This is a genomic window from Mycobacterium gordonae (genome assembly GCF_017086405.1).
Taxonomy (GTDB): domain Bacteria; phylum Actinomycetota; class Actinomycetes; order Mycobacteriales; family Mycobacteriaceae; genus Mycobacterium; species Mycobacterium gordonae_D.
Genome location: NZ_CP070973.1, coordinates 2,706,563 through 2,821,905, shown reverse-complemented (window position 1 = coordinate 2,821,905; position 115,343 = coordinate 2,706,563). Strand labels below are relative to the sequence as shown.

The 115,343-nt window shown below is 67.9% G+C and carries 98 protein-coding genes, 4 tRNA genes and 5 pseudogenes (2 of these 107 running past the window's edge); 52 read left to right on the top strand and 55 right to left on the bottom strand.

The annotated features are described in order from the left end of the window. The 5 genes in view from JX552_RS12155 to JX552_RS12135 are tightly spaced (at most 22 nt apart) and all read left to right on the top strand, a layout consistent with a single transcriptional unit that may run on beyond the window. A protein-coding gene (locus JX552_RS12155; protein ID WP_205877644.1) for a DUF4178 domain-containing protein crosses the window boundary here: on the top strand, positions 1-75 show its final stretch. It extends 531 nt beyond the left edge of the window; 75 of the gene's 606 nt are visible here — the last part of the coding sequence; its start codon lies off the left edge, out of view; its stop codon occupies positions 73-75. A 5-nt stretch (positions 76-80) separates the two neighbouring features. After that, on the top strand, positions 81-575 hold the full coding sequence (locus JX552_RS12150; protein ID WP_205877643.1) for a DUF2617 family protein: 495 nt from the start codon (positions 81-83) through the stop codon (positions 573-575). Beyond that, positions 572-1,003, top strand: coding sequence for a DUF4247 domain-containing protein (locus JX552_RS12145; protein WP_205877642.1), 432 nt, complete (start codon positions 572-574; stop codon positions 1,001-1,003). Before JX552_RS12150 ends, JX552_RS12145 begins: the two co-directional genes overlap by 4 nt. Positions 1,004-1,025: 22 nt before the next feature. After that, positions 1,026-1,484 carry a DUF350 domain-containing protein gene (locus tag JX552_RS12140; protein WP_205877641.1) on the top strand — a complete coding sequence of 153 codons (459 nt, stop codon included), beginning with the start codon at positions 1,026-1,028 and terminating at the stop codon, positions 1,482-1,484. Next, positions 1,481-3,061 (top strand): polyamine aminopropyltransferase, encoded by a 1,581-nt coding sequence (locus tag JX552_RS12135; protein ID WP_205877640.1) that lies wholly within the window; start codon positions 1,481-1,483, stop codon positions 3,059-3,061. Before JX552_RS12140 ends, JX552_RS12135 begins: the two co-directional genes overlap by 4 nt. 37 nt (positions 3,062-3,098) lie before the next feature. Here the strand turns inward: JX552_RS12135 and JX552_RS12130 are convergent, their stop codons facing one another. From JX552_RS12130 to pdxS, 6 genes are all read right to left on the bottom strand, one after another. Further along, complete coding sequence (locus JX552_RS12130; RefSeq protein WP_205877639.1) at positions 3,099-5,624, bottom strand: polynucleotide kinase-phosphatase; 2,526 nt, start codon at positions 5,622-5,624, stop codon at positions 3,099-3,101. Further along, positions 5,617-7,029 (bottom strand): 3' terminal RNA ribose 2'-O-methyltransferase Hen1, encoded by a 1,413-nt coding sequence (locus tag JX552_RS12125; RefSeq protein ID WP_205877638.1) that lies wholly within the window; start codon positions 7,027-7,029, stop codon positions 5,617-5,619. Before JX552_RS12125 ends, JX552_RS12130 begins: the two co-directional genes overlap by 8 nt. A 291-nt stretch (positions 7,030-7,320) precedes the next feature. Continuing rightward, positions 7,321-8,076 carry a YebC/PmpR family DNA-binding transcriptional regulator gene (locus JX552_RS12120; protein ID WP_205877637.1) on the bottom strand — a complete coding sequence of 252 codons (756 nt, stop codon included), beginning with the start codon at positions 8,074-8,076 and terminating at the stop codon, positions 7,321-7,323. A 129-nt stretch (positions 8,077-8,205) separates the two neighbouring features. Next, entirely contained in the window at positions 8,206-8,799 is a 594-nt protein-coding gene (gene pdxT / locus JX552_RS12115; RefSeq protein ID WP_205877636.1) for a pyridoxal 5'-phosphate synthase glutaminase subunit PdxT, read from the bottom strand. After that, complete coding sequence (tesB, locus tag JX552_RS12110) at positions 8,796-9,641, bottom strand: acyl-CoA thioesterase II (protein WP_205877635.1); 846 nt, start codon at positions 9,639-9,641, stop codon at positions 8,796-8,798. Before tesB ends, pdxT begins: the two co-directional genes overlap by 4 nt. Positions 9,642-9,678: 37 nt before the next feature. Further along, on the bottom strand, positions 9,679-10,617 hold the full coding sequence (gene pdxS / locus JX552_RS12105; RefSeq protein WP_205877634.1) for a pyridoxal 5'-phosphate synthase lyase subunit PdxS: 939 nt from the start codon (positions 10,615-10,617) through the stop codon (positions 9,679-9,681). Between the two features lie 123 nt (positions 10,618-10,740). Between pdxS and JX552_RS12100 the strand changes: the two genes are divergently transcribed. Continuing rightward, positions 10,741-12,498 carry a PE-PPE domain-containing protein gene (locus JX552_RS12100; protein WP_205877633.1) on the top strand — a complete coding sequence of 586 codons (1,758 nt, stop codon included), beginning with the start codon at positions 10,741-10,743 and terminating at the stop codon, positions 12,496-12,498. Positions 12,499-12,524: 26 nt separating this feature from the next. Further along, positions 12,525-14,231, top strand: a complete 1,707-nt coding sequence (locus JX552_RS12095; RefSeq protein WP_205877632.1) for a PE-PPE domain-containing protein — start codon at positions 12,525-12,527, stop codon at positions 14,229-14,231. Positions 14,232-14,629: 398 nt separating this feature from the next. Here the strand turns inward: JX552_RS12095 and JX552_RS12090 are convergent, their stop codons facing one another. The 12 genes from JX552_RS12090 to JX552_RS12035 all read right to left on the bottom strand — a co-directional run bounded on the left by JX552_RS12090 (position 14,630) and on the right by JX552_RS12035 (position 28,388). After that, complete coding sequence (locus JX552_RS12090) at positions 14,630-15,652, bottom strand: NUDIX hydrolase (RefSeq protein WP_205877631.1); 1,023 nt, start codon at positions 15,650-15,652, stop codon at positions 14,630-14,632. Continuing rightward, positions 15,652-16,788 carry a glycosyltransferase family 4 protein gene (locus JX552_RS12085; protein ID WP_205877630.1) on the bottom strand — a complete coding sequence of 379 codons (1,137 nt, stop codon included), beginning with the start codon at positions 16,786-16,788 and terminating at the stop codon, positions 15,652-15,654. The genes JX552_RS12090 and JX552_RS12085 overlap by 1 nt, the downstream gene beginning before the upstream one ends. Continuing rightward, complete coding sequence (locus JX552_RS12080) at positions 16,788-17,738, bottom strand: phosphatidylinositol mannoside acyltransferase (protein WP_205877629.1); 951 nt, start codon at positions 17,736-17,738, stop codon at positions 16,788-16,790. Before JX552_RS12080 ends, JX552_RS12085 begins: the two co-directional genes overlap by 1 nt. Beyond that, positions 17,735-18,388, bottom strand: coding sequence for a phosphatidylinositol phosphate synthase (gene pgsA / locus JX552_RS12075; RefSeq protein WP_205877628.1), 654 nt, complete (start codon positions 18,386-18,388; stop codon positions 17,735-17,737). Before pgsA ends, JX552_RS12080 begins: the two co-directional genes overlap by 4 nt. A gap of 7 nt (positions 18,389-18,395) precedes the next feature. Then, a complete protein-coding gene (locus JX552_RS12070) occupies positions 18,396-18,947 on the bottom strand; it encodes an ATP adenylyltransferase (RefSeq protein ID WP_205877627.1) in 552 nt (183 codons plus the stop codon). 12 nt (positions 18,948-18,959) lie between these two features. Next, on the bottom strand, positions 18,960-21,029 hold the full coding sequence (gene thrS, locus JX552_RS12065) for a threonine--tRNA ligase (protein WP_205877626.1): 2,070 nt from the start codon (positions 21,027-21,029) through the stop codon (positions 18,960-18,962). Between the two features lie 146 nt (positions 21,030-21,175). Further along, the gene (locus JX552_RS12060) at positions 21,176-22,159 is read right to left on the bottom strand and encodes a glycosyltransferase family 2 protein (protein WP_205877625.1); all 984 of its coding nucleotides are present in this window, start codon (positions 22,157-22,159) and stop codon (positions 21,176-21,178) included. Between the two features lie 198 nt (positions 22,160-22,357). Further along, positions 22,358-22,981: a PaaI family thioesterase gene (locus JX552_RS12055; RefSeq protein WP_205877624.1), complete on the bottom strand. Its 624-nt coding sequence runs from the start codon at positions 22,979-22,981 to the stop codon at positions 22,358-22,360. Between the two features lie 35 nt (positions 22,982-23,016). Next, positions 23,017-24,858: a PE family protein gene (locus tag JX552_RS12050; protein WP_241011014.1), complete on the bottom strand. Its 1,842-nt coding sequence runs from the start codon at positions 24,856-24,858 to the stop codon at positions 23,017-23,019. Between the two features lie 154 nt (positions 24,859-25,012). Beyond that, entirely contained in the window at positions 25,013-26,821 is a 1,809-nt protein-coding gene (locus tag JX552_RS12045; RefSeq protein ID WP_205877623.1) for a PE family protein, read from the bottom strand. A gap of 122 nt (positions 26,822-26,943) precedes the next feature. Then, positions 26,944-27,807, bottom strand: coding sequence for an aldo/keto reductase (locus JX552_RS12040; RefSeq protein WP_205877622.1), 864 nt, complete (start codon positions 27,805-27,807; stop codon positions 26,944-26,946). Between the two features lie 38 nt (positions 27,808-27,845). Then, a complete protein-coding gene (locus JX552_RS12035) occupies positions 27,846-28,388 on the bottom strand; it encodes a TetR/AcrR family transcriptional regulator (protein WP_205877621.1) in 543 nt (180 codons plus the stop codon). A gap of 609 nt (positions 28,389-28,997) precedes the next feature. Between JX552_RS12035 and JX552_RS12030 the strand changes: the two genes are divergently transcribed. Beyond that, a complete protein-coding gene (locus tag JX552_RS12030; RefSeq protein ID WP_205877620.1) occupies positions 28,998-34,871 on the top strand; it encodes a PE family protein in 5,874 nt (1,957 codons plus the stop codon). Between the two features lie 26 nt (positions 34,872-34,897). Next, the gene (locus tag JX552_RS12025) at positions 34,898-35,401 is read left to right on the top strand and encodes a DUF1990 domain-containing protein (RefSeq protein ID WP_205877619.1); all 504 of its coding nucleotides are present in this window, start codon (positions 34,898-34,900) and stop codon (positions 35,399-35,401) included. A gap of 6 nt (positions 35,402-35,407) precedes the next feature. On the opposite strand, the gene JX552_RS12020 is transcribed toward JX552_RS12025, so the two are convergent. The 4 genes from JX552_RS12020 to JX552_RS12005 are packed head-to-tail and all read right to left on the bottom strand — an operon-like array spanning position 35,408 to position 37,769. Next, positions 35,408-36,322 (bottom strand): NAD(P)H-dependent flavin oxidoreductase, encoded by a 915-nt coding sequence (locus JX552_RS12020; RefSeq protein ID WP_205877618.1) that lies wholly within the window; start codon positions 36,320-36,322, stop codon positions 35,408-35,410. Positions 36,323-36,324: 2 nt separating this feature from the next. Further along, positions 36,325-36,672, bottom strand: coding sequence for a cupin domain-containing protein (locus tag JX552_RS12015; RefSeq protein WP_205877617.1), 348 nt, complete (start codon positions 36,670-36,672; stop codon positions 36,325-36,327). 12 nt (positions 36,673-36,684) lie between these two features. Beyond that, entirely contained in the window at positions 36,685-37,110 is a 426-nt protein-coding gene (locus JX552_RS12010) for a hypothetical protein (protein WP_205877616.1), read from the bottom strand. After that, complete coding sequence (locus JX552_RS12005; protein WP_205877615.1) at positions 37,107-37,769, bottom strand: helix-turn-helix transcriptional regulator; 663 nt, start codon at positions 37,767-37,769, stop codon at positions 37,107-37,109. Before JX552_RS12005 ends, JX552_RS12010 begins: the two co-directional genes overlap by 4 nt. A gap of 136 nt (positions 37,770-37,905) precedes the next feature. On the opposite strand from JX552_RS12005, the gene JX552_RS12000 reads away from it, so the two are divergent. Further along, positions 37,906-38,706, top strand: a complete 801-nt coding sequence (locus JX552_RS12000; RefSeq protein ID WP_205877614.1) for a class I SAM-dependent methyltransferase — start codon at positions 37,906-37,908, stop codon at positions 38,704-38,706. On the opposite strand, the gene JX552_RS11995 is transcribed toward JX552_RS12000, so the two are convergent. Genes JX552_RS11995 through pcaH form a run of 3 tightly spaced genes read right to left on the bottom strand, consistent with a single transcriptional unit; the run spans position 38,703 to position 41,228 of the window. After that, a complete protein-coding gene (locus tag JX552_RS11995) occupies positions 38,703-39,920 on the bottom strand; it encodes a lyase family protein (protein ID WP_205877613.1) in 1,218 nt (405 codons plus the stop codon). The genes JX552_RS12000 and JX552_RS11995 overlap by 4 nt on opposite strands. Continuing rightward, complete coding sequence (pcaG, locus tag JX552_RS11990; protein ID WP_205877612.1) at positions 39,917-40,486, bottom strand: protocatechuate 3,4-dioxygenase subunit alpha; 570 nt, start codon at positions 40,484-40,486, stop codon at positions 39,917-39,919. The genes JX552_RS11995 and pcaG overlap by 4 nt, the downstream gene beginning before the upstream one ends. Before the next feature lie 4 nt (positions 40,487-40,490). Further along, entirely contained in the window at positions 40,491-41,228 is a 738-nt protein-coding gene (pcaH, locus tag JX552_RS11985) for a protocatechuate 3,4-dioxygenase subunit beta (protein WP_241011013.1), read from the bottom strand. 309 nt (positions 41,229-41,537) lie between these two features. On the opposite strand from pcaH, the gene JX552_RS11980 reads away from it, so the two are divergent. The 13 genes and pseudogenes from JX552_RS11980 (at position 41,538) to phtC (ending at position 58,106) form a co-directional block, all read left to right on the top strand. Continuing rightward, complete coding sequence (locus JX552_RS11980; protein ID WP_205877611.1) at positions 41,538-43,220, top strand: PE family protein; 1,683 nt, start codon at positions 41,538-41,540, stop codon at positions 43,218-43,220. A gap of 35 nt (positions 43,221-43,255) precedes the next feature. Next, a complete protein-coding gene (locus JX552_RS11975) occupies positions 43,256-44,035 on the top strand; it encodes a class I SAM-dependent methyltransferase (protein WP_205877610.1) in 780 nt (259 codons plus the stop codon). A 344-nt stretch (positions 44,036-44,379) separates the two neighbouring features. Continuing rightward, positions 44,380-45,852, top strand: a complete 1,473-nt coding sequence (locus JX552_RS11970; protein WP_205877609.1) for a condensation domain-containing protein — start codon at positions 44,380-44,382, stop codon at positions 45,850-45,852. A gap of 5 nt (positions 45,853-45,857) precedes the next feature. Then, positions 45,858-47,212 (top strand): annotated as a pseudogene (locus JX552_RS11965) (hypothetical protein). Beyond that, a complete protein-coding gene (locus JX552_RS11960) occupies positions 47,209-48,552 on the top strand; it encodes a WS/DGAT/MGAT family O-acyltransferase (protein ID WP_205877608.1) in 1,344 nt (447 codons plus the stop codon). Before JX552_RS11965 ends, JX552_RS11960 begins: the two are co-directional and overlap by 4 nt. After that, positions 48,549-49,889: a non-ribosomal peptide synthetase gene (locus tag JX552_RS11955; protein ID WP_205877607.1), complete on the top strand. Its 1,341-nt coding sequence runs from the start codon at positions 48,549-48,551 to the stop codon at positions 49,887-49,889. Before JX552_RS11960 ends, JX552_RS11955 begins: the two co-directional genes overlap by 4 nt. After that, positions 49,886-51,253, top strand: coding sequence for a hypothetical protein (locus JX552_RS11950; protein ID WP_205877606.1), 1,368 nt, complete (start codon positions 49,886-49,888; stop codon positions 51,251-51,253). Before JX552_RS11955 ends, JX552_RS11950 begins: the two co-directional genes overlap by 4 nt. Positions 51,254-51,382: 129 nt before the next feature. Next, entirely contained in the window at positions 51,383-54,382 is a 3,000-nt protein-coding gene (locus JX552_RS11945) for an MMPL/RND family transporter (RefSeq protein WP_205877605.1), read from the top strand. A 174-nt stretch (positions 54,383-54,556) separates the two neighbouring features. Further along, positions 54,557-55,840: a Rieske 2Fe-2S domain-containing protein gene (locus tag JX552_RS11940; protein WP_205878385.1), complete on the top strand. Its 1,284-nt coding sequence runs from the start codon at positions 54,557-54,559 to the stop codon at positions 55,838-55,840. After that, positions 55,837-56,358, top strand: a complete 522-nt coding sequence (locus tag JX552_RS11935; RefSeq protein WP_205877604.1) for a 3-phenylpropionate/cinnamic acid dioxygenase subunit beta — start codon at positions 55,837-55,839, stop codon at positions 56,356-56,358. Before JX552_RS11940 ends, JX552_RS11935 begins: the two co-directional genes overlap by 4 nt. Beyond that, on the top strand, positions 56,355-56,606 hold the full coding sequence (locus tag JX552_RS11930) for a dihydrodiol dehydrogenase (RefSeq protein ID WP_205877603.1): 252 nt from the start codon (positions 56,355-56,357) through the stop codon (positions 56,604-56,606). Before JX552_RS11935 ends, JX552_RS11930 begins: the two co-directional genes overlap by 4 nt. Then, the gene (gene hcaB, locus JX552_RS11925) at positions 56,590-57,384 is read left to right on the top strand and encodes a 3-(cis-5,6-dihydroxycyclohexa-1,3-dien-1-yl)propanoate dehydrogenase (RefSeq protein WP_205877602.1); all 795 of its coding nucleotides are present in this window, start codon (positions 56,590-56,592) and stop codon (positions 57,382-57,384) included. The genes JX552_RS11930 and hcaB overlap by 17 nt, the downstream gene beginning before the upstream one ends. After that, the gene (gene phtC, locus JX552_RS11920; protein WP_205877601.1) at positions 57,381-58,106 is read left to right on the top strand and encodes a 3,4-dihydroxyphthalate decarboxylase; all 726 of its coding nucleotides are present in this window, start codon (positions 57,381-57,383) and stop codon (positions 58,104-58,106) included. The genes hcaB and phtC overlap by 4 nt, the downstream gene beginning before the upstream one ends. Here phtC and JX552_RS11915 read toward each other — a convergent pair. Further along, entirely contained in the window at positions 58,094-58,858 is a 765-nt protein-coding gene (locus tag JX552_RS11915; RefSeq protein WP_205877600.1) for an IclR family transcriptional regulator, read from the bottom strand. The two genes, phtC and JX552_RS11915, sit on opposite strands and share 13 nt — an antisense overlap. Before the next feature lie 9 nt (positions 58,859-58,867). Next, complete coding sequence (locus JX552_RS11910) at positions 58,868-61,258, bottom strand: PE family protein (RefSeq protein WP_205877599.1); 2,391 nt, start codon at positions 61,256-61,258, stop codon at positions 58,868-58,870. A 207-nt stretch (positions 61,259-61,465) separates the two neighbouring features. Here JX552_RS11910 and JX552_RS11905 point away from each other — a divergent pair, with 207 nt between their 5' ends. Beyond that, complete coding sequence (locus JX552_RS11905) at positions 61,466-62,131, top strand: phosphotransferase-like protein (RefSeq protein WP_205878384.1); 666 nt, start codon at positions 61,466-61,468, stop codon at positions 62,129-62,131. A gap of 99 nt (positions 62,132-62,230) precedes the next feature. On the opposite strand, the gene JX552_RS11900 is transcribed toward JX552_RS11905, so the two are convergent. Both JX552_RS11900 and JX552_RS11895 read right to left on the bottom strand, forming a co-directional pair. After that, on the bottom strand, positions 62,231-62,665 hold the full coding sequence (locus JX552_RS11900; RefSeq protein WP_205877598.1) for a hypothetical protein: 435 nt from the start codon (positions 62,663-62,665) through the stop codon (positions 62,231-62,233). Between the two features lie 118 nt (positions 62,666-62,783). Continuing rightward, positions 62,784-64,421: an acyl-CoA synthetase gene (locus JX552_RS11895; RefSeq protein WP_205877597.1), complete on the bottom strand. Its 1,638-nt coding sequence runs from the start codon at positions 64,419-64,421 to the stop codon at positions 62,784-62,786. A gap of 111 nt (positions 64,422-64,532) precedes the next feature. Here JX552_RS11895 and JX552_RS11890 point away from each other — a divergent pair, with 111 nt between their 5' ends. Continuing rightward, positions 64,533-65,201 (top strand): DedA family protein, encoded by a 669-nt coding sequence (locus JX552_RS11890; RefSeq protein ID WP_205877596.1) that lies wholly within the window; start codon positions 64,533-64,535, stop codon positions 65,199-65,201. Position 65,202: 1 nt separating this feature from the next. Here JX552_RS11890 and JX552_RS11885 read toward each other — a convergent pair whose 3' ends face one another. Next, positions 65,203-65,844 carry a TetR/AcrR family transcriptional regulator gene (locus JX552_RS11885; RefSeq protein ID WP_205877595.1) on the bottom strand — a complete coding sequence of 214 codons (642 nt, stop codon included), beginning with the start codon at positions 65,842-65,844 and terminating at the stop codon, positions 65,203-65,205. A 157-nt stretch (positions 65,845-66,001) separates the two neighbouring features. On the opposite strand from JX552_RS11885, the gene JX552_RS11880 reads away from it, so the two are divergent. Continuing rightward, entirely contained in the window at positions 66,002-66,427 is a 426-nt protein-coding gene (locus JX552_RS11880; RefSeq protein WP_205877594.1) for an anti-sigma factor antagonist, read from the top strand. A 7-nt stretch (positions 66,428-66,434) separates the two neighbouring features. Here the strand turns inward: JX552_RS11880 and JX552_RS11875 are convergent, their stop codons facing one another. Continuing rightward, complete coding sequence (locus JX552_RS11875) at positions 66,435-67,094, bottom strand: TetR/AcrR family transcriptional regulator (protein WP_205877593.1); 660 nt, start codon at positions 67,092-67,094, stop codon at positions 66,435-66,437. A gap of 207 nt (positions 67,095-67,301) precedes the next feature. Between JX552_RS11875 and JX552_RS11870 the strand changes: the two genes are divergently transcribed. Beyond that, positions 67,302-68,408 carry a carboxylate-amine ligase gene (locus JX552_RS11870; protein WP_205877592.1) on the top strand — a complete coding sequence of 369 codons (1,107 nt, stop codon included), beginning with the start codon at positions 67,302-67,304 and terminating at the stop codon, positions 68,406-68,408. A 12-nt stretch (positions 68,409-68,420) separates the two neighbouring features. On the opposite strand, the gene JX552_RS11865 is transcribed toward JX552_RS11870, so the two are convergent. The 8 genes from JX552_RS11865 to JX552_RS11830 form a co-directional block, all read right to left on the bottom strand. Then, positions 68,421-68,882 (bottom strand): hypothetical protein, encoded by a 462-nt coding sequence (locus JX552_RS11865; protein ID WP_241011011.1) that lies wholly within the window; start codon positions 68,880-68,882, stop codon positions 68,421-68,423. A gap of 492 nt (positions 68,883-69,374) precedes the next feature. Next, positions 69,375-70,157: a sulfite exporter TauE/SafE family protein gene (locus JX552_RS11860; protein ID WP_205877590.1), complete on the bottom strand. Its 783-nt coding sequence runs from the start codon at positions 70,155-70,157 to the stop codon at positions 69,375-69,377. A gap of 204 nt (positions 70,158-70,361) precedes the next feature. Beyond that, positions 70,362-71,237, bottom strand: a complete 876-nt coding sequence (locus JX552_RS11855) for a hypothetical protein (protein WP_205877589.1) — start codon at positions 71,235-71,237, stop codon at positions 70,362-70,364. A 250-nt stretch (positions 71,238-71,487) separates the two neighbouring features. Beyond that, positions 71,488-71,778 (bottom strand): hypothetical protein, encoded by a 291-nt coding sequence (locus JX552_RS11850; RefSeq protein WP_205877588.1) that lies wholly within the window; start codon positions 71,776-71,778, stop codon positions 71,488-71,490. A gap of 39 nt (positions 71,779-71,817) precedes the next feature. Then, positions 71,818-72,111 carry a putative quinol monooxygenase gene (locus JX552_RS11845; RefSeq protein WP_205877587.1) on the bottom strand — a complete coding sequence of 98 codons (294 nt, stop codon included), beginning with the start codon at positions 72,109-72,111 and terminating at the stop codon, positions 71,818-71,820. Positions 72,112-72,235: 124 nt separating this feature from the next. Further along, complete coding sequence (locus JX552_RS11840) at positions 72,236-72,622, bottom strand: SpoIIAA family protein (RefSeq protein ID WP_205877586.1); 387 nt, start codon at positions 72,620-72,622, stop codon at positions 72,236-72,238. 84 nt (positions 72,623-72,706) lie between these two features. Then, a complete protein-coding gene (locus JX552_RS11835; RefSeq protein ID WP_205878383.1) occupies positions 72,707-73,513 on the bottom strand; it encodes a polysaccharide deacetylase family protein in 807 nt (268 codons plus the stop codon). Positions 73,514-73,728: 215 nt separating this feature from the next. Beyond that, positions 73,729-73,803 (bottom strand) — tRNA-Val (locus tag JX552_RS11830). Between the two features lie 178 nt (positions 73,804-73,981). On the opposite strand from JX552_RS11830, the gene JX552_RS11825 reads away from it, so the two are divergent. The 8 genes and pseudogenes from JX552_RS11825 to JX552_RS11790 all read left to right on the top strand — a co-directional run. Further along, positions 73,982-74,054, top strand: a tRNA-Gly gene (locus JX552_RS11825). 30 nt (positions 74,055-74,084) lie between these two features. Continuing rightward, positions 74,085-74,155: transfer RNA gene (locus JX552_RS11820), tRNA-Cys, on the top strand. Positions 74,156-74,172: 17 nt separating this feature from the next. After that, positions 74,173-74,247 (top strand) — tRNA-Val (locus JX552_RS11815). Between the two features lie 140 nt (positions 74,248-74,387). After that, entirely contained in the window at positions 74,388-74,840 is a 453-nt protein-coding gene (locus tag JX552_RS11810) for a hypothetical protein (RefSeq protein WP_205877585.1), read from the top strand. A 949-nt stretch (positions 74,841-75,789) separates the two neighbouring features. Next, positions 75,790-75,999: a hypothetical protein gene (locus JX552_RS11805; RefSeq protein ID WP_205877584.1), complete on the top strand. Its 210-nt coding sequence runs from the start codon at positions 75,790-75,792 to the stop codon at positions 75,997-75,999. A 227-nt stretch (positions 76,000-76,226) separates the two neighbouring features. Next, positions 76,227-77,468 carry an IS21 family transposase gene (istA, locus tag JX552_RS11800; RefSeq protein ID WP_205873161.1) on the top strand — a complete coding sequence of 414 codons (1,242 nt, stop codon included), beginning with the start codon at positions 76,227-76,229 and terminating at the stop codon, positions 77,466-77,468. Between the two features lie 2 nt (positions 77,469-77,470). Continuing rightward, positions 77,471-78,253 (top strand): IS21-like element helper ATPase IstB, encoded by a 783-nt coding sequence (gene istB, locus JX552_RS11795; RefSeq protein ID WP_205873160.1) that lies wholly within the window; start codon positions 77,471-77,473, stop codon positions 78,251-78,253. A 765-nt stretch (positions 78,254-79,018) separates the two neighbouring features. Next, positions 79,019-79,890, top strand: a pseudogene (locus tag JX552_RS11790) (IS3 family transposase); the annotation flags it as partial. A gap of 1 nt (position 79,891) precedes the next feature. On the opposite strand, the pseudogene JX552_RS11785 reads toward JX552_RS11790, so the two are convergent. From JX552_RS11785 to JX552_RS11765, 5 genes and pseudogenes are all read right to left on the bottom strand, one after another. Further along, positions 79,892-80,880, bottom strand: a pseudogene (locus JX552_RS11785) (IS3 family transposase); the annotation flags it as partial. Positions 80,881-80,928: 48 nt separating this feature from the next. Continuing rightward, the gene (locus JX552_RS11780) at positions 80,929-81,495 is read right to left on the bottom strand and encodes a hypothetical protein (RefSeq protein WP_205877583.1); all 567 of its coding nucleotides are present in this window, start codon (positions 81,493-81,495) and stop codon (positions 80,929-80,931) included. Between the two features lie 39 nt (positions 81,496-81,534). Next, positions 81,535-81,966: an antitoxin YezG family protein gene (locus JX552_RS11775; protein ID WP_205877582.1), complete on the bottom strand. Its 432-nt coding sequence runs from the start codon at positions 81,964-81,966 to the stop codon at positions 81,535-81,537. 12 nt (positions 81,967-81,978) lie between these two features. Continuing rightward, positions 81,979-83,982, bottom strand: coding sequence for a DNA/RNA non-specific endonuclease (locus tag JX552_RS11770; protein WP_241011009.1), 2,004 nt, complete (start codon positions 83,980-83,982; stop codon positions 81,979-81,981). A gap of 16 nt (positions 83,983-83,998) precedes the next feature. Beyond that, positions 83,999-84,328: a hypothetical protein gene (locus JX552_RS11765; RefSeq protein ID WP_205877581.1), complete on the bottom strand. Its 330-nt coding sequence runs from the start codon at positions 84,326-84,328 to the stop codon at positions 83,999-84,001. A 117-nt stretch (positions 84,329-84,445) separates the two neighbouring features. Between JX552_RS11765 and JX552_RS34095 the strand changes: the two genes are divergently transcribed. Then, positions 84,446-85,072, top strand: coding sequence for a hypothetical protein (locus tag JX552_RS34095; RefSeq protein ID WP_205877580.1), 627 nt, complete (start codon positions 84,446-84,448; stop codon positions 85,070-85,072). Between the two features lie 494 nt (positions 85,073-85,566). Next, complete coding sequence (locus JX552_RS11755; protein WP_205877579.1) at positions 85,567-86,253, top strand: hypothetical protein; 687 nt, start codon at positions 85,567-85,569, stop codon at positions 86,251-86,253. A gap of 127 nt (positions 86,254-86,380) precedes the next feature. Here JX552_RS11755 and JX552_RS11750 read toward each other — a convergent pair. Then, positions 86,381-87,570: pseudogene (locus JX552_RS11750) on the bottom strand (tyrosine-type recombinase/integrase). Positions 87,571-88,087: 517 nt separating this feature from the next. Between JX552_RS11750 and JX552_RS11745 the strand changes: the two are divergent. Then, positions 88,088-88,360, top strand: a complete 273-nt coding sequence (locus tag JX552_RS11745; protein ID WP_205877578.1) for a hypothetical protein — start codon at positions 88,088-88,090, stop codon at positions 88,358-88,360. Between the two features lie 121 nt (positions 88,361-88,481). Here the strand turns inward: JX552_RS11745 and JX552_RS11740 are convergent, their stop codons facing one another. Continuing rightward, positions 88,482-89,318, bottom strand: a complete 837-nt coding sequence (locus tag JX552_RS11740; protein ID WP_277396064.1) for a serine hydrolase — start codon at positions 89,316-89,318, stop codon at positions 88,482-88,484. 262 nt (positions 89,319-89,580) lie between these two features. Next, positions 89,581-89,772 (bottom strand): hypothetical protein, encoded by a 192-nt coding sequence (locus JX552_RS11735; RefSeq protein WP_205878787.1) that lies wholly within the window; start codon positions 89,770-89,772, stop codon positions 89,581-89,583. 188 nt (positions 89,773-89,960) lie between these two features. On the opposite strand from JX552_RS11735, the gene JX552_RS11730 reads away from it, so the two are divergent. Next, complete coding sequence (locus JX552_RS11730) at positions 89,961-90,185, top strand: DUF2510 domain-containing protein (protein ID WP_205877576.1); 225 nt, start codon at positions 89,961-89,963, stop codon at positions 90,183-90,185. A gap of 68 nt (positions 90,186-90,253) precedes the next feature. Here the strand turns inward: JX552_RS11730 and JX552_RS11725 are convergent, their stop codons facing one another. Continuing rightward, positions 90,254-91,207, bottom strand: coding sequence for an alpha/beta fold hydrolase (locus tag JX552_RS11725; RefSeq protein ID WP_205877575.1), 954 nt, complete (start codon positions 91,205-91,207; stop codon positions 90,254-90,256). A 678-nt stretch (positions 91,208-91,885) separates the two neighbouring features. On the opposite strand from JX552_RS11725, the gene JX552_RS11720 reads away from it, so the two are divergent. Then, a complete protein-coding gene (locus JX552_RS11720; RefSeq protein ID WP_205875203.1) occupies positions 91,886-93,100 on the top strand; it encodes an IS110 family RNA-guided transposase in 1,215 nt (404 codons plus the stop codon). 21 nt (positions 93,101-93,121) lie between these two features. On the opposite strand, the gene JX552_RS33305 is transcribed toward JX552_RS11720, so the two are convergent. Both JX552_RS33305 and JX552_RS11710 read right to left on the bottom strand, forming a co-directional pair. Next, entirely contained in the window at positions 93,122-96,115 is a 2,994-nt protein-coding gene (locus tag JX552_RS33305; RefSeq protein ID WP_431195981.1) for a PE family protein, read from the bottom strand. Positions 96,116-97,012: 897 nt separating this feature from the next. Then, positions 97,013-97,339, bottom strand: coding sequence for a DUF732 domain-containing protein (locus tag JX552_RS11710; RefSeq protein WP_205877573.1), 327 nt, complete (start codon positions 97,337-97,339; stop codon positions 97,013-97,015). A 154-nt stretch (positions 97,340-97,493) separates the two neighbouring features. On the opposite strand from JX552_RS11710, the pseudogene JX552_RS11705 reads away from it, so the two are divergent. The 3 genes and pseudogenes from JX552_RS11705 to JX552_RS11695 all read left to right on the top strand — a co-directional run bounded on the left by JX552_RS11705 (position 97,494) and on the right by JX552_RS11695 (position 99,327). Then, positions 97,494-98,224 (top strand): annotated as a pseudogene (locus JX552_RS11705) (Clp protease N-terminal domain-containing protein). A 79-nt stretch (positions 98,225-98,303) separates the two neighbouring features. Further along, positions 98,304-98,828, top strand: coding sequence for a hypothetical protein (locus JX552_RS11700; protein ID WP_205877572.1), 525 nt, complete (start codon positions 98,304-98,306; stop codon positions 98,826-98,828). Continuing rightward, on the top strand, positions 98,800-99,327 hold the full coding sequence (locus tag JX552_RS11695; RefSeq protein WP_431195945.1) for a GNAT family N-acetyltransferase: 528 nt from the start codon (positions 98,800-98,802) through the stop codon (positions 99,325-99,327). The genes JX552_RS11700 and JX552_RS11695 overlap by 29 nt, the downstream gene beginning before the upstream one ends. Here JX552_RS11695 and zapE read toward each other — a convergent pair. Next, the gene (gene zapE, locus JX552_RS11690; protein WP_205877571.1) at positions 99,305-100,399 is read right to left on the bottom strand and encodes a cell division protein ZapE; all 1,095 of its coding nucleotides are present in this window, start codon (positions 100,397-100,399) and stop codon (positions 99,305-99,307) included. The genes JX552_RS11695 and zapE overlap by 23 nt on opposite strands. On the opposite strand from zapE, the gene JX552_RS11685 reads away from it, so the two are divergent. The 5 genes from JX552_RS11685 to JX552_RS11665 all read left to right on the top strand — a co-directional run bounded on the left by JX552_RS11685 (position 100,398) and on the right by JX552_RS11665 (position 106,959). Continuing rightward, complete coding sequence (locus tag JX552_RS11685) at positions 100,398-101,189, top strand: pyrimidine reductase family protein (protein ID WP_205877570.1); 792 nt, start codon at positions 100,398-100,400, stop codon at positions 101,187-101,189. The two genes, zapE and JX552_RS11685, sit on opposite strands and share 2 nt — an antisense overlap. An 86-nt stretch (positions 101,190-101,275) precedes the next feature. Further along, complete coding sequence (locus tag JX552_RS11680) at positions 101,276-102,835, top strand: alpha/beta hydrolase (protein WP_205877569.1); 1,560 nt, start codon at positions 101,276-101,278, stop codon at positions 102,833-102,835. Positions 102,836-102,873: 38 nt separating this feature from the next. Further along, positions 102,874-104,196, top strand: coding sequence for an arabinofuranan 3-O-arabinosyltransferase (gene aftC / locus JX552_RS11675; protein ID WP_205877568.1), 1,323 nt, complete (start codon positions 102,874-102,876; stop codon positions 104,194-104,196). Between the two features lie 2 nt (positions 104,197-104,198). Further along, positions 104,199-104,618 carry a peptide-methionine (R)-S-oxide reductase MsrB gene (msrB, locus tag JX552_RS11670; RefSeq protein ID WP_205877567.1) on the top strand — a complete coding sequence of 140 codons (420 nt, stop codon included), beginning with the start codon at positions 104,199-104,201 and terminating at the stop codon, positions 104,616-104,618. A gap of 148 nt (positions 104,619-104,766) precedes the next feature. Continuing rightward, positions 104,767-106,959 carry a PE family protein gene (locus JX552_RS11665; protein ID WP_205877566.1) on the top strand — a complete coding sequence of 731 codons (2,193 nt, stop codon included), beginning with the start codon at positions 104,767-104,769 and terminating at the stop codon, positions 106,957-106,959. A 47-nt stretch (positions 106,960-107,006) separates the two neighbouring features. On the opposite strand, the gene hemQ is transcribed toward JX552_RS11665, so the two are convergent. Genes hemQ through hemE form a run of 3 tightly spaced genes read right to left on the bottom strand, consistent with a single transcriptional unit; the run spans position 107,007 to position 110,103 of the window. Beyond that, on the bottom strand, positions 107,007-107,702 hold the full coding sequence (hemQ, locus tag JX552_RS11660) for a hydrogen peroxide-dependent heme synthase (protein WP_205877565.1): 696 nt from the start codon (positions 107,700-107,702) through the stop codon (positions 107,007-107,009). A gap of 5 nt (positions 107,703-107,707) precedes the next feature. After that, complete coding sequence (locus JX552_RS11655; protein WP_205877564.1) at positions 107,708-109,042, bottom strand: protoporphyrinogen oxidase; 1,335 nt, start codon at positions 109,040-109,042, stop codon at positions 107,708-107,710. Beyond that, positions 109,039-110,103 carry a uroporphyrinogen decarboxylase gene (gene hemE, locus JX552_RS11650; RefSeq protein ID WP_205877563.1) on the bottom strand — a complete coding sequence of 355 codons (1,065 nt, stop codon included), beginning with the start codon at positions 110,101-110,103 and terminating at the stop codon, positions 109,039-109,041. The genes JX552_RS11655 and hemE overlap by 4 nt, the downstream gene beginning before the upstream one ends. Before the next feature lie 58 nt (positions 110,104-110,161). Between hemE and JX552_RS11645 the strand changes: the two genes are divergently transcribed. The 4 genes from JX552_RS11645 to JX552_RS11630 all read left to right on the top strand — a co-directional run bounded on the left by JX552_RS11645 (position 110,162) and on the right by JX552_RS11630 (position 114,501). Next, the gene (locus JX552_RS11645) at positions 110,162-110,968 is read left to right on the top strand and encodes an enoyl-CoA hydratase/isomerase family protein (protein ID WP_205877562.1); all 807 of its coding nucleotides are present in this window, start codon (positions 110,162-110,164) and stop codon (positions 110,966-110,968) included. 58 nt (positions 110,969-111,026) lie between these two features. Continuing rightward, positions 111,027-111,611, top strand: a complete 585-nt coding sequence (locus JX552_RS11640) for a DUF3000 domain-containing protein (RefSeq protein WP_205877561.1) — start codon at positions 111,027-111,029, stop codon at positions 111,609-111,611. Position 111,612: 1 nt separating this feature from the next. After that, positions 111,613-112,920 carry an HRDC domain-containing protein gene (locus JX552_RS11635; protein WP_205877560.1) on the top strand — a complete coding sequence of 436 codons (1,308 nt, stop codon included), beginning with the start codon at positions 111,613-111,615 and terminating at the stop codon, positions 112,918-112,920. Between the two features lie 297 nt (positions 112,921-113,217). Next, complete coding sequence (locus JX552_RS11630; RefSeq protein WP_205877559.1) at positions 113,218-114,501, top strand: cytochrome P450; 1,284 nt, start codon at positions 113,218-113,220, stop codon at positions 114,499-114,501. Here JX552_RS11630 and dxs read toward each other — a convergent pair. Beyond that, a protein-coding gene (gene dxs, locus JX552_RS11625) for a 1-deoxy-D-xylulose-5-phosphate synthase (RefSeq protein WP_205877558.1) crosses the window boundary here: on the bottom strand, positions 114,498-115,343 show its end. Its footprint extends 1,071 nt past the window's final position; the window shows 846 of its 1,917 coding nt (coding positions 1,072-1,917); the start codon falls outside the window, past its right edge; it ends in the stop codon at positions 114,498-114,500. The two genes, JX552_RS11630 and dxs, sit on opposite strands and share 4 nt — an antisense overlap.

Here is a 115,343-nt window from a genome sequence, read left to right as displayed (position 1 = left end):
ATGCCGTGGGAGATATCCACGGGCAGGACCGTCCTCACCGGTGAGATCACCGTCTATCCCGCACCCGCGGGCTAATCGCGGTGCCGCTCCACCACCTAGCGGTAGCTCCTGCCGACGTGTCCGGGGCACGATTGGCTTTGGCGCTCAATGCGGCGGCGCCCCCTCCCCTGGCCAGCTATCGACTGGAACACCCCGGCGGTGGTGTCCTGCTGCTCGGCGTCCTGGGCGCCTCCCATGTCGTCACCGTGCAACACGGCGCCGGCCAGTTCTCCGAGCAGGTCTCCTGCGCCACCGGCGGTGAGCTGCCCGCGCGTTCGGATGCGCCCGGCTACCGACTTCAATCGCACAGCGCGACGCACGATGAAGCCGCCTTCCGCACCCTGGCCAAAGACTTACGTGACCGGTGCGCCCGCGTACCCGGCTGGCTGGGCGGGGTATTCCCGGGCGATGACGCCGCGCTGACCGCGCTGACCGCCGAGCCCGACGGCGACGGCTGGCGCTGGCAGACCTGGCACCTCTACCCCACCGGGCCGGGCGGCACGGTGGTCCACACGGCGAGCCGGTGGCAGCCGTGAGCCGCAACCGTCTGCTGGTGATCGCCGGCGGGCTGGCGCTGGCCGCCACGGTCTCGTTGGTCTCCGGGATCGTGTTGCTCAGCCGGGATATCGGCGAGTACATCGCCGGTCACTATCAGGAGTACGCGCACGACGCCAGCACGAAGCGCTATGTCTGTGCGGGATCGCCCAAGCAGGTCGCCGACACACTGGCTCACTACAAGACGCCCGCGGCGCGCGCGTCGAATGGCGGCAGTGAGTACCTGCGTTACAGCAGGAATGTCGTGATCGTCGGGCCCGAGGGCACCCGTGCGTGCAGCATCCGGGTCGAAGACCTGGGCGCGGGATACGGTCACGGCTCCTATGTCTTCCTCGGCCCCGGGTTCACGCCCGGATCCCCATCGGGCGGCTCGGGTGGCAGTCCGGGCGGCCCGGGCGGTGTCAAGTAGGTATTCGCGAAGGAGGACGTTCATGAATTACAGCGCGGTGGAGTTCGGCAGCGTCAGTCTCGATCCCATCTTGCGCGGAGCCGTCGCCACCGTCCTGTACTTCGCGGTGGGCATCGCCGTGCTGATCGCCGGCTTCCTGATGGTCGACGTGCTCACTCCGGGCAATCTGCGTCGGCTGGTGTTCTTGGAACGACGGCCCAACGCCGCCATCCTGGCCACCGCGATGTATGCCGCACTGGCCATCGTGATCATCGCGGCCATTACCACCAGCTCCAATCAGCTGGGTGAGGGCCTGCTGGGAGTGGCGATCTACGGCGGAATCGGTGTGATCTTGCAGGGACTGGCCCTGTTCATTCTGAGAATCGCGGTGCCGGGAAACTTCCACGAACACGTCGAGGAACCGACCCTGCATCCGGCGGCCTTTGCCACCGCGGCCATGCTGCTGGCCGTCGGTGGAGTCACAGCGGCCGCATTGTTATGACGACGACCGCTGCCGCCGAACCGGTCTCACCGTCGCTGGGACGGTGGCGCGCCGTCCTGCTGGCCGCGGTGGCGGCCTGCGCGGCGTGCGGGATCGTCTACGAACTGGCGATGCTGACATTGTCGACCAACCTGAACGGCGGCGGCATCGTGGCGACATCGCTGATCGTCGCGGGCTACATCGCCGCGTTGGGGCTGGGCGCGCTGCTGATCAAACCGCTGCTGGCGCGTGCCGCGATCACCTTCATCGCTGTGGAGGTGCTCCTAGGCATCGTCGGCGGACTGTCCGCCGCGGCCCTGTATGTCGCGTTCGCTTTCGTCAACGGTTCGACGCTGGTGCTGGCGGTGAGCACCGGGCTGATCGGTTGCCTGGTCGGCGCCGAGGTGCCGCTGTTGATGACGCTGCTGCAGCGCGGCCGGGTGCAGGGGCCCTGGGACCCGCGCAGTGATTTGGCCACCGATACCGGACGTACGCTGGCCAACTTGACCGCGGCCGACTACCTGGGCGCCCTGGTCGGCGGGCTGGCCTGGCCGTTCCTGCTGCTGCCTCAGCTGGGCATGATCCGCGGGGCCGCGGCCACCGGCATTGTCAACCTGGTGGCCGCGGCGATCGTAGCGGTGTTTCTGCTGCGGCGGCTGGTGTCGGCGCGCCAGCTGGCGGCGGCGCTGGGCGCACTGACGACGGCGTTGACGCTGCTGGTGATCCTGCTGGTAAACGCCCGGGAGATCGAGCTCTCCAGCCGCCAGCGGCTCTACGCCGACCCGATCATCGCCCACCGGCACTCTGCCTATCAGGACATCGTAATCACCCGTCGCGACCGCGACATGCGCCTCTACCTGGACGGGGATCTGCAATTCTCCACCCGGGACGAATACCGCTATACCGAAAGCCTGGTCTATCCGGCCCTCGGAGGTGGCGCCCAGTCGGCTCTGGTGCTCGGCGGCGGCGACGGGCTGGCGGCGCGCGAACTGCTGCGCCAGCCCGGCTTGCGCCGGATCACTGAGGTCGAGCTGGACCCGGCGGTTGTCGAACTGGCACGCACCACGATGCGCGACGCCAACGGGGGCTCGTTGGACAACCCACGCGTGCAGCTGGTGATCGACGACGCCATGACCTGGCTGCGCGGCCCGCGGACCGACCGGTTCGACGCGGTGATCGTCGATCTGCCCGATCCGGACACGCCCGTGCTGGGCCGCCTGTATTCGACAGAGTTTTATGCGCTGGTCGACCGGGTGTTGTCACCGGGCGGCCTGATGGTGGTGCAAGCCGGTAGCCCGTTCTCGACGCGGAAGGCGTTCTGGCGCACCGTCTCGACCATCCGGTCCGGCGGTTTTGCGGTCACCCCGTATCACGTGCACGTGCCCACCTTCGGTGACTGGGGTTTCGTCCTGGCCCGCCGCGGCGACGCCGCGCCGGCGGCGGCGCTGCCGCGCGATGCTCCCTCCTTGCGCTACCTGGACCAGCGCGTGCTGGACGCCGCGACGGTGTTCTCCGAGGACGTGCGGCCACGTCCGATGGAGCCGTCCACGCTGGACAACCCGCGAGTCGTGGCGGACATGCGGCGGGGTTACGACTGATGCCTGTGGTTGGTGCGGTGGTCCATGTGACTCAACGTCACAACCGTGGGTCGACCGGCTCGGACTCCAACGCGAGGACCGCGAAGACCGCCTGGTGCACCGTCCAGAGCGGCTTGTGGTCGACGAAGGCGGTCAGAGCTTCGATGCCCAGACCATGCTCGCGGAGCGCAAGCTGACGCTTCTTGCCGAGGTGGCGCTCGCGGAGCACGTCCAGCGAGTCGGTGTAGTCAGGGCCGTAGATGATTCGCAGGTACTCCCGGCCACGCACCTTGATGGCGGGCTGAACACGCCCTTCGGTCGGGTAAGCGGGCTTGACGACCATGCCTTCGCCACCAGCGGCCGTCAGGTCGAGCCACCACTGCGTGGCCCGGTCCCGCTCGTCCTGAGAGGCGAGGTCGACGAAGTGGTGGCGGGTCGGCGTGATGAGATCGCCTTGGAGTTTGGCGAGTTCGGCGAGGTGCCACTCGTGGGACTCGGTAAGCGCGAGCGAGCGGCCCTCCGAGGCGAGGATCTGAAAGGGCGCAAGGGTCACGCCGTCGAGCCCTTCGGTGGGCCGGACGTACACCGCGTAGGCATCGCGGAATGCCACGGCGTTCTCGAGCCGGCGCCGCGACCTCTCAGCGAGATCACCGACGTCGAGACCGCGTGCCGCGGCCTGCTCGAGCACACCGAGCGCCTCGGGCAGAACACTCCGGGCGGCCGCGCCCACCGAGGCGTACTGCGCCTTGATGAGGTCGATGGCCTTGGCCGACCAGGGCAGGAACTCGCAGTCGAGGGCGAGCCAGTCGGTGTCCAAGGATTCGAACAGCGGCTCGGCCGCGAGCCGGAGCCGGTCGACGAGTTCGGTGGCGTCCGCGAGGAACGGACGCCCGGTACGCGTGTAGACGACACCTGTGGTGCCATCGCCGATACCGAAGCGTCGCTCGGCGGCGTCGGTGTCCTTGGTGACGACGGCGATGGCGCGCGAGCCCATGTGCTTCTCCTGGCACACCACGCGGGTGACGCCGCAGCCCGCGTACTCCTCGAATGCCTGCTCGGGGTACTCCAGGAAGCCCTCGACCTGCGAAGTCGCGACAGGCGACATGGTAGGCGGGAGATAGATCAGCCAGCGCGGGTCGACCGCGAACCGACTCATGATCTCCAGCGCGGCCGCGGCGTTCTCCTCGGGGACCTTGACCTTGCCGGCGTGGGTGGTCTCCAGCCAACGGGTGCCGGCGACGTCGCCGATCTTGAGAACCGACGCCTCGCGTCGGCTGGGGTGGGGACGCGGGGCGCGGACCGGCTCGTACCACTCCTGTTGCGCTGGGACAGCGGCGATCTCGCGCTCGGGGTAGCGCAGGGCGGTCAGTTCGCCACCGAAGACGACACCGGTGTCCAGGCAGATCGTGTTGTTGATCCACTCCGCCTTCGGGACCGGGGTGTGGCCGTAGACGACCATCGCCTGGCCGCGGTACTCCTGGGCCCAGGGGTAGCGAACCGGCAGGCCGTATTCGTCGGTCTCTCCTGTGGTGTCGCCGTAGAGCGCGAAGGACCGCACGCGGCCGGAGGAACGTCCGTGGTAGCTCTCCTTGAGTCCGGCGTGGGCGACGACGAGCTTGCCGTCGTCGAGGACGTAGTGGCTGATGAGCCCCTCCATGAAGGCGAGTGCCTGCTTGCCGAAGTCCTCGGGCTCGGCCTGCATCTGTGCAAGCGATTCCGCAAGTCCGTGGGAGACGGTCACCTTCGAGCCTCTGAGTGCGCGCACGAGCTTGGCCTCGTGGTTGCCAGAGACGCACAGCGCGTTTCCGGAGGCGACCATGCCCATGACCAGACGCAGCACTCCGGGGTTGTCCGGGCCGCGGTCGACGAGGTCACCGACGAAGACTGCCTGGCGTCCGTCGGGGTGCGTGGCGTCGATCGCGGTCGTACCGTCGTACCGGATCTGCCAGCCGAGCTGGGTGAGCAGGGTGCGTAACTCGGAGGCGCATCCGTGGATGTCGCCGACGATGTCGAACGGGCCGTGGATGTCTCTGCGGTCGTTCCACGCAGGTTCGCGGACGATGTCGACCGCGTCGATCTGGTCGGTACCGCGCAGGACATGGACGCGGCGGAAACCCTCCTTGCCGAGCCGCCGAAACGATCGCTTGAGGTCGCGGTGCTGGCGCGAGACTACCTGGCTGCCGAAGTCACGGTCCGGCCGCTGGTTGTTGCGTTCAATTGCGACCTCCTCCGAGACATCGAGGATGACCGCGTCGACCAGGACGTCGTGGCCCTTGGCCAGTTTGATCAGCGAGGCACGGTCCGACTGCTGGACGTTGGTGGCGTCGACCACGGTGAGCAGTCCCCGCCGAAGTCGGGTACCGACGATGTAGTGGAGGACGTCGAAGGCGTCAGGCGTGGCGGACTGGTCGTTTTCGTCGTCGGCCACGAGCCCGCGGCAGAAGTCGCTGGAGACGACTTCGGTGGGCTTGAAATGGGTGCGGGCGAAGGTGGACTTGCCGCTTCCGGAGACGCCGACGAGGACGATCAGGCCCATGGCGGGAACGGTGATCTGCTGCTGCTGCTGGGTTGCCGGATCAGTCATCGTTTCCCTCCTCACGGGTGAAGATCGCCATCTGAGTCGGGTTGCCGAGCGTGTCGTCGCGATCGCCGACTCCCCGTCGCACAACCCCGTAGCCGTAGGTCGCGGCAACCCGATCGGACCACTCGGCGAACTCTGCACGACTCCACTCGAACCGGTGGTCGGGGTGTCGCATGCCGACCAGTCCTTGGTAAAGCACGTTGTACTCGCAGTTGGGGGTCGTCACGATGACGGCGGTAGGCTTCGCAGCGCCGAACACGACCCGTTCGAGGGTCTCGAGGCGTGGTCGGTCGACGTGCTCGACGACTTCCATGAGTACGGCGGCGTCAAAGCCGGCGAACCGCTCGTCCTCGTAGGTGAGGGCGCTCTGGAACAGCTCGACGCGCGCGGCCTGCCGCTCACTCATCCGCTCGACGCGCAGGCGCCGTGCGGCGTGCTGGAGTGAACGGGTGGAGACGTCGCTGCCGGCGATCCGGGAGAACGCCGGGGTCTTGACCAGCCGGTCGAGGAACTGGCCAGGACCGCACCCGAGGTCGATGACCGAACGTGCCCCGAGATCGAGCAGAGCCTGGTAGACGGCGTCGTGTCGCTGGGTGTTGAGCGGCACTCGCTGCGCCTCGGGCTGCAGGACCTCCTCGTCTTCGGCCGGCTCGATGGCCTCTTCGAGCTCGTCGCCGAGCTCGGCGAGCCTGGCCAGCGCCGTGCGGGTGAGCCCGCCGTGGCGACCGAGATAGCGACGGGTGATGAGGTTGGCGTCCGGGTGGCCGGCGAGCCAGCCCTCCCCGGAGCGGAGGAGCTTGTCGACCTCGTCCGGTCCCTGCCAATAGTGCTTGGACTCATCGAGCACCGGGAGCAGGACGTGGACCTGGTTGAGGGCGTCGGCCAGCTTGACCGTGCCGGTCAGCTTGAGACGGAGATAACGGGAATCACCCCACTCGGCAAAGGCGTCGTCGAGTGGGATCGGCTCGGCTTCGACCGTCCAGCCGAGGGGCTCGAAGAACCGGTGGGCGATGTCAGGGCCGCCTCTGCACGGCAGCACCGGGATAACGATCTCAAGCGGGATCGCGGAGTCGGCGAGCTCTTGCCTGGAGTTGCAGCGTCCGCTGCGCGCGGTGCTGAATACGTCGGCCATCGCCACGCCCAGCAGCGACGATGCTGCGTAGGAGCGGTCATTCACGTACTGCGCCAGGCTGAAGTCCGGGGTGTTCCTAGCCCGGGACCGCGCCAACCGGACCGGATCGATGTTCAGCATCAGCGCGACGGTGCACCGCTCGGCGGTGGCTTCGGGGTAGAAGACGGTGACGGTGCCGAAGGACTGCTTGAACTCCTGCACACGGTCCGGATGCTTGTGCAGGAGGTAGCCGAGATCGGTCGCCGGCTGGTGGGTGGTCGTGACAGTCAGAAGCACTCGGCAAGTCTGCCGTAGCGGTTTGCCAGAGTCGACGGAGTTTCCGATGGCGGGCCCTCGCGCCAGTCATTCGATATTCGTTTCGACAGGCACCACCCGGGCACGAACCAGCCGGGTCACCCAGACCATCTAGCCGTGTCTCTGTCGGTGCGGGTTCAGTGGGAACGCAGGTGGTCGAGTGATAGCTGACTGGTAGGGGAAGGATTGCCGAGCAATCAGCGGACCTGGCGGGACCTGGGCTGGCGCAGCCCAATTCCACGTCCTGGAACGTCGGCTAACGGGCCAGCCCGCTCACTCCTCGTCGAGCGCGGCCAGCACCTCGTCGGACAGATCGACGTTGGTCCACACGTTCTGCACGTCGTCGCTGTCCTCCAGGGCGTCGACGAGCTTGAACACCTTGCGGGCGCCCTCGACGTCCACCGGGACACTCACCGAGGGCTGGAAGCTGGCCTCGGCCGACTCGTAATCGATGCCGGCCTCCTGCAGGGCGGTCCGCACTGCCACCAGGTCGGTGGGCTCCGAGACCACCTCGAAGCTTTCCCCGAGGTCGTTGACGTCTTCGGCGCCGGCATCCAGCACGGCAGTCAAGACGTCGTCCTCGGTGAGACCGTTCTTTTCCAGGGTCACCATGCCCTTGCGGGAGAACAGGTAGGCGACCGAGCCGGGGTCGGCCATGGTGCCGCCGTTGCGGGTCATCGCCACCCGCACTTCGCTGGCCGCGCGGTTGCGGTTGTCGGTGAGGCATTCGACGAGCACCGCGACGCCGTTGGGTCCGTAGCCCTCGTACATGATGGTCTGGTAGTCCGCGCCGCCGGCTTCCTCACCCGCGCCACGCTTGCGCGCCCGCTCGATGTTGTCGTTGGGCACCGAGGTCTTCTTGGCCTTCTGGATGGCGTCATACAGGGTCGGATTACCCGCTGGATCGCCACCACCGGTGCGGGCGGCCACTTCGATGTTCTTGATCAGCCGGGCGAATTCCTTGCCGCGGCGGGCGTCTTTGACGGCCTTCTGGTGCTTGGTGGTGGCCCACTTGGAATGGCCGCTCATCGGCTCCTCTTACCTCTTTCGCTGGAAAAGTTCGCCTAGCAAGTCTACGTGGGCGCTATAGCGCATCGAGCGTCACGGCAGCGCAACGTTCGAGCGCCGAGCGTCACGCTTGGCGCGTCGGTCGGTGAGCTAACGTCCGGTCACGATGTCGACGAACATCTTGTGCACCCGCCGGTCGCCGGTCACCTCCGGGTGGAACGCCGTCGCCAACACCGCGCCCTGCCGCACCGCGACGACCTGCCCCGCGGCCCGGGCCAGCACCTGCACACCCGCGCCGACCCGCTCGACCCAGGGCGCCCGGATGAACACCGCGCGCACCGTGCCGTCCAGACCCTCAAACGGGATGTCGCCCTCGAATGAATCGACTTGACGCCCGAAAGCGTTGCGCCGCACGGTCATATCGATCCCATCCAGCGGCAGGGCCTGGCGTCCCGCCGCGCCCGCGTCCAGGATTTCGCGGGCCAGCAGGATCATGCCGGCGCACGCGCCGTATGCGGGCAGTCCGTCGGCCAGGCGGGCCCGCAGCGGCTCCAGCAGGTCGAAGTCGCGCAGCAGGTGACTCATCGCGGTTGACTCGCCACCGGGGATGACCAGCCCGTCCACCGCGTCCAGTTCGGCGCGGCGGCGCACCGTGATCGCCTCGGCACCGGCTTCGCGCAGTGCGGCGAGGTGCTCGCGGGTGTCGCCCTGCAACGCCAGCACGCCGACCAGCCGCGCACTCACCGGGTGGCCGGCTGGTAGCCGCGCCTGAAGCGGGTCAGCCCTTCCTGCATCACCGCGGCCACCATCTCACCGCTCTGGTTGAAGATCTTGCCTTGGCACAGCGAACGACCGCCGCCGGCCGACGGCGAGGACTGGTCGTAGAGCAACCATTCGTCGGCCCGAAAGGACCGCATGAACCACATCGCGTGGTCCAGCGAGGACACCTGCAGATGCTCCCGCTCGGCCATGTGGGTGACCTGCGCCGAGCCCAGCAGCGTCAGGTCGCTCATGTATGCCAGCGCGCAGATGTGCAACACCGGGTCATCTGGCAGCGGATCGCGGTGGCGGAACCACACTTGTTGCTGGGACGCCTTGCCGGGCAACAGTTTCAACCGGTCGCGCGGCACGATGCAGACGTCCCACTCCTCGAACTGCTTGAATCCGGCGTCGTCGAACACCTTCACCGAGGACAGCCCGGGCAGTCCCACCGGCGGCGGCGCCGCCGGCATGGCGTCCTGGTGGTCGATGCCTTCCTGGTCGGTCTGGAACGACGCGCCCATGCTGAAGATGATCTCGCCGTGCTGGATGGCGTTGACGCGCCTGGTGGCGAACGATCCGCCGTCACGGGTGCGCTCCACGATGAACACCGTGGGCTCCTTGGCGTCCCCGGGCCGCAGGAAATAGCCGTGCAGCGAATGCACCCGATAGCGCGGGTCGACGGTACGCACCGCCGACACCAGCGACTGCCCGGCGACATGCCCGCCGAACGTGCGTTGCAGGAAGCCCGACTCGGGGCTGAACACGCTGCCGCGGTAGATGTTGACCTCGAGTTGCTCGAGATCGAGGATCTCTTCGATCGCCACGGAATGTTCTTACCAGCCGCTGGTCACCAGCCGCCGGTCACCAGCCTCGTTGCGCCAGGCGATGAGGCTCGGCGATCTCCTCCACGTTGATGCCGACCATCGCCTCACCCAGCCCGCGCGACACCTTGGCCAACACGTCCGGGTCGTCGAAGAAGGTGGTGGCCTTGACGATCGCCGCGGCTCGCTGCGCCGGGTCACCGGACTTGAAGATGCCCGACCCGACGAACACACCCTCGGCCCCGAGTTGCATCATCATCGCGGCATCGGCCGGGGTGGCGATACCGCCGGCGGTGAACAGCGTCACCGGCAGCTTGCCGGCCCGGGCGACCTCCACGACGAGGTCGTACGGTGCCTGCAATTCCTTTGCGGCTACGAATAATTCGTCTTCGGACAACGACGTGAGCCGCCGGATCTCGCCACCGATCGCGCGCATGTGGGTGGTCGCGTTGGAGACGTCGCCGGTGCCGGCCTCACCCTTGGAACGGATCATGGCCGCGCCCTCGGCAATCCGGCGCAGCGCCTCGCCGAGGTTGGTGGCCCCGCACACGAACGGCACGGTGAAACTCCACTTGTCGATGTGGTGGGTGTAGTCGGCCGGGGTGAGCACCTCGGACTCGTCGATGTAGTCCACTCCGAGGCTCTGCAGAATCTGCGCCTCGACGAAGTGACCGATGCGCGCCTTGGCCATCACCGGGATGGTGACCGCGTCGATGATGCCCTCGATCATGTCGGGGTCACTCATCCGCGACACCCCGCCCTGGGCGCGGATATCGGCGGGCACCCGTTCTAGCGCCATGACCGCGACGGCACCCGCACCTTCGGCGATGCGGGCCTGCTCAGGGGTGACGACGTCCATGATGACGCCGCCCTTGAGCATTTCGGCCATACCGCGCTTGACGCGCGCAGTTCCGGTTCGGGGTCCGGTTTCTTTCGCGGCCGGCCGGCCCCCGTTCTGCTCGGTGGCGCTACTGTCCACGACTCTCCTTGGCTGGATCGGATGCGAGCACCAGTCTAAGGGTGATCGACAAACCAGTTTTCCAGCCGTGGCGGCGCCGGGCGGTTACCATCGTAAACTCATCTGCCGAGAGAGCGAGCAGCGATGAGTTTTGCCGTGTTACCGCCGGAATTGAATTCGACTCGCATGTGCACAGGTGTCGGCCGTGCACCGATGCTGGCCGCTGCCGCCGCCTGGGATGGTCTGGCGCAGGAGCTGGAGGCTGCGGCGGGCTCCGTCGCATCGGCGACCTTCGGGCTGGCAGGCGAGGCCTGGCAGGGCGATGCCCTGCAGGCGATGACACGCGCAGCCGGGCCGTATGTGGGTTGGTTGAGCGTGGCGGCGAGCCAGGCTGAGCAAACGGCCGCCCAGGCACGACTGGCCGCTGACGCCTTCGATGCCGCCCGCGCGGCCATCGTGCATCCGGCGGTGATCGCGGCCAACCGGAGCCAGCTGGTCTCACTCGTAAGATCCAATCTCCTGGGCCTGAATACCCCGACCATCGCCGCCGTCGAAGCCGACTACGAACAGATATGGGCCCAAGACGTCGCTGCGATGGCCTGTTACCACGCCAACGCGTCAGCGGCCACGCAGCTGCCGCAGTGGCAGCAGCTGGCGCAGAATCTGCGCGAGCAGGTGGCCAGCGCGTACGCCGCCGCTGGGCTTCCAGTGATCAGCGTGAATATGGAAAACGGCACGTTCAACGTCGGCAGCGCAAACACCGGAATCAACAACATCGGCTTCGGGAACAACGGCAATGGAAACATCGGCGTCGCAAACACCGGCAATGAAAACATCGGCTTCCATAATCTTGGAAGCAGGAACTTCGGCTTGGGGAATCAAGGCAATGGGAACATCGGCATCGGCTTGACCGGAAACGGACAAATCGGTTTCGGGATTCCCGACGACGACTACCCGCACGCCCTGGTGGTCGGGGACGGCGGGCCGGGAGTAACAGCATTGGTGATAGGCGGAACCAAGAGCCCGCTACCTCTGCCGAGACCCGCGATACTGGAGTACGCGGCGCACTTCATCACTCCCTTCCATCTTGGGTATACCGCCGAGTACTTGAAGACGCCGTCTGAATTTTTCCCCCTCACCGGGCCGGGCAGCTTGACCTTCGACGCCTCGGTGGCGCAGGGCGTCGTGAATCTGCATGCCGAGATTACCGAGCAACTTGCGGCGGGAAACCACGTCATCGTGTTCGGTGGCTCCCAGGGTGCGGCGATAGCGCTGATGGAAATCCGCTATCTGCATTCCCTGTCCGAAAACCTACGACCGGGGCTAGACGAATTGTCCTTTGTGCTGACCGGTAATCCCTTCCGGCCCGACGGCGGTCTGTTTGCCCGCGGTCTCGCCATACCTCAATTGGGTATCTCTTTCTCCGGCGCGACGCCCTCCGTCTACCCACTCGTCGACTATGCGGTCCAATACGATGGCGTCGCCGACTTCCCCCGATACCCGCTGAATCTCATTTCGACCGCCAACGCCGTTGCGGGCATCGTTTTCCTGCACTCCGGATTGATGACGGTGCCGCACGATCTGGCGGCAGGTATCGTTCAGCCGGTGTCGTCGCCGGACGTACACGCCACCTACATCCTGCTTCCCACCGAAGATCTGCCGCTGCTGTACCCGTTGCGCGCCATTCCCCTCGTGGGAAACCCACTCGCCGATTTGGTCCAGCCCGATTTGCGAGTGCTCGTTGAGTTGGGATACGACCGCACCGCCTACCAGGACGTGTTGGCACCGTTCGGGTTGTTCCCACACGTCGATCCGGCGCTGCTCGCCGCTCAGTTGCATCAGGGTGCTGTGCAGGGTGTGCACGATGCGTTGGCTTCGTTGGGTGTGCCACCGAAACTGTGAGTGGTTGTAACCTGACGAGCCTCGCGATGAATTTCGCCGTTCTACCGCCGGAACTCACCTCCGCGCGCATCTTCGCCGGTGCGGGGCCGCGCAGCTGGCTGTCGGTGGCGGCATCCTGGGACGGGCTGGCCGTCGAACTGGATGCCGCGGCGCGTTCGTTCACCGCGGTCACCTCGGGCCTGGCCGACGGGTGGCGGGGCCCGGCGATGCTGGCGATGACGCGGGCCGCGGCGCCCTATGCCACGTGGTTGACGTCGGCGGCGACGCAGGCCGAACGGACGGCCGCACAGGCGCGAGTGGCGGCGGGCGCATTCGAGACCGCGCAGGCTGCGGTCGTGCACCCGGGGCTGGTTGCCGCCAACCGGTCGGGGCTGGTGTCGCTGGTGACGACCAACCTGTTCGGGCAGAACGCCCCCGCCATCGCGGCCGCCGAAGCCGCCTACGAACAGATGTGGGCCCAAGACGTCGCGGCCATGGCCGGATACCACGCGCAGGTGTCGGCAGTGGCGCAGCAACTGTCCGCCACGCATGCCGCCACCGGCCTGCCCGGGCTCAGCATCGACTGGGCCGACGGCACCTTCAACCTGGGCTCGGGCAACCAGGGCGCCAACAACATCGGATTCGGCAATGTCGGCAACGGCAACATCGGCGTCGGAAACCGTGGTGAGGGCAACATCGGCGTCAACAACAAGGGCAACTGCAACGTCGGGCTCATCAACATCGGCAACCACCTCGTCGGTTACGGACTTCCCGGCGACGGCAACGTCGGCGTGAACCTTATCGAGCTGACCCCGGCCGGGGGCGGCAGTTCGACCACGACGGCGCTGCTGATGGGTGGAACCGGACCCAACCCTCTGCCCTGGTCGGGCTTCGAGGTGCTGCCGAGCAGCTTCATCACTCCTACCCATCCGTCCTATGACGCACAGTTTCTGGTGACACCGCAGAAGATGTTTCCCATCACCGGACCCACCAGCCTGACCTTCGACGCCTCGATCGCCGAGGGGATGCATCGGCTCAACACCGCCACCATGAACCTGCATGCCGCGGGCAAAGACATAGTCGTATTCGGCGTGTCCCAGAGCGCCACGGTGGCGACGCTGGAAATGCGCTACCTGCAGTCCCTGCCGCCGGCGTTGCGGCCCGCGGCCGACGAACTGTCTTTTGTGCTGATCGCCAACCCCAACCGGCCTGACGGCGGCCTGCTGTCACGCTTCACGGGCCTGTCCATCCCGTTCCTGGGCTTCACTTTCAACGGCGCGACGCCCGCCAACGTCTATCCCACTGTGGATTACGCCATCCAGTACGACGGCGCCGCCGACTTCCCCCGTTACCCGCTCAACCTGCTGGCAACGGCCAACGCGCTGGCCGGCTTCGCCTATATCCACCCGTCATACTCGTTGTCAGCCGCCCAGTTCGCGTCCGGCATCGTCCAGCCGGTGTCCCCGGGCAGTCTGACCACCTACATCCTGATCCCCACCCACGACCTGCCGCTGCTCAACCCGGTGCGCGCCATCCCGCTGGTGGGGAATCCGCTGGCCGACCTGGTCCAGCCGGACCTGCGGGTGCTCGTCGAGCTGGGCTACGACCGGACCGCCTACCAGGACGTGCCGACGCCTTTCGGATTGTTCCCCCAGGTCGATCCGGCCGTCCTCGCCGCGCAGCTACAGCAGGGTGCGGTGCAGGGAATTCATGATGCGCTGGGCGGATTGGGATTCCCGGGGCGGCTACCGTAACCGTGTACTGGCGAAGGAGCGATGAATGACTTGGCTGAAAATGCTTGTCGTGGCTGCGCTTATCGGACTGACGGCGAGTATGCCGACACCCGCGTGGGCGACGCCCGCTCCGCTCGACGATCCTGGGTCCGGCGCCCCCGACGGCCCCGACGACCCACGGTGTATTTCGATGCCGTTCGAACCTCAGTGCCAGGGCGGACCCTATGCCCAACCCACCTCCCCAGGTGACCCCAGCTGCGTCACCGTGCCTACCAACCCAATTTGCGCGGGCGGTCCCTACGCGATTCCGTCAGCACCGCCACCGCCACCGGCACCGCCCCCGGCCGCGCCGGCGATTCCGCTAGCACCCACCATTCCGGCGCCGCCGATGGCCGGCGGCATGCCCGGGCATATCTGACTCAGCTGATCGACTGCGGGACAACGGCATCACGCGGGGCCGAGTCGATCAGCCGGTTGGCGGTCGGCAGCAGCTCCCCCAGCTGCCGCGGGTAGACCACCTCACCGGCGGCGACCAGTTCGGCGATGTCGGCCGGGCCGCACCACCGGGCACCGTGAATGTAGCTGCGTTCCAGGGCCGTCCGCCCGTCCAGCGTCGGCTCGAACCGCCGGGTGCGGTACACGAGGTAGAACTCCTCGCTGTCGATCATCGAACCGTTGAACTCGAAGACCTCGTCACGTCGCCACACCGGTCCCACCAGGTCCGTCGACGCGACCTGCAAACCGGTCTCCTCGGCCAATTCCCGGGCGGCGGCTTCGGCCAACCGCTCCCCCGGCCTGACTTCGCCTCCGACGGTGAACCACCAGCACGGCGCATGGGCGATAGCCGGATCGGAGCCGCACAGCAGCAGCACCGAACCGCCCTCGTCGAGCAGGACCACCCGCGCCGAAGTGCGGTGGTTGAGCCGGTCGCCCGTGTGCCGCTGCGCGTGCGGCCGCTCGGCGATCTCGAAATACGTTGGCAGCGGCGCCCTTCCGCCGAGATGAAACAGCCGAACCATGCGCCGCTCGGCCAGCACCAAGGTGTCGCGCACCGCATCGTTGTGGAATCGGCGGGCCAACAGCACCCGCGCCTCGGCATCGGCCAGCTCGGCCACCAGGGCCGCCGGCACCGACGCGGGATCGACCAGCGCCAACGCGGCCGACAGCTCGTTTTCCGCGGTCTCGCGCATGGTGCGGGGCGCGCGCTCGGCGGCATCGGCCAGGGCCGCCAGCCGCTCGCCCTCCGGCGAGCCGCCGTAGGCATCGATGGCGACCGCACGCGCCACGACCGCGCGCCGCGCCAGCGCGCTGTCCAGCGCCTGCCAGGACAGGTCGTAGCGGACGTTGAGCCGGTCCAGGCGATTGGCCCGCTGATAGCCCCAGGCGCCGAGAATGACCAACAGCACGAACAGCAGAACGGCCAGGGCGACGAGCCACACCATCAGCTGGCCACCTGGACCTTGACGCCGGAGCCGGCCACCGTCTCGTAGACCCGCATGATCTGGCTGGCCACCACAGACCAGTCGTAGCGGTGGACGGCCTCGCTTCCGGCGGCGACGTATCGGGCGCGCAGCGCGTCGTCGTCCAGCACCGCGATCAACGCCTCAGCCAGCGCTTCTCCGTCTTCGAGGCCGTCTTCGATCGGAACCAGTCGGCCGAGTTCGCCGTCCTGCAGCACCCGCCGGAACGCGTCCAGATCGCTGGCCACCACGGCGGTACCGGCGGCCATCGCCTCGACCAGGACGATGCCGAAACTCTCGCCGCCGGTGTTGGGCGCGCAATACACGTCAGCGCTGCGCATCGCCGACGCCTTACCGGCGTCGTCGACCTGCCCTAGAAACCTGAGATGATCGGCGAATTGGCTTGCTTGACTGCGCAATTCGTCTTCGTCACCGCGACCGACGATCAGCAGCTGCACGTCGGGGAACCGCTGCACCACGGCGGGCATGGCCGACAGCAGCGTTGCCATGCCCTTGCGCGACTCGTCGAAGCGCCCCAGGAACAGCACGGTCTTGCCTGGCCGCGGGTATCCGTCCAACAGCGGCGCCGAAGCGAACGAATCGACGTCGACACCGTTGGGGATCTCCACCGCATCCGATCCCACCGACTCCATCTGCCAGCGCCGGGCCAGGTCGGACACCGCAATCCGGCCGACGATCTTCTCGAACCTGGGCCGCAGCATGCCGCCCAATACCGACATCGCCACCGACTTGGTGGTCGACGTGTGAAAAGTCGCCACAATCGGACCTTCGGCGATGTCGAGGGCGAGCAGCGACAGGCTCGGGGCGCCCGGTTCGTGCAGGTGCAGCACGTCGAAATCGCCTTCGGCGAGCCATCTCTTCACCTTGCGGTAGGTGACCGGGCCGAACCGCAGCCGAGCCACCGATCCGTTGTAGGGAATGGGAACGGCTTTGCCGGCGGAGACGACGTAGTCGGGCAGGGCGGCCTGCGAGGACATCGGCGCCAGGACGCTGACCTCGTGTCCGCGCTCGGTCATCACCTCGGCCAGCTGCAACACGTGCGACTGCACCCCGCCGGGCACGTCGAACGAGTAGGGGCAGACCATTCCGATCCGCATCAGCCGTCCTTCAACCAGGCCTGCCGGTCGTCCGACAGATCCGCCAGCCACTGCGGTTGCAGCATGTGCCAGTCTGCGGGATGGGCAGCGATATTGCGCGCGAACTCGTCGGCCAGCGCCTGGGTGATGGCGCCGACGTCGCCGTTGCTGCAATCCAACGGGGTCTGCATCTTGCATTCCCAGCCGTCGCCGCTGAACCAGCAGTGCGACGGCAGCAACGCCGCGCCCGTCGCGATCGCCAGCTTGGCCGGCCCGGCGGGCATCCGGGTGGGTTCGCCGAAGAAGTCGACCTCGACACCGGTGCGGGTGAGGTCGCGCTCGGCCATCAGGGCCACGATCTGATTGTCGCGCAGCCGGTCACACAGGACCTCGAACGGCGGTCGCCGGCCGCCGGAGTGCGGGATCACTTCGAAGCCGAGCGTCTCGCGGTAGTCGATGAAGCGCCGGTAGAGCGACTCCGGCTTGAGTCGCTCGGCGACGGTGGCGAAAGTGCCGTAGGTCTGTGCCAGCCAGACACCGTTCATGTCCCAGTTGCCACTGTGCGGCAATGCCAGCACCACGCCGCGGCCGGCCGCCAGTCCGGCGTTGAGATTGTCCTGGCCGTGGGTTCCGCTGTCGAGCCGGCGCGTCAGCGCGCGCAGATCCATCGTCGGCAACCGGAACGCTTCCCGCCAGTACCGGGCATAGGACGCCAACGAGGCGCGCATCAGTGCGTCGGGCACCGCGGCGGGCCGGACCCCGAGGACGCGCGCCAGATTCTTGCGCAACTGCTCGGGACCACCGTTGCGGGCGGCGTAACGGGCGCCGGCGTCGAATGCATTGCGCGCGGCGAACTCCGGCAGCACCCGCACGGCCCGCCAGCCGGTGGCATAGGCCCAGTCGGTGGCCCTACCGGTCAACAGATCGCGGGGCCGGCCGGGCAGTTTCAGGCCTACTGATGGCGGTATCACTGCTCGTTCTTTCCTGGGATGGGGATGCGGTCGACGGCCCCCGGCGAGGTTCGCACCGCATACATGCGTTGCCCGCAGGTGATCACGCTGAGCACGGCCAACAGCCACATGCCGATCGGCAGCGCAGGTGGCCAGGCCACAAACGGGAAGTCGGACACCCCGGCCCCGACCAGCACGATGATCAGCCGCTCCGGGCGCTCGATGAAACCGCCGTCGCCGCGCAGTCCGCTGGCTTCGGCCCGCGCCTTGATGTAGGAGATCACCTGCGAGGTGACCAGGCAGATCAGCGTCGCCGCGGTCAACCATTTGTCATGCATGCGAAAGGCGATCCACCAGGCCAGTCCGCAGAACACCGCACCATCGCTGACGCGGTCGCAGGTGGCATCGAGCACCGCGCCGAAGCGGGTGCCGCCGCCGCGCGCGCGGGCCATCGCCCCGTCGGCCATGTCGAAGAGCGTGAAGAACCACACCACACAGCCACCGAAGAACAGCTTGCCCAGCGGAAACAGCGTCAACGCCCCCGCCATCGAGCCGACTGTGCCGATGACGGTGACGATGTCGGGCGTCAGACCGATCTTCAAGGCGGCCCGGGCCACCGGGTCGGTGAGGCGGGCGAAGAACGCCCGGGACAGAAACGGCAGCTTGCTCACGAGCGCCTCATGATTGCTTCGCCCACTCGTCGGCCAGCAGCCGCCGGGTCTCGCGCAGCAGCTGCGGTATCACCTTGGACCCGCCGACAATGGTGATGAAGTTCGCGTCGCCGCCCCACCGGGGAACGACGTGCACGTGCAGATGCTCCGCCAGCGAGCCGCCCGCCGAGGTGCCAAGGTTCATGCCGACGTTGAATCCGTGCGGGCGCGACACCTTCTTGATCACGCGGATCGCCTTCTGGGTGAAGGCCATCACCTCGACGCTCTCGGCCTCGGTGAGGTCCTCGAGCTCCGACACCCGCCGGTAGGGCACCACCATCAGGTGGCCGGGGTTGTACGGATAGAGGTTCAGTACGGCGTAGACCAGCTCGCCGCGAGCGACCACGAGGCCCTCTTCGTCGGACATCTGCGGGATGTCGGTGAACGGCTCGCCACGGCTCGCTCTGTCCCTGCTTTCGGGCGCTTCGGCCAGGTAGTTCATCCGATACGGGGTCCACAGCCGCTGCAGATGGTCCCGCTGGCCGACGCCGCGGTCGTGGATCGTGTCGTCATCACTCATGGCCGGCCCCGGTCAATCCCTATCGCTCTGCGCGATTTTCACCAGTTCTGCTGTCGGCGCGGCATTTTCGCGGCGGGCGATCCAGTCGACGATGGCAGCGACCGCGCTGTCCCGGTGCACCCCGTTGATCTGGGTGCGGTCGCCGAACCGGAAACTCACCGCCCCGGCCTGCACGTCCCGGTCACCGGCCAGCAGCATGAACGGCACCTTCTGGTTGGTGTGGTTGACGATCTTCTTGGCCATCCGGTCGTCACTGGCATCGATCTCCACCCGAACCCCATGCGATTTCAGTTGCAGCGCAACGTCTTCCAGATAAGGAACGTGCTCGTCGGCCACCGGGATGCCGACCACCTGAACCGGGGCCAGCCACGCCGGGAACGCCCCTGCGTAGTGCTCGGTGAGGATGCCGAAGAACCGCTCGATGGAGCCGAACAACGCCCGGTGGATCAGCACCGGGCGTTTCCTGGACCCGTCGCTGGCGGTGTACTCCAGCTCGAAGCGGTCGGGCATGGTGAAGTCGACCTGCAGTGTCGACATCTGCCAACTGCGGCCCAGCGCGTCCTTGACCTGCACCGAGATCTTGGGTCCGTAGAACGCCGCGCCACCCGGGTCGGGCACCAGCTCCAGACCGGAGGCCTCGCCGACCTCGCGCAGGAGCGCGGTCGCCTCGTCCCACACCTCGTCGGAGCCGACGTACTTATCGGGGTCCTTGGTGGAGAGCTCCAAGTAGTAGTCGTCCAGGCCGTAGTCGGCCAGCAGGTCGAGCACGAACCGCAGCACCGAGGTCAACTCGTCGCGCATCTGGTCGAGGGTGCAGTAGATGTGGGAATCGTCCTGGGTCATCCCGCGCACCCGGGTCAGTCCGTGGATGACACCGGATTTCTCGTACCGGTAGACGCTGCCGAACTCGAAGAGCCGCAACGGAAGTTCGCGATACGACCGGCCGCGTGCCCGGTAGATCAGGTGGTGCATCGGGCAGTTCATCGGCTTGAGGTAGTAGTCCTGGCCGGGTTTGCGCACGGTGCCGTCGGGGTTGAACTCGGCATCGAGATGCATCGGCGGGTACATGCCGTCGGCGTACCACTCCAGATGGCCCGAGGTGATGTAGAGCTGTTCTTTGGTGATGTGCGGGGTGTTGACGAACTCGTAGCCGGCCTGCTCGTGCTTGCGCCGGGAGTACTCCTCGAGTTCCCGACGGATGATGCCGCCTTTCGGATGGAAAACCGCGAGGCCGGAACCGATTTCGTCCGGGAAGCTGAACAGGTCGAGTTCGACGCCCAGTTTGCGGTGATCACGGCGTTGAGCCTCGGCGATCAGCTCCAGGTGTGTGTCGAGTGCCTCCTGCGATTCCCACGCCGTGCCGTAGATGCGTTGCAGGCTGGCGTTGTTCTGATCACCCCGCCAGTACGCGGCCGAACTGCGGGTCAGCTTGAACGCGGGGATGTGTTTGGTGGTGGGGATGTGCGGGCCGCGGCACAGGTCGCCCCACACTCGTTCGCGGGTGCGCGGATTGAGGTTGTCGTAGGCGGTCAGCTCGTCGCCACCGACCTCCATGACATCCGGATCCCCGGACTTGTCATCGACGAGCTCGAGCTTGAACGGCTCGTTCGCCAGTTCCTCGCGGGCTTCGTCTTTGGACTCGAAGACCCGCCGGTCGAACAGCTGTCCCTCCTTGACGATCTGGCGCATCCGCTTTTCCAGCTTGTCCAGATCCTCGGGCGTGAACGGTTCGGCGACGTCGAAGTCGTAGTAGAAACCGTCGGCGATGGGCGGGCCGATGCCGAGCTTGGCATGCGGGAACAGGTCTTGGACGGCCTGGGCCAGCACATGGGCGGCCGAATGCCGGATCACGCTGCGGCCGTCGTCGGTGTTGGCTGCCACCGGGATCACCTCGACGTCGGCGTCCGGCACCCAGCTGAGGTCACGCAGTTTGCCGTCGGGGTCGCGCACCACCACGATCGCGTCGGGCGCACCCCTCCTCGGCAACCCGGCCTCGCCGACGGCAGCCGCCGCGGTGGTCCCGGCAGAAACCCGGATCGGGGCTTCGCGGGCTCCTGAGACGGGCTGTGCGGGGACGCTCATTGCGTGGTTCTCCATGGCTTGGGCAGGTGCGGGGGCATGGCGTAATCGATCGCGACCATGCTATCGGTGTCCACCGAGGCGAGCCCAAGCCGATGGCCCGGAGTGGTATCGAAGCGAGCGCGGGAGCTCCGCGGGCGAACGTCGCGTCAGGCCGCCGGCGGCCATTGCGGATCGGCGGCGCCCAGGGCCCCGGTGCGCGCGGGCACCAGCTGCCTGACCACCGGTGCCCGCCCGCGCTCGCCGCGCATCTTGTCGCGCAGTTTCGCCAACGTGAACCGATTCTTTTCGCCGTCATAGAACAAGCGCAAAGTGCGGACCGGGAAGTAACCCAACAACAGAATCGCGATCGTGCCCAGCGCCCCGCCGCTCTTGACGTGGTGCGCCCTGGTTGTCCGCAAATAGCGCATGGCGTACCGATAGAAATTGCGTGGCGAGTCCTCGATGCGCCGGCCGGATACACCGGCAACAAGCGTGGCGTCGTATTCGATCTCGAATTTGTTCTTGAACAATGCCAGGGCGAGGTCGATATCTTCATGCAGGCGGTCTTCGGGATCGAGCTGGGTGAGGTGACGGACAGCGCGCCACGCCGACGTGCGGATCGCCATATTCGAACCGAACAGAAAACGTTGGTCTGTTGCGGTCCTGTACAACCGGTCCCGAACGGCGCGATCAAGCCGAAAGACGGGCTGCTGGAATGGCATGTCGTAGTACCACACCGGGCCCGTCACGGCGCTGACGACGGGATTGCGGAACCGACGGCGGATCGTCTCGACCCAGTTGTCGGCGATGCTGGAATCGGCGTCGATGCGGCCGATCACGGTGCTGCGGACGTTATCGAAGCCATGGTTGCGAGTGGGCACGATGCCTTGACAGGCGTCCTGGTCCAGCAACCGAATGTCGACGAGAGGGTTTCGGGCTTGGAACCGGCGCACAATTTTTCTGGTGTCGTCGGTCGACCTGTTGTTGACGACGATTATTTCGTCGGGTGGAGAAGTCTGCCGAAGGCAGGATTCGAGGCACCTGCCGATGAAACGTTCCTCGTTATAGGCGGGAATGACGAGGGCGACGGAGACCGGTGATTCACCGGCGGGACGATTCGTAGGCCTTGCCGCATTGAAGATTTCGGTCATTGTCGCGATCCGCTATCCCTCGTGCCGTCTATTGCCGAGACACACCCCGGCACGATGCGGTGGGATGCCCAGTTCGATCAGCGATCGGCCACCGATCGAGCCTGATCAATATTCGACACCTATGCAATCATTTGTCAAGGAGATTGTTTTTGAAGGATATTCAATTGAAGATGCGGATTGTCCCGTTGTTTTTTGACGTCAGGGCTGCCCCGGTTTAAGGCGCACGAACAGCGCGTCGGCTTCGGTCAGCAGTGTGTCGCCGTCCCGCAGGCGGCCGGACACAAAGATCTTGCGTCCGTCCTCGCTGTCGACTCCGGCGTCGAACTGCAACTCCTTTTCGATCGGAACGATGTTGCGGTAGTTGATCTTGAGGTAGGCCGTGCGCTGGCGGCGACTACCGGTGAGCACCGACGCCGTCAGCCCGAGCACCGTGTCGAAGAGCATGCCGAGCGACCCGCCGTGCACGGCGCCGTTGCGCCCGAGGTGGAACCGGGCGAACCGCGCCCAGCCCTCGATCCGGCCGTCATCCGTCTGGCGCGCGTTCATGGGTATGGTCAGGACATTCCCGCGCATCGGCAGGTCCATCCGGCGACCGGACGGCGATTGCCACTCGTCGGCGTCGAACGGCGCCAGCAGCGCCGAGAGTTCTTCGAGCCGGTCAGCGGCTTCGGTGATCACCGCATCGGGGGCGTCGACGGCGCGGGCATGATCCTGCAGCTTGCGCACCGCCTCAATGAAGCGGTGGTAGTCCGGGCCACCCTTGTCGGTCGGTTCGGGCGGGTTGAAACCCCCGCCGGAGTGCGGGGCCCGGTCTTGTGTCACCAGGACACCGTATTCGACCCCGACCCGGCTGCCGGCTAGCCGGGTTGGCCAGAGGCGCCCTGCCCACCAGCCTTTCCAGCGGCGCCGTCAACGCCGACACCGGATAACCCGAATCCACCCTTGCCTCCGGCGGCGAGCGCACCCCCAGCGCCACCCTGCCCACCTGCGCCACCGCCACTGGCCGCACCGTTGGTACCCGTGTGACCGAACAACATGCCCGCCGAACCACCGATGCCCCCACCCCCGCTGCCACCACCGTCGCCTCCGGTGCCTCCGGTACCGCCGTCTCCACCCGCGCCGCCCGGGCCGCCCTCACCATTGAAGATGCCCGAACCACTGCCCCCAGCGCCGCCCGCCCCACCCGAACCGCCGACGCCGCCAGTGCCGCCCAACCCACCAACACCGGCATTGCCGCCAACACCGCCGTCGCCGATCAGCAGTCCGCCACGCCCGCCGTTGCCGCCGTCACCGCCGATTCCGCCGAGCCCGCCGGTGCCGCCGACGCCTCCCCCGCCGCCGGCACCACCCGTACCTCCGATGCCGTTACCTGCGCCGGCACCGCCGGATCCGCCGTCGCCGCCCACACCGGCGGATCCTCCGACTGCTCCTGTTCCACCGACGCCGCCCGCACCACCCTGACCGCCGGCGCCGCCGTTGCCGATCAGCAAACCGCCGGCACCACCGTTACCACCCGTGCCGCCGACTCCACCCGTGCCGCCTGATGCCCCGGTGCCACCGCCGCCACCCTGGCCTCCGCCACCGCCTAATGCTTGGGACGAACCAGAGTTGCTGATCGAAGCACCCCCGGCACCACCGGCACCGCCGGCACCACCGGGCGCACTGCCGATGTTCCCGTTGCCGCCCGCACCCCCTTGAGCGGTACCAGCACCGGCAATTGCAACCCCACCGAAGCCGCCGGTTCCGCCATTTCCACCGCTGCCTCCTATGCCGCCATTACCGGCAGAAGCGTTCCCCAGTGCGTCACCGAAAATTCCGGCGAAACCGCCGTCGCCGCCGGTGCCGCCGGTGGACCCCAGCCCGGTGTCTCCGCCGTCCCCGCCAGGACCGCCGGTCAGATTGCCATTGACTCCTTGCGAGATGGCGACGGTCCCGGTGGTGCCGGTGGCGCCGGTCCCGCTGATCGTCGGGTTGGTGCCGGTCGCCCCGGTAAGGCCGGTGCCGCCCTGACCGCCCACGCCCCCGTCGCCGAACAAGAAGGCGTTGCCACCGCTGCCGCCGTGGCCGGCAAGACCGCCCTTGACACCCGCCGTCGCGGCCCCGCCGGTTCCGCCCGCACCGCCGTTACCGAACAGCAGTCCACCGGTGCCACCCGAACCACCCGCCGCACCGGCGCCACCAGTGCCGCCCGCGCCACCGTTGCCTAGCAGGCCCGCGGGTCCCCCATTGCCACCCACCTGACCTGGCAGGCCGTCGCCGCCACGGCCGCCGTTACCGAACAGCAAACCGCCTGCGCCGCCATTCTGCCCCGGTCCGCCGTTAGTTCCGTCGCCGATCAGCGGTCGCCCGAGCAATGCCTGGGTCGGCGCGTTGACCACTCCGAGTATCTGCTGCTCCACGACCTGTAACGGCGAAGCGTTGGCGGCCTCGGCACCCGCGTAGGTGCCGGCCCCGACGGTCAGTGCCTGCACAAAGTGCGCATGAAAAGTCGCCGCCTGCGTGCTGACGGATTGATACGCCCGCGCGTACCCACCAAACAGGTCTGCGATAGCTGCCGATACCTCGTCGGCACCGGCAGCCAGTACCGAGGTGGTCGGGCCTACCGCAGCCGCGCCGGCACCGGCCAGAGCATGACCGATTCGGTCCACATCCGATGCCGCCGCAGACAACAACTCCGGCATTGCAACTACATAGGACACGAGAACCTCCCGCAAATGTGAGTAGGGGTTGGATAAACACGAACGGTCGACATCCGATCGGTCAGCGCGGGTGTCAACGCGGATAGGGAACAAGGCCCCTTACACGGCACGGCACTCCGAGGCCCTGCAGGCCCCATTCGAAGCCACACACCAGCTAGCCGTGTTGGCCGGGTGCTCCGTCGTCACCGACGTCGCCGTTCGCGCCGATGGCGCCATTCGACGACGAACCGAACCCCTTAGACCCACCCTTCCCTGACGCACCGCCAACACCACCGCCGCCCCCAAGACCACCCTGACCAGCACTACCGTTCACGCCCGCTTCGCCGAACAGCACACCGCCCGCACCGCCGAGGCCCCCGAGGCTGCTGCCGCCTCCGGTGCCCCCGGTACCGCCGGTTCCCCCATCACCACCGCCACCTCCGGAACCGCCGGCGCCGGAGACGACGGTCCCGGTGGCGCCACCGCCGCTACCACCGAACCCGCCCGCCCCACCGCCGCCACCGACGCCGCCGACGCCACCGACGCCCGCGGTTCCGCCCGCACCGCCGTTGCCCACCAGGAATCCACCGGCACCGCCGTTGCCGCCTCGACCGCCGGATCCGCCGGTGCCTCCCATGCCGCCGGTGCCGCCGTCGCCGCCGTTACCGCCATTGGCTCCGTTCGCGCCGGTACTGCCACCGACGGCCGTCGCCTTCCCGCCGGCGCCCGCGTCGCCACCGTCACCGCCCGCCGCGCCGGCTCCCCCGCTGCCGCCCTGGCCGCCGGTGCCCCCGCGGCCGCCCTGACCAACGAACATCCCGCCGTGGCCACCGTCGCCGCCGGCACCACCAGCGCCGCCGGCACCACCTGCGCTGCCGGCGCCACCGGCACCCCCGCTACCGCCGGCTCCGGCAAAACCACCGGCTCCGACGCTGTCGGCATTACCGCCGTTGCCACCGGCACCCCCGAACCCGCCGAGCGCTTGGGCGCTGGCTCCATCTCCACCGAGGCCGCCGATGGCACTACCGTTGCCGCCGAAGGCTGTTCCGCCGTCACCGCCGGCGCCGCCGTTACCACCCGCGCCACCAGTGCCGCCGTTGCCGGCAAGCGCGAAATTCGTGAGGGAGTGCGCACTGCCACCTTTTCCTCCGACGCCGCCGGTGGAGCTGAGGCCGCCGTCACCGCCGGTGGCGCCGGAGGTGCCACGAGCGCTGCCGCTCACAGAATCGCTTAAGCCCGGCACCCCCGTAGCGGTTGCACCGCCGACTAGCGGATTCACCCCGGTGGCCCCCGCCAGCCCGGTACCACCCTGCCCGCCTGCACCGCCGTCGCCGAACAACAGGGCATTGCCACCGTGACCGCCCTGGCCGGGATTGCCGCCATTGATGCCGGCGAGAGCGGCGCCTCCCTGCCCGCCGGCGCCGCCGTTGCCGAACAGCCATCCGCCGCTGCCGCCGTTGCCGCCTACCGCACCGGCTCCGCCCTGGCCGCCGGCACCGCCAGTTCCGATCAGGCCCGCCGCACCGCCGTTGCCGCCCACCTGGCCGGGCAGTCCGGCACCTCCACGTCCGCCGTTGCCGTATAGCAATCCTCCGGCGCCGCCGTTACGGCCCGGTGCGCCATCAGCCCCGTCGCCGATCAACGGTCGCCCCAGTAGTGCCTGGGTTGGTGCGTTCACCGCGCCGAGGACGAGTTGGTCGATGCTGGCGGCCTCGGCACTTGCGTAGGCCAGGGCGCCGGCATTGAGAGCCTGCACGAACTGAGCATGAAATGCGGCCCCTTGCGCACTAATGGCTTGATAGGCGTGCGCATGCACGCCGAACACGGCCGCAATTGCCGTCGAGACCTCGTCGGCCCCGGCCGCCAACACCTCGGCGGTCGGGGTGAAAGCTATCGCGTTGGCGGCACTCAGCGCCGAACGGATGCGTGCGAGATCCGTTGCGGCGGTATCCAACACCTGCGGAGCGGCAATGAGAAACGACACGGCAGCCTCCAATCACGCCCTGTTCCCGAATTCGGGCAGAGGTATTGTGCGCTGCGCCACATGGATCTGTTCACGTTTCGGAGTGAAAACGAATCAAGCACATCGAGTCGATGCAATTAAATTCAATTGCTTTGTGCGGCACCCGCCGCCGACAATGCGTCGAATTCCTCATCGCTGAGCGTGATCTCGGCGGCGGCGACGTTCTCTTCCAGATGCGCCACCCGCGAAGTGCCCGGGATCGGCAGCATCACCGGCGCCCGCTTGAGCAACCACGCCAGGGCCAGCTGCGAGGGCGTCGCCCCGTGCGCGGCGGCGATCTTCTGCAACGGCCCGTCCGGCGCCGCCAGCGGGCCCGACGCCAACGGGAACCACGGAATGAAGCCGATGCCCTGGGCGGTCGCCGCGTCCAGCAGGGGATCGGCCTTGCGCGACGTCAGGTTGTACATGTTCTGCACCGACACGATCGGCGCAATCTCGCGCGCGGCATTGAGTTGATCCACGTCGATCTCGGACAGACCGATGTGGCGGATCTTGCCTTCGCCCTGCAACCTGACCAACTCCCCGAGTTGGTCGGCCAGCGCAAAGTTCGGGTCGATGCGGTGCAACTGGTAGAGGTCGATGGTCTCGACGCCGAGACGCCGCAGGCTCATCTCGCATTCCTGGCGCAGATAGCTCGGATTGCCAAGGGGGATCCACACATTCGGACCGGTGCGCAATAAGCCGGCCTTGGTGGCGATCACCAGCCCGCTGTACGGGTGCAGCGCTTCGTGGATGATCTCCTCGGAAACGTAGGGGCCGTACGAATCCGCGGTGTCGATGAAATTCACACCCAGCTCAACTGCGCGCCGCAGCACCCGCACGCACTCGTCGCGGTCGGCGGGCGGGCCCCACACGCCCGCACCCGTCAGGCGCATCGCGCCGAAGCCGAGTCGATTAACCGTCAGGTCACTGCCGAGTGTGAAACTTTCGGATACGTGAGCAGCCACCCTTGCGACCGTACCCGCGTTCCCTGCGCGAGATCCGGTCAGCCGAACACCGGAGCGACGAACCGGCGCACGATCGCCTCTTCCCCACCCTCGATCTCGGTGACCGGCCAGTACAACAGACCGAGCACCACTCTCACCATCCACAGCGCTGCCAGGGGGTCATCACCAGGAAGCCCGGCGATGGTGGCGGCCGCCGCCGGGATGCGCGGCGACCCGATCAGCGTCTGCTCGATGAGGCGGGCCGTCGCCGTGGCCGCACCCACCGCCGCGAACAGCGGATGCGCACGAAGTACCTTGAGCGACATCAGGATCGCGGCGACCATTCGCTCTTCTGCCGGAATGGATTCGACCGATTCCGCGACCATTTCCGCGACCTGCGTCGTCGCCCGGATCAGAAGTGCGTCCCGGATGGCCTCGATGCCACCGGTGTGCCGATACACCGTGGCCCGCGAACACCCGACATTGCGCGCAATGAGGTCGATGCTGAGCCGGTCGAAGCCCCGCGACTCGACCAGAGCGCCCGCGGCGTCATAGATTCGCTCTCGCGCGTTGTGATGCCGATCTCCGGCCAGCCAATCCACGCGACCGATAGTAACGACTCGAACCCCCGCGGCGGCGCCATTTGTGATCAAATATCACGACCCCGCTCGAATGCCAGTCAGGGCAGTTGTATAGCGTCGCGGTCGTGTCGCCGGCACCAATCCCGGGCCCTTGAAGCCTGTCGATCAATATGTCTCGCAATGAGACGTCGTCGAGCCCACCTGCCCGCAAAATCACTGGTCGCAGAGTCGCCGTGAGACGGCGAGACGGCATCGAATTCACCACCGGTTATTGATATCCCTAACCGCCTTGACACCTACAATTCCAACACCGAATGATGTTGTCATGCAAACCAATTCAGCTGCTTCGCGATCCCTTGGCGAGGCGCTGGATGTCCGTTGCCCACGCGCCGAGCGGTCAGGATCAGCGTTCAACCGCAGGGGCTTTCGGGGTAGCCGTACGCCGGCTCACGAATAGCGAATCCGCAAAGGTTTCGAGACACGGGTGATCCGGACTACGGCACCTTAATCGGCGCCATCGCGCCGCCCCCCGCGCCCGGCAACTCCGGTGACGGACTTACCTCGGGCGCTACGCAAACCAGCGCACGACTATTTGGCGCCGAGCCGAACCCACCGGAGTGGAGGATTGTCATGTCTTTGTTGATCGCTGCGCCACAATTCATGGCGGCGACTGCGGCAGATCTCACCCGTGTCGGCTGGGCGGTCAGTGAGGCGAACGCGGCGGCGGCGATGTCGACCACCGCGTTGGCCGCCGCCGCACAGGATGAGGTGTCCACCGCGATTGCGGCGCTGTTCGGCCAGCTCGGTCAGGAGTATCAGGCGGTCGGAGCCCGGGTAGCCGCTGTCCACGAGCGGTTCGTGGCGGCCTTGACCGGTGCCGCGCACTCGTATGCGAGCGCCGAAGTCGCCGCCGCCGAACAGCTGTTCTCCCAGCTGGTCAACGCGCCCGCGCAGGGCTTACTGGGGCGCCCGCTGTTCGGCAACGGCGCCGACGGCATGGTGCCCGGACAGGCCGGCGGCGCCGGAGGACTGCTGTGGGGCAACGGCGGTAACGGAGCTGCCGGTGTCGCCGACGGCGTGGCCGGCGGCGCGGGCGGTGCTGCGGGCCTGATCGGCCGCGGCGGAACCGGCGGGCCGGGCGGGGCCGGTGCCACTGGCGGTGCCGGCGGTCGCGGCGGGTTGCTCTTCGGTTCCGGCGGCACTGGTGGCGCCGGCGGCGTCGCGCTGACGGCCGGGGCCGTGGGAGGAACCGGGGGCGCCGGGGGCGCCGGCGGCATGCTGTGGGGCAACGGCGGGGGCGGGGGTGCGGGCGGAACAGCCGCCACCCTGGACGCACTCGCCGGTGCTGGCGGCCAGGGTGGTCGGGCCGTCATGTTGGGCAACGGAGGGGCGGGCGGGACCGGCGGCGCCGGCGCGGCCGGGACCGCCGGTCTTGCCGCCGGTGCGGGTACCGGCGGGGCCGGAACGGCCGGGGGCAATGGCGGCAATGGCGGCGCGGGCGGCGACGGCGGATCCGGTGGTTGGCTGGCCGGCAACGGCGGCTTCGGCGGTGCCGGTGGTGCCGGTGGCCAAGGGGGCGCCGGCGGGGCGGGCGGCAGCGGCGCTGACGCGCTGCTGGCCGGCGCGACCGGCCATGCCGGCGGAAACGGTGCCGACGGCGGGGCCGGCGGGGCAGGCGGCGAAGGGGGCAGGGGCGGCAGCGGCGGCCTGTTCGGCGTCGACCGTGGACACGCCATCGGTGGCATCGGTGGGGCCGGCGGCAGCGGAGGTGTGGCCGGCAACGGCGGCGCCGGCGGCGACGGCACGGCGGGCAACGTCACCGGCGGCGCCGGCGGTCAAGGGGGCAACCCGGGCAGCGGCGGGGCGGGCGGGGCCGGCGGCACCGGCGCTTCGGCGGGTGCGCACGGACTCACACCCACCAGCGGCGGTGACGGCGGTGACGGCGGACGCGGCGCCGACGCCCTCACCCCGGGAGCCACCGGCGCGGCCGGCGGTCGAGGTGGCGACGGCGGTCTGGTCGGTAACGGCGGCACTGGCGGGCGCGGCGGCAACGGTGCGGCCGGCACCCCCGGCGTCAATGCCGCCGCACCCGGCCACACCGGCCACACCGGCCACACCGGCGGCGCCGGCGGTACCGGAGGTGACGGCGGGCGCGGCGGCGCCCTGGCCGGCGATGGCGGGGCCGGCGGCGCGGGCGGAACTGGCGGTACCGGAGGTGACGGCGGAGCCGGCAGCAAAGGCGCCGACGCCACCGGAGCCGGTTCGGCCGGCATGAGCGGCGGTGACGGCGGCAGCGGTGGATCCGGCGGGGTTGGTGGGGCAGGCGGCCGGGGCGGCGCGGCCCAGTCCGCCACGGGCCACAGCGGCACGCGGGGAGCCGGCGGCGCAGGCGGCACCGGTGGCACCGGCGGGAGCGCCGGAGACGGCGGCACCGGCGGCACCGGCGTCACGTCGGTCAACGGCGGGATCGGCGGCGCCGGCGGTAACGGCGGCGACCCAGGCGCAGGTGGCAGCGGCGGCGCAGGTGGCAGCGGTTCCACCACCGGCGCACAAGGCGCCACCGGCAACTCCGCCACGACCGGCGGCAACGGCGGCACCGGCGGACGCGGCGCCGATGCCACCACGGCGGGAGCCACCGGGGCGTCCGGCGGCAACGGAGGTGACGGCGGCCTGGTCGGCAACGGCGGAAACGGCGGACGCGGCGGAAACGGCGCGGCCGGCATCACCGGTGGCGACGCCGCCACGCCCGGCGGCACCGGCAGCACCGGCCACACCGGCGGCGCCGGCGGCACCGGCGGCACCGGCGGTCGCGGCGGCACCCAGGCCGGCGACGGCGGAGCGGGCGGTGCGGGCGGAACCGGCGGCGACGGCGGAACCGGCGGCACCGGCGGGAAGGGCGCCGACGCCACCCAACCCGGCACCGCCGGCAAGACCGGCGGCAACGGCGGCACCGGCGGCACCGGCGGCACCGGCGGCGACGGCGGCCAAGGCGGTGTCGCCCAATCGGCCACCGGCCACAGCGGTAACCGGGGAGCCGGTGGCGTCGGCGGCAACGGCGGCACCGGCGGCATCGCCGGAGACGGCGGCACCGGCGCCAACGGCGTCACGTCGGTCAACGGCGGGATCGGCGGCGCCGGCGGTAACGGCGGCGACCCAGGCGCAGGTGGCAGCGGCGGCGCAGGTGGCAGCGGTTCCACCACCGGCGCACAAGGCGCCACCGGCAACTCCGCCACCACCGGCGGCAACGGCGGCACCGGCGGGCGCGGCGCCGACGCGGCCACAACGGGCGGCACCGGGGCGGCCGGCGGCAGAGGTGGCAACGGCGGGCTGGTCGGCAACGGCGGCACCGGCGGCTCCGGCGGCACCGGCGGAACAGGAGGCGCCGGCAGCGCTGCGGTCGCCTTCGGCGATTCGGGCAACCCCGGTAAGACCGGCGGGACCGGAGGAGCCGGCGGCGTCGGTGGCAACGGCGGCACTCTGGCAGGTAACGGCGGTGCGGGCGGAACCGGCGGGACCGGCGGGGTGGGTGGCGCCGGTGGTGACGGGCAATTGGGTCTCTCTGGCTGGTTCATGCCAGATGGCCAGAACGGCGGCAGCGGCGGAGCCGGCGGAACCGGTGGGACAGGCGGCGCGGGTGGCGTCGGCGGCCTCGCACTGTCGGCCACCGGAAAGAACGGCGTCCAGGGCATGGGTGGGACCGGTGGCAGCGGCGGGGCCGGCGGAGCACCCGGCGATGGCGGTGACGGCGGTAGTGGCGACTGGACCATCAACAACGGCGTCGGCGGGAAAGGCGGCAACGGTGGAAACCCGGGCGCCGGCGGAGCGGGCGGGGCCGGCGGGGCGGGCTCGGTCACCGGCAAGCAAGGCGCCACCGGCAGCACTCTTACCAGTGGCGGCCACGGCGGCAACGGCGGCGCCGGCGCCGACGCCGTCACGCCGGGCGGCAACGGCGCCGCCGGGGGCCGGGGAGGCAACGGCGGCCTGGTCGGCGACGGCGGGACGGGCGGCACCGGCGGGACGGGCGGCACCGGCAGCACGGGCGCTGCCACCAGCGCAGGCGGAACCGGAAACATCGGCGGTGTGGGTGGCACCGGCGGGGCAGGTGGCCAGGGCGGAAATGGCGGGACGCTGGCGGGCAACGGTGGAGCCGGCGGGACCGGCGGCACCGGCGGCACCGGCGGCACCGGCGGCACCGGCGGGCGCGGCACGGACGGCGCCACGTTCGGCGCGGCCGGCGGTGACGGCGGCGATGGCGGTAAGGGTGGTTTCGGTGGGGTCGGCGGTGCCGGTGGGGCCGGCGGGATCGCTCAGTCCGCAGTAGGCAAGGCCGGCAGCCAGGGCGCCGGCGGCGCCGGCGGCAGCGGCGGTAACGGCGGCGCTGCCGGCGACGGCGGCAATGGCGCGACGAACACCAATGCCGGTGTCGGCGGTGCGGGCGGCGACGGCGGTGACCCGGGCGCCGGTGGCACCGGCGGAGCCGGCGGAGCCGGCTCCAGCACCGGCAAACAGGGTGCCACCGGCAAGGCCGCCACAACCGGCGGCAACGGGGGCACGGGCGGCAACGGCGGGTTTGCCGGCACCCCAGGTGGCACCGGTGGCGCCGGCGGCAAAGGCGGCAACGGCGGCCTGGTCGGCAACGGCGGCGCCGGCGGCAACGGCGGCGCAGGTGGACAGGGCCTTTCGGGCACCACGGCCACCACCCCTGGCGCATCGGGAGGCGCCGCAGACCCCGGCGGGACCGGCGGCGTCGGAGGCGCGGGTGGCCTGGGCGGTTCGCAGGCAGGCAATGGCGGCGCTGGCGGAACCGGCGGTGTGGGCGGAGTCGGGGGCACCGGGGGGACGGGTGCCCACGGGTTCGACGCCACCGCCGCGGGTTCTGCGGGCGGAAAGGGCGGCGGCGGCGGCGCCGGAGGTGCCGGCGGTAAAGGTGGCGCCGGCGGAGCCGGCGGTCAAGCACTGGCCGCTTTAGGCAACGGCGGCAGCCAAGGCGCTGGTGGAGCCGGCGGGACCGGTGGCACCGCGGGAACCGCCGGTAACGGCGGGCGCGGCGCCGACGGTGACCTGAACATCAACGGCGGTATCGGCGGACGCGGTGGCGACGGCGGCGATCCCGGCGCCGGCGGAGCCGGCGGGGCCGGCGGGACCGGGTCGACGACCGGCAAGCAAGGCGCCACCGGCAGCATTCCCACCACCGGCGGCAACGGAGGAACCGGCGGCAACGGCGCCGACGCGACCACACCGGGCGGAAACGGCGCGGCCGGCGGCAGCGGCGGCGACGGCGGGCGGGTCGGCAACGGCGGAACCGGCGGAAAGGGTGGCGCCGGGGCGCACGGCGCGGACGGCAAGAATGGCCACGCCCCCGGCTTCCGGGGTACCGACGCCGGTCACGGCGGGATCGGCGGGGCGGGCGGAACGGGCGGCAAGGGCGGCTCGTCAGCCGGCAACGGCGGGACAGGCGGCGCCGGCGGAATCGGCGGCAACGGCGGCGTCGGCGGAGACGGCGTCGATGGTTCGCCTGGCCTCAATCCCGGCGAATCAGGTCAGAGCGGCGGCTCCGGTGGGCGTGGCGGCGACGGCGGCGGCGGCGGTGCCGGCGGTGCCGGCGGCGCGGCCCAAGCCGCGACCGGGAAAGCCGGGATTCTGGGTGCCGGCGGAGACGGCGGCACCGGCGGCAACGGCGGCACCCCCGGTGACGGCGGCGCCGGCGCCGACGGCAAAGCCGGTGGTGACGGCGGCGGCTACGGCGGTGACGGCGGGTATGCGAGCAAGGGCGGCGCCGGCGGCATTGGCGGTGCCGGCTCCACCGCGGGCAAGACGGGTGCGGCGGGCGTGCAACAAACCGGCGGTAACGGGGCTCGCGGGGGTGACGGCGGCGGGGCCGGCGTGTCTGGCTTCGGCGGCATGGGCGGCTACGGCGGACAGGGCGGCGACGGCGCAACGGGCGGCCGCGGCGGCGACGCCGGCAATGGTGGGGTCGGAGGCCTGTTCGGCGCCGGGGGCGATGGCGGCCGGGGCGGCATGGGCGGCTACGGCCAAGCCGGCGACGGTGGTGACGCCGGCGACGGCGGCAATGGCGGCAAGGGATCGCGCGGAGAAGGCAACGGTGGCGCCGGCGGCGACGGCGGAACCGGGACGACGGGCGGCCGCGGGGGCAACGGCGGCAAGGGCGCCGACGGACTCGGCGGAGAAGGCAACGGTACGGGTGGCACTGGTGGCGACGGCGGCGCCGGCGGCCACGGCTTGACCGGAGCAGGCGGCCGAGGCGGCGACGGCGGTGCCGGCGGTATGGGCGGCAGCGGCCCGCTGCCGCCCTTCGGCCAGGGAGGCTCAGCGGGTGGCAAGGGAGGCGATGGCGGAAACGGCGGCGACGGCAACATCCTCGGCAACCTCATACCCGGCAGCGTCGGCGGAACAGGCCGGGAAGGCCTTCCCCCCAACGACTTCAGCGGTGCGGGCGGCAGCGGGGGGGCCGGCGGCACCGGCGGATCCGGCGGCGGCGCCTGAGCGGACTAAGTGGCAAGCTGGGCTGGGTGGACCTGCGCACGCTCGCCCAGCAACAGCTGACCTATCAGGAAGTGGGCGCGACAGCCGCCGATGAACTTCCGCCGGGATATGACCACATGAGTGTGTCGGCGCAGATCGGCACCGGTCGAGACCGCTTCGAACAGGCGGCCAAGGCATTGATGCACTGGGGCATGCAACGGGGCGCCGGGCTGCGGGTGACGGCCAGCACCGACACCGTCGCCGTCTCGTCGGTGGTAATCGTCAGGATGCTGGGTGTGCTGCGGGCCCCCTGCCGGGTGGTGTATGTGATCGAAGAGCCCGATGTCCGCGGCTTCGCCTACGGCACGCTGCCGGGCCATCCGGAATCCGGTGAGGAACGCTTCGCCGTCCGCTACGAACCAGCCTCGTCGGCAGTGTATGCCGAGGTGTCGGCGTTCTCGCGGCCCGCGACATGGCTGAGCAAACTGGGCGGACCCTTCGTCACGGTGGCACAACGGGTGATCGCCAAGCGTTATCTGCGCGGGGTCTGAGGCTCGTCAGCCCCAGCCCGACAGCAATCTCGCCGCCCCCGAACACATCGCTTCGATGACCTCCCCCACTGGAGCGTCGTTGTGGATCATCCCCACTCCCTGACCCGCGTCGACCGGTTCCGGCTGCCCGGCGCACGCCTCCGGGTCAGCGGCAAGTGCCTCCTCGCGACCAGTCCACCGCGCGACGAACTCGTCGGCCAGCACTCGCGACGGAAATCTCTTCGGCCACGGCAGACCGGCGGCGACGTCAAAGGCCCGGGTGACCCGCGTATCGGTCGCGGCCGCCGCGATCAGGGCTTGACGGCCATCGGCGCCGGTCAGCGATTCCGGGCAGGCGGCGAACCGGGTGCCCACCCACGCCCCGCCGGCCCCGGCCGCCAGTACCGCGGCCAGACTTCGGGGTGAGGCGATCCCCCCGCCGGCCAACACCGGAACGTGCACCGCGTCGAGCACCTCGTCCAGCAACGGCAGCGTCGCCAGCCGGACCTCGCCGTGTCCGCCGCCTTCTGCTCCCCTCGCGACCAGGATGTCGACGCCCGCACCCGCAGCGCGGCGGGCCCCTTCGGCGTCGTAAACCTGTGTGGCGGTGGCGATTCCGGCGTCTTGCGCGGCGGCGACCCACGACCAGTCAGCACCGAAGCTGATGGACACCAGTGCCGGGCGCGCGGCGAGCGCGTCCTCGAGTAGCCCGCTATCGGCCCGCATCACCCAATCCACCAGTCCGATTCCGAATCGCCCGCGCACGTGGCGCAATTCGGCGGCCAGCGCGGAGCGGGTCGCGGTGCTACCCATGCCGACCATCCCCAGCCCGCCCGCCGCGGTCACCGCTGTCGCCAGCCGCCCTCCCGCGACCCCGCCCATCGGTGCGTTGACGATCGGTACCCGCAAACCGAAGTCGCGCGACCAGGGCGTGGCGAGCACGGTCAGTGCGCAGCGCCGGGCTGGGACTTCAGCACGGTCAGCAGCACCACCGAGTCCTGCACCGCAAGCAAAGCGTGGCGCACCCGCGGGATGGCCACGTAGTCGCCGGTCTTCCCCTCCCATGCGTCGTCGCCGGCGGTGAGACGGACGTGACCCTCCAGCACCTGCAAAGTCGCCTCGCCGGGGCTGTCGTGTTCAGACAGCTCGTGTTCGGCGAGCAGGGCAAGCACGGTCTGGCGCAGTTCGTGGGTGTGGCCGCCGTGGATCGTGTGGGCCGCACGGCCGCTATGTGTATCTCGCGCCTCGACCAGCTTCTGCGACGCCAACTCGGTCAGCGAAATGGATTCCATGACCCTCACCTTTCAGTTGCTCAGTAGCAGTATCCCCGCCACGAGCAACGCCACCACCTTGACCACCTCTAGACCGACGTAGGCGTAGTGGGCCCGGGAGCGCGGTGCATCCAATCCCGCAAGCACCTGGTCAGAACGCCGGGTCAAGCGCGGCCGCACCGCGATCAGTTGACAGGCCAGGGCCGATGCGACGACCGAAAAAGCAACCGTGATCCGCAGCGGCGTCGGACCGGCGACCACGAGCGCTCCGATCACCAACGCGAAAGCGACTTCCACGGTGTTCAGCGCGCGGAAGACCAGGCGGCCGATGCCCAGACCGATCTGCAGCGTCACGTTCGGCGCCCGAAACTTCAGCGGCGCTTCCAGAAACGAGATGGCCAGCACCATGCCGAGCCACACAAAAGTCACGGCGACCTCCGTCGCGCGACCCGTGTTCATCGCCCCGCTCCCGCGGGTGCGAGATGGGCCAGACACAAGTCCGGTTCGGCGAACGCTTCCAGGCGATCGACGGTCACCGGCGCCGCCCAGGTTTCCAGTGCGCCCCGCATCAATCCCAGGTGGACGGGGCAGATCACGCTGGACTGCCGCTCGGCGAGTTCAAGGAACGGGCAGTGCCGCAGTCCGAGCTGCTGTTGGCCGCCGGTGCCGCGCAGTTCGGGTTCGAAACCCAGGTCGTCGAGCACGCCGATCAGATGATCGATCGACTCTTCGGCGCCCGGGTCCGGTCCGGGCGATCCGAGCCGCTCACCCCACGCCCGGCCGGCTGCCACCGCCCGGGCCCCCGAATCAGGTTCGGCAGCAAGGCCGATGGCGAGGATCTCCGCCAGCAACCGGTATTGCCGCATGCCCTCGCGGTCCATCTGCGCCACGGCGCGGAACATCAGCGGCGGCCGACCGGGGCCGCGGCGTGCCGACTGCACGTGCTCCACCCGGCCCTCACCGACGAGGGTGTCCAGGTGGAAGCGCACTGTATTGGGATGCACATCCAGCTTTCCGGCGATCTCCACGATGCTCAGCGGCACGCGGGAGGAGCGCAGAATTCGTAGCACAGCGCGACGGCGGCCGGTCCCCTCCGGTCCTGAATCAGGATCTGCCATGGCGAGTCACCCACCCTTTCGCAGCGCATGCGGCGTGGACTGGCGAGTTTACACAAGAAAAATTGGACAAACCCGGGCAACGGCTGGGTTCGGCGCACCGGATGCGCTACTTTACAGTGCACCAACAGACACCACTATGGCTTCCGACAGAGACCCCCTTCCAATGTCCGGCCGGGACGACGAGCACGTTCCCGGGCACTGGCTGCTGGCCAGGCTGGGCAAGCGGGTGTTGCGCCCCGGGGGCGTCGAGCTCACCCGGACCCTGCTGGTCCGCGCCGAGGTGAACAACGCCGATGTGCTCGAGCTGGCTCCGGGGCTGGGTCGGACCGCGGCGGAGATCATCGCGCGGGGGCCCCGGTCCTATCTCGGAGCGGAAGCAGACCCGGACGCGGCCAACCGGGTGCGCGGCGTGGTGGCGGGCCACGGCGAGGTCAAGGTCACCGATGCGGCCGACACCGGACTGCCCGATGCCTGTGCCGACGTGGTGATCGGCGAGGCGATGCTGACCATGCAGAGCGATGCAGCCAAGCACGCCATCGTGGCCGAGGCCGCGCGGCTGCTGCGGCCGGCGGGCCGCTACGCGATCCACGAGCTGGCCCTGACCCCCGACGACGTACCCGACGAGGTCGCCGTTGACGTCCGGCAGTCGCTGGCCCGGGCGATCAAGGTGAATGCGCGTCCGTTGACGGTCGCGGAGTGGTCGGAGCTGCTGGGCGGTCACGGGCTGGTGGTGCAGCATGTCGCGACGGCGCCGATGGCGCTGTTGGCGCCGCGACGAGTGATTTCCGACGAAGGACTCTGGGGAGCAATCAAATTCGCCAAGAATGTGCTCACTCAACCCGACGCCCGCAAGCGGGTGCTGGGAATGCGAGCCACGTTCCGCAAACATCGGGAGCGGCTGGCCGCGGTGGCCATCGTGGCGCAGAAGCCCGGTTAACCGGCGACCGTTTCGCGGGCCCGCCGCAGGCTCTCGTCGATCAACCTGTCGACAGCGCCGAAGTAGGTCGGCGACGGCTCGGTTCCGGTGAGTTCGGCGATGGCGCGCTGCTCGCCGAGAACATCTGCAGCAGAGAGGTTTTCAGCCATGCGGTTGACGTCCACCCGCAACCCGGACAGCAGCTCACCGCACTGCGAACCCGCTATGAGCGTCCGTCGGGCCAAGGTGCGCAAGGTGTCCCATTCGACATGCCAGGACCCGTCGGGGCGCTCGTCATTGGCCAGCGCGCCCGCCTGATGCAACGTCGCGGCCAACGGCGGCGCCGCTAATCCGGCGCGCCGGATTAGGATGGACAGCACCGGATTCCGCTTGTGCGGCATCGACGATGAGCCTCCGCGGCCCGCGCCGGCGGGTTCGCTCAGCTCACCGACCTCCGGGCGCGCCAGGGTGGCGATGTCCGAGGCGATGCGGCTCCAGCTGTCGGTGCAGGCGACCAACGCATCGGCCGCGGCCGTGAACGGTCCGCGTGCGGTGTGCCAGGGCGCGCGATAGTCGAGGCCCAAAGTCGTTGCGGCAGTGCGTGCGACCCGTTCGGCGAGCGCAGCCGGATCGGTGTGACCGGCGCGCGAGGTGGCCAACTCCACGGTGGCCGACCAGGTACCGACGGCACCGCCGAACTGAGCCGGAGTGGACAGGGCGGCGAGCCGATCATGGGCGTCGAGAACGCCGGTGAGCCAGCCGGCCACCTTGGCGCCGAATGTGGTGGGTGCGGCGTGCTGAGTCAGGGTGCGGGCCACCATGGGTGTGCCGCGGTGCGATTCGGCGAGCGTCGACAGCGTGTCGATCTGCGTTGCCAGCTGTGCGCCCAGCGCGACGATGACGCCTCGCAGTGCCAGCACGAGGGCAGTGTCGAGGACGTCCTGGCTGGTCAGTCCCCGGTGGATCCAGGGACCCAACGCCGGGGTCATCCGACGGCGCAGCAGAGCCACCAGTCCGATCACCGGATTGCCACCATCCTCGGCCGTGACAGCGAGGTGCTCGCAGTCCTGCTCCCCCACCAGATGCCCTAGGTCGGCCACCTCCACTGGCACCAGTCCGGCCGTGCCGAGCGCATCCAACCAGGCCGACTCCACCGCCACCATGGCCTGCAACAGGACCTGGTCGGTCATGTGTTCACCGGCACGTTCGTCACCGGGCCACAGCAGGTTGGTCATGTCCGATGGCCCCGGTAGGCCAGGAACACCGTTTCTTCGGAGCCTTGCAAACGCACATCGAAGCGGTATCGCATTCGGCCCGAATCGGTTTCCGCGAGACAGCGCATCGTACTGCGTCGTCGCGGTTCCAGGCCGGCCAACTCGGCCACGGTGTCCAGATCGGCGTCGGGCAGATAGGCGCGAGCGAAAAGGCGATGCAGCAAACCCCGCGCAAAGATGGCGAACACGAAATGCGGCGGCCTCCCGGCGGCTGTGGAGCCGGGGGCCAACGTGGTGAAGGTGTAGTGCCCGTCTGCGTCGGTCGCCGCCCTGCCCCAGCCGGTGAAGGTCCAGCCGTCGCGCCGCAGCGACCCCGACGCCCGCGGAATTCGACCGGCGCTGTCGGGCTGCCAGATCTCCACCAGCGCGTCCGGCACCCCGGCTCCGGCGCCGTCGTACACGGTGCCGTGCAGTTCCACCGCGCCGGGGAATTCGTCACAGACCAGTTCCCTGTCACGCGGGAACGGCAGACCGATGCCGAAGAACGGGCCGACCGTTTGTCCCGGAGTGCAGCGTGCTTCAGTCATCGGCTCAAGACCCGCCCAGGACTATGTCCCACCGGTATCCGGTTGCGTACTCGGGTTCGGTGACATCGTGGTCGTAGGCGGCCACCAGCCGTTGTCGCGCAACGGGATCCAGCACCGACTGAAAGATCGGATCCAATCCGAACAGCGGATCGCCGGGAAAGTACATCTGGGTGACCAGGCGATCGGTGAAAGCGCTTCCGAATACCGAGAAGTGGATATGCGCGGGCCGCCAGGCGTTGTAGTGATTACGCCACGGATAGGGGCCCGGCTTGATCGTCTTGAAGCGGTAGGAACCGTCGGGTCCGGTCAAGCAGCGGCCGGCGCCGGTGAAATTCGGGTCGAGCGGTGCGGGGTGTTGATCGCCTTGGTGGCGGTAACGGCCGCTGGCATTGGCCTGCCAGATCTCCAGCAACTGTCTGGCGACGGGCCGTCCGTCGCGGTCCAGCAGACGCCCGGTCACGATGATGCGCTCCCCGATGGGTTCGCCCGAGTGCCCGGCCGTGAGGTCGGCGTCGAACGGGTCGACGTCCTGATGGCCGAAACAGGGCGCCCAGCGTTCTATCTCGTCGGGGTCGACGGCGAGGAGAGGATTCTCTGGGTGGCGCAGGGCGCTGCTGCGATAAGGGGGGTAGTTCAAGCGTGGCATCGCATCGGCGCCGCCCGGCTGAAACTCGCCCCCGACCGCGGCGATCTCCGCCGAGATGTCACGCTGCGACGCGACGCGCCCGGGTGCAGCCTCCACAGAGCGTGAGGCTACTCGCGCCGTGACAAGGGGTGCATGCAAAGCCGCCGGGTGTCGGATCGCCGAATCGAGAACCACCGAGCGGGCTCTTGCCGGCCCGGCGACCGACCACGGCCCGAGCGACGTTCAACGGCAACGGCAGGCATGGCCTCTCCCGCCATGCCCGGCCGTGGCTCGTTCAAGCCGGAGGCGACCAGAGACGTCACCCGCACCCGAGCGATTCCAGCGGTTGAAGATATATTCTCAATCATATACAACATTCAGTGACGATGATTCGTTCGGACCTGCGGGCAAAGAAGGTTGTAAGCGATGTCGTACCTCTTCACCACCCCGGACGTAGTCAGCGCCGCTGTGGGCGATCTGACCACCCTCGGGTCGTCGATCGATGCGGCACGAGCGGCAGCCGCGGGTTCCACCAACGGAATCCTGGCCGCGGGTGCCGACGAAATCTCGGCCGCGGTCGCGGAGTTGTTCGGCGATCACGGCCATGCCTTCCAGGCGCTTAGCCGACAGCTGTCGGCCTTCCACAGCCAGTTCGTCCAGACGTTGAACGCAAGCGTCACCGCTTACGCCAGTGCCGAGGCGACCAACGCGGTCGGCTTCGCCGCGGCCGACCCCAGGTTGGAACTGTTCGGAGTGCTGATCGGCGGAAATGGGGCCGACGGCAGCGCGTCAAGTCCCAACGGCGCCAACGGTGGCCTGCTGTGGGGTAACGGCGGGGCCGGTTACACCCAGCCGGGCTCCTCCGGAGTGACCGGCGGCAATGGCGGAAACGCCGGCCTGTTCGGCAACGGCGGACGCGGTGGCGGCGGCGGATATGGCGCGGCCGGCGGTCAGGGCGGTGCCGGCGGGTGGCTGTTCGGCAACGGGGGTGCCGGCGGCACCGGCGGCGCTGCGATCGCCGGTTTCAACGGCGGGGCCGCGGGCAACGGGGGCGCCGGTGGCAGCGCGGTCCTCATCGGCAGTGGCGGTCCCGGCGGCCAAGGCGGTGCGGGGCTGGCCGGGACCGGTATGACCACTCCGCACAACGGCACCGCCGGCCTTGGTGATGGGGGCAGCGCCCACGCGGGAGGCCCGGGCAAGTTCGTTGGAGGTACCGGTCACGTCGGCAGCGCCGGTTCCCTCGGCGAAGTGGGTGGCGGGGGCGGCACCGGCGGTGCCGCAGGGTCCTCGGGCAGCACCAACAGCCTTTTCGTCGCCACCGGCGGTGCCGGTGGCCAGGGCGGCACCGGCGGCGTCGGCAGCGACGCAGGTGCCGCCGGCGTCGGCGGAACCGGCGGCCACGGTGGTGCCGGCGGCAGCGCGGGAGCGCTGGCCGGCGACGGCGGAGCGGGTGGGCAAGGCGGCGCCGGCGGAACCGGTGGCGCCGGGGGAACCGGCGCGACGGGCGGCGTCGGCGGCACCGGGGGCGCCGCGACCGTCTCCAGCACCTACCCGACAAGCGTCGGCGAGGCTACCGGCGGGGTCGGCGGAACCGGTGGGACGGGCGGAACCGGTGGGGTGGGCGGCACCGGCGGAGTCGGGGGCGCGGGCGGCAACGGCGGCCGCGGCGGCATGCTGTTCGGCAACGGCGGAGCCGCGGGCCAGGGCGGGGCAGGCGGCCTCGGCGGAGTTGGCGGCGCCGGAGGCGCCGGTGGAGGCGGCGGCGCCGGCGGTGATGCCTCGGCAGCAGGAAGCACCGCAACTCTCCAGTCCACGGGCGGCAATGGCGGTACCGGGGGGAGCGGCGGCGCCGGCGGGGTCGGCGGGACGGGCGGAGCGGGCGGCGCAGCCGGTACCGCAGGCGCCGGGGGCGTGTTCGGCTTCGCCGGCACCAATGGCACCGGCGGGGCCGGTGGCCAGGGCGGTCAGGGCGGTGCGTCCGGGGCAGTCGGCCCTGGATCTGTCGTCGGTGGCTCTGCCAGCGGAGGCACCGCCACCGCCGGCGGTACCGGGGCCAACGGCACCACCGGAAGTGCCGGCAACCAGGGTGCATCCGGCGCGAACGGCTGAGCATTCGGCGTCCGCCGACCGATACCCTTGACGCCATGCCGAGCGACTACGTCTATGACCAGAGCTTCGCCGAGGAACGCACCCGGTTGGGCGCCATGGAAAGCCTGTGGGACCCCGGCACCCAGGCGCTGCTCGACGAGCTCGGCCTAGGCAGTTCCGAAAAGCCTTGGCGTTGCCTGGAAGTCGGTGCCGGCGGTGGGTCACTGCTGCACTGGATGACCGGTCGCGGCGCCACCGTGGTGGCCGTCGACATCGACACCCGCTTCATCGAATCACTGGCCAGCGACCGCATCGAGGTGCGGCGCCTCGACATCCGCACCGACGAACTGCCCGAAGGCCAATTCGACCTCGTGCACTCGCGGTTGGTGCTTGAACACCTGCCGGACCGGCGACAGATCATCGAGCGCCTGGCCGCGACATTGCGCCCCGGTGGATGGATGGTGATCGAGGATCTGGATTGGACGGCGTTCGGCTTCGACGCAGTCGATACCCAACTCGACCGGGTCACCGATGCGATCCTGGCATTCATGCAGCAGTCCGGCTTCGAACCACGATACGGCCGCCGGGTGGTCGCCGATCTTGCCGCCGCCGGGCTGAGCGAGGTGCGAGGCGACGGGCGGGCACGGGTGATCGATTCCAGCACAGCGGGTTTCGACTTCTTCCGATTGTCCTTCGAAAGTCTGCGCGCCGCAGTGGTCGAGGCCGGGCTGATCGCGAGTGAGGACGCCGACGCCGCGACTGCCCGCTTCGGCGGAGACATCCGGGTATTCACCCCGATCATGATGGCCGGAATCGGACGACGGCCCGTGGCCTGAATTGCCTGGCGCGGGGCCGCCTTGCCCCTGGTCCGCACATCTCCGTCCATCAACCGAGTCCGCGTAGCACAGCAGCACAGCCGCCGCACCCCGCACCCCGCACCCCGCACGGCAAGGGATAAGTCCGCCACGACTTGAGCACAAAGCGCAAAACCACGCAATCGTCGTTTACTCCGGCTATCGACCACAACCGCGACGGACGGCTCCGGAGATTCTAAGTTCGATAGCAATTCGATAGGCGGGCCCACCGCGGAACCACGAACGAGATTTCGGCTGGCGAAATCCCGTCGCTAGTGGTCTGTGCCCGTCACGGAATTGTCAGCAAATACGAAAGGGGTTGAGAAATGGTGGCATTGGGCACCATTAACGAATGGCAACCACCATCTGGGATGGTTACCACCTGGACGGCGACCCCCGCGGCGCGTGCCGCGGCACGGATGGCCTCACGCAGCACATTGGCTCCGAGTTACCAACGCGAGCAACACCTTCGCTCTGCCCATGCGGCACAGGAATCTGGTCACGTCTTGCCCCGGTTGATGGTCGTGGCCTGGAACATCGCCGGCACCTGCAACATCGCCGCCATGACAAAAGCTATCAACACTCATGTTCGTCGTCACGACAGCTACCACGACTGGTTCGAATTCGACGGTGAAATGATCGTTCGCCGGCGCATCGACAACCCCGAGGTCATTGCATTCCATCCCGTCGAATTCGGGGCAATGGGCACCGACCAGATACGCCACCATGCGCTGACCACCACACCGAACACCCTGGAGTGGGGTTGCATCACCTTCGGCGTTGTCCAGCACGCCGGTTACTTCACCTTCTACACCAGCGTCGACCATCTCTATATCGACGGCATGTCGGCCGGATTGATCTTCTTCGATATCCACCTGTCTTATGACGCGCTGACCCACGAATCACCACAGCGCCCGGCCGCGCCGCAGATCGCCAGCTACCGGGGCTATGCCGCCCGCCAACACGAGCGGATGGCGGGCCTGACGCCGACGTCGCCGGAGATCAGGGACTGGATCTCGTTCATGCAGGGCACCGATGGCCACTGGCCCCGCTTCCCCCTTCCGCTGGGGGACGTCGACGCCACCACCGTGGGCGACTTTCTGACGGTAGAACTACTGGACGCCGCCGGGACGGAGTCATTCGACGCCACCTGCCAAGCTGCCGGAGCCAGGTTCAGCGGCGGTGTCCTGGCCTGCGCGGCGCAGGCCGAGCATGACCTGACCGGGGCGACGACCTACTACGGATTCACCCCGTACGACACCCGTACTCCCGGCCTGGACTCGCTCACCGTCGGCTGGTTCGCCAGCCTGGTACCCATCAGTGTGTCCGTCGGCACCGGATCCTTTTCCCGGATGGCCCGCGCCGCACAGCAGTCGTTCGACGCTGCCAAGCGGCTGGCCGGCATCCCGTTCGACCGGGTGCTCGAGCTGGCTGCGCCCGACCAGCTGGTTGACGCGCCCCACGAGCGTTCGGAGTCGATGGTCTCGTTCATCGACGTGCGTAAGCTGCCACTGGCACCGTTGTTCGAGCAAACGAACTTCGGCGCCTACGGCGACAATCTGTCTCGCGGCGGGGTCAACATCTGGATCACCCGGCACGCCGACAAGACCACCGCGACCATCTCCTTTCCGGACAATCCGGTCGCGCGCAGGTCGGTGCGCCGCTACCTGTCGGCGCTGACCGACGCGTTCACCCGCATCGTCGCTCCCGCCACCTCGAAGTGGCTGGACGACGTTGCCCAGCATGCGAATTCGGGACAGGGCATCCCTGTCATCAGCCTGCCGGCAGGGAGGGCGTGAGTCACATGAGCGCCGTCGTCGACCTGGTCGACCACACCTTCTTCCGCATCGAGCGGGCAGCCGGTGTGACCAACGTGATCCAGTGCGCCTGGTTGTATGACCGTCCCGTCGCCATCGACGGCCTGCGCCGGTTCCATCAGCACCTGCAACGCGGCAGGTTGGCGCGCCGGATCGAACGGTCACCGCTGCCGTTCGGTCGTCATCGCTGGGTCTCGCCGCAACAGCATCACGACCTCGAGATCGTCGAGCAACCCTGCTCGCGAGGGGATTTCGACGCCTGGCTGGCGAGGCAGGCCGAAACTCCGCTGGACGCCGAGCACGGCCCCGGCTGGCATCTAGCGACGCTGCCCTTCACCGGCGGCGGCGCAGGGGTGAGCTTGATTGCCTCGCACTGCCTTACCGACGCCATGGGATTGTGTGAAGCGGTGGCCGACGCGGCGTGCGGCCGGGATCACCCGCGCCACTGGCCGGTCGCCGGGTCACGCCCGCGCTGGCGGGCCCTGGGTGAAGACGCTCGGCAAACCGCGCGTGACGTGCCGACCATCGGCCGAGCGGCGGCGGCCGCAGCACGATTCGCCTGGCGCAGCCGGCAGCGCACTGGATCGCCCACCGCACCATCCGGCCCGGCTGGCGGGGCGGATGAACGCGTCACGGTCCCGACGGCAACGGCTTTCGTCGACGCCGCGGATTGGGATTCCCGCGCCGTGAGCCTCGGGGGACCAGCAACACGTTGCTGATCGCGGTGGCTTCTCGGTTGGCCCAGCGGATGGGACGTGTCGCCGCCGACGGTTCGGTCGCGGTGACGATGGCAGTCAGCCAACGCGGCCCGGACGACACCCGCGCCAACGCCATCACCAACGTCGACTTCACCGTCACACCACACCACGCAACGGTGAGTCTGCTCGAAATCCGTTCCGCCACAAAGCGAGCACTGATCCGCTGTGCCGAGCAGCCCGAGGAGCGGTGGCGGTTGCTGCCGCTGGTACCGGTGGTGCCCGAGCGGCTGGGGCGGCGCTGGGTCGACGCCGCCACCTCCGGCACCGTCAGCGTCGGCGCATCCAACGTCGGGACGATTGACCCGGCCGTCAACCAACCGGACGGCACCGACGCCGATCACTTCGCCATGAGGTCCATCACGGCGCGCGCGACGACGGCGACGACGGACCGGGTCGGCGGACTGCTGTCGGTGCTCTCGGGCCGGATGCAGGGCCGGGTCTTCGTCTCGGTGGTCGCCTACCAGCCCGGTGGCCACAACTCCGACAGCGGTGTCAGCGGCCTTATTCGGGATGTCCTGCGCGAGTTCACGCTCACCTCGACCGCCGGGTGGGCGGCTCCACGGGAAAGGATCCTCGGCAGATGAACAACGTCCTTGACCTGGTCGACCAGACCTTCTTTCGCCTCGAACAAGCTGCCGGAGTGGGCCAGTGCGTCTGGGTGTACAACCGCCCGGTCGATATCGACGGTCTGCGCCGGTTCCACCACCAGCTACTGCAGGGACGACTGGCGCGCAGCATCGAACGCTCACCGTTGCCGTTCGGCCGCCATCGGTGGGTGTCCCAACGCGGGCCTTCCGCGCTCGAGATCGTCGAGACACCCAGGCCGCGTGCCCAATTCGAGGCCTGGCTGAGCGAGCAGGTCTGTACTCCCCTAGATGCCGAGTTCGGACCGGGATGGCGCCTGGCGGTCCTGCCATTCAGCGACGGCGGCGCGGGAGTCAGCCTGGTCCTCAGCCACTGCCTCACCGACGGTGTCGGAGGGGCGACGGCGGTGGCCGAGGCGGCGTGCGGCCAGGTGTCACCGGTCCGCTGGCCTAACGCCGGATCACGCACCCGGTGGCGTGCGCTGCGTCAGGACGCTCGACAAGCCGCGCGCGACCTACCCGCCGTCTGCCGGGCCGCGACCGCCGCAGCCCGGTTCGCCCGTCGCAACCGCGGGCGGTCGGCAGCAATTCTCCCAGCACCGATCTTCGCGGCGGACGAGCGTCATACCGTGCCTGTCACAACGGTTTTCGTCGACGCAGAGGAATGGGCAGCGCGCGCGCACGCGCTGGGCGGAACCAGCAACACATTGTTCGCGGCGGTGGCGGTGCGGCTCGCGCACCGGGTCGGACGGGTGGCTCGGGACGGCACGGTCGCCGTCGCGATACCGGTCAACGAGCGCACGGCCGAGGACACCCGGGCCAACGCCGTCACGATGGTGAACATCACGATCGACCCGGCGCTGGCGGCCTGCGACCTGCGCGTCATCCGCGCAGCCGTCAAACATGCGCTGACCGGCTACCGGGACCTGCCCGACGAGCGGCGGACATTGCTGCCCCTGATCCCGTTTGTGCCGCGGCGACTCACCCGCCGGTTGGTCGGCGTCGCCACCGGCGGCGCGGCCAACGTGGTCGTCGCGTCCAACCTGGGCGCGGCGCCCGCGGCCCTCGGCCGGCCCGACGGCACCGACGCCGACTACGTCGCGGTGCGCTCTCTCTACCCGGATCTGACCGCTGCGATGCTGCAGCAACTCGGCGGACTGCTCTCGTTGCACGCGATGACGGTGGACCGTCGGGTGGCCATCTCGGTGCTCGGCTATCAGCCGGGCCAGCCGAACTCCAATACAGAATTGACACAGCGGATCTCGAGTGTCCTGCGGGAGTTCTCACTCATCGCCACGACATATGACGACGTCATCACGACGAAAGGTTCCCGACCATGAGCGACGTTTTGGACCTGTATGACCAGACCCAGTTCCTCGGCCAGCAGGCAACCGGAGCCACGAACCTCCTGCAATGCTTCTGGCTCTACCATCGTGATGTCGATGTCGACGGGTTGCGGCGGTTTCACCGCCAACTGTCCCGTGGACCGTTGGCCCGCAACGTCGAACGATCCCCCTTGCCGTTCGGCCGGCATCGCTGGGTCGCGCCGCGCCGGGACTGCGAGCTGGCGATCTCCGAAACACCCCGCCCGCGTGCTCAATTCGAATCCTGGCTGGCTGAGCAGGCCAATGTGGCGCTGGATGCCGAACACGGCCCCGGATGGCAGCTGGCAATGCTGCCCTTCGCCGAGGGCGGTGCGGGGCTGAGCCTGGTCGTCACGCATTGCCTCACCGACGGCGTCGGACTGTGCACGGCGCTGGCTGACGCGGCCTGCGGCCGGCCCAGCCCGATTAGGTGGGCGGCCGCCGGCTCCCGGTCACGGTGGCAGGCGCTGCGCCAGGACGCGGGTCAGGCCCTGCGCGACCTGCCGGCCATCGGGCGCGCGGTCGTCGTCGCAGCCAGAGCGGCTCGGCGACAGCAGGATTCGGCCGCACCAGCGCCGGGCTATGCGACCGACGAGCGCGTCACGCTCCCCACTGTGACACTCTTCGTCGACGCCGAGCAGTGGGACGCTCGCGCTGTTGCGCTCGGCGGCACCAGCAACACGCTGCTAGCCGGTTTCGCGGCCGGCCTCGCGCAACGGGTCGGGCGCCTGGCCACCGACGGAACCGTCGCGCTGACGGTGCCGGTGAACGAACGCACGGCCGACGACACCCGCGCGAACGCGATCACCAACGTCGACCTCGCGGTCGACCCCCGTCCGACGACGACCGACCTGCGCCCCCTGCGGGGCGCGATCAAGCACGCGCTGATTCGATCGGCGACGTCGACCAACGAGCGCTGGAAGTTGCTGCCCCTGGCTCCCCTGCTGCCGCACTGGCTGGTGCGGCGCTGGGTCGGACTTTCGGCCAGCGGCGCGGCCAGCGTGATCGCCTCCAACCTCGGGGCGCTCGACACGGACGCCATGTGCCCGGACGGCACTGAAGCCGACTACTTCGCCATGAAGTCACTGGCCCCGGGCGCGACCTCGGCGATCATGAACCGGTTGGGCGGGTTGCTCACGGTGCTGTCGGGCCGTACACGGCAGCACGTCTTCGTCTCGGTCCTCGCCTACCAGCAGGGCCGTTCCAATTCCACGACCGAACTACGCCAACATCTTTCGGATGTGCTGAGCGACTTCATGCTCACCGCGGACGAGCTGTCTCAGCTGGCTACCAAGGAGGCATCCCGGCCATGAACAACGTCCTTGACCTGATCGACCAAGCCGCGTTTCTAGCCGAGCGTGCCACCCGCTCCACGAATGTGCTGCAGTGCTGCTGGCTCTATCGGGAGGGCGTAGATCTCGACGGGCTGCGCCGCTTTCACCACCACCTGCAGCGGGGGCGGCTCGCGCGGCGCATCGAACGCTCACCACTGCCGTTCGGCCGCCATCGCTGGGTGTCCGCACCTGCTTCTACCCAGCTTGAGATCGTCGAATCACGTTACTCGCGTAGTCAATTCGACGCCTGGCTGGACGAACAGGCCGACCTTCCGCTGGATGTCGAACGGGGACCCGGCTGGCATCTGGCCGTACTGCCGTTCACCGACGGCGGTGCCGGGGTGAGCTTTGTGACCACCCACTGCCTCACGGACGGGGTCGGATTCTGCGCTGCGCTGGCCGACGCCGCCGACGGACGCGACGATCCGATCAATTGGCCTGCCGCCCGCTCCCGCCGACGGTGGCGGGCGCTGGGCCGGGACACCCGACAGACCGCGCGCGACCTACCCGAAGTGGGCCGGGCCCTGCGAGCCGCGGCACGCCTGGCACGCGACACCCGCGGCACAGGCCGCACAGCCGCCCCGGCACCGGCCCGGTTTGCACGGCCCGACGGACGCGTCGCGCTGGCCACGGCGACGCTCTTCGTCGACGGCGCTTGGTGGGACGCCCGGGCCCGGGCGCTCGGCGGCACCAGCAACGCGCTGCTCGCGGCGGTCACGGCGCGCCTGGCCCGGCAGACGGGACGCGTCACCACCGAAGGCGTCGCCACCGTCGCGATACCCGTCAACGAGCGCGTCGTCGGCGATACCCGGGCCAACGCCATTACCGCCGTCGACATCGAGGTGGACTCCACGGCGGTGACGACGGACCTCACCGCGGTCCGAGCCGCCGTCAAGAACGCGTTGATCCACCGCGGCAGCGCTCCCGACGAACGATCGGGCCTGCTGCCCCTGACGCCGTGGCTGCCGCGGTGGGCAGTTCGGCGAATGGTCGGCGTGGCCCTCGGGGGTGCGACGACCAGCGGATCCTCCAATCTCGGCCCGATCGATCCGGCGGTCAATCGGCCGGACGGTAACGACGCCGACTGCATGGCCATGAGGTCGTTGTACCCGCGGGCCACCCGGGCGACGATGCGTCCGACCGGCGGTCTGCTGGGGGTGGTGTCGGGGCGCGTCGACAACCGGATATTCCTGTCGGCCCTGTCTCATCGGCCGGCTGGGCGTAACTCCAATCCCCAACTGCAGAAGGATTTTTCGGAGGTTCTTCGGGAATTCGGAATCTTGGCCACCGCGGGTTGGCCGACCGCCGAGCACAATGCGCACAACCGCGCCGAATGTGGCTAATTTCGACTATCGCCGACAAGCGCGACCCCGGGCCGGGGCCACCGTAGCTTCGGTGCTGACAGTTCGCCATCAGGTACCAACCGGGCGGCCGCGCAGGCTGGCCGACGCCTGACATAGAAGGGCTTCACCATGTGGAAACGCTCCCCCGCTTTGCACACCTCGATGCCGGCCGGCGTGTTCGCGGTGTTGGGTCGTGTCGCCGTGCGCGCGCCCTGGTTGGTCATCGCCGGCTGGGTGGTCGTCGTCGCGGCGCTGGCCACCGCCGTGACACCGCTGACGACGGTGGTCGAAAGCCGACCCTTGCAGCCGTTGCCGGCCAGCGCGATGGCGGCGGCCGACCAGATGGCCAAGGACTTCGGTGAGTCCGCACAGAACCTGCTGCTCGTCGTCCTCACCGACGATCGGGGTCTGCAACCGGCCGACGAGGACACCTACCGGAAGCTGGCCGCCACACTGCGCAGCCAGACCGACGACGTGGAGGGTGTGCAGGATGTCATCACCACACCCGCGCTGCGCGCTTTCCTGGCCAGCGCCGATCACAAGGCGATCTACCTGGCCGTCAGCCTCAAGGCGCCGGCCGGGTCCCCGGAGTCGTCGCAGGCCTACCAACGGATCGCGCAGATCGCCACCCGTTCGACAGCCGGGTCGTCGCTGACCGCGGCCGTGACGGGACAGGCGGCGATGGTCGGCGACATGTCGATCCTCACCACTCACGACATGCACATCATCGAGATCGCCACTGCCGTCCTGGTGCTGCTCATCCTGATGGCGATCTACCGACGGCCGATGACCGTGCTGCTGCCGTTGCTCACCATCGGCATTTCGGTGGCCGCCGCGCAAGGCGTGGTGTCCGGCCTGGCTCAACTCGGACTCGGGGTCTCGGCGCTCACGGTTGCGTTGATGACGGCGATGATCGTGGGAGCCGGCACCGATTACGCCGTGTTTCTGATCAGCCGGTATCACGAGCACATCCGCGCCGGCAACGATTCCGACCAAGCGGTGTGCAAGGCGCTGAGTTCCATCGGTGAAGTCATCGCGGCGTCGGCGGCCACCGTCGCCGTCACGTTCCTGTGCATGGTGTTCACCCGGCTGCCCGCATTCACCAGTATCGGTCCCGCGCTTGCGGTTTCGATCGCGATCGCGTTCTTCGCGGCCGTCACCTTGTTGCCCGCCATCCTGCTGCTCGCCGGCCGGCGGGGCTGGGTGGCCCCTCGACCGGGGCTGACCGACCGGATGTGGCGGCGGTCCGCCGTCGCGATCGTGCGCCGCCCCAAGGCCCACCTGGTGGTCAGCCTGACGGTACTGATCACCCTGGCCGGCTGCGCAGCATTGCTGCGCCCCACCTTCAACGACCGCCTGCAACTGCCGCAATCGGCGCCCAGCAACGTCGGCTTCGCCACCATGGCGGCTCACTATTCGACGAATGCGCTCCTGCCGCAGTACATCTACGTCCGTTCGCACCATGATCTGCGGACATCGCGGGCACTGGCCGACCTCGACCAGATGGCACAACGAGTGTCCCAGTTGCCCGATATCGCCGCGGTGCGTGGCATCACCCGGCCCGACGGCCAGCCGCTCGATCAGGCCAAGCTCAGCGTTCAGGCCGGTGCCGTGGGCTCGAAGTTGGCGGACGCCTCGACACAGATCAGCGACAAGACCGACGACTTGGATGCGCTGACCAACGGTGCCGACCAACTTGCCGCAAGCCTTGCCCAGGTGCGCGACCAGATCCGCGGAGCCAGCGGACCGGTGGCAGAGATGACCAGCACGCTCAACGGAGCGCAGCAGCAGCTCACCGCGGCGGCCAACCTGCTGGAGAATCTGCGCAGGCTCGCCAACGGCGCCGTCACGACGGGCAGTGTCGCCGGGGCGGGAAACCCACTCCTCGACGTGTTGGCCAACAGCCCGTTTTGCGCTGACGACACGACGTGCCGCGCGCACCTGGTGCCGTCGGCGATGCAGAACCTGCAGGCCGCGGTGCAGAACGCGAGCGCCGTGCTGACGACGGCGGAGAACAATCTGCGGACCGCGGGCGCCGGAGCCGCCGGCATCACCCAGCGGATCGCACAGCTGCAGTCAGCGGCCGACAAGTTGGCCGATGGCAGCCAGCAGCTGGCGCGCGGAGTGCGAACCCTTGTCGAGCAGACCAAGCGCATGGGCTCAGGCATGAATCAGGCGGCCGATCTCCTGCTCTCGATGAAGCGGGATGCGGCGCAACCCGACATGTCGGGCATGTACATCCCGCCCAAGGTGCTCACCTCCGAGGACTTCAAGAACGCCGCACGGATGTTCATCTCCCCGGACGGGCACTCGGTGCGCTACCTGGTAGAGACGAAGCTGGACCCGTTCAGCCCCGCGGCGATGAACCAGGTCGCCTCGATCGTCGACACCGCGCGCGGCGCCCAGCCGAACACTTCGCTTGCCGATGCGTCGATATCTATGGTCGGCACCACCGCGATGTACGCCACGATGCGGGCCTACTACGACCGCGATGTCACGCTGATTGTCATCGCGACCTTGATCGTGGTCTTCCTCATCCTGGTGGCGCTGCTGCGCGCGCTGGTGGCGCCACTGTATTTGATTGTTTCCGTGGTCATTTCGTATCTTTCGGCGGTCGGACTGGGGGTGGTCTTCTTCCAGTTCGTGCTGCACCAGGCGATCTACTGGAACGTGCAGGCGACGGCATTCATCGTTTTGGTGGCGGTAGGGGCGGACTACAACCTGCTGCTGATCACCCGCATCCGCGAAGAAGCGGCGTCAGGCATTCGCTCAGGCATCATCCGCGCCGTCCGCTCGACCGGCGGCGTCATCACCTCGGCCGGCATCATCTTCGCCGCATCGATGTTCGGCCTGATGTTCGGCAGCATGTCCACCATGGCGCAGACGGGCTTCATCATCGGCGCGGGCCTGCTGGTCGACACCTTCGTCGTCCGCACCATCACGGTGCCGGCGATGGCGGCACTGCTCGGACCGGCGAACTGGTGGCCCACCAGGACACCGCGCGCCGGGTTGGGGCAACACACCGCCGGCGCGGCGAACCCCGTCCCGGCCTCCGGCGAGTGGGACGACTCTGACTACCTCTCGTCGGTCGCCACCAACTGCTGCATGGGCGTGCTGGCCATCCCCTGACGGCCAGCAGGACCAGTCCCCCGCCCGACATGGTGACCACGTTCGATTGACCGGAGGCCACCTCGGCCGTCATTGTCTACAGGACAGACACTATCTCTGCAGAGCAGACAAGGGGCGGTGGTGGGTTCGCTGAACGACGGCTTGACGCAGGTGCTCGACCATGTCCGACGGGGCATGATCCCGGCGCACATCTACAACGATCGGGAACTGTTCGCGCTCGAAAAGGAGCGCCTGTTCAGCCGGGCATGGATGTTCGTGGCGCACGAGTCGGAAATCCCGCACGACGGCGATTATGTGGTGCGCCGCGTGCTCGACGATTCGTTCATCATCACCCGCGACTCCGGCGGCCAGGTCCGGGCCCTGTTCAACATGTGCCTGCACCGCGGCATGCAGGTGTGCCGGGCCGAGATGGGCAATGCGTCCAATTTCCGCTGCCCGTACCACGGTTGGACGTACCGCAACGACGGGCGCCTGACCGGCCTGCCGTTCCATCGCGAGGCATACGGCGGCGACGAAGGCTTCGACAAGAACCAAACCCTCTTGTCCGCACCGAATTTGGGAACCTACAACGGTTTGATCTTCGTCAATCTCGACCCGCACGCGCGGCCGTTGCGCGAATACCTCGGCGACTTCGCGTTCTATCTGGACTTCTACACCAGGCAGAGCACTCACGGACTGCACGTCAAAGGTCCGCAGCGCTGGAGGATCAAGGCCAACTGGAAGATCGGCGCCGAGAACTTTTCCGGCGACATGTATCACACTCCGCATACCCATGCCTCGATCGTCGAGATCGGTCTGTTTCGTGAGCCCAAGGCGCAGAAGCGCAAAGACGGAGCCACATACTGGGCGCAGCGCGGCGGCGGAACCACCTACAAATTGCCGCCGGGCGACTTCGACCAGCGCATGCGTTACGTGGGCTACCCCGACGAGATGATCGAACGGATCAAAGCGGTGTGGTCGCCGATGCAACAGCAGGTGGTGGCGCAGGACGGCTTCATGTTCTCGGCCGCAACCTGTTTCCCGAACCTGAGCTTCGTACACAACTGGCCCAAGCTGCCTGAGAGCGATCAAGTGCTGCCGTTCATCTCGATCCGGCAGTGGCAGCCGATCAGCGAGAACGAGACCGAGGTGTGTTCGTGGTTCGCCGTGGATGCGGCGGCGCCGGAGCAGTTCAAGAAGGACTCGTACCAGGCGTATCTGATGTGCTTCGGATCCACGGGGATGTTCGAGCAGGATGACGTGGAGAACTGGGTGTCGCTGACCACCACGGCGGGCGGGTCCATGGCTCGGCGACTGCTGCTGAACAGCCGGATGGGCCTGCTGTCCGACGATCGCCCGGTGATCGAGGCGCTGCCCCCGGATGCGTTCCACGGGCCGGGCAGAGCGCAGGTCGGCTACAACGAGTACAACCAGCGCGAGTTGCTCAAACTGTGGGCCCGGCAGCTGGAGTCAGCATGAGAAGAGCTCTGCCGTTCAACGACATTCGACATCAGCAGGCGCACCAGTTTCTGGTCGACGAGGCGTATCTGCTGGACGCGCAGCAGTACCAGGCGTGGCTGGACACCCTGACCGACGACGTCCGCTACGTGATGCCGGTGCGCGTCACGACCGCCCGCGGCGCCGGATTCGACACCTCACCGGGCATGGACCACTTCGCCGAGGACAAGTATTCGCTGACCCAGCGCGTCGCCCGGATGCGCACCGAGCATGTCTGGGCCGAGGATCCCCCGTCGCGGCTGCGGCACTTCATCACCAACGTGCGCACCTTCGAACAGGATCCGACGCACCTGGTCGTGCAGTCGGCGGAATTGCTGTTTCGCAGCCGCGGTGACGCCAACGAAAGCGCGTTATTGTCCTGCGGCCGCGACGACCTGCTGCGCTGGGATCAGAGCGAGAATCGGTGGAAGTTGGCCCGTCGCACAATCATTGCCGACGAATCGGTATTGCGGATGCAGAACCTGGCGGTATTCCTGTGAACCCGGTCGGCGAGCCCATCACGGTGGCGAACGAATTCACCGAAGTCGTCGTGCAGCGGGTCGACACGCGCAACGGCTCGCGGCTACTGATCCGCTGCCCGCGCAGTGGGCGGTCGATCACGCTGGACGCCCTCGAGGTCGAGGCCCTCACCTGGCAGAACCCCCGTACGCTGGCGGCCATGGTCGGCAACTCCCAGGCCCCGCTGCTGCCGGACGAACCAGAGGACGGCGATGACCCGATGGCTTGACGGCAAACGGGCCCTGGTGGTCGGCGCCGGTTCGGGCATCGGGCGGTCGGTCGTCGACGCGTTCATCGCCGAGGGCGCGAAAGTCGCCGTTCTGGAACGCGATCCGGACAAGTGCGAACGACTGCGCGAAGAACTGTCCGAGGTCCCCGTGGTGCGGGGTGACGCCACCAACCGCGCCGACAACGACCGGGCGGTCGCCGTGACGACCGAGACTCTCGGGGGCCTGGACACGCTGGTCAACTGCGTCGGAGTGTTCGACTTCTACCGGGGAATCGACGACATCGAAGCGGACAACCTGGCCGCCGCTTTCAACGAGATGTACCGCACCAACGTACTGAGTCACCTGCAGTCGGTGAAGGCCGCGGTTGCGGCACTGCGCAGCTCGAGCGGGGCCTCGATCGTGTTGACCGAGTCCACCTCGGCCTACTACCCGGGGCGCGGCGGGGTCCTGTACGTGTCCTCGAAGTTCGCGGTCCGCGGGCTTGTCACCGCCCTGGCACACGACCTGGCGCCGCACGTCCGGGTCAACGGGGTGGCCCCCGGCGGGACCCTGAACACCGACCTGCGCGGGCTGGCCAGTCTCGGCCTCGACGATGTCCGCCTCGACGACTCCCCGGACCGGGCAACAGATCTGGCCGCCCGTAGCCCGCTCAACGTCGCACTCACCGGCGCCGATCATGCGTGGAGCTACGTTTTCCTGGCCTCGGACCGTTCGCGCGGTATCACCGGGGAAACCGTTCACCCCGACGGCGGGTTCCGCCTGGGTGGGCGGAAATGAGCCTGGAACCGCAACGCGCGCTGGTGGCCCAGGGCTGTCGCGTGGCCGCCGCGCGCGGTCTGGTCGACGGCATGCTCGGTCATCTGAGCCTGCGCGTCGACGACGAGCACCTGCTGATCCGGTGCCGCAGCGACAGCGACACCGGGGTGGCCTTCACCCGTCCCGCCGACATCCGGCTGATCACCGTCGACGGAACCGCCGGCGCCCCAGGAGAACTCGACGGCTACCGGGTGCCCAACGAGCTGCCGATCCATATCGAAACGATGCGGGCCGACGCGAAGCATCGGGCCGTCGCGCACCTGCACCCGCCCGCCGTCGTCGCCGCGGACCTGGCCGGCATCGCGATCCGGCCGATTTACGGAGCCTTCGACATCCCCGGCGCGTGGTTGGCGCGTGGCGGGGTTCCGGTCTATGAACGTGCGGTGTTGATCCGGACGGCTCAACTCGGCAAGGAGATGGCTACGGCGATGGGCGGACGGCCGGTGGTGATCTGTCGCGGCCACGGCATCACCAGCGCCGCGGCCGGCGTCAAACAGGCGGTGTTGCAAGCAATCAGCGTCGATGCGTTGGCCCGCATGTCGTTACGGGTGCGCGCCGCCGGCGGCACGCTGCGCGAGATCGCCGACGCCGATTGGGATGATGTGCCGGACTTGGGTTCCGGCTTCAACGTCGACTCTGCCTGGCGGCACGAGGTCGCCCGCCTGCCCGCTCAGCCCAGCTGATCGCCGATCTCGCTGGCGGCCTCACTCAGCGCCGCGGCCACCGACGGGTACTTCGAAGCAGGGAGCCGTTGCTGCGGAGCGGCGGCGTTGAGCGCGAGCCGCAATCCGGGCGCTCTGGTCGGGATCTGCACCGCCACCGAGGCGACGCCCTCCTCACTCTCCTCGCGGTTAGTGGCGTAACCCTGCCGGCGGATACGGGACAGCTCGCTGTCCAGACGGGCCCGGCTGTCGATCGATCGCGCCGTGACACGCTCCAATTCATCATCCGGAAACAATTGCCGCAGTTCGGATTCCGGCAGCCCCGCCAACAGGACCTTGCCGGTGGAGGTGCAGTGCGCCGGCAGGGTGCGCCCCAACCGAGAGGCCACCCGGACCGCTCGGGGGCCCTCGATTGCCGCGACGAAGCGCACGACGGCGCTGTCGAGCATGCCGACGTGGATGGACTCGCCGAGGCGTTCACTGAGACCACGCATCACGGGCATGGCGGTGCGCGGGATATCGACGCGCCCGAATATCGCGAAAGCCACGCTGGTCAGCGCCGGACCGGGAAGGTATGCCTTGGATTGCGGGTCCTGGCGGACGAATCCGCGGTAAGTCAGCATCGCCAGCAGTCGGTGCGCGGTGGAGGATGCCACGCCAAGGTACCGGGTGGCCTCGCTGAGCCGGATCTGTGGCTGCTCGCCAAGGAGCAACAGCAGTTTCAGCGCGTTGTCGACTGACTCGATCGGGTATTGCGGCACTTCATTCCGCACCCGCCGAGCCTAGACGAATTGCCCGGCCTTCCCGTTACTGCCCGGCACGCCCAGCAGGCCGGTGATGCCGGTGCTGCCGCCAGGCCCTCCGGCTGCACCGCCCAGGCCACCCTGTCCACCCAATGCCAAATTGCCACCGAGGCCGACGGCGCCACCCGTCGTCGCATCCCCGCCGTCGCCGCCACTGCCACCGGCACCGCCCTGACCGCCTACCCCGCCCGAACCACCGGCGCCGGCAGCTCCGGATCCGCCGGCCCATCCGATCAGACCGCCGGCGCCGCCGCTGCCACCCCCGCTGCCCCCGGCACCGCCGGCACCGCCGACGCCGCCGTTTCCGCCGAGGGCGCCATTGTTGCCGTCGCCGCCGATCGCACCGGCGGGTTCGGCCGTCATCGTCACGCCCCCGCCCGCGCCGCCATCGCCGCCGGCACCGCCGATGCCGCCGATGCCGCCGACTCCCCCGGCTCCCGCGGCGCCGCCGGCACCACCGATCCCGATGAACCCGGCTGCCCCGCCGTTCCCGCCGAGACCGCCGGTACCGCCCGTACCGCCGGCTCCGCCGATGCCCCCCTGACCGGCGGTGCCGCCGTTGCCACCGAACGCCTGGCCGGTGGCGGAGTTGACGGCGGAGCCACCGCCGCCGCCGGCGCCGCCGGCAAAGCCGGACGCCCCGGTGCCGCCGGTGCCGCCGATGCCACCGGCACCTCCGGCACCCCCGTTGCCGATGAACATTCCGCCGTGACCGCCGGTGCCGCCTGCGCCGCCGGTGCCGCCGCCACCGCCGCTGGCCCCGGTTGCCGTACTGGCCACCCCGCCACTGCCACCGTTGCCGCCGGTCGCGGTACCGGTATACGGGTTGTTGGCGAAGCCGCCCAGGCCGCCGGCGCCACCCGAGCCGCCGGTGGGCCCGCCCGGAGCGCCGTTGCCTCCGGCTCCTCCGGAGACGGTGGTGGCACCCGTGACCGGGCCGCTATTCACGACCAACGAACCCCCGCCGATCCCCCCGGCGCCGCCGTCGCCGCCAACACCGGCCAGGCCTCCATCGCCGCCGTTGCCCGTGGAAACAGAGAGATCTCCTCCCACGCCCAGCAAATCGACCGTCACAATCACGCCCTGGCCGGTTCCGCCGGTGCCGCCTGTTTCGCCGGCGCCCCCACCGACCCCAGTTCCGCCGCCCGCGCCGATTACTGTGACGTCACCCGCGTTGGCGACCACGATCGGCAAGCTACCCGGGCTGGTGCCGGGTGCGGCCGTGCCGGTTGGAGTGGGGTTGACCCCCGCCGTCCCGCTCAGACCGGTACCGCCCTGTCCGCCGGCACCACCGGAGCCGAACCAGTTGGCGTGGCCCCCATGACCGCCATTGCCGGGCGTTCCACCCAGCACCCCCGCCACCGCGGCGCCACCCTGTCCACCAGCGCCGCCGTCGCCGAACAGCGTCCCGCCGATGCCGCCGTTTCCGCCCGCAGCACCCGCTCCACCCGCGCCGCCGTTACCGCCGCTACCGACCAACAGCGGTCCGGCGCCACCGTCACCGCCCGGCGCCCCGGCACCACCCACGCCCCCGACACCACCGGAACCGAAAAGGCCGGCCGCACCACCGATCCCGCCGGCCGCTGCGTTGCCGCCGTCCCCGCCGAAACCACCGTTCCCGAACACGCCGCCGACACCGCCGACACCACCGACACCACCGGTGGCACCCACGCCGCCGTGGCCACCCGTTCCCCCGCTGCCGAACAGGCCGGTGGTGCCTCCGACCCCACCCACCCCGCCGACGACCGTCGCACCCTGCGCGCCACCGAACCCGCCGGTGCCACCGTTGCCGATCAGCCAACCGCCGCGACCGCCCGCGCCTCCGGCAGCCCCCGACCCGGCCACACCCGCGCCACCCACCCCGCCGATGCCGCCGTTGCCGATCAGGCCGGCGTCTCCACCGGCACCGCCGGCCTGGCCGGCCGCACCTGAGCCCCCGCGCCCGCCGTTGCCGAGCAGCAACCCACCCGGGCCGCCGGGCGCCCCGGAAAAGGCCGGCGCGTCAGTGCCATTGCCGATCAGCGGTCGGCCGAGCAGAGCCTGGGTGGGAGCATTGATCAGCGCGAGCAGGCTCTCCAACGGCGCCGCGCTGGCCGCTTCGGCCGCCGGGTAGGCACCCGCCGCCGCCGTCAGCGACCGCACGAATTGTTCGTGGAACACCGCGGCCTGCGCACTGACACTCTGATAACCCACGGCGTGTGCCCCGAACCACGCGGCAATCGCTGCCGACACCTCGTCGCCGGCCGCCGCAACGATGCTCGAAGTCGGTACCGCGGCAGCGGCATTGGCCACCGACAAAGCCGACCCGACTTCCGCGAGACTCGACGCGGCCGCCGACACCACATCCGGCATCGCCATCACAAACGACATCTGCAACCTCCCGACGGTCGCGCGCCGTCGACGCACGCGGCAGCCAAATCCTAGACCCGCGGCAGACGCTTCGACGGTCATTTGGCCGACCGCAGCCTCGGACCTGCCGTCACCGGCAACCGTGAGCTGCAGCAAATCCAGGGCAAGGTGACCGGCCGTCTCGAAACCGGTCCGCTGGACCGGCTGTTGCGCTACTCTCTGGCCCCTATGGCGGGTGTCGCACCAGGCAGGCTCATCATCCTCAACGGCGGATCCAGTGCCGGGAAGACGTCGCTTGCCCAGGCATTTCAGGATGTGGCCGGCGAATGCTGGATCCACCTCGGCATCGACGTGTTCTGGCTCGCCCTGCCGCCCGAGCAACTCGACCTGGCCCGGGTGCGCCCCGAGTACTACACGTGGGACAGCGCCGTCGAGGACGACGGCCTGGAGTACTTCACCGTGCATCCCGGCCCGTTGCTCGACCGCGCGATGCGTGCCCGCCACCACGCCATCAGGGCCTACCTGGACAACGGTATGAACGTCATCGCCGACGACGTGATCTGGAAGCGAGACTGGCTGCTGGACGCGTTGGAGGTTTTCCAGGGCTGCCAGGTATGGATGGTGGGCGTGCACGTGTCCGACGCCGAGGGGGCGCGCCGGGAGCAGGAGCGTGGCAACCGGTATCCGGGCTGGAACCGTGGCAGCGCGCGAGCGGCCCACGCCGACGCCGAATACGACTTCGAGGTGGACACCACCACGACTCCCGTCGCCGTGCTGGCGCGGCGCCTCGACGGGCTGTACCGAGCCTGTCCGGAGCCGAAGGCATTCGACCGGTTGCGCCAGCGCTTGCTGCCGACAACACATTTCGCCGAAAACGCTCATACGGCGCCGTGATTTCGGATACGGTAGCCTCGCGTCGCGTTGCAGAGTGGTCGGGGAATCAAGGCTGGTTGGCAACGCGGCGCCCCCGTTCGCGCGGCGATGGGTCCGATCTCAATCTCCTTTGGCCGCTTGTTTTTTCGCCGATGATCGGTCGGTCCGGCGTATCGTCTCGCCGCAACGCTTGATACCTGCCTCTGCTTCGGTCGTCCCGGACGGATACGACAAACGCAAAAGGGCCATCGCGGCCGAGTTGCTTCCCTGGCACCGGCGGGTCTGGCGAATCTGAACACCAGCATCGGCAATGACGGCGGCCAAAATCTCGACGCGGGAAACACCGGCGACAACAACGTCGGCGGCGGCAATACCTGAAAATCCAACCTGGGCAGCGGAAATTACGGTAACGCCAATGTGGGCAGCGGCAACGTCGGCTCCACCAACTTCGGCAGCGGCACGGGTTCTGGAACGCGGGGTCGGTCGACACCGGCCTCGGCAGCTCGGAAACCCCGTGGGCGTGACGAATTCAGGATTCGGAAAGGTCGGCAGCAACCTGTCCGGCTGCTACAACACCGGCATCGACAACTCGGGCACCGACAACTCGGGGTCTGCAACACCGGTAACACCAGTTCCGGCGGTTGGCATCGGGGCGAAGACCCGTCAGGTTTCTTCAATTATCCTGTGCAACTAGAGCTTTCGCCCATCGGTAGTCCGCCTTTCCCGACGGTGACCGCTGCAGCTTGGCGCAGAAGATGACTTCTTTGGGCAGCTTGTAGCGGGCGATGTGACGCGCGGCTTCGGCGATGATGGCCTCGGCATCGACCTGTGCGCCGTCGGCCAACTGCACCAGCGCGACGACCTCGTTTCCCCACCGCTCACTGGGACGGCCGGTCACTACTACGTCGTAGACGGCGGGGTGCTCGTTGATCGCGGCCTCGACCTCCTCGGCGAAGATCTTCTCGCCACCGGAGTTGATGGTCACCGAATCCCGGCCCAACAGCTCGATCTGTCCGTCGGCATCCCAGCGGGCCCGGTCACCGGGGACCGAGTGCCGAATTCCGGCGATGACGGGAAACGTCTTGGCCGTCTTCGCCGGATCGCCGAGGTATCCCAGCGGAATCTGGCCCTGCTGGGCGAGCCAGCCGATCTCGTCGTCACCCGGCGACAGGATCCGCGTCAGATCCTCGCTGACCACCACCGCACCCGGGTTGGGCGCGAACCGGCCCGATGCATGCTGTCCCGCGCTGGAGACCTGTCCCATCTGCGCGCCCGATTCCGAGGAGCCCCCCGCGTCCAGGATGGTCAGGTGCGGCAGCAGTTCCACGAACCGCTGCTTGAGCGGTGCGCTCAGCGCCGCCCCGCCGGTGACCAATACGAAAAGACCGGACAGGTCATAGGAGCCGGCCTGCAGTTCGTCGAGCAGCGGCCGGCCGAACGCGTCTCCGACGATCGACAACGACACCACCCGCTCGCGACTGGCCAGCGTCCACACTTCGGCCGGATCCAGATGAGTGGTGGTCGGCGCCATCACGAACGGCCTTCCGGCGCACAGGCTGATGAATGCCGCCCATTGCGCCGCCCCGTGCATGAGTGGTGCGGCCGTCATGGATCCCGGCCCTTCGGGCCGCGACCGCTCGATGATTTCGTGCAGACTGCGCACCGGCTCTCCGGTGCCAAAAGCCTTCCCGCCCATGGCGTTCATGAAGATGTCGTTCTGCCGCCAGAGCACCGCTTTGGGCAGTCCGGTGGTCCCGCCGGTGTAGAGCATGTAGAGATCGTCCGGCGACGGCACGACGCTCAACGGCTCGTCGGAAACCGACGCCAGCAACTCCTCGTAGCGCACCGCTCCCGGTAACGGCGCATTGCCGGACCCGTCGTCGACATGGATCAGGCGGGGCCGGCCCGGTGCCCGTTCAAGCGCCACGGCCAGGGTCGGCGCAAAACGCGCCTGGTACAGCACGGCGTCCGCCTCCGCGTTGCCGATAAGGTAGACCAACTCGTCGGCGACGTAGCGGTAGTTGATGTTGAACGGCGCGACGCGGGCCTTGTACGCACCGAGCATGCCCTCCAGAAACTCGTTGCAGTTGGCCAGATACAGGCCGAGGTGGCTCTGGCCGGATTCGTGCGGCGCCAACTCCGAGCGTTCCCGGTGGGCGCCCAACCCCCACTGGTGCAGAGCACGCGCGAACCTTCGGGCTCGTTCCTCGGTTTGGGCGAAGGTGAACCGCCGGTCACCGAACACGATGGCGTCCCGGTCGGGATTGGCCGCGGCCACCGCCGAAACCACCTGGGCAAGGTTGAATTCCACGTGAACCTCCCGAGCCGTCCTGACGTCGTGACCCCACGACAGTATCGACACCGCGGATTCATCTGACACCGTTGCGCCGCACAGGGCGCGCCGGTCAGGCATCCTTTACCCATGGATCTGGACGCCCTGCTGCATTCAATCCCGCCGCTCGCGATTTACCTGCTGGTCGGCGGCGTCGTCGGAGTGGAGAGCCTGGGCATCCCGCTGCCGGGCGAGATCGTGTTGGTCAGCGCCGCGTTGATGTCCTCGCATCACGAAATCGGCGTCAACCCGATCGGCGTTGGTGCGGCCGCGGTGATCGGCGCGGTGATAGGCGACTCGATCGGCTACTCGATCGGGCGGCGGTTCGGCATGCCGCTGTTCGACCGGCTCGGGCGCCGGTTCCCCAAACACTTCGGCCCCGGACACGTCGCCCTCGCCGAACGGACCTTCAACCGCTGGGGTGTGCGCGCGGTGTTCTTCGGCCGCTTCATCGCGCTACTGCGCATCTTCGCCGGGCCGCTCGCCGGCGCGTTGAAGATGCCCTACCCCCGATTCCTGGCGGCCAACGTGGGCGGGGGCATCTGTTGGGCGGGCGGCACCACCGCCCTCGTCTACTACGCGGGCGTGGCCGCCGAGCGCTGGATGTCGCGGTTCTCCTGGGTGGCTCTGGGCATCGCCGTCATCTGCGGCGTCACCGCGTCGATCCTGCTGCGCGAGCGCACATCCCGCGCGATCGCCGAACTCGAGGAAGAGCACTACCGCAAGACCGGAACCCCGGCGCCGGAAAAGGCCGCCTGAGCTATCCCAGCGCCCTTTCCCGGTCTTGCTCGAGGGCGAGATCGCCCTGCGGACGGTGTTGTTCGATGAGGGTGCGGGCCATGGCGCGGGACCGGAGGGCGGCTTCCAAGTCGCCGACCGCCGCGAGAATGATCGCGCCCTTCATCAGGATCTGCCAGGAACGCGCGAAATCCTCGACGTCGCGCAATCCCGCTGCCTCGGCGCGCGTGAGCACAATCTGCCGCACGTTGTCGATGTGGGCGATGCTCGCCTTTCCGGCGGGGTGGTCGGCCCCGAGCTCGAGCAGCACATTGATGAAGGAGCACCCCTCGTAGCCGTCACGGTCGTGGAACCACTGGTGCAGGACGTCGAAGATGGCCAGCAACTGGTCCTCGGGAGTCTCGCCCATGGCGGCGGACCGCGCCTCGATCAGCCCGTGCGTCCAGCGCAGCTCCCGCCGCTCGAGCACCGCCAAGACCAGCGCGTTCTTGGTCGGGAAGTGCCGATAGAGCGTCGCTTTGGCCACTCCGGCGCGCTCGATCACTTCCTCGGTGCCGACAGCCCGGATTCCGCGCCGGCTGAACAGCTCGTAGGCGGCATTCAGGATGCGTTCGCGGGCGGGCACGGTGGGCACGGCGAGACCCGTGACGTCGGGCGTTGTCATAACGAGACTTACCGTACTCTTACCCCCGCCACGTAGACAGACCGCCCTGTCTTGTTATAGAACTGATACTCACAGGGCGAATTATCTGTCTGTCTTCAGATGCGCAGGACGGGCATCCTTCGCGGCGTGTTTTACGCCAGCCGAATAGGAGTGCACCATGAGCCTGGTCATTGCTGAATCTTTTTCCACACATCTCACCCTCAGTACCCGCTTGGTCTACCAACTCGGCGAGCCGCGAAGCACCCTTCGCGCGATCACCGATCGCAGCGGCGATGCGGTGGTGATCCACGCCGGCGGCGAAATCGACGCCTGCAACGAGGACACCTGGCGCCAGCTAGTGACCGAAGCGGCAGCCACCACCACCGCACCGGGACCGTTTGTCGTCGACGTGACCGACGTCGATTTCATGGGATGCTGCGCCTACGGCGTACTTGCCGACGCCGCCCAACAGTGTCGTAACCGCGGCATCGAACTGCGGCTGGTAACCCACGCGCCGATCGTCACGCGCATCATCGAGGCCTGCGGGTTGAGCGCGCTGTTACCGGTATTTCCGACGGTGGACAACGCTCTCACGATCTGCTGAAAGACGGTTACGCCGCACCGTGGCGAGCGCCGCTGGCCGCCAACTCGCGGCCGGCGGCGGTCGGCGGCGGCCCCACCTCGAGCACCGATCGAACCGCCGCGCGCAGGTAATCACGCAGGACGGGGAGGCTGTATCGGCCACCCCGCAGGCCGATCCACTTCGGCAGATCGATAATGCAGGCCGCGACCAGATCGACTGCGCTCTCGTCACTGCGCGCCCAGAGACCTTCGGCCAGTTGGGCCATCACCGCGGCCAGTTCACGCTCGAGAGCCCGCAGATGATCGGCGATCTCGGCCGGCATCGGCTGGCTTACGATGTCGTCGCGACGCACCGTCATCAGGCACGCCGACGACCCCGGGTACAGGTCCGGGTACAGCAGCGAGGTCTCCGCGGCGGCATAGATCGCGTCCAGCGGTTCACTGCCAGGCCGGGTCCTGGCCTCCTCGACCAGACTGGTCAGCTGGTCGAGGAAACGGCGTTCCGCGCGGATCCAGACCCGGCCCAGCAGGCCGCCACGGGATTCGAAGGTGCGGTAGATCGCGCCGTTGGAAATGCCGGTGGCTTTGGTGAGCGCACGAATGGTCACGGCTTCGATGCCGTCCTGGGCGACCAGGTCCTCGGTGGAATCAAGGACGTAGTCGTGTTCTTGCAAGCGGGGACTCAACACTGCTAGATCGCTCCTTCATTGGGACGTGCTGTGCACGCTCGCCGAACCCACCCAAGAGACCCCGTAAGGGCCGAACCCCCGGTTCCCTTCGAGCCATTGTCCCCAACGAGGCCGGTTTGTACTGGGAAATCGCCGAATGGCGAAATTCTCAGGGGCAACACCAATGAAGTCCGGTGTGTGGCGACCTTGCTCGGGTAGGTTGCGGAGATGAGCACGCGGCGCTCGGAGGGCGACCTTCCGACCGTCGGCGTGGAGGAAGAATTTCTCCTGGTCGTCCCGGAAACCGGCGAGCCGGCGCCCCGCAATCGTGAGGTGGCCGCCGAGTCCGAACGTCGCGGCGTCGAACTGGACCTGGAGCTGGCCAGCTGCCAAGTGGAGACCACGTCCAGTGTCTCGACCAGTGCCGCACAACTACACACCGAACTCACGGCACTGCGCCGCACGGCTGCACAGGCCGCCGAAGCCGTCGGTGTCCGGTTGCTGGCGCTCGGACTGCCGCCCGTGACGCCGCACGAGTTCCCGGTGACCGACACACCGCGCTACGGGCAGATCGGGGACCAGTTCGGGATGGTGGCCCATGAGCAGGGCATCTGTGGATGCCACGTTCATGTCCAGGTGCCCGACCGCGGCGCGGCCGTCCACGCCGGCAACTGGCTGCGGCCGTGGCTACCGACTTTGCTTGCACTGTCGGCGAATTCGGCGATCTACCGGAGCAGCGACTCGGGTTATGCGAGCTGGCGCAGCGTGCTGTGGCGGCGCTGGCCGGTCGCCGGCGCGCCGCCGTATTTCGCCTCGATCGACGAGTACGACCAGACGGTGCGCATGCTGGTCGATACCGGGGTGATCCTGGATGCCGGGATGGTCTATTGGGACGTGCGCCCCTCAGCGGATTTTCCGACCGTCGAGGTCCGGGTGGCCGATGTGCCGGCCACGGCCGCCGACACCGTGTTGCTGGCAACGCTGATCCGGGCGGCCGTGATCACGGCGGTGGACGAGCGTGATCGCCGCGTCGACCGGTTGCCGCCGGCCGCCCTGCGGGCCGCGTACTGGAAGGCCGCCCACGACGGACTGAGCGGCACCACATTGGATCTGGTCGGCGGCCGCGGGGCGGTGCCGGTGCGCGAGCAGTTGAGCGCGTTGGTGCGCCGGGTCCGTCCGGCCTTGGACGCCCTGGACGAATACCACCATGTCGTCGACGAATTGGACCGGGTCACCGAGGTTGGCAACGGGGCGATGCGGCAACGTCGATCGTGGCAGCGCCGAGGCTCGGCGCTGGACGTCATTGAGGACGCCGCGGCGGCGACAATCGGCTGAGTCGGTCACGGCCTACTGCGACGCGCGGAGGGTGAATGGGTGATCGCGCCACATGCGCGCCACCAGCAGCAGCGCCACCAGCGGGTAGGGCAGGTTATAGGCAAGCGACAGAACGGGATTAGCGAACTTGTAGTCGAATGTCGTGCCCGGTCCGCAGACCCGCTGGAACAGGGCAGCGTCGCCGAGGATGCCGACAGCCAGGTACACGCCGGTGCCCATCACCACCATCCCCGCGTAGAACACGGCCGGCAGCCGAATCCAATCGCGGCCACGCGCAAAGGCGTAGATCAGCACCAGGTAGAAGATGCCGAACAGAATCGCCGAGACGAACCCAACCGTGATCTGGACGAAGCGCGGATTCTCCAGCACCAACCGTTCGTTGCCGTCTTCGAAGAGGAACTGCTCGACGACGTACCACGAATCCCGTCTGGGCGGCCCAATCGTGTTGATGGTGTCGACGACCAGCGAGGTCATGGCGAAAAATGAAAAAGCGATGATGAAAAACCAATCGCGACGACGTTCGTGCAACGGGATCGAGGGCGCCGGGTTTGCGGTGATTGCGGTCGACATGCGCCGAATCCTACGTCCGCCGCAGCCCCAGAAGCATGCGATTCACCAGGTGCGGCCCGCTTTGGCCACACGTTCCGACGAGGCAGTCGGCGGCCCCGGTGGCGTCGTCGAGGGTGTTTGCTGCCGCCCCATCCGCACCCGCCGGCCCCATCTTGCCGCCGGAGTTCATCATCAGGCAGGTACGGCGCCGCCTTAAGCGGGTTGCCCGATCCATTGGAGAACCGCACCAGATCGGCACCGGCGAGCCGTCGAGATGCCTTGCCCGCGCAGGGCAGGTGCCTTTGGCGTGCAGTGCGCGATAGCCTGGGCAGGCACCGCTGACACCCCCGGGTCGCGGCGATGGCATCCTCAGCAGGTGTAACCGGCATTGCCGATCGTATGCCTGCACGGGCCCTCCTACACGGTGAGCAGCCGGTACAGACCGAGCAATCCGACCACCACGATGGTGGCGCGCAGCGCATTTGGTGACAGCCGCCGTCCGTAGCGGGCACCGATCAATCCTCCGATCAGGGAGCCGCCGGCGATCAATCCGGCCACCGGCCAGCTGATGCGATCCCAGGCGACCAGCGTATAGCTAAGCGCTGCAACGATATTCACAATCATCGTGAGTAGATTCTTCGCTGCGTTCATGCGCTGCACCGATTCCGGCAACAAAGCACCCATCACACCGACCAGCAGGATGCCCTGCGCGGCGGTGAAATAACCGCCGTAGGCGCCGACGACGAAGGTACCGATCACCAGTGCCGTCATTCTCCTCGATGAGATGTGATCAGCGGAGCGGCCCGCATCTTCGGCACGCCGACGAGCCCACGACTGGATGCCTGGTCCGATCACCACCAGGATCAATGCCAGCACCAGCAGGATGGGCACGATTCGGGTGAAGACCTTCTCGGGCAGGTGCAACAGCAGGTAAGCACCCAGCACCGCCCCTGCCAGCGACGCCGGAATCTGCCATCGCAGCCGATCCCACTGTCCGCGCAATTCCCGGCGATAACCCCAGGTTCCCGAAACGCCACCCGCGACCAGTCCCACCGCGTTTGACATGGTGGCGGTGACCGGCGGATATCCGAGCGCGACCAGGGTTGGAAAGGTGATGAGGGTGCCGGATCCGACGAGCGCGTTGATCGCGCCGGCCCCGAGCCCCGCCAGTCCGATCAAGATCATGTGGGAAACCGACACCCGAAAACCCTAGACGCAAGCCGGTATCGATGAATCGTCGTGCGCGCCGAACACGCGACACCGCGCGTCGATCGCAGGTCCGACGCGGTTCACCGACAGCGCAGATTAGTTCGTCGCGACGTGCGATGAATCGGCGGTGCGCTCGGAGCGGCCGCCCACGGCGCGTGGAGCGACGGAATCGACCCGAGCACCCGCCGCGTCGGCCTAACTACCGGTGTAGGGCAGGTTGGGGATGTTGGGGATGTTCGGAAGGCTGTTCAGCGACGGCATCGGTCCGCCCTGCTGGAACAGCTGGACCGCGGCGTTCTGCCCGTTTTCGTTGGCGACCCAGTCACGCACCGTGGTGTAGAGGTTGGTGCTGGCCTGGGTGGCCAGTTTCGCGGCCAGGTCATACATCGTCATGGTCGTGCCCGGGATGACCTGGCTGCCACGCGTGGTGCGCGGGCCGTCCTTGTTCAACACGGTGTGGCACTCCTGGAATCCGGGCGGCGGTCCGCCGGCCGGGCAGCCCTCCAAGGGGAACTGCTGGGAGAAGTCGATGTTGTAGTAGCCGGTGTGCAGATCTGCCGGGAAGTCGGCGGGGTTGCAGGTCGGGAAGATCGGTGGCGCCAGACGGTCCAGCTGTCCGATGGCGACGTTCTCCTCGACCCAGTTGGAGTGGGCGTAGAAGTCCTGCTGGGTGTGGAGCAGGGCACCGAATGCCGCCCGGGCGCCTGGCCCGTCGGCCTCCACGTTGCCGTTGAGCACTGACCCGCTGAGCACGATGGGCGAGAAGACGTCCCACGCCTGGCGGGCGCGATTGCAGATGTCGACGGGATTGATCGAGTTGTCGAGGTGGCGGAACTCGTCAGTGGCGAATGCGTCGCTGCCCATGGCACCGCCGCCCGGCGGCGGACCGATGAGGATCTGGTTGACCGCCAACTGGCTGACCTGATCGGCTGGCAGTGCGTTGCGGGTGATCGTCTCGTGGTACTTGACGTAGAAGGCGTGTGCCGGTGGGGCCCCGAAGGATGCGACAGCGGCCAGGCTCGCCACGATCGCGACGAGGACGCCCAGTGGGTGTCTGCGGGTTGGCGTCATGAAATCTCCGTGCTCGATGGACGTGGTGTCGTGCGCTTTCCTAGACGTTTCCTCATGAACCCTACGAAATCAATAAACAGCCGGTGATATCAGCATGGGTGAATACGAGCGGAATAATTGGGCAGCCGTCCAATAGTGCCAGGACCCGGACAAGAGATATTGCGGCGCTTGGCATTTCACTTCGCGCTTGACGACCGACGGGCACGTCCGAAATCGGGACAGGTGTGATTTCGCACCGGCTTCCGGGGCGTTAGAGGTAGGGCAGCGTGGTGGTGCGGTAGGTCTCGACGGTGTCTGCGAGCAGTTCGCCGAACTTGTCCCGCAGCGCCGCAGTGGCTTCGCCAACCGGCTTATCGCAGAAACGACATTGCGTCGTGAAGCGAGTCTGCTCCCCCTCCTGCGGCCAGAATCGGCGCGGGCCCACCACGGCGCCGGGGTCGTACTGGACTGACTGGTGGGCACTTTCGCGCAGAATCCGGCCCACCGGATGACCTTGCGGGCATTCAAGCTTGAGCGTGCCGATGCCCTCGTTGAAGCTCATACGGTTGACGGTATGCCAACGCTGCCCGGCTCGCCTTCACTAGACGTCGGCGATGCTGTATCGCTTCTTGTTCGGCGGCTCGGCCAACAGCGGGGGAAGCTCGGTCACCTTGCCTTCGCCGGCACGGAAACGACGGTAAGCCTCGTCGTGCTCGACGGATTCCCAGACCTCGTAGATCAGCCAGTGCGCCTCGTCGTCCTCGTCGACCCAGACGTCGGTTTGAACGTTGCCGTCGAACCCGCGAGTGACCTCGAGCGTCCGGCTCATCAATTCCCGGCCGGCAGCCACCGACTCGGGCTTGAACTGGAGCTCGAGAATCACTATGACCGCCATGTCGTCTCCTTGTCGCCCTTTGAAATGGGGTGGGCTCGGTTGGCCGCATCACCGAGTCTGAATTCTTGCAGGTCTGCTCTCGCACTTTCGCTGCAGGCTCTCAGCCTCGGCAGTCTGAAGTGATCTATCCGTCGTCGCGCCCTCGGCCGGCCGCCCACTCCTTGGCCTGCTCGAGCGCGTCGAGGCCGAATACCGCGAGCTCGCCCGGGACGATCCACGCGAGAGCATGCAGCACATGAGCAACCCAGTCGAGGTCGGTGACGATCGCGATCCGCGTGAAGGCTGAATGATGCGGCAGGACGGTGCCGAAGCCGAGCTTCAGGTCTTCGATCAACCCACCGGGCCCGAAACCCTCGTAATCCGACGGGATGACCTCGACGATCCTGATATCACCGGCGTTCAGCCGCTCATGCAGGCTCGGCTTGATCGCGCGTAGCTCATCGCCGCGCAGTCGGCCCGATACGCGGATGCCGGTCACTCCCTGCGGCATGTCTGGCAACAGTTCAATCATCGGGTTCTTCTTTCCATCTCGGGACGCCCCCGGCCCAGTCAACCCGTGCCAAAGCAGCCGCGCAACGGTTCTGCGAAGGCACCGTCAGTGGGGCAATCCCGTTGTGGGGTAAGAACTCCCAGGGGGAACGAAGACGTCGTTGAGGGTGACGGTGCGCAGCGAGCGTGCGCGGATGATCTCGACCAGTTGCCCGTAGACATGGGTGACCGGCGCGTGGTTGAGGTGGCCTATCACGATGTTCTGGGGGGTGAAATATCGCTGCGCCAGTTGCACGATCACGGCTTCGGGAAGCAGCGCGGAATCCCGCAGGTCGCCGCTCCACAGGGTCGGATTCCGATAGCCCAGATCGGCCGCTACCGCATCGACCGCGGCATTGCGGTGGCCGTACGGGGGACGGAAGTACGGGGCGGCGTCCACGCCATAGGTGTTGCGCAGGAACACATCCGTGGTGTTCAGCTCTTCTTCGATCCGGGTCGGCGAGAGCCGCGTCAGGTCCGGGTGGGTCCAGGTGTGGTTGGCCAATTGGATCTGACCGGATTCCACGAGCGGGCGCAGCAGCGCTGCATTGTCCGCCCACGCGCGATAGCCGCCGGTGACGAAATAGGTGAGCCGGACACCGGTGTCCTTGGCGAACTGTGTGTAGAGCCGCACCACGTCGCTGTCGGCGCCGTCATCGACCGTCCACGCCAGCAGGTCGCCGCCACCGGGGAGTTGCTTCAGTACCGCGCCTCTGGGCAGTGGCAGCCGTGACCCAGGGTCAGGCGGCGGCAGCACGTTGGGGCGCAAAGGGCCCGGATCGGGCGCTGCACCGAGCACGTCGGCGCGAGCCGCTGGCATCCCGCCCGCCGCTACGGTCGCAGCCACGGCGAGCAGGAACCGCCGCCGGTCCAGTTCGCTCACGGGTGCGCTCCTCTGGCCGCCGCGCCGTTTCAGGCGATATGGATAGCCTTGCAAGTGCCTGACACGGTAGGGCGCCGGCCACTGCGATTGACCGCGCCGCTCTCGGGTGTCGCCGTCGGGTACGAACTTGTGACCTGGGAGTGGTCAGCCTGCAATCGGGCGCCGGTCCGGCCGTGATTCGGCGGAGTCGACCTGCAGAGTTTTTGTGGTGGTCCCGGCTGGGATCGAACCAGCGACCTTCCGCGTGTGAAGCGGACGCTCTTCCACTGAGCCACGGGACCGGCGCCGAGAGGCGAACGACGTCGAAGACTAACACGACCGTCGGATAGGCCGGGCGGCCCAGGCCTGCTGAGCCCCTCCTGGGCCGTCTTCGACACGCTCTGACCAAGGAATTTGTGTGGGCCGGTTCACTGGACTATCGTCGTGCTTCGCACCGGGCGACGATCTCGCCCGTTGCGCGCGGATGTAGCGCAGTTGGTAGCGCATCACCTTGCCAAGGTGAGGGTCGCGGGTTCGAATCCCGTCATCCGCTCGAAGGTGCGAATTGGCATCAATCCCCAGCGGTGGAGTGGCCGAGTGGTGAGGCAACGGCCTGCAAAGCCGTGCACACGGGTTCGATTCCCGTCTCCACCTCCGATTTCGATCCCCCAGCGCGATTAGCTCAGCGGGAGAGCGCTTCCCTGACACGGAAGAGGTCACTGGTTCAATCCCAGTATCGCGCACCAGAGTTTGTGCAGTTCAGACGAGCTTTTTACGCCTTAGATTCAGCGGCATGCCAGATACATGCCAGATTGGTTCGGCAGCTCGGGTTCGACCCGAGAGGTTAGTCATGCCCACCGCATCACCCCCTCCCCCGTGCGGGGCGATGAACGACGACACCGCGACCACCTGGCGGGATCTGTCCAGTCAACTGACGAGATCCCAGGTGCTGCGCTTCGAATGCCACGAGCAACTTCTGCGAACCCCAGAAGACGGGCAAGACCTTACTTCACGAGGCCGGTGGGAGGCACGCCAGAACCTCAATGACGCCTATAGGTTCGGGCACATCCCACTCCCGGCTGGCTGCACGGCACCCGGTCACTGGAAGGCCGACAACGCAGGCATCTGGACCCGCACCGTGGAATTTTCCCGCCGGTCCGAGGACCGCCCCGGCTCCGACTCGACCGTCTATCTGGACGGTGTGCAGGCCAGCGACGGCACCGTCCAATGGTCCCTGTTCGTGCTGGCCGACGACCGGGAGCCGCTCAGCGTTGATCAGGCGCGCAGCTTCGCTGCAATGATCGCGACGGCCGCCGACGAATTGGAGCGCCTGCGGTGAGCGCCGTCCTGCGGCTGGTGCCCGATGCTGGTGCTGGTGATGACGACGGCGGGTTGACCGCGTTGGGAGTAGTGGGAGCTGTACTTGCGCGGCGCCGGCCGCTCCAATCGGACCATCTCCGAGACGATCAATGTGCTCCGCCGCTTGGAAAAGTTCGCGGGGACGCGCGTCGAATCTGTTCGGCCACTTGATATTGCGCGATTCCTCGGTCGCAGGCGGCTCAAGCAGAACAGCCGCGCCGCCTACTACGGATACATTCACACGTTCTATCGATGCTGGGGTGAGAACGACGGCGTCAACACCGCGGGGAACCTGCCCTCGTCCGAAGGCGCCGAAAGGCGTGCCCCGACCGATCACCGATGAGCAGCTGAGCAACTTGCTGGCATTACGGATGCACCGGCGAACCCGGGTGATGATCCTGCTGGCCGCATTCGCCGGCCTGCGTGTTCACGAAATCGCAAAGATCCCGCGGCGAGGACGTTGATCCGATGGCCCGCCCGCTGCACGTCACCGGCAAGGGCAATGTGACGGCGGAACTGCCCCTACATCCACCCCGGGTCGAGGCCGCGGGGGAATGCCGCGCCGGGGCTGGTGGTTCCCCGGGAACTCCCGCCGCACCGGCCAGCCGATCTTTTCTCGGAGTGATGCTGACCTCATCGGCGACGCCATGGAGGGGCGGGTATCCCCGGCCAGCCTGGTGAACAGCGGCACCGACCCGCGCACAGGCCCTGATGCGCCACGCCCAGCTAAACACCATCGCGATCTACGTTGACATCGCCAACCCCAACCACGCGGAATCGATCGACCGATTGCCCGCCTAGGTGCGTCAAGAGCAAGACCGCTGCTCCCAGCGGGAGGTTCAGATGTCCGGTCTTGTCGGTGGCTGTTGGCACACTTATCCGAAGGATCACTCGGAGTGGGTGGTCCCATTAACCAAGGAGGGCTCGCCATGGGCGGCAAGTTCAGGATCAACACGGCCGGAATGAAGAAGCTTGAGCGCGATCTGCAGAAGAAGTTTTCCGGCGGAGTCCGAGTGCCGCTCGAGGGTTCAGAGAGCGACGCGGTCCAGAGCGTTAAGAGGCAGCTCGAGGACATGGGGGCCGTCCCGAATGAATCCGAGGTCAAGAAGATGGTTCGGAAGAGTCGAGAGAATTCATGATGCCGTTCGCCAAATCAATCTTGGCCGTTAGCGGTATCGCACGGTGAAGCTCGGAGGACAAAAGAAAGTTTCAGCTGCGTCGATCGCGGTAGGTGACCAGATCTTCCGAACAACGCCCGACGGCGTTGACATGATGATGGTGGTCGAACAAGTCGCCTGTTGGCGACGGTTGAAAGTCCGGCCACTCGCAACGGTTGAAAAGTAGGCCACCCAATCAGATTGGATGGGTGATCTCCTTGGAAGACTGGGCGTTGATCCGGCATCTTCATCGCAGCGAGGGTTTGTCGCAGCGGGCCATTGCACGCCAGCTCGGCATCGCGCGTGACACGGTGGCCGGGGCGCTGGCCGGCGATGGTCCACCGAAGTACGAGCGAGCTTCGGCGCCGTCGGCGATCAGCGAGGTGGAGCCGCGGATCCGGGCGTTGCTGTCGGCCTATCCGCAGATGCCGGCGACGGTGCTCGCCGAGCGGGTCGGGTGGACGGGTTCGATCTCCTGGTTCCGCGAGCGGGTCCGAGCGATCCGCCCGGAGCACCTGCTCGCCGATCCGGTTGACCGCCTCGACCATCCTCCGGGGCGAGCGGTTCAGTGCGACCTGTGGTTCCCGGCACCCAGGATCGCGGTCGGGTTCGGCCAGGAGGCGATGCTGCCGGTGCTGGTGATGGTCGCGGCGTTCTCCCGGTTCATCGCCGCAATGATGCTGCCCTCGCGTCAGACGATGGACCTGGTGGCCGGGATGTGGCAGCTACTCTCGGGCAGCTTCACCGCGGCACCCCATGAGTTGTGGTGGGACAACGAGGCCGGGATCGGACGCCGCGGTCGGTTGACCGATCCGGTCACCGCGTTGATGGGCACGCTCGGGTCGCGGCTGGTGCAACTCAAACCCTATGACCCCGAATCCAAGGGGATCGTGGAGCGAGCCAACCGCTATTTGGAGACCTCGTTCCTGCCGGGGCGCAGCTTCACTTCGCCAGCGGACTTCAACACTCAACTGGGCCAATGGCTTCCGACCGCCAACGCCCGTCGGGTGCGGGTCCTCGATGGTCGTCCGGTCGACTTCCTCGACGGCGATCGAGCCCAGATGCTGGCGTTGCCGCCCGTGGCGCCGGTCACCGAGGCGGTGACCTCGGTGCGGCTGGGGCGCGACTACTACGTGCGGGTGGCCGGCAACGACTACTCCGTGGACCCGCATGCGATCGGACAGCTCGTCGAGGTGAGGACCACCTTGAATCAGGTGGTGGTGACCCGAGCGGGGCGCCAGCTGGCGGCTCATGACCGCTGCTGGGCGGTACGACAAACGCTGACCGATCCCACCCACGTCGCGACTGCCGCAGCATTGCGTCGACAGTTCCAAACCGGCCCACCACCGGTGGTCGGTGATTACCTGGTCCGTGATCTGGCCGACTACGACCGCGCGTTCGGTGTCGACTTCACCACGGCAACAGTCACTTCCGACGGGGAGGTGGCGTGATCATGGCCGAGGATCCGATCAAATCCGTCCTGCATTACGCCCAGGCCCTTAAGGCGCCGCGCATCCGCGACGCCGCCGCCCGGCTCGCCGAGCAAGCCCGTGACGCCAACTGGACTCATGAGGAGTATCTGGCGGCGGTGCTTTCCCGGGAGGTCGCGGCCCGGGAAGCCTCCGGTGCGGCGACCCGCATCCGCTCGGCGGGGTTTCCGACGCGCAAGTCGTTGGAAGACTTCAACTTCGATCACCAACCGGCCTTGAACCGGGACATGGTCGCCCACCTAGGCACGGGTGCGTTCCTGGCCAGGTCCCGCAACGTGGTGCTGCTCGGCCCACCGGGAACCGGCAAGACTCACCTCGCCATCGGATTGGCCATCAAAGCCGCCCAGACCGGGCATCGCATCGCGTTCGCCACCGCGGTGGACTGGGTCGCTCGCCTCAAGGCCGCCCACACCGCGGGGCGACTGCCCGTCGAGTTGGCCAAGTTGCGCCGCATCGGCCTTCTCGTCGTCGACGAGGTCGGATACATCCCCTTCGAACAGGACGCCGCGAACTTGTTCTTCCAACTGGTCTCCAGCCGCTACGAACACGCCTCGCTGATTCTGACCTCGAACCTGCCCTTCGCCCGCTGGGGCGACGTGTTCGGAGATCAAGTCGTCGCCGCGGCGATGATCGACCGCATCGTCCACCACGCCGACGTCCTGACCCTCAAAGGCTCCAGCTACCGGCTCAAAGACACCGGAATCGACACCCTGCCCTCCGCCAGAGCCGACAACACGGCACAATAACCACCGACCACGTGGCCTACTTTTCACCGTCGTCTGTGGCCTAGTTTTCGACCGTCGTCAACAGTCGCCACGGGCGTCTACGAGGGAAAAGACCTCTTCGTCTGGCGGGGCACGACGTTTACATTGACCGGTTCGGGCGCCGGCCCCGGGGGCGCGTTTCTCGGAGACATGGTTGCCGTTCCGTATGGCATCGGCGAATGGCCGATTCCGGTAACCGGGAGCGTCATGAAAGCTGTGCCCGTCGAAGACAGCGACTGGAGCATGCCGTAGTCTGCCCAGCACTCCCGGCAGGGAGGTACACATGCTTGCGTGACCCTGGCCGCGCTTCTGGCAGTCGCCGGGGCACCTTCTTGGAGGGCGCGTTTCGCTGGCGTGGAACGTTCTGACTTCGCTGGCAGCGAGGCGGCCAAAACTGACTCCGTCTTGATTGTTGGCGAGAAGGTGGTCAACGCCGGCCAATCGCCCTTCCACATTGCCGAGTGGCCCCAGCAGGGGCGAGCGGACAAGACGTGACGAAGAATCCGATGGCGCGATCGGGTCACCACAAGTTTCCTGCGAATATCCGCCAGGGGCATCCGGGGGCTTCTTCACGGAACTCTATGCGGTGTCCGCTCTGTCACCGTGGGGCGAGGCGGTCTGACCCGTCCCGGCGAGTCCGGAGACTGTATTTCGTGGATCACCCTGCCTTTGGTGGGGTGGGGACTGACCCCGGTTTGGTTGACTCCTGACCTGTGAGGATTCGTCCTTGCTGGAAGGATCATTCTCGTGCCGAAACCGTTTCCTGCCGAGTTCCGAGCCGATGTCATCGCCGTGGCCCGCAAGGGTGAGGCGCCGTTGCGCCAGATCGCGAAAGACTTCGGCATCTCGGAGGCCTGCCTGCATCGCTGGCTCAAGATCGCCGACCGTGAGGATGGCCTCGGCCGGCCCGCGTCACCGGCCGCCCCCGACGACGTGGCCGCGCAGTTGCGCGAAGCGCACAAGCGAATCAAGCTCCTCGAGCAGGAAGCTGAGGTGATGCGCCGCGCGGTCGGTTACCTGTCGCGGGACGCCAACCCAAAATGATGTACCCGCTGGTCCTCGACCTTGCCGCCGACGGGATACCCGTCACGGTGACCTGCCGGGTCCTGGGATTCTCCACCCAGGCGTTCTACAAATGGCGCAAAACACCCCTGTCGCAGCGTGATTGGGACGATGCGCACCTGATCAACGCCGCCCGCGACATCCACGCCGATGACCCCGCCTTCGGCTACCGATTCATCGCCGACGAACTTCCCGAGCGCGGGATCACTGCTGGGGAGAACCGTGTCGCACGGTTGTGCTCCCAGGAGCGGATCTGGTCCATCTTCGCCAAGAAACGTGGACTGAACCGCCGATCCGGCCCGCCGGTCCATGACGACCTCGTCCAGCGTCAGTTCAGCGCCCACACCGTCAACCAGGTATGGCTGGCCGACATCACCGAACACCGGACCGATGAGGGCAAGCTCTACCTCTGTGCGATCAAGGACGTGTACTCCAACCGGATTGTGGGTTACTCGATCGACTCACGGATGAAGTCCTCGCTGGCGGTGGCAGCCCTGGACAATGCCGTCGCGCTGCGGTCACCCGTCGCGACGATCGTTCACTCCGACAGGGGCAGTCCTGGCTGCCCGCATCGCTGTGCGCAATCAACCCGCGCAAGGTGGTGGTGCCGTCCTGAGCGCGAGTGAAGAACGCATGCTCGATGGCGTCGAGGACCAGGTCGGTGGTCATGGATCTGGCGGCTCGCCAGCCCAGAATCCGGCGGCTGTAGGCGTCGATGACGAATGCGACGTAGACGAACCCCATCCAGGTCGCCACATAGGTAAAGTCGGCCACCCACAACCGATTTGGCGCCGCGGCATAGAAGCGACGGTCCACTAGATCCGGGTATCGCCGATGAGCGTCGTCAGCGATGGTGGTCTTGTGCTTGGACCCGTACCGCGCGCCCTCCCAACCGTTCTCGCCCATGATCCGCTCGACCGTGCACCGGGCGACATCGTGGCCCTGACCGCGTAGCCAGATCCACAACTTGCGTGACCCCAACGTCTGGACAAAGCGACCCCGCTTCTTGTCTTCCCTTGCCGCGGTGATTATCTCGACCAACTCGGCGTCACGGACCTGCCGCCGTGTCGGGATCTTGACGATCCACTCGTAGTAGGTCGACGGACTGATCGGCACACCGTGCTCAGACAGCACAGCGCACATGGGCTCGACACCCCAGCGCAGGCCGGCCCCGCCGTCGGGGCCGGCCACCTGGTGGTCCTTGTGTTCGGCGATGAACCGGATCACCGTTTCCCGGGCCGGTCGAGCTCGGCCCCGAAGAAAATCGCCGCTGCTTTCAAGATCTCATTGGCCCGGCGCAGCTCCGCAATCTCCTTGCGCAGCGCCTTGTTCTCCTCGGCCATCTGAGTCGTCACACCAGGCCGCTGGCCGGTGTCGACTTCCGCGCGACGGATCCAGGTCCGCAACGTCTCTGGTGTCCCGATCCCCAGCATGCCCGCCACAGCGGTGATCGCCGCCCACTGCGACGGGTACTGCGGGCGCACCTCGGCGACCATGCGCACGGCACGCTCACGCAGCTCGTCGGGGTACTTGCTGACACGTCCCATAACCCAGATCCTCCCAAGATCGGGAGTCTCCGGACTCGCCGGGACGGGTCACTGGCTTATCGTTCCTAATTCTGTGTTGACCCACGTTCGGTAGCCGACGGGGATCTTCCATCCGCCACGGCGGGCCGTGCGGGTCACCAGCAGGTCGGACAAACTCAGGGCGGCAGGCGTCCAAGCCTCGGCAACAGCGGCGCAGAGCGCGTCACCCATCTCCGCTGTGACCCCGCCGGGCGCTATCTCACGTACATCAATGGCGATGGCGTGAAGGGGAACACGTCGTCCCTGTGATCGCGATCCCGCTGAAACTTGCACATGAAGCGCAGCCGCAGGGCCTTTCCCTGAGACCGTGAACAGATAGCCGCTCTCCGGTTCCGGATCGCCGAATGTTCCAGTTGTGACGTGGCTTCTTACGATGTCCGCCAACGCTTCTGGCGTTCCCCGCCATTCTTGATGCTGTGGTGTTTCCCAGCTAGGTATCGACAGCGCAGACGCCAATGTGGACAAGAGTGCGTCGGTGCGGCGGGCGATCCATTCTGGCGACTCTCCGGTAGCGACCCAAATCGCATTCAATGAAAAGTCGGCGGCCCAGATAGGCCGCACTTGCGAAAGGGTCACAGTTTCGGAGTGTAGATGACCTGCGAGTGTGTTTTTGCGCTACGCTCCGGCGAACGGGTACCAGTCCGGTATAGCTTCCGGTGGTCGTGGGTATTTCTGCAGATCCATGATGTAGGCTTCCTCGTCTATTGGAGCAAGCCAAAGGGGCTTTTTATCGTAATTATATTCGAAATGGTATTTTCCTTCGTTGGTTAAGTCGAGGCGAAGTGATAACCATGCACCCTTGCCCAAGGTGGACATAAACTCGCGAAGGTCTAGAAGTGCGTCGATCAACTTGGCTGGTGGAGCAAGTGGCTCGACAGTTCCATCGTTCAGTGTGTACCTGATGACCGCCTCGGCCAGAGGCCCTGCGCGCCGGAACTCCATCCAGCACGATTGCCAGCCTCCCTCGGGTAGGTTGTAAAAAAGCCACTTAACGGCTTCTTGCTCAAGCTGACCCTCTTTAACTAGAAAGGGGGGTTCATCTGCCACGGTCCGCGCCCCTCAGTAGTTGTCGAAGAACCTGGTTCCGACCAGTTTACCATCGACGATGGTGTTGACAACGTAGCGGCTGGGCCGCATGGAATTATCTGGATATTCTATTTGCACATCAACATCAACATTGTGACCCTGTTTGAGTAGCGATTTCCATTCGTTTTCCAGAGCGGCGTAACTGCTTTTATTTACCGTACCATCCATGGCAGTGATATTGATCGCTTCACCGGGTCCGCCGAATTGCGCTCCAAAAATATGGCCACCGTGGTCGCCCGGAAGCCGGTCAGTGCCGCCTGCAATACCCTGCTGGTAAGCGTTGCGGTCGCTTGGACTGCCAAACTCTAACGAACCGCTAGCGTCAGTGGATCGGTGCAAGTCGTCTGTGTTGTAACTGAATCGGTTGTCGACCGTGTAGTGCGTGTTGGGCTGAGGGTTGTTGAGATCGGGATTCCACGCGCCTGTGCCGCCTGATTCAGCACTTATGTGAATCAGGCCGTCTCCGGGCGGGGCATGGGCAACAGCAGCATCAGAGTGTGGCGGGGATGGCGCGTCAAGGGTGTGATGGCCGACGCCCCCGAGATCATCGAAAGCGTGGACGGCGTCGTCGGCGTGGTGGGCAGCCGTGGCGGCGTCGACTCCGAGGTGGATACCCTCCCCGAGGAATTTGGCACCGGGGATGGGGATGAGGCCTGCGGCGTCGAGGACGGCTCCGGTTTGGTCGGCTCCGGAGTGATGGCCCCAATTGGTAAACACGTCAATGTCTTTGGCGACATCGGGGATAAGCCCGAAGCTGCCTTCGCTTAGGGCGCGGCTGGTTTGCGCGAACGCCGATGGTTGGGCGGGGAAGGCTTGGACGTCAGCGTGTTCGGGGAGTGCGGGAATCGGCACTGATTGGCCACCGAGTGCTTCGCGGGCCTGGCTGAGTCCTGCGAGAGTGGCGGTCTGTTCGGTGAGGTTATGGCGGGCATCAAATAAGGCTCGGCTGGCCGCGTCGAGATCACTGCGTGGCGGTCCGGTGCCGGGAGCGCTGGTATAGAGCGCTTTGGCGACCGAGTCGACTTTGGCCTGCGCTGCCGCGACCGCCTGCTGAGCGGCGCTGACCTTGGCTTGTTGTTGCTCAACGACCGCGGGGTTGGAGGCGACTGCTATGACATCTAAGGGGGAACCGGCGCTGGGTTTGACGCCGGTGGGCTTGCCGGTGACCACACCGGCCAGGGTGTCGGTGACATTAGCGGTGGCACCTGGTCTAGCGTCAGCAATGGCCGCGAGCAGATCTTCAGGTTTACCTGGCCGACCTGCAACTCCCGGTGCACCGGCGGGTGAATTGTTCGGCACCGTCGAAGGTGGCGAGTTGGGCACTGCGCTGGGCAGAACAAGGTCCTGCCAGGTTTTGGGACCCCCGGATGGCTCGGCCTGCCCGCTGAGCAGCGTGACTGGCGACGCGGGAGGCGCGCCGAATGCGGGTCCGACAGCGGCAATCGCAGCGCCGAAGTTAAGGGCTTTCCCCACCTCGGCCTCAGCGTCCCGGATCTGTTGCGCCACGGCGAGTTCGGCGGCCCACCACTTGGCGGCCTCGGATTTCAATTCCGCCTCGGCTGCAGCGACAGTCTTTGCGTTGGCCTCAGCTGTCTCTTTGCTGGTCCCTTCCGGCGGGGTGTAGCTGATCGAGAGGTCCTCATTGACGTGGACCCCGGCGTGGGAGTCGGCGTTTTCGATGATCTGCTTGGCATTGGTCAGCGGCGGCATCAGAGTCGAGCTGACCGTCTTGGCGATCTGCCGGGCGGCGGCATCCACGGCGTCGCGCACCTGTGTCACCGCCTGAAAGTCCTGGCGGGCACGCTCTCTAGCCGCTTCAGCGGTTCGCCCATCCCACAACGAGCCACCGGGACGCTGCACGCAGTGCAGGTACTCTTCGGCGTGCTGCTCCAAGACGTCGACAGTGGTCTTCCACCCGTCGACGTGGTCAAGAACCCTGAGTGGGTCGGCGTGCAAAATCTGCGACTTGGTCGGCATCGACAGGGCGCAGCTGTTATGGGCCGGTTGATGGTCGCTGCAAGGTCGGCATGCGGGTGAGCGCCGCCTGCAGCTGTTCCTCGTTGGCGACAAATCCCTGGCGCGCCAGGTCGATCAGGTCGGCGAGCGTGGAGAACCGACCGGCCACCGCCGCTTTGATCGTCGGCAGTGTTCGTGTCGACATCTCCTGAGCGGCGGCCAGCGACGGCACCGCCCCCGCGTCCACCGTGCCAGCAGCGGGGATCTCATGCGGCAGGCCTTGGGTCACTTGCCAGACCAGCGTTTGCAGCTGGGGCTTCAACCGGCCTAGCGCGTCCAGGTCGGCCTGTAGTACCGGATCGGTCACCGCTTCCCCTCCGAGGTCAGGCCCTTGTAAAGACCCGAGCTTACCGACCACGCTGGCACGTCAGCGCCCGAATGCGCTGGCCGGGGCCCCGGGGCAACAGCCAGTACTCTTACCCCTGTGGGGATTCTGGATCGGATTTCGGCGCGTCAGCGCCTGCGCAGGGCGACCCAGGAATCGCTGTCGATTCCCACCTTCAGCGCCCCGATCGATTGCACGCCATGGGTGATTGGCGGTTTGTGTCCTGAGGAGTTCTCGCCCGCCAGCTCGGAGACGGCGACGCTTGCGGAGTGTCTCAAGGTTGACCTTCAGCGAATCGCAGGCTCTGCAAACGACGCTCTGCACGCCGTTGGCCGCGCCGGGATGGAGTACGTGGCGCGGCGAGAAGCCGAGGCCCGGGTGATCGACGAAGCCCGCGATCGTGCGGTGCGCCGGGTGGAGTCCACGGTGCGCCAACTCCGGCAGATGAGCCAGCACCCGCTTCCCAACGCAGCGTCTTCACCCCCGGGGGTTGACGGCACCGCCGACCACGACAGCACGCAGGTTCCGCCTGCCACCCGAGAAGTAGCCCCACCCGTTGACATGGAGAAGACGCAGATCATCCCGGCTGTCAGAGATGGGCACCATGAGACCACCTTGATGCCAGGCCTCGACGACCGGCACGAGCGACAGCAGCCAGATTGCGTAGAGCGAGATGGGCGAGCCGAGGACGCGGCCAAGCATCGGTTACGGCGCGCCGACGACTGAGGCTTCGGATCGGGTGCGCTACCCGGTTGCGTCCACACCGAAGTATGCCAGCGCTTGGGCCCACTGCGCGTTAATGCGTTTCAGCTCAGGGAAAGCCATCCACAGAAAACGCTCGACCCGGTACGTGCACCCCTGATTGAATTTGCCAATGCGACTCCGTAGCTCCCGAGATGACGGTGAAGTGGACAAGCCAACGCACGAAGCTGGTAGCGGGCTGAACATACCCTGGAGTGGGCTGTCCTTAACTCTCGCGATTGTCGCCCTTGCTTCACTCGGAACACTCGCCGTAACAACGAGCGTCAAGAACGTAGATACCCTTTCCACGGTGGCACTTGCATTGGCCATTCTGTCGTTCGCTGCTCAGCTCATCGTCACGCTGGCCCGAAGGACAGCAATCCGCACAAGTCAACGCTGATACAAAGGCGGCGCTCACTGAGATGCGTGCGACAACCTCGTCTCTGCTGTCCAACCAACGAGACCAGTTCAATTCTGTATTGAAAGCGCTGCTCCGCCAAGCTATACCAGCCGCCGTGCAAGATGTGGCAACGATAGAAGACGCTAGCGAAGAGCGAGCCGGAGAGCGGATCAACGAAGACGCTGAGCGAGCAGCGGAGCTAGAAAGTGCTCTCCAGAAGAGGGTCCTGGAGCTTTTCACCGCTGAGACAGACGTGCTGCCACCACTCGTTTTTTCCGAGCCACATGAGCGACTATTGCGCAGGGAAGAAGCGGAACGGCACCGCCAGCAGGAACGGCAGGAATTAGAGCGGGCGCGACAGGAACGGCAGGAGAAGTTGGACCGCGAACGACGAGACGCCCAGCTGGCGCGGAAGAAGCACAGGGAAGAGTGGAGCAAAGTCATTGCGACCTACCCGCCACAGCGAGAGGGAGAGCGCGTGGCCGAAGTAATTCGTCAGCTTCCCCCTCGCGCCATCGCGCAACTGGGTAGGTTCGTCGGCGACGTCGCTGACCAGGCGAGAGAGGACCAGACAGTAAGTTACGTGAAGGCGGAGAACACTCCGTATGGCAGAGGCAACCAGCAGTTAATTGACGGAGGTCTCGTCGAGGTTATCGGCGAAGAGGACAACAGGGTCAGGCTGCGTTTAACTTCAGATGGGATCATCGCCGCCCGTCTTCTTCGCGCCGACGAGCAAGCGCCTGAATGGGCGTCTGACCTCTTTTAGTGACCGCCCCCGGGTCCCAGACCGGGGCACACTTAGTTGAGATTCGAGCACCTCGCTCTCGCGCCCGTGAGTTGTATCGGTGTCTCGGATGACTATCCGGACGTGTTGAACACCCTCTGCTTCTGGGTCAGCCTCCCACCGCGATCCTGGAAAGCGCCGCCGCGATGGCCTGGTCGCGCCCTTGTGCTGCGTGCTGGTAGCGCATCGCCGCCTGCGAGGTGGAATGGCCTAACCGCACCATCAGTTCGGCCAACGTGGCACCGGTCTGGGCCGCCAGTACGGCCCCGGTGTGCCGCAAGTCGTGGAACCTCAGATCTTCTCTACCGGCACTGGTGCGTGCCGTGTAGAACCGGCGGTAGAGCGTGGCCGGTGCGAGGTGTCCCCCATGCTTTGCAGGAAATAGCAGCGCGTCGGCCTTGGCCCCGACGTGGGTGTGCAGATGTGCCTCGATGACCGGGACCAGGTGCGGCGGGATGGCCACGTCTCTGGTACCGGCATCACTCTTGGGCGAGGTCACCTCGAAGCCCTCACCGGCACGCACCACAGCACGCTCGACGCGCACGACGCCGCCACGCACGATCACCTCATTGCCGTCCTGGTCGTGCTCAGTGTGGGTGGTCAGTTCGATGTCTTTGCGCCGCAGTTCGCACAACTCGCCGAACCGCAACGCACACCACGACGCGAGCAGAACCATTGCCTGATATTGCACAGGCATGGCACTGGTCAGTGCCTCCAATTCGGCTAGGGTGGCGGGCCGTATCTTGTTTACGCGCCTTGAGGTGCCAGCGCCACGAATCACACACGGGCTTAACGCCACCTTGCCGTCGCTGACGGCGGTGTTCATGATCGCGTTCAACAGCCCGTAAGCATGTGAGCGCGCCGTCGGGGTGCTCTGGCCCATCTTGGAGTGCCAGGCGCGCACGTCGTCGGGAGTGATCGCTCCAATCGGCATAGGCCCGAATACCGGATACAGGTACTCGTCAAGTAGCCATTGATAGTGCTCACGGTGCGCACCTTCAGCGGTTCGCCCTTCACGTGCCGGTCTAGCAGCCATTGCTTGGCATAATTTCGGAACGGCAACTTGCGATCCGTCTTCGGCGTGGCCTCGGGCGGCACCCAGGCCTTACGAATTATGTCGGCCTGCTGAATAGCCAGCCACCCGCGTGCGTCCATCTTGGACAGGAAAGTGGTCGGGGCCTTGTAGCGGCGTCCATCGGGACCGGTGTAGCGGGCACGGTAGTGCCCTCCGGCCAGTTGCTCGACGGTCCCAAACGTCCCGGATGTGCGTGCCACTAGGTGATTCCTTCCGCGATACAGAGATGGGCTACAAGTGGACTGAAGAATGCCCACGGGCTATTTGTGGGCAAAATCTAGCACACTTTCTTCCTCAAATTTCCGCAATCTTCCTCTTGCATAATCCCTGCTAGTTAGCTATTCGGAGCCGATTCTCCTGATTACAAGCTCTAAAGTAGCAAACTTGGAATAAGATTCAATCCCAGTATCGCGCACCAGAGTGATGCAATCCCCCGGGTCAATCCGAGAGGCAGCTAGCCGTGGGGCCCCGCTTACTGTTGTGCGCCCACGCCGAAGTCAACAGTGACCCGAACATTGTCCGTGCTGGACAACTCCCCCCGCCGGACGCCACGTCGCTTCATGATTGGACGCATTACAGCTCCGTCCGATCGCGTGCCGATGCGCGCATTCGTTGCCACCGTTCATGTGGTGTTGGACCATGCCCGGTTTGTGTTTAGGCGAAGGTGACATCGGGAAACCGAGAGTTCGTCGCGTGTTTCGGGTCAAGCGACTCCTGCCTCCGGCCCAACTGGGAGTAGTCATGGCCACAATCGCGACGCAACCGCTGAGATCCGACCGGCCCGCGGAGAACACGAACAGCAACGACTTCAACGTCGTGGGCATCGCCGTGGCCGCCATATGGGCGATTGGACTGGTGGTTGGGATCATCGCATTAGTAACCGGGCAACTCGGGGTGGCTCTGGTCGCGCTATCAATCGCAGTCGTCGCGCCACTTTTCGGGTTGGCGTGGACACGCCTTTCCGGCAGCTTCCGTCCGTCGTTCGACCGAATGGACCAGCAGCGCTTTCACTGAGTCCGCGGTCGGCTGGCGATGCCACAATCAGGCAGCGACGCACAGAACGACGGCGGCAATGGCGCTGAGCACCCCACATGTTCCCGCCGGGCCTGACGGCAACGTCACCCACCCGCCCGACTCAGGATCCGTCTAGCAGCAGGTCTCTGAGCACCCCACCGATCGAGCGCATCCCAGCGAGCACCGTGTCGCGCAGATCTGGCCCGGCGGCATCCCAGTTGGCAATGACGGCATAGGAGTACGAGGTGCCGTTTCGTTCGATGGTGCCCACGTCGGCCCTGATGGCCGTGTCGGTTCCGGTCTTGTTGCGAATGCAGAAGCCGCGATCCGATGCGGTATGCGCCAGCGGATCGAGGCCGAACGCAGATGCCACCATCGACAGATCCACGCCCGTCGCCAGCCAGGCGGTCAACTGGTCGGAGACCGACATCGATATCAGCCGTTTAGTAGCCAGGCGACACATGAATTCCGACAACTCAGCGGCCGTACCCACCGACAACGTCCACACGTCGTCGGGCCCACGATGGTCCCGAACACGATCCAGCAGCGTAGTTTCGGCGAAACCGATTGTTCCGCAGAGTGCTTGGACGCTGTTCAGACCCACCCGGTCCAGCAGTACATTGGTGGCGAGGTTATCGCTGACCGAAGCGACCAGCACGCACAGATCGCGGACGGAGAATCGCTGAGCGTGTAGATGCTGCCAGATGCCCGAATCAGCAACCTGCACAGCAGTATTGCGGTCCAGCAATTCGCTACCATCCATCGATCCGTCGTCGCACTGCCGCGCCACTTCGGCCAATAGCAACAGCTTTCCGACACTGGCAGTCTGCCTGGACACGCCGGAATTGTGTTGTGCCACTTCATCGCCAGCAGCGTCTCGAATACAGATCGACCAATCGACGTCAGGGGTGATGCCGACAGTGTTGCTGACCGACTGGCGCAGCGCAGAGTACGGCATCGGCCCTCTCAGCCCGTGGAACGTCAATGCACCCTACGTTGGCGAGCGTTATGGCGCCAGTGCGATGATCCCCGGTTCAACAGGCGGTGTCGGGGAGACTCCGCAGGTGCCACCTCCGCCTCCTCCCCCACCACAAGTGCGGCGTCCTGGCCAGCCGACTGGGGCGGACAGCAGGGGCGATCGAGTACTCCGGCCCTTACGAAGGGACGGGTTCGGCCAGCGTGATCAGGCTCCGTCGGGATCCGCGACGGCACGTCCGCCACTACCACCCCCACTCGTCACCCTCCAGCACATCGACGGTGACGTCGTTGTCCGCGGGCCTTCGCGTTCCGTAGAGGAAGGTGAGCATCGTGCGGTCCCCGTCGAGAGGTTCGATTTCGACGACGGTGGCGTGCCCGATCGTCATGCGAATCCGGTCGCCGGGCTGCAACTGGTCGATACGTTTGAGGGTCACGCCCGCCCACCAGAGCCAGTCGGAGCCCCCAGCACCGCCACAGCCCGTTCGCCCCCCGCCATGGCGTCGATGATTCGCCGGATTGAGACACCGACGCAACCCCGACACGGCGGCATACTTTGATGCGCGACCAGCCCCGGCGCCCTGCACACGGCTCAATCAGTTAGCTTCTGGAAAAGTGACGGCTCATGGCAAGCCTTCTGATCATCATCATCGTCGGGCTGGTCGGACTTGGCATCGTCGGCGGACTCACCGCAGTGCTGGTGCACCTGACCAGATCGCCCGAGGCCCCGCCGTACGTTCCGCACGCCTGGCAACCCGCGGCCGGCTGGTACCCCGACCCGTCGGATCCGAATATGCTGCGCTACTTCGACGGTCACACCTGGACTCAGGTCACCCGGCCGGCCGGTTGAACGCTGACCCGACGAGAAGCTAATTCTGCTGCGGCACTGAGAAATCCGCTACCCGCACATGAGAGGCATTATCCCGCGAGCGATTCGATGACCTTGACCAACTCGTGGGGCGCTTCCCAATTCAGCGCATGCCCCGCATCAGCCACCGTGACCAACCGGGCGCCGGGAATGCCGTCGGCCAGCCGACGTGAGTGACTCGGCGGCGTGGTGCGGTCCGCCGCTCCGACCATGACCACCGTCGGAACGGTGATCTCGCCCAGGCGTGGATAGCGGTCTTCACGCGAGAAGGCGCGCACGATCGGCAGCAGCGGTCCGTGTTCGTCGACGTGCTGACGGAAGCCCTCGGTGAACACCGACACCATCGCCGGCGAGGGACGAGCACCGCATTGCGCAGCGCCGAACAACACCCCGACCGTCCGGTAGCGGATCAGCCGCTGCAGGATGCCACGCTCGAGCAGGGGAATCTGCACCTTGTTCTGCGGCGCTCCGTCCAAGACGCGGCCCGCCCAGGTGGCGAACAGCACGAGTCCACGCAACCGCTGCGCAACGTCTGCATGCTCGAGCAGGGCGCGAATGGTGACAAACCCGCCCATCGAATGGCCGACCAGTACAGCGTCGGCAACGTCGAAATGTTCGAGCACCGCGGAGATGTCGGCCGCCATGGGCTGGGAGCCGATGCCCTCGGAGCCCAGCGTAGATCGGCCGTGTCCGCGCTGATCGAAGGCGATGACGCGATATCCCCTGGCCAACAACGCATCCCACACGACGTTCCATTCGGCCAGGGTGACGGTATAGCCGTGCACGAGCACGACCGGCGGCCCCTCACCCGCGGCCAGCGCACGCAGCTCCGTCCCGTCCGGGCGGGTGATCGTCGCCTCTTCCCCGTGCGGCTCGGCGAGCAATTGCTCGCGCGTCAGGGGATCTGGGTTGCGCTCGATCCACCCGACCAGGGCTCGCAGCCCGGCCCAGCCGAGCAAGCCGGTGGTCCCCAGTGCCGCGCCGGTGGCCAGCCCCGTTCTCATCGGCGGTAGTCCTGCGCCGTCGCGCCTCGCATCGCACACTCCCTCGCGCCCACGGGTGTTTGTCCGTCCTCATTGGTATACCCGGTTGCGAGAGTGCGCGCTGCGCCGCCGACATGACACGACTTACCGGATCATGTTTGCCGCATAATACGGTTTGTCCGCCCCAGGCGGATATCGGGCGTGACGAGGTGACGCTGCATTCATCCGCCGTGCATCGTATTGACCACGCAGTCGAGAAAACAAATCGATCGATTCGACGTTATACGCGACCGGCTGGAAGAGAATTCATTTCGGCGAATGCCGGAGTTCTCGCCATTCGCGTACTTTCCAGCCGGAAGGACCTCCCTGGCACTCCATCGCTACCGCAGGTTACCGGCCACCGCTGAACCAGCGGTGGCCGGTTCGCCAGAAGGACTAATGGGAGTCGATCAGCGTGGCGTTGTCGGGTTTGAGCTGTTGACCGCAGGACGCTGATCATCGAGCCGCTGGCCGGCGAGCACTGTGTAGGACCGGGATGAATGTTGATCCCTAGAGCTAGATCGTGCCCCGGCCGGTTCGGTGAGGTCGCTTGAAGCGCTGATGGGATGTCGTGCCACTGCGAGCACTGATCCATTAGTCCGCTGCCGGGTGTCCTCTGGCTCAATGTGAGTCAACGACGACTGCAGGAGGTGGGCACTGGTGATCTTTGTCGGCAACGACTGGGCCGAAGACCATCACGACGTGTATCTGATGGACGAGGCTGGCCAACGATTGGCAGCCCGGCGATTACCCGAGGGCTTACTAGGGATTGGCACCTTACACGAATTGGTTGCCGCACACGCCGAGGAACCCGACCAGGTGATGATCGGCATCGAGACCGATCGTGGCCTGTGGGTCTCGGCGTTGGCAGCAGCCGGTTATCAGGTGTGGGCGATCAACCCGATGGCGGCGGCCCGCTACCGCGATCGCCACCATGTTTCGGGTGCGAAGTCCGATGCCGGGGACGCCAAAGTGCTCGCTGACCTGGTCCGAACCGATCGGCACAACCACCGCCGGATCGCCGGCGACAGCGCCGATGCCGAGGCGATCAAGGTGCTGGCCCGTACCCATCAGAGCTTGATCTGGGCACGGACGCGCCATGCCAACATGCTGCGCAGCGGCCTGCGGGAGTACTACCCCGCCGCCCTGGAGGCCTTCGAATCCCTCACCGACGGTGACGCGTTGGCAGTCTTGAGTCGCGCACCCACTCCTAAACAGGGCGCTCGGTTGAGCCTGTCGAAGATCGGCTCAGCGCTCAAAGCGGCTGGCCGGCAACGCAATATCGAGACACGCGCTGGGCAGATTCAGACCATTTTGCGTCGCGAACACCTCACAGCACCCCCAGCGGTGGCTACTGCCTTCGGCGCCACCACGACTGCAGCGGTCCATGTGATCGCCGCACTCAATGTTCAGATCGACGAGCTCGAGACCGCGCTGGCCGACCATTTTGAGAAACACCCGGACGCCGACATCTACCGTTCCCTGCCAGGACTTGGTGTTGTGCTCGGCGCCCGGGTGCTCGGTGAGTTCGGGGATGACCCGAACCGCTACACCACTGCCAAGTGTCGCAAGAACTACGCCGGAACATCACCGTTGACCATCGCATCAGGCCGAAAACGTGCCGTGCTGGCCCGCCACGCCCGCAACAGACGTCTCTACGACGCGCTCGATCAATGGGCATTCTGCGCCCTCACCAGAAGCCCCGGTGCCCGCGCCTTCTACGACCAGCACCGCGCCAAGGGTGACACCCACCATCAGGCCCTACGCGCCCTCGGCAACCGACTCGTCGGCATCCTCCACGGCTGCCTACGCCACCACACGCCATACGACGAATACACAGCTTGGGCCCACCGCCAAACCCCCGCAGCAGCTTGACGACTTAACCACCTGGGATGTCTAGCTGCCGTCGTTGCCTTTGGTGCCGCTCTTTCCGCTACCGCCGGGACCTGTGCCGGCCGCTCCGGCGGCGCCTCCTACACCGCCGATCGCGCCATTGCCGTTGCCGCCATTGCCGCCGTTGCCGCCGTTGCCGCCGACGCCCGCAGGAGCCGCACCGTTACCGCCGGCACCGGCGGCTCCGCCGTTGCCACCCTTGCCGCCGGTGCCCACGCCGCCGGCCGAACCACCGAGGCCGCCGTTGCCGCCGTTGCCGCCGGCCTTGCTGGAGCCGCTGCCGCCATTGCCGCCCGCGCCGCCGGCACCGCCGGCGCCGCCGCTGCCACTGATCCCGGCCGCGCCACCGGCGTTACCGCCCGCGCCACCGGCGCCACCACCACCGGCGTCACCGCCGCCCGTGGTGGGCCCGCCGTCGACACCGAGCCCGCCGGCACCGCCGGCACCGCCGTTGCCGCCGGCACCGACCGTGGCACCGCTGCCTGTGGTAGCCGCGCCGCCGCCGTTACCTCCGGCGCCGCCGGCACCGCCTGCACCAGATCCGGCCGCGGCTCCCGGCAGCACGCTGCCGCCGGCACCACCCTGGCCGCCGTTACCGCCGCTGGCACTGGCGCCCGCGATGCCGCTGGCACCACCGGCGCTACCACCCTGGCCTCCGTTGCCACCAGAACCGCCGTTACCGCCGGCCTTGCCGCTGCCGTTCGGGCTGTCGGCGCCATTCCCCCCGTTTCCGCCGGCACCGGCGGCGCCTCCGTTGCCGCCAATGCCGCCAGCGCCGCCGACTCCCGCACCGGACGGGGCGGTGGGCAGCACGCTGCCGCCGGCGCCACCGTGGCCGCCGTGGCCGCCGTCGCCACTGACGCCGGCAATGCCGGACGCGCCACCGGCGCTACCGCCCTGACCGCCGTTGCCGCCCGCGCCGCCCTTGCCACCGGCGGTGCCACTGCCCGCGGCCGCGGCGGCACCGTTCCCGCCGTTGCCGCCATCGCCGGCGAAGCCGCCGTCGCCGACACTGCCGCCGCTGCCGACGGTTCCGGCCGCACCACCGCTGCCGCCGTTACCGCCGTTGCCGCCGGCGCCGCCGTTGTAGGCACCGGTGCCGCCGTTACCGCCAGTGCCGCCGTCACCACCGGTTCCGCCGCTGCCGTTAATTCCCGTCGCACCCCCGGCGTTACCACCATTGCCGCCGGCACCACCGACGCCGCCGTGACCGCCGCCGGTGGTGGGGCCGCCGTCGACCCCGAGACCCCCGTCACCGCCGTCACCGCCGTTTCCGCCGGCACCGACCGACGCCCCGCTGCCGACCGTGGCCGCCGCGCCGCCGTTGCCACCGGTACCCCCGGAACCGCCGGCCCCGGCTCCGCTCGGCGCGGTGGGCAGCACACTCCCGCCCGCGCCGCCGTCGCCGCCGCTACCGCCATTTCCGCTGGCACCCGCGGCGCCCAGCGCGCTGCCGGCGTTACCACCCTGGCCGCCGTTGCCGCCCGCGCCGCCGCTGCCACCGGCCTTCCCGCTGCCGATGGCCGCGGCGGCGCCATCGCCGCCGTCGCCGCCGCTTCCGGCCGCACCACCCTTACCTGCCGTGCCACCGGCGCCGCCCGTGCCGGCCGCACCACCAGCTCCTCCGTTACCGCCGTTACCGCCAGTCATGCCGTTGACGCCGCCGGTGCCGCCGTTTCCGCCGAAGCCGCCCGCACCACCGGCTCCGCCGTCGCCGTTGGCACCGGAAGCGCCGCCGGCGTTGCCACCGTTACCTCCGATCCCGCCGGCACCGCCATTGCCACCGCCGGTGGTGGGCCCGCCATCAATACCGATACCCCCGGCACCGCCGGCACCGCCGTGGCCGCCATTACCGACCGTCGCGCCGCTCCCCACAGTGGCGGCGGTGCCGCCATGGCCGGCGTTACCCCCGTTGCCGCCTGCTCCGGCCCCACTCGGAGCGGTGGGCAACACGCTGCCGCCGCCGCCACCCTGGCCGCCGTTGCCGCCGTTGCCGCTGGCCCCCGCGATGCCCAGCGCACCACCGGCGTTACCACCTTGGCCGCCGTTACCGCCCGTACCGCCGCTACCGCCGGCCTTGCCGCTACCGGGCGTGCCCGAGAAGCCATTCCCGCCGTTGCCGCCGTCTCCGGCGGCACCGCCATTGCCCACGATGCCGCCCGTGCCGACCGCGCCGGCCGCGCCACCGCTGCCACCGTTACCGCCGTGACCGGCCGCCCCACCGTTGAGGTTGCCGGTGCCGCCGTTTCCGCCATCGGCACCATCACCGCCGGCGCCGCCACTGCCGCTGATCCCCGACGCACCACCGGCGTTGCCGCCGTTGCCACCGGCGCCACCAGCGCCACCGTTACCGCCGCCGGTAGTGGGTCCACCATCGACACCGACCCCGCCGTCACCGCCGACGCCGCCGTTGCCGCCGGCGCCCACCGTGGCACCGCTGCCCACCGCGGCCGCAGCCCCGCCGTTTCCGCCAGTCCCGCCCGCACCCCCGGCTCCGGCTCCGGTCGCCGCACCGGGCAGCACGCTGCCACCCGCGCCACCCTGGCCACCACTCCCGCCGTCGCCGCTGAAGCCCGCGACGCCTGCCGGGCCGCCGGCACTGCCGCCTCGGCCACCGTTTCCGCCTCCACCGCCGTTGCCGCCGACCGCGCCGCTCCCGGCCGCACCCGAGAGACCATTCCCGCCGCTGCCGCCATCGCCTGCGGCACCGCCATTGCCGGCCTTTCCACCGGTGCCGACCGCCCCGGCCGAACCACCGGCACCACCGTCACCGCCATTACCGCCGGTCAAACCGTTCAGGCCGCCCTCGCCGCCGTCGCCACCGGTGCCTCCGGCACCACCAGCCCCACCGCTGCCGCACAGCCCTGCCCCGCCGCCGGCGCTGCCCCCGTTACCGCCGGCGCCACCGGCGCCGCCGTTACCACCGTTGGTCGTCGGCCCGCCGTCGACCCCGATTCCACCCGCGCCACCGGCACCGCCGTTGCCGCCGGCACCCACCGTGGCATTAGCGCCCACCGCCGCCGCGGCGCCACCGGCGCCACCGTCGCCACCCGCCCCGCCGGCGCCGGCCCCGGCCGGAGCGGTGGGCAGCACGCTCCCACCGGCTCCGCCCTGGCCACCGGTACCGCCGTGACCGCTGGCCCCCGCGGTACCGAGCGCGCTACCGGCACCACCGCCCTGGCCTCCGCTGCCGCCCGCACCGCCCCGACTGCCCGCGGCACCACTACCGTTCGCGGCATCCGCACCAGCCCCGCCGTTCCCGCCGGCGCCGGCGGCACCGCCGCTACCCACCGCACCCGCGCCACCTGCGCCACCGCCGGCCGCGCCACCCTCCGATGCCCGTCAAATCCGCCGAAGCCGCGACCAATGCGTCGGGCACCGCGATCAGGAAAGGCGACATTGAACCCTCCTAGATGAATGGAAAATTACGTTATTGGGGGCAGACGGTACGCCGCGGAAAACAGGCGTGCAGCAATTCAATAAATGATTGTGAATACATTCTTTCTTCGCGTGTGAACGCATTCTTAGTCGCGAGTATTCGCAACCTTAAATGTGAGCAAATGCATTCTTTTGTTGCGAGTGCCTACATTCTTTATTGCGCCCGGCCGGGATTGCTGCACGCAAACCTGCTCAACGGGCACACCAACGGAGAGCGCAGGGCTTCGTCGCCGCCCCGCCCCGCCCATGCCCCGCCGCGTCCGTCAATTGGTGGGAAAGTCAGTCAAAGCCTTTGCGCCATAGCATGTTTCGACAACTATGCCCAAGACAATCGACTCGTCGGCCCCGAATCCTGCGGCGCGCGATGCGGACCCGTTCATCGCCGGGCGCCACCGCTGCGTCGCCGTCGCTATCGCAGTCGGCAAGATGGGCCGACTCCCTGTCGCAAGCTGAGACTCAGCCGCCCGATGCCGGCTGCACCGGAGGCAGTTGCGCCGGGCAGTAGACACCGGCCGAGATCGCGGTGAACCGGGCCGCGTTCATCTGGGACAAGGACGGGTTCGCGTCTTGGAGCACCTTGACGACCTCGACCCCCGTCTTGCCCTCGTTGGCCATGTCGCATACCTTCTTGCCGGCCGCGATCGCGCTCTGCGGGTCCCTGTAGGTCAGCCCGGCCGCACCCAGGGAGACCAGAAAGGCTTGATCCTGGTTGGCATCCGCACGGGCGGGCGCCGCCGCACCGATGACGGCCGCCGCGGCAGCCACGCAAGCAAGCATTCTCATAGCCCTGGGATTCTCCCAAAGCCGAGGTCAGGCCGCATCTCGAGCGACCGCGAACGGAAGGTGAACTTTCACGGTTGCGTCAACCCTAGGTTGACACCTCGGTTGCGTCAACCCTAGGTTGACACCTCGGATGCGTCAACCTAGGGTTGACGCCATGGACTCGCCGGCCAAAATCACCCACCCCGTCCGTCTCGACGAGCTGATCAACGCCATCAAGAAGGTGCACACCGACGCGCTCGACCAACTGGCCGACGCAGTCTTGACCGCGGAAGCCCTCGGCGAGGTCGCCGACCACCTGATCGGGCACTTCGTCGACCAGGCCCGGCGCTCCGGGCATCGTGGACCGAGATCGGCAAAGCCATGGGTGTCACCAAACAGGCCGCACAGAAGCGGTTCGTTCCCAAGGCCGACATCACTCCCCTCGACCCCGAGCAGGGCTTCGCGCGTTTCACCCCCCGGGCTCGCGGCGCGGTGGTCGCCGCCCAGAACGTCGCGCACGAAGCCGGCAACGACGAGATCGCCCCCGACCATCTGCTGCTCGGCACCCTCAGCGATCCCGCAGCGCTGGCCACCGTGTTGCTCCGGCTGCAAAATATCGACACCCAAGCCCTGCAGACGTCGATACGACTTCCCGCCGCCGCCGGCCAAACGCCCAGTCTGATCCCCTTCAGCGGGCCGGCCCGTAAGGTACTCGAACTGACCTTCCGCGAGGCACTTCGGTTGGGACACAACTACATCGGGACCGAGCATCTGTTGCTGGCACTGCTCGAACTCGAGGACGGCGCGGGGCCGCTGCATCGGGCCGGCGTGGACAAACAGCGCGTGGAAACCGATTTGGCTGCGGCCCTCGAGTCGATCGCCACCGCTACCAACGTCCAGACCTGAAGGGGGCAACCCTGCCCGCGGCGAAGCCGCGTGTGTAATCATGCGAAGGTCCGGAGAACAGGCAGCCCAGGAGGCGAAGATGCACCGCTGGCTGATCGTCCTTTCCGCCTTCCTCGTCGTGGCGGCGGGCGTGCTGTCGGTCGACGCCGCTCTCCCCCGCGCGCGGGCAGGTGACGCGCCGATCGGCCACATCGGCGACACATTGCGAGTGGACACCGGCACCTACGTCGCAGACGTCACCGTCACCAGCGTGGTACCGGTCGATCCCCCACCGGGATTCGGCTACACCCGCAGCGGCGTCCCGGTCAAGAGCTTCCCGGACAGCTCGGTCAATCGAGCCGACGTGGTGGTGCGCGCGGTCCGGGTGCCCAACTCCTACATCATGGCGACCAACTTCAGCTTCGACGGCGTCACGCCGTTCGCCGACGCCTACAAGCCGCGACCGTGCGACGCGCCTGACTGGCTCGACGCCGCACTCGGCAACGCGCCTCAGGGAGCGGTCGTCCGGGGCGGGGTGTACTGGGACGCCTACCGCGACCCGGTGTCTGTGGTTGTGCTGCTCGACCGCAAGACCGGTGAGCACCTCGCGCAGTGGAATCTGTGACCTGCACCAGGTAGCCGACGCCGGCCCGGCGGACGCCGACGAGCTCGCCGCCCTTGCCGCGCAAACCTTTCCGCTGGCGTGCCCGCCTGCAGCGGCACCCGAGCACGTCGCCGCGTTCATCGCTGCGCACCTGTCCCCCGCCCGGTTCGGTGAATACCTGGCCGACCCGCAGCGCAGCATCCTGATTGCCCGCAGCGAAGGACGGATCATCGGTTACGCCATGCTGATTCGCGGCGCGCCGGGGCAGCCCGCAGAGCTGTCCAAGCTGTACACGCGCGCCGGCTTTCACGGCACCGGGGTGTCGGAGGCGTTGATGAACGCCGCACTCGCCCGCGCCGCCCAGTGGGGCGCCCAGCGCGTGTGGTTGGGCGTCAACCAGGCAAACCAACGGGCGCAACGCTTCTACGCCAAGTCCGGTTTCACTGTCAGCGGCACCCGCACGTTCCGGCTCGGTCCCCAGCTGGAGGACGACTACGTCATGACCCGGGAGCTCGGGTAGTCAGCGCCAACAGCCGTGAGGTGGCCCGCAGGTACTTCTTGCGATAGCCACCGGCCAGCATCTCCTCGCTGAACACGGTGTCCAGCTTCGCCCCGGACGCCAGCACCGGGATGCCGGCGTCATAGAGCCGGTCGGTCAGGGCCACCAGCCGCAGCGCCACGTTCTGGTCATCCAGACCATGTACGCCCGTCACGAAGACCGCTGTCACTCCTTCGATCAACGTCAGGTAGCGCGACGGGTGCATGGTGGCCAGGTGCGCGCACAGCGCGTCGAAGTCATCGAGGGTCGCCCCGGGCACCTCAGCGGCCCGGGCAACCACCTCGGCGTCGGACAGCGGCGGCGGCGCCGGCGGCAGATCGCGGTGCCGGTAGTCCGGACCTTCGATCCTCACAGTGGTGAAAATGCTTGCCAGTGTGTTGATCTCACGCAAAAAATCCTGCGCGGCGAAGCGGCCCTCACCCAGTTGCTCGGGCAGGGTGTTCGAGGTCGCCGCCACCGAGACCCCCCGCTCGACCAACGACGACAGCATCCGGGAGATCAGCGTGGTATTGCCCGGATCGTCCAACTCGAACTCGTCGATGCACACTGCGGTGTAGTCGGCCAACATGTCGATGCACTCGACGAACCCGAACACTCCGGCCAGCTGGGTCAGCTCGCCGAAGGTCGCGAACGCCTTGGGGCTTTCCGCCACACCTGGTCCGGCGCCGGGCAGTTGGTAGTAGGCCGAGGCCAGCAAATGGGTCTTGCCAACCCCGAACCCGCCGTCGAGGTACAAGCCCACGCCGGGCAGCACTTCCCGTCGGCCGAACAGCTTCTTGCGGCCGGCCCGTCGCTCCTGCGCCTGTCGGCAGAACTCCCGACACGACAGCACCGCCGCGGCCTGAGTCGGCTCGGCCGGGTCGGGCCGATAGCTCGCGAAGCTCACGTCCGCGAAGGTCGGCGGCGGCCGCAGCTGCGCGATCAATCGCTCCGGTGACACTGCCGGACGCCGGTCCACCAGGTGACCGACCGCAGCCGAAGAGGTGGACCCGTGCATGGTGGCACTGTAGCGACGTGCTGCAATCGACCACATGCCAGACTTCGAGGCCGGGATCGCATCCGGCCTGGCCGCCGAGACGTCCCTGAAACTGCTCGGCTCCCAGCGCGAACTCGTCCACGACGAACTGCCGCAGCTGTATGTCTACCCCGCGGGCGGCACTCGGGTGCGAGCGAACTTCATCACCAGCCTGGACGGCGGCGCCACCGTACAAGGACTGTCCGGCGCCCTGGCCGGTCCCGGCGACCGGGCCGTCTTCGTCGTGCTGCGTGAACTCGCCGATGTGATCGTCGTCGGCGCGGGCACGGTGCGTTCGGAGGGCTACTCGGGTGCGCAGCTGAGCGTCGGGCAGCGCCAGCAACGACAGAGCCGCGGCCAGAGCGAGATACCGCCGCTGGCGATCGTCACCAAGTCCGGTCACCTGGACCGCGATCTGGCGGTGTTCACCCGTACCGAGGTGCCACCGTTGCTGCTCACCTGCGCCGCCGCCGCCGACGACGCCCGCCGTCACCTCGTCGGGCTGCCCGCCGAGGTGGTCGACTGCTCGGGTGACGATCCCGGCGAGGTCGACATGGCCGTGCTGGTGTCCGCGCTGGCCGACCGAGGCCTGCACTGCGTGCTGACCGAAGGCGGGCCGACGCTGCTCGGCGCCTTCATCGAAGCCGACCTGCTCGACGAGTTGTGTCTGACGATCGCGCCGCTGGTGGTCGGGGGCCAAGCGAACCGGATCGCCGCGGGACAGGGACAGGTGACAACGCGGATGCGGTGTGCGCACGTCCTGACCGACGATGCCGGCTACCTGTACACGCGCTACGTCAAGGACTGACCGATAGTCCCCATTGCTGCGCTCGACGTCGATCGTCACGCTGATGCGGCACTCGCGGTCCCGAGCTGCCCGCTACTGTGGTCGGCATGCGCCGGCACCTGACGTCCGCCACGATCCTGGTGGCGGTGACCACCTCGCTGACCGGCTGCGTACCGATGTTCGGCGCCGACCCGCGGTTCGCCACCGATTCCGGTGCCCGGCCGCAGGGTGTGGCCACCACGAAGCCGCCGCCCAGCGGGCCCGCGCCGATAGCGGCACCGAAGAACGACCTGTCGTGGCGCGACTGCACGTCCAAGGTCACTGCGGACGCGGGCGTCCCGGACGCACCGGGAGTCAAGCTGGACTGCGCCACCTTCGACGCCGACCTGGACCCGGTCAACGGCGGGTCGGGGTCGGTGAGCATCGGCGTGGTCCGTGCCCGGTCACCCAAGACGCCCAAGGACGCGGGGCCGCTCGTCTTCACCACCGGTTCTGACATTGCGTCCTCCACCCAGCTGCCGATCTGGTTGTCCCATGCCGGCGCCGATGTGCTGGACAGTCACCCGATCGTGGCCATCGACCGCCGCGGCATCGGCATGTCCAGCCCGATCGACTGCCGCGACCGCTTGGACCGTGACGAGATGCGCGACCAGGCCCAGTTCCAGACCGGGGACGACCCGGTGGCCAACCTGTCCGACATCTCCAACACCGCCACCACCAATTGCACCGACGCCATCGCGCCCGGCGATTCCGCGTACGACAACGCCCATGCGGCCTCCGACATCGAGCGCTTGCGCAACCTGTGGGATGTCCCGGCCGTCGCGCTCGTCGGGGTCGGGAATGGGGCCCAGGTCGCACTGACCTACGCTGGCTCGCGGCCCGACAAGGTCGCCAGGTTGATCGTCGATTCTCCCGTCGCCATCGGCGTCAGCGCGGAAGCCGCCGCCGAACAGCGGGTCAAAGGCGAGCAGGCTGCGCTGGACGCGTTCGCGGCGCAGTGCGTGGCAGTGGGATGCGCGCTGGGTCCCGATCCCAAGGGCGCCGTCAGCGCCCTGCTGACCAGCGCTCGCAGCGGTCAGGGCCTGGGCGGCACCTCGGTGGCATCGCTCGTCGGCGCCATCACCACCGCGCTCGGCTTCCCGGTCGGCGACCGGGTCGCCAACACCACAAACCTGGCCAACGCGCTGGCGGCCGCCCGCTCCGGCGACGTGAACCAGCTGAACAACCTGATCAACCGGGCCGCAAGCATCCGTGACAGCGACGGCCAGTTCGTCAACGGGTGCAGCGACGCGGTGAACCGGCCCACCCCGGACCGGGTGCGTGAACTGGTGGTCGCCTGGGCCAAGCTCTACCCCCAGTTCGGCAGTGTCGCCGCCCTGAACCTGGCCAAGTGTGTGCACTGGCCCACCGGTTCGACCCCGCAAGCGCCCAAGGATCTCAAGGTGGATGTGCTGCTGCTGGGCGTGCAGAACGATCCCATCGTGGGCAACGAGGGCGTCGCAGCCACGGCGGCCACCGTGATCAACGCCAACGCCGCCAGCAAGCGGGTGATGTGGCAGGGCATCGGCCATGGCGCCAGCATCTACTCGTCGTGCGCGGTTCCGCCGCTGGTCGGCTACCTGGACAGCGGCAAGCTGCCCGGCACCGACACGTACTGTCCGGCCTAAAAACGGTCGGACCGGCTGAGACTTGAGCTGGCTCAACGGTGTACGGTGCGCTGGTGACGGCAGCTGACTCGACCAGAACCGGCTTACGCGCATCTGTGCAGGCCGCATTCCGTCCCGGTCCATCGACCACCGCGTCCGTGTTGCGGGCGGTGTTGTGGCCGGCGGCCATCCTGTCCGTACTGCATCGCAGCATCGTGCTCACCACCAACGGCAACATCACCGATGATTTCAAGCCGGTCTACCGGGCGGTGCTGAACTTCCGGCACGGCTGGGACATCTACAACGAGCATTTCGACTACGTCGACCCGCACTACCTGTATCCGCCGGGTGGCACGCTGCTGATGGCGCCCTTCGGCTACCTGCCGTTCGCGCCGTCGCGCTACCTGTTCATCTCGATCAACACCGTCGCAATCCTGGTGGCGGCCTACCTGTTGCTGCGGATGTTCAACTTCACGCTGTCCTCGGTGGCCGCACCGGCACTGATCCTGGCGATGTTCTGCACCGAGACCGTCACCAACACCCTGGTGTTCACCAACATCAACGGCTGCATTCTGCTGCTCGAGGTGCTGTTTCTGAAGTGGTTGCTCGACGGCCGGACGAGCCGCCAGTGGTGGGCGGGGCTGGCCATCGGACTGACGCTGGTGCTCAAACCGCTGCTGGGCCCGCTGTTGTTGTTGCCGTTGCTCAACCGGCAGTGGCGGGCGTGGGTGACCGCGCTCGTCGTGCCCCTGGTCGTCAACCTGGCCGCGCTGCCCCTGGTGCCGCACCCGATGGACTTCTTCACCCGCACCGTGCCCTACATCCTGGGCACCCGGGACTACTTCAACAGCTCGATCGAGGGCAACGGCGTGTACTTCGGCCTGCCGTTCTGGCTGATCATCGCGCTGCGGCTGCTGTTCACCGGGATCGCGATCGGGGCGCTGTGGCTGCTGTACCGCTACTACCGCACCCGCGACCCACTGTTCTGGTTCACCACATCCTCCGGCGTGCTCATGCTGTGGTCGTGGCTGGTGATGTCGTTGGCTCAGGGTTACTACTCGATGATGTTGTTCCCGTTCCTGATGACCGTCGTGCTGCCCAACTCGGTGATCCGCAACTGGCCGGCATGGCTGGGAATCTACGGGTTCATGACGCTGGACCGGTGGCTGCTGTTCAACTGGATGCGCTGGGGACGGGCGCTGGAATACTTGAAGATCACCTACGGTTGGTCTCTGGTGCTGATCGTGACGTTCACGGTGCTCTACTTCCGCTATCTGGACGCCAAGGCCGAGAACCGGCTGGACGAGGGCATCGACCCGGCGTGGCTGCCGGCTGAGCCCAGGCGCGCTAGCGTGGAGGCAGCAGCCAGCGATGAGGAGTAGTGATGACTGAGCTCGCGCGCCCGAAACTGCAACTGTCCGACGACGAGTGGCGCAAGAAGCTCAACCCGCAGGAGTTCGACGTGCTGCGGCGCGCCGGCACGGAGCGGCCGTTCACCGGTAGGTACACCGACACCAAGACCAGGGGCGTTTACAACTGCCGGGCCTGTGGCGCCGAATTGTTCCGCAGCACAGAGAAATTCGAATCGCACTGCGGCTGGCCGTCGTTCTTCGACCCGTCGAGTTCCGACGCGGTGGTGCTGCGCCCCGACCACTCGATGGGCGCCACCCGCACCGAGGTGTTGTGCGCCAACTGCCACAGCCACCTGGGCCACGTGTTCGCCGGCGAGGGCTATCCGACGCCCACCGACCTGCGCTACTGCATCAACTCGATCTCGTTGACGCTGGTCCCGGACGGCGCCTAAAGCGCGGACGGGCGCTGAGCCTGCCGTACAACGTCTTTGGTCGAAGCGGCCCGATTAGCCGCTGCTAGCGATACCATCGCTCGGTCATCAGGCGGTCGCGCCTTGCCGAGAATTTTCCGTCGCCTGGCGTCACGGTCGGAGGGTTGACTTGTCATTTGTGCTTGCAGCACCCGAGTACATGGCGGCGGCGGCCGCAGATCTCGCGACTATGGGCTCGGCTCTCGACCAGGCCCGCGTTGCCGCCCTGGCGCCGACCACGAGCATCGTGGCCGCAGCGGCCGATGAGGTATCGGCGGCGATCACAGCGCTGTTCGTCGGTCACGCGCAGGCATACCAAGTGCTAGGCGCCCAGGCAGCGTCATTTCATGAGCACTTCGTGCGACTCCTCAACGCCGATGCTGAGCGGTATGCCGCAGGCGAGGCAGCTAGTGCGTCACCCCTGCAACAGCTTGGGGAGTTGGTGAATATGCCGGTGCAAGCGTTGACGGGACGCCCGCTGATTGGCAACGGCGCTAACGGAGCCCCGGGCACCGGAGAAGACGGCGGGCCCGGCGGATGGCTCCTGGGCAATGGTGGCGACGGGGGTTCCGGCGGTACGGGTCAAAGCGGCGGCAACGGCGGGTCGGCGGGCTTGCTCGGGATCGGCGGCGCAGGAGGCGCGGGCGGGTTAGGAAAGAGCGGCGGTAACGGCGGTGCCGGTGGTTGGCTGGTCGGCGCTGGCGGCAAGGGCGGTGACGCGGGCTCGCTGCTCGGCGGCGGTAGCAACGGCGCTCAAGGTGGCCACGGTGGTGGCGGCGGCTTGCTCATCGGCTTCGGCGGCGATGGCGGTGCCGGCGCACCGGGTGGGAACGGCGGCGCCAGTAGGGGGCTGCTCGGCGTAGGTGGCTCCGGCGGTGCCGGATTCTCGGGCGGCCTCAACGGGGCCGGCGCCCCTGGTGGTGGCGGCGGCGCCGGCGGCCTTCTGCTCGGCCTCGGCGGACACGGTGGCGACGGAGGCGCGGGCGGCACCATCACCGGTCCCGGCGCTGTGGGCGGCGAGGGCGGTGACGCGGGCTGGTTACTCGGCATCGGCGGCGATGGCGGCGCTGGAGGCGGGGGAAGCCCCGGCGCATCCGGTGGCCGCGGCGGCCTCGGCGGCTGGCAGTTCGGCCTCGGAGGCAACGGCGGCGATGGCGGCACGGGCGCCGCTGGGTCAACCGGCCAGTTCGGCCAGGCCGGCGGTAACGGCGGCGACGGCGGCGCGGGCGGCTGGGTATTCGGCAACGGCGGCCACGGCGGCCAGGGCGGCAGCGGTGGCCAGGGCATCGTCGCGTCCAACGCCGGCGGCACAGGCGGCAATGGGGGTGCCGGTGGCGCCGCCTGCTCGTTGTTCGGCCACGGCGGAATCGGCGGTACCGGCGGCAACGGCGGGGCCGCGGCCGGTTCCACGACCTCCTTGAGCGGCGGCAATGCCGGCAACGCCGGCAACGGCGGCAACGGCGGGTATGGCGGGTGGCTGTATGGCGATGGTGGCGCCGGCGGCAACAGCGGCAACAGCGGTTCCTTCATGTCTGGCGTCAACATCGTCCGGGGCGCTAACGGTGGGTTTGGCGGCGCAGCCGGTAACGGCGGCAGGGCCGGTCTGTTCGGTAATGGCGGGCCGGGCGGTAACGGCGGATTCGGCGGAGACGGTCAGTCCGTTGCCGGTGACAACTCCGTGGGGGGCCAGGGCGGTGCCGGCAGTTTCGGCGGCGACGGCGGCGACGGCGGACTGATCCTGGGTCGCGGTGGCCGTGGCGGTTCTGGTGGCAGCGGCGGGACCGGCGGAAGCGCCGCCGGCGCGGTGGGAACCGTTAACGGCGCCGGTGGTCCTGGCGGCTGGGCCGGCAGCGGCGGTGGGGCGGGCGGACTCATCGGCAACGGCGGAACCGGAGGCAACGGCGGAAGCAGCGGGAATTCCGGCAGCGGTGGAATCTCCGGGGGCGGAACCGGGGCCGCCGGTGCCCCGGGAGCCGGCGGGTTGGCCGGTTTGCTGCTCGGCCACGGCGGCGACGGCGGCAATGGCGGCAACACCGGCAACCCGGGAAGCAGCACTGCAATCGTGCCCAGCAACGGCGGTATCGGCGCGCAAGGCGGGTTGTTCTACGGCAACGGCGGCAACGGCGGCAACGCAGGCACCATACCGGCTGGTTTCTTCGCCCCTATCGGTTCCGGTGCTGGTGGCACCGGCGGCAACGCCAATCTGATCGGCAACGGGGGCAACGGCGGCGCCGGTGCCGGTGCGGCCCAAGGAGGAATCGGCGGGGCGGGCGGCACCGGCGGAGTGCTGTTCGGCAGGCGCGGGGCGGATGGCCCGCCGTAGCAAATGAGCGGAGAGCATCCGCGGCGGTGAGCCTCCGCCGGTGCGCGTCAGGGCAGCGCGTTGATCAGCTGCTCGACGCCCACCCGCGGGCCGGTGTAGAACGGCGTCTCCTCGCGGGTATGCCGACGCGCATCGGTGGCACGCAGTTCCCGCATCAAATCGACGATGCGGTACAGCTCGGGAGCCTCGAACGCCAGGAGCCACTCGTAGTCGCCCAGCGCGAAGGCCGGCACCGTGTTGGCGCGAACGTCCTTGTACTCGCGCGCGGCCATCCCGTGCTCGGCCAGCATCCGGCGGCGCTCGTCGTCGGGCAGCAGATACCACTCGTAGGACCGCACGAAGGGATACACGCAGATGTAGTTGCCCGGCTCCTCGCCGGCCAGGAAAGCCGGGATGTGGCTCTTGTTGAACTCCGCCGGCCGGTGTAGCGCCACACTGCTCCACACCGGCGTGCACGCCCGGCCCAGCGTGGTGTCGCGCCGGAAGTCGGCGTAGGTCGCCTGCAGCGCCTCGATCCGCTCGGCGTGGGTCCAGATCATGAAATCCGCGTCGGCGCGCAGGCCCGCCACGTCGTAGAGCCCACGGACCACCACTCCGGCCTCTTCCTGCTGCTTGAGGAAGGTGGCGGTCTCGTCTATGACGGCCGCACGCTGGTCGCCCAGCTCACCGGGCCGCACCGAGAACACCGAGAACATCAGGTAGCGGATGGTTGCGTTGAGGGCGTCGAAGTCGAGGCGTGCCATGCCCCCTATGGTGCCACCAGGCCGGTGACCGCCCGGCCGGCCGCCCCGACACAGGCCGGCACCCCGATCCCGTCGAGGTAGCTGCCCGCGACGGCCAATCCCGGCGGCAGGCCGGCACGCAGCTCCGTGATCAGATCCGCGTGGCCCGGCCCGTACTGCGGCATCGCATCGATCCAGCGCTGTACGCGCGCGTCGACCGGCTCGACGGTCAGCCCAAACACGTCGGCGATGTCCTGGTGGGCCCAAGCCAGCAGCGTCTCATCGGGGGTCTGCGCGGCGATGTCGTCGCCGTAGCGCCCATACGACAGCCGCAGCAGCTGCACATCACCGCTGCCGCCCCATTTGCGTGACGACAACGTGATCGCCTTGGCGTGCAGGGGTTCTCCGCTGGCCACCAGCACACCGGAGGATTGCGGAAAGTCAGTGTCGGCGGGCACCGCCAGGGCCACCACCGCCGCCGAGGCGGTCACGATCCGGCCGGCGGCCGCCGACGTTTGCGGCGCGATCGTCGCCACCAACCGGGACAGCTGCGCCGCGGGGACGGCCATAATCACCGCGTCCGCGGGCCAGCCGGCGCCGGCGTCGTCGCGCAGCGTCCAGCCCGGCTCCAGCGCGTGAACGCCGGCCCGCACCCAGCGGATCTGGCTGCGCGCCACCAATTCATCGAGCAACAGCTGATACCCGCCCTGCAGCGAACCGAAGATCGGTCCCCCGCCGGCCGGTGGCAGGCAATGCAGGACCGCATCGGTGAGGCTGGTGGCACCCCGGTCCAGGGCCGCCGCCACGCTGGGCACCGCGGCCCGCAACCCGATCGTCGCCGCCGACCCCGCGTACACACCTGCCAGCAGCGGTTCCACCGATCGCGTCACCACCTGCTCCCCGAACCGGTCGGCCACCAGGTCACCCACCGCGGGATCGCTTCCCGGCGTCCAGTGCAGCGGCCGCTGCGGCTCCGCCTCGATGCGCGCCAGTGTCGCTTCGTCGACCAGTCCCGTCACCGACGCGGCCGATGACGGGATCCCGGCCACCGTGTCGGACGGCAGGGCGTGCAGCCCCTGGCCGCTGTAGATCAGCGGTCGTACACCGGTGGTCGCGCGCTCCAGGGCCGACAGCCCTAATTCGCTCAGCAGCGCCGGCATCTCGGGGCGGCGCAGCACGAACGCTTCAGCGCCCACATCCATCGGCTCACCACCCACCACCTCGGTGCGCAGGATGCCGCCGAGGCGATCGGCCGGGTCGAACAGCGTGATCTCGGCGTCATCACCGACGGCAAGCCGTAGCCGATACGCCGCCGTCAACCCCGAAATACCGCCGCCAACAACGCAATAGGAGCGGGTCATAGCGACTGGACCAGCGCCACCAATTCGGTCAGCACACCGGGGTCCGTTTCCGGTAATACCCCGTGCCCCAGATTGAAGACGTGCCCGGCCGCCCCGGCGTCGACGGCGCGACGCCCGTCCTCTACGACGGCACGCGCGGCCCGCTGCGCCACCTCCCAGCCGGCCAGCACCACCACCGGGTCCAGGTTCCCTTGTAGCGCAGTGCCGGGCATCACCCGCGACGCGGCGTCGGTCAGCGAGGTCCGCCAGTCGACGCCGACCACCCGGGCATGCCCGGGCCGTACCGCCTCTGACATGGCGCCCAGCAGTTCGGCCGTTCCGACCCCGAAATGCGTCATCGGCACACCGAATTCGGCCAGCGCGGCGAAGATCCGGGAGCTGTGCGGCAACACGTACTGCCGATAGTCGGCCAGCGACAGCGTGCCCGCCCACGAGTCGAACATCTGAATCGCGTCCACTCCGGCCTCGATCTGCCCGCGCAGGAACGCGATGGTGAGGTCGGTCAGTTTGGTCAGCAGCGCATGCCAGGTGTCCGTCTCGGCCAGCATCATCGCCTTGGTGCGCGCGTGGTTGCGGCTCGGCCCGCCCTCCACCAGGTACGAGGCCAGCGTGAACGGCGCCCCGGCGAACCCGATCAGCGGCACGTCACCCAGTGCGGCCACCAATAGCCCGATGGTGTCCAGCACCGGCTGAATCGCTTGCATGTCAAGGGGTTTCATGGCATCGACGTCGGCCGTGGTGCGAATCGGATCGGCGATCACCGGACCGACGTCGGGGACGATGTCCAGATCCACCTCGGCGGCACGCAGCGGCACCACAATGTCGGAGAACAGGATCGCGGCGTCCACGCCGTAACGGCGCACCGGCTGCAGGGTGATCTCACAGGCCACTTCCGGCTCGAAGCAGGCAGCCAGCATGCTGTGCTGTTTGCGCAGCGCCCGGTACTCGGGCAGCGATCGGCCGGCCTGCCGCATGAACCACACCGGCACCCGGCTGGGCTTGCGGCCGGCGACCGCGGCCAGATAGGGCGACGAGGGGAGGTGGCGACGGGTCGTGTTCATCGTGCTCAATGCTGCCAGAAGCGAACGCCACCGCCACCGCTGCGTAACATCAGCCGGGATGCCCGCGACTTATGACGACTTCCCCAGCCTGCGCTGCGAACCCGGTGACAACGGAATCCTCAACCTGGTGCTCGACTCTCCCGGACTGAACTCGGTCGGACCACAGATGCACCGCGATCTGGCTGACATATGGCCGGTGATCGATCGCGATCCCGAGGTCAATGTGGTCCTGGTTCGCGGCGAAGGCAAGGCGTTCTCCTCCGGCGGTAGCTTCGACCTGATTGACGAGACGATCGGCGACTACGCAGGTCGGATCCGCATCTTGCGCGAAGCCCGCGACCTGGTGCTCAACCTGGTCAACTTCGATAAGCCGGTGGTGTCGGCGATCAGGGGTCCGGCGGTGGGTGCCGGCCTGGTGGTGGCGCTGCTGGCCGACATCTCGGTGGCGGGGCGGACGGCGAAGATCATCGACGGACACACCAAGCTGGGCGTCGCGGCCGGCGATCACGCCGCGATCTGCTGGCCGCTGCTGGCCGGCATGGCCAAGGCCAAGTACTACCTGCTGACCTGCGAGACGCTGTCCGGCGAAGAGGCGGAGCGGATCGGCCTGGTCTCGACGTGCGTCGATGACGACGACGTCCTGAGCACCGCAACGCGCCTGGCCGAAAATCTGGCCGCCGGCGCGCAAAACGCGATCCGGTGGACCAAGCACAGCCTCAACCACTGGTATCGCATGTTCGCTCCGGCCTTCGAGACCTCACTCGGCCTGGAATTCCTCGGCTTCAGCGGCCCCGACGTGCGCGAAGGGCTGGCGGCGCATCGCGAGAAGCGGCCCGCCCGATTTGACAGCCGTCCGCAGAGCTGACCCACAGTCGGCGCGCCTGTTCACGCGTGTCGGTGGATGGGTCTACCGTCGAAGGCTAATGACATCAGCCGTCGAACCCGAGCCGTTCCGCGAAGCAGTCGCGGCGATGAATGGTGTCACCGTGCGGCCGGAGATCGAACTGGGCCCGATTCGTCCGCCGCAACGGCTGGCGCCATTCAGCTACGCCCTGGGCGCCGAGGTCAAACACCCGGATCTAGAGATCGTTCCGGAGCGTTCCGAAGGCGACGCGTTCGGCCGGCTGATCCTGCTGTACGACCCGGAAGGATCCGACGCCTGGGACGGCACCATCCGCCTGGTCGCCTACATCCAAGCGGACCTGGATTCCCACGAGGCCATCGATCCCCTGCTGCCGGAAGTGGCGTGGAGTTGGCTGTCCGAGGCGCTGGACGCGCACACCAAGCACATGACCGCCCTGGGCGGGACGGTCACCGCCACCACGTCGGTGCGTTATGGCGACATCTCCGGTCCGCCGCGTGCCCACCAGCTGGAGCTACGCGCATCGTGGACTGCCACCACTCCGCATGTGGGCAGCCACGTCGAGGCGTTCTGCGACGTCCTCGAGCATGCCGCGGGCCTGCCGCCGGCGGGTGTCACCGACCTGAGTTCACGGTCACGCGCCTGACATGTGCCCCGACCTGTCTCCGGCGGAGACCGATCCGCCGGGCAGCACGGAGCCAGAGGTTCCGCTGCTCCTGCACCCGGCCGACGGCATGCCGAACCTGTCCGTATACGCCAGCGACATCGCCGCGGCCGCCGAACGACTCGACAGTGGGCACGGCCCGTTCGCGGTGGACGCCGAACGGGCGTCGGGCTTCCGCTATTCCAACCGTGCCTATCTGATCCAGGTCCGGCGATCCGGCGCCGGGACCGTGCTCATCGACCCGGTCAGCCACGGCGGAGATTCGCTGGACGTGTTGCGGCCGGTGGCCGAGGTGCTCGGCCGAGACGAGTGGATTCTGCACTCCGCCGACCAGGACCTGCCCTGCCTGGCCGAGGTCGGGATGCGCCCGCCGGCGTTGTACGACACCGAACTGGCCGGCCGGCTGGCCGGATTCGATCGAGTCAATCTCGCGACCATGGTGGAACGCTTGCTGGGCCAGGGCCTGGCCAAGGGGCACGGCGCCGCCGACTGGTCCAAACGCCCGCTGCCGTCGGCGTGGCTCAACTACGCCGCACTGGATGTGGAATTGCTCATCGAGCTGCGCGAAGCGATTGCCCGGGTGCTGGCCGAGCAAGGCAAAACGGATTGGGCCGCACAAGAATTCGAATATCTGCGGACCTCCGAGGAGCGACTGGCCACGGCACCCACCCGGCGCGACCGCTGGCGTCGCACCTCGGGCATCCACAAGGTGCACGATCGGCGGGCGCTGGCCGCGGTCCGCGAACTGTGGACCACCCGTGACCGGATCGCGCAGCGCCGCGACATCGCGCCGCGCCGCATTCTGCCGGATTCGGCGATCATCGACGCCGCGGTGGCCGACCCGAAGACCATCGACGAATTGGTCGCGTTGCCGGTGTTCGGGGGGCGCAATCAGCGCCGCAGCGCGCCGATGTGGTTGTCCGCGTTGGAGACTGCCCGGCAGAATCAAGATCTCCCGGACGTCTCGGAGCAATCCAGCGGACCGCCGCCGCCGGCCCGCTGGAGCAGACGCAAACCCGACGCGGCCGCCCGGCTGGAAGTCGCCCGCGCAGCGCTGGCCGGCTTGTCCGAGCGGGTGGCAATCCCGACGGAAAACCTGATCTCACCGGATCTGGTGCGCCGACTGTGCTGGGAGTGGGAAGCTCTCGCCGCGAGTGGCAACGATCCGGTCGCCGTCACCGACGACTACCTGCGCACTGGGCAGGCGCGGGCCTGGCAGCGGGAATTGGTAGTTCCCGCACTGGCCGCGGCAATAGAGCAGGCCCCGCAGGCGGGCGCCGACAGCGGTTAGGGCCCCCGCCACGCGCCACGGCGCAGGACGAGCGCCACAGAAGATCGCCATGCCCGGTCGGCTCGCGGCCGCCGCTTCGGCCGTTCGGCCTGGTTATTCGCAGCGGTCGGCGTTGAAACTGGCTTGCACCATCGTCAACGCCGCCTCGTCCTCGACAAACAGAAGTTCGTGATTCATCGTTCAGTCCTTCCTATTGCGATCCGAATAGCGGATCGTTATGATTCGTATAACGGATTCTAACAGGTCCATTGTCCGAGCGGTAGCCTTCCGCTGACCGACGTTTGCGAAGGGGCTGACATGGCGGAACAGCCTCGGCTATGTGCGTTTGGGCCCTGCGAGGCCTTGCTGACGCAGTATCGGAAACAAGGTCCCGTGATCCATCGCCGCAACACCGTCATCCTGCTCGGCGCCGAGGCCAACGAGTTCGTGTTCGCCAATGCCGAGGCCTTCGCTTGGCGGGAGGCGTATCAGGCGGTGATCCCGGTCGACGGCCCGACGGCGCTGATCGTCAGCGACGGCGCCGACCATCGCCGGCGCCGCAGCTTCGCACTTCCGGCCCTGCAACACCGACGGGTCGGAGAGTACATGCAAACCATGGCGGACAATACCGACGCCGTCATTGATGCCTGGCGACCGGGTTCGCGGATCGAGATCTACGAGCAATTGCGCTCGGTGATCCGGCGCAACACCGCCGAGTGTCTGTTCGGCCCGCGCATCGCGGTCCACGCTGACTTCCTCGGTGATCAACTTCAGCCGCTGCTCGACCTGACCAATCTGGATGCGCGGAGGCAGCGGCTGCATCGGCTCCTCGGGTCACCATTGTCGCGCCGGGCGGTGGCCGCGCGGAGCCGGATCGACGAACTCCTCGACGGTGCGATCGCCGCAGCCCGCGTGCGGCCGCAGGCCGACGACCGCATGCTGACGACGATGATCAACGGTCGCCCGGATCGCTGTGAATCACTGAGCGACAACGAGATTCGTGACATGATTGTTTCGCTCATCGCCGACGGGTACGAGGTCACCAGCGGGGCAATCGGGTGGGCGGTCTACGCACTGCTGACCGTTCCGGGCGCCTGGAACGCCGCCGCCGCCGAGGTGCGTCGGGTGCTGGACGGTCTGCCGCCAACCCCTGCCACCCTCAACGAACTGACCTACCTCAACGGCGTCGTGCAGGAGACGGTGCGGCTGTGCACGACGGTATTCGCACGAGTTGTCAAGCGCGACTTGTGGTTCGACGGCCATCATATCCGGGCGGGCCAGCGCCTGCTGTTCAGCGCCTACGTCACCCACCGGATCCCGGAACTGTGGCCGCAGCCCTGGGAGTTCCGTCCACAACGCTGGGATCCCAGCGCACCCGGCTATCGCAAGCCGACGCCGTACGAATTCATCCCGTTCGGCCGCGGATTGCATCGCTGCCTCGGCTCGGCGATGGCGATCACTCAGATGACCGTGATGCTGGCCCGGCTGGTCGCGAAAACCACGCTGCAACTACCCGCACAACACATCCGGGCCCACAACATGGCCGCGCTGCGCCCTTGGCCGGGGCTGACCGTCGACGTCGTCGAAGGCGCCGCGTCCTAGTCCAGTTGCTCGCTGATCGCGGACTGCTCTGCCGCCGACGTTCCCTGCGCCGCAACCCAACCCGTGATCCGGCGGGCCACATCCTGGTCGGTGAGCCCCAGCTCGGCCAGCACCTCACCGCGCGACGCGTGCTCGTAGAACGCTTGCGGCAACCCGACATCGCGGCAGGGAACATCGATGTCGGCGGCACGCAGCGCCGCCGACACGGCCGAACCCACGCCGCCGGCCACCCCGTTGTCCTCCAGCGTCACCAGAAGTTTGTGCTGCGCGGCCAGTTCGAGCACCGCCTCGGGCACCGGCAACACCCAGCGCGGGTCGACCACCGTCACGCCGATGCCCTGGTCGAGCAACCGCTTGGCGACGGCGAGCGCCATCGACGCGAAGGCGCCGACCACCACCAACAGCACGTCGGAGTTCAGACCGTCGGCCGGGACGGCGAGCACGTCGATCCCGTCACGCCGTTCCAGAGCCGGGACATCTTCGCCGACATCGCCTTTCGGGAAGCGCAGGGCCGTGGGACCGTCGCTCACATCGAGCGCCTCGCCCAGTTCCTCCCGCAATCGGGTGGCGTCACGGGGCGCGGCCACTCGCATACCGGGCACCACCCCGAGGATCGACAGGTCCCACATGCCGTTGTGGCTGGGGCCGTCGTTGCCGGTGACGCCGGCGCGATCGAGGACCATGGTGACCGGCAGCTTGTGCAGCGCGACATCCATCATGATCTGGTCGAACGCCCGGTTCAAAAATGTCGAATAGATCGCGACCACCGGATGCATGCCGCCCATCGCCAGTCCGGCCGCCGACGTCATCGCATGCTGCTCGGCGATGCCGACATCGAACAA

What these genes read in the sequence shown, in the direction of transcription:
- JX552_RS11655 (WP_205877564.1), bottom strand. Translation starts at nt 109,042, where the DNA reads ATGACCCGCTCCTATTGCGTTGTTGGCGGCGGTATTTCGGGGTTGACG.
- JX552_RS11845 (WP_205877587.1), bottom strand. Translation starts at nt 72,111, where the DNA reads ATGGCGGTCATAGTGATTCTCGAGCTCCAGTTCAAGCCCGAGTCGGTG.
- JX552_RS11995 (WP_205877613.1), bottom strand. Translation starts at nt 39,920, where the DNA reads ATGACCAACCTGCTGTGGCCCGGTGACGAACGTGCCGGTGAACACATG.
- JX552_RS11680 (WP_205877569.1), top strand. Translation starts at nt 101,276, where the DNA reads ATGCGCCGGCACCTGACGTCCGCCACGATCCTGGTGGCGGTGACCACC.
- JX552_RS11910 (WP_205877599.1), bottom strand. Translation starts at nt 61,258, where the DNA reads ATGTCGTTTGTGATGGCGATGCCGGATGTGGTGTCGGCGGCCGCGTCG.
- JX552_RS11940 (WP_205878385.1), top strand. Translation starts at nt 54,557, where the DNA reads ATGATCCCGGCGCACATCTACAACGATCGGGAACTGTTCGCGCTCGAA.
- JX552_RS11725 (WP_205877575.1), bottom strand. Translation starts at nt 91,207, where the DNA reads ATGAGAACGGGGCTGGCCACCGGCGCGGCACTGGGGACCACCGGCTTG.
- phtC (WP_205877601.1), top strand. Translation starts at nt 57,381, where the DNA reads ATGAGCCTGGAACCGCAACGCGCGCTGGTGGCCCAGGGCTGTCGCGTG.
- hemQ (WP_205877565.1), bottom strand. Translation starts at nt 107,702, where the DNA reads ATGGCACGCCTCGACTTCGACGCCCTCAACGCAACCATCCGCTACCTG.
- JX552_RS11645 (WP_205877562.1), top strand. Translation starts at nt 110,162, where the DNA reads ATGCCCGCGACTTATGACGACTTCCCCAGCCTGCGCTGCGAACCCGGT.
- JX552_RS11945 (WP_205877605.1), top strand. Translation starts at nt 51,383, where the DNA reads ATGTGGAAACGCTCCCCCGCTTTGCACACCTCGATGCCGGCCGGCGTG.
- JX552_RS11960 (WP_205877608.1), top strand. Translation starts at nt 47,209, where the DNA reads ATGAACAACGTCCTTGACCTGGTCGACCAGACCTTCTTTCGCCTCGAA.
- JX552_RS11710 (WP_205877573.1), bottom strand. Translation starts at nt 97,339, where the DNA reads ATGAGAATGCTTGCTTGCGTGGCTGCCGCGGCGGCCGTCATCGGTGCG.
- thrS (WP_205877626.1), bottom strand. Translation starts at nt 21,029, where the DNA reads ATGAGCGTCCCCGCACAGCCCGTCTCAGGAGCCCGCGAAGCCCCGATC.
- hcaB (WP_205877602.1), top strand. Translation starts at nt 56,590, where the DNA reads ATGACCCGATGGCTTGACGGCAAACGGGCCCTGGTGGTCGGCGCCGGT.
- JX552_RS11950 (WP_205877606.1), top strand. Translation starts at nt 49,886, where the DNA reads ATGAACAACGTCCTTGACCTGATCGACCAAGCCGCGTTTCTAGCCGAG.
- JX552_RS11850 (WP_205877588.1), bottom strand. Translation starts at nt 71,778, where the DNA reads ATGAGCTTCAACGAGGGCATCGGCACGCTCAAGCTTGAATGCCCGCAA.
- JX552_RS12135 (WP_205877640.1), top strand. Translation starts at nt 1,481, where the DNA reads ATGACGACGACCGCTGCCGCCGAACCGGTCTCACCGTCGCTGGGACGG.
- JX552_RS11980 (WP_205877611.1), top strand. Translation starts at nt 41,538, where the DNA reads ATGTCGTACCTCTTCACCACCCCGGACGTAGTCAGCGCCGCTGTGGGC.
- JX552_RS11865 (WP_241011011.1), bottom strand. Translation starts at nt 68,882, where the DNA reads ATGACCTCGCTGGTCGTCGACACCATCAACACGATTGGGCCGCCCAGA.
- hemE (WP_205877563.1), bottom strand. Translation starts at nt 110,103, where the DNA reads ATGAACACGACCCGTCGCCACCTCCCCTCGTCGCCCTATCTGGCCGCG.
- JX552_RS12015 (WP_205877617.1), bottom strand. Translation starts at nt 36,672, where the DNA reads ATGGAATCCATTTCGCTGACCGAGTTGGCGTCGCAGAAGCTGGTCGAG.
- pcaG (WP_205877612.1), bottom strand. Translation starts at nt 40,486, where the DNA reads ATGACTGAAGCACGCTGCACTCCGGGACAAACGGTCGGCCCGTTCTTC.
- JX552_RS11840 (WP_205877586.1), bottom strand. Translation starts at nt 72,622, where the DNA reads ATGATTGAACTGTTGCCAGACATGCCGCAGGGAGTGACCGGCATCCGC.
- JX552_RS11745 (WP_205877578.1), top strand. Translation starts at nt 88,088, where the DNA reads ATGGCCACAATCGCGACGCAACCGCTGAGATCCGACCGGCCCGCGGAG.
- JX552_RS12085 (WP_205877630.1), bottom strand. Translation starts at nt 16,788, where the DNA reads ATGCGGATCGGAATGGTCTGCCCCTACTCGTTCGACGTGCCCGGCGGG.
- JX552_RS12010 (WP_205877616.1), bottom strand. Translation starts at nt 37,110, where the DNA reads ATGAACACGGGTCGCGCGACGGAGGTCGCCGTGACTTTTGTGTGGCTC.
- JX552_RS11640 (WP_205877561.1), top strand. Translation starts at nt 111,027, where the DNA reads ATGACATCAGCCGTCGAACCCGAGCCGTTCCGCGAAGCAGTCGCGGCG.
- JX552_RS11885 (WP_205877595.1), bottom strand. Translation starts at nt 65,844, where the DNA reads ATGACAACGCCCGACGTCACGGGTCTCGCCGTGCCCACCGTGCCCGCC.
- JX552_RS12100 (WP_205877633.1), top strand. Translation starts at nt 10,741, where the DNA reads ATGAGTTTTGCCGTGTTACCGCCGGAATTGAATTCGACTCGCATGTGC.
- JX552_RS12130 (WP_205877639.1), bottom strand. Translation starts at nt 5,624, where the DNA reads ATGACTGATCCGGCAACCCAGCAGCAGCAGCAGATCACCGTTCCCGCC.
- JX552_RS11770 (WP_241011009.1), bottom strand. Translation starts at nt 83,982, where the DNA reads ATGCCGACCAAGTCGCAGATTTTGCACGCCGACCCACTCAGGGTTCTT.
- JX552_RS11890 (WP_205877596.1), top strand. Translation starts at nt 64,533, where the DNA reads ATGGATCTGGACGCCCTGCTGCATTCAATCCCGCCGCTCGCGATTTAC.
- JX552_RS11810 (WP_205877585.1), top strand. Translation starts at nt 74,388, where the DNA reads ATGAACGACGACACCGCGACCACCTGGCGGGATCTGTCCAGTCAACTG.
- JX552_RS11855 (WP_205877589.1), bottom strand. Translation starts at nt 71,237, where the DNA reads ATGACGCCAACCCGCAGACACCCACTGGGCGTCCTCGTCGCGATCGTG.
- JX552_RS11975 (WP_205877610.1), top strand. Translation starts at nt 43,256, where the DNA reads ATGCCGAGCGACTACGTCTATGACCAGAGCTTCGCCGAGGAACGCACC.
- JX552_RS11685 (WP_205877570.1), top strand. Translation starts at nt 100,398, where the DNA reads ATGCCAGACTTCGAGGCCGGGATCGCATCCGGCCTGGCCGCCGAGACG.
- JX552_RS11935 (WP_205877604.1), top strand. Translation starts at nt 55,837, where the DNA reads ATGAGAAGAGCTCTGCCGTTCAACGACATTCGACATCAGCAGGCGCAC.
- JX552_RS11870 (WP_205877592.1), top strand. Translation starts at nt 67,302, where the DNA reads ATGAGCACGCGGCGCTCGGAGGGCGACCTTCCGACCGTCGGCGTGGAG.
- JX552_RS12090 (WP_205877631.1), bottom strand. Translation starts at nt 15,652, where the DNA reads ATGGTGTGGCTCGTCGCCCTGGCCGTTCTGCTGTTCGTGCTGTTGGTC.
- zapE (WP_205877571.1), bottom strand. Translation starts at nt 100,399, where the DNA reads ATGTGGTCGATTGCAGCACGTCGCTACAGTGCCACCATGCACGGGTCC.
- JX552_RS12060 (WP_205877625.1), bottom strand. Translation starts at nt 22,159, where the DNA reads ATGACCGAAATCTTCAATGCGGCAAGGCCTACGAATCGTCCCGCCGGT.
- JX552_RS11730 (WP_205877576.1), top strand. Translation starts at nt 89,961, where the DNA reads ATGGCAAGCCTTCTGATCATCATCATCGTCGGGCTGGTCGGACTTGGC.
- JX552_RS11805 (WP_205877584.1), top strand. Translation starts at nt 75,790, where the DNA reads ATGGGCGGCAAGTTCAGGATCAACACGGCCGGAATGAAGAAGCTTGAG.
- JX552_RS11905 (WP_205878384.1), top strand. Translation starts at nt 61,466, where the DNA reads ATGGCGGGTGTCGCACCAGGCAGGCTCATCATCCTCAACGGCGGATCC.
- JX552_RS11880 (WP_205877594.1), top strand. Translation starts at nt 66,002, where the DNA reads ATGAGCCTGGTCATTGCTGAATCTTTTTCCACACATCTCACCCTCAGT.
- JX552_RS11630 (WP_205877559.1), top strand. Translation starts at nt 113,218, where the DNA reads ATGGCGGAACAGCCTCGGCTATGTGCGTTTGGGCCCTGCGAGGCCTTG.
- JX552_RS11970 (WP_205877609.1), top strand. Translation starts at nt 44,380, where the DNA reads ATGGTGGCATTGGGCACCATTAACGAATGGCAACCACCATCTGGGATG.
- JX552_RS12095 (WP_205877632.1), top strand. Translation starts at nt 12,525, where the DNA reads ATGAATTTCGCCGTTCTACCGCCGGAACTCACCTCCGCGCGCATCTTC.
- JX552_RS12000 (WP_205877614.1), top strand. Translation starts at nt 37,906, where the DNA reads ATGGCTTCCGACAGAGACCCCCTTCCAATGTCCGGCCGGGACGACGAG.
- istB (WP_205873160.1), top strand. Translation starts at nt 77,471, where the DNA reads ATGGCCGAGGATCCGATCAAATCCGTCCTGCATTACGCCCAGGCCCTT.
- msrB (WP_205877567.1), top strand. Translation starts at nt 104,199, where the DNA reads ATGACTGAGCTCGCGCGCCCGAAACTGCAACTGTCCGACGACGAGTGG.
- JX552_RS12030 (WP_205877620.1), top strand. Translation starts at nt 28,998, where the DNA reads ATGTCTTTGTTGATCGCTGCGCCACAATTCATGGCGGCGACTGCGGCA.
- JX552_RS12140 (WP_205877641.1), top strand. Translation starts at nt 1,026, where the DNA reads ATGAATTACAGCGCGGTGGAGTTCGGCAGCGTCAGTCTCGATCCCATC.
- JX552_RS11955 (WP_205877607.1), top strand. Translation starts at nt 48,549, where the DNA reads ATGAGCGACGTTTTGGACCTGTATGACCAGACCCAGTTCCTCGGCCAG.
- JX552_RS12120 (WP_205877637.1), bottom strand. Translation starts at nt 8,076, where the DNA reads ATGAGCGGCCATTCCAAGTGGGCCACCACCAAGCACCAGAAGGCCGTC.
- JX552_RS11635 (WP_205877560.1), top strand. Translation starts at nt 111,613, where the DNA reads ATGTGCCCCGACCTGTCTCCGGCGGAGACCGATCCGCCGGGCAGCACG.
- JX552_RS12005 (WP_205877615.1), bottom strand. Translation starts at nt 37,769, where the DNA reads ATGGCAGATCCTGATTCAGGACCGGAGGGGACCGGCCGCCGTCGCGCT.
- JX552_RS11740 (WP_277396064.1), bottom strand. Translation starts at nt 89,318, where the DNA reads ATGCCGTACTCTGCGCTGCGCCAGTCGGTCAGCAACACTGTCGGCATC.
- JX552_RS11700 (WP_205877572.1), top strand. Translation starts at nt 98,304, where the DNA reads ATGCACCGCTGGCTGATCGTCCTTTCCGCCTTCCTCGTCGTGGCGGCG.
- JX552_RS12070 (WP_205877627.1), bottom strand. Translation starts at nt 18,947, where the DNA reads ATGAGTGATGACGACACGATCCACGACCGCGGCGTCGGCCAGCGGGAC.